The sequence below is a fragment of the Bifidobacterium pseudolongum subsp. globosum genome (genome assembly GCF_000741295.1).
In the GTDB taxonomy this organism is placed as follows: domain Bacteria; phylum Actinomycetota; class Actinomycetes; order Actinomycetales; family Bifidobacteriaceae; genus Bifidobacterium; species Bifidobacterium globosum.
Genome location: NZ_JGZG01000005.1, coordinates 1 through 115,343, shown reverse-complemented (window position 1 = coordinate 115,343; position 115,343 = coordinate 1). Strand labels below are relative to the sequence as shown.

At 63.3% G+C, this 115,343-nt stretch carries 103 protein-coding genes and 2 tRNA genes (1 of these 105 running past the window's edge); 28 read left to right on the top strand and 77 right to left on the bottom strand.

The window, feature by feature from the left end:
• A protein-coding gene (locus BPSG_RS02690) for a zinc-binding dehydrogenase (RefSeq protein WP_026643406.1) crosses the window boundary here: on the bottom strand, positions 1 to 665 show its 5' portion. Its footprint begins 337 nt before the window's first position; the window shows 665 of its 1,002 coding nt (coding positions 1-665); its start codon is at positions 663 to 665; its stop codon lies beyond the left edge, outside the window.
• 124 nt (positions 666 to 789) lie between these two features.
• On the opposite strand from BPSG_RS02690, the gene BPSG_RS02685 reads away from it, so the two are divergent.
• From BPSG_RS02685 to BPSG_RS02665, 5 genes are all read left to right on the top strand, one after another.
• Positions 790 to 2,640 carry a 1-deoxy-D-xylulose-5-phosphate synthase gene (locus BPSG_RS02685; protein WP_026643407.1) on the top strand — a complete coding sequence of 617 codons (1,851 nt, stop codon included), beginning with the start codon at positions 790 to 792 and terminating at the stop codon, positions 2,638 to 2,640.
• 141 nt (positions 2,641 to 2,781) lie between these two features.
• On the top strand, positions 2,782 to 3,264 hold the full coding sequence (locus tag BPSG_RS08280) for a LytTR family DNA-binding domain-containing protein (protein ID WP_051591966.1): 483 nt from the start codon (positions 2,782 to 2,784) through the stop codon (positions 3,262 to 3,264).
• 41 nt (positions 3,265 to 3,305) lie between these two features.
• A complete protein-coding gene (locus BPSG_RS02675; RefSeq protein WP_026643408.1) occupies positions 3,306 to 3,752 on the top strand; it encodes a DUF3021 family protein in 447 nt (148 codons plus the stop codon).
• A gap of 46 nt (positions 3,753 to 3,798) precedes the next feature.
• Positions 3,799 to 3,871, top strand: a tRNA-Arg gene (locus BPSG_RS02670).
• A gap of 60 nt (positions 3,872 to 3,931) precedes the next feature.
• Entirely contained in the window at positions 3,932 to 4,471 is a 540-nt protein-coding gene (locus BPSG_RS02665; protein WP_051591967.1) for a YbaK/EbsC family protein, read from the top strand.
• Here BPSG_RS02665 and BPSG_RS02660 read toward each other — a convergent pair.
• From BPSG_RS02660 to BPSG_RS02635, 6 genes are all read right to left on the bottom strand, one after another.
• Positions 4,461 to 5,654, bottom strand: a complete 1,194-nt coding sequence (locus tag BPSG_RS02660) for an SLC13 family permease (RefSeq protein ID WP_026643409.1) — start codon at positions 5,652 to 5,654, stop codon at positions 4,461 to 4,463. The genes BPSG_RS02665 and BPSG_RS02660 overlap by 11 nt on opposite strands.
• Positions 5,655 to 5,815: 161 nt before the next feature.
• Positions 5,816 to 7,867, bottom strand: coding sequence for a DNA primase (gene dnaG, locus BPSG_RS02655; protein WP_026643410.1), 2,052 nt, complete (start codon positions 7,865 to 7,867; stop codon positions 5,816 to 5,818).
• Positions 7,868 to 7,930: 63 nt separating this feature from the next.
• The gene (locus BPSG_RS02650; RefSeq protein WP_026643411.1) at positions 7,931 to 9,202 is read right to left on the bottom strand and encodes a deoxyguanosinetriphosphate triphosphohydrolase; all 1,272 of its coding nucleotides are present in this window, start codon (positions 9,200 to 9,202) and stop codon (positions 7,931 to 7,933) included.
• Positions 9,203 to 9,812: 610 nt separating this feature from the next.
• Complete coding sequence (alr, locus tag BPSG_RS02645; RefSeq protein WP_026643412.1) at positions 9,813 to 11,171, bottom strand: alanine racemase; 1,359 nt, start codon at positions 11,169 to 11,171, stop codon at positions 9,813 to 9,815.
• Between the two features lie 68 nt (positions 11,172 to 11,239).
• Positions 11,240 to 11,764, bottom strand: coding sequence for a GNAT family N-acetyltransferase (locus tag BPSG_RS02640; RefSeq protein WP_026643413.1), 525 nt, complete (start codon positions 11,762 to 11,764; stop codon positions 11,240 to 11,242).
• Positions 11,765 to 11,854: 90 nt separating this feature from the next.
• Complete coding sequence (locus tag BPSG_RS02635; protein WP_026643414.1) at positions 11,855 to 12,349, bottom strand: S-ribosylhomocysteine lyase; 495 nt, start codon at positions 12,347 to 12,349, stop codon at positions 11,855 to 11,857.
• 372 nt (positions 12,350 to 12,721) lie between these two features.
• On the opposite strand from BPSG_RS02635, the gene BPSG_RS02630 reads away from it, so the two are divergent.
• The 3 genes from BPSG_RS02630 (at position 12,722) to BPSG_RS02620 (ending at position 17,290) form a co-directional block, all read left to right on the top strand.
• A complete protein-coding gene (locus tag BPSG_RS02630; RefSeq protein ID WP_034878983.1) occupies positions 12,722 to 13,750 on the top strand; it encodes an iron-containing alcohol dehydrogenase family protein in 1,029 nt (342 codons plus the stop codon).
• Positions 13,751 to 13,814: 64 nt separating this feature from the next.
• Entirely contained in the window at positions 13,815 to 15,794 is a 1,980-nt protein-coding gene (gene recQ / locus BPSG_RS02625; protein WP_080699200.1) for a DNA helicase RecQ, read from the top strand.
• 71 nt (positions 15,795 to 15,865) lie between these two features.
• Positions 15,866 to 17,290, top strand: a complete 1,425-nt coding sequence (locus tag BPSG_RS02620; protein ID WP_033502126.1) for a glycoside hydrolase family 30 protein — start codon at positions 15,866 to 15,868, stop codon at positions 17,288 to 17,290.
• On the opposite strand, the gene BPSG_RS02615 is transcribed toward BPSG_RS02620, so the two are convergent.
• The 7 genes from BPSG_RS02615 to BPSG_RS02585 form a co-directional block, all read right to left on the bottom strand.
• Positions 17,287 to 18,477: a cystathionine gamma-synthase gene (locus BPSG_RS02615; protein ID WP_026643419.1), complete on the bottom strand. Its 1,191-nt coding sequence runs from the start codon at positions 18,475 to 18,477 to the stop codon at positions 17,287 to 17,289. The genes BPSG_RS02620 and BPSG_RS02615 overlap by 4 nt on opposite strands.
• 54 nt (positions 18,478 to 18,531) lie before the next feature.
• Positions 18,532 to 19,557 (bottom strand): pyridoxal-phosphate dependent enzyme, encoded by a 1,026-nt coding sequence (locus BPSG_RS02610; protein WP_026643420.1) that lies wholly within the window; start codon positions 19,555 to 19,557, stop codon positions 18,532 to 18,534.
• 405 nt (positions 19,558 to 19,962) lie between these two features.
• On the bottom strand, positions 19,963 to 20,766 hold the full coding sequence (locus BPSG_RS02605; RefSeq protein ID WP_051591968.1) for an ABC transporter ATP-binding protein: 804 nt from the start codon (positions 20,764 to 20,766) through the stop codon (positions 19,963 to 19,965).
• Complete coding sequence (locus tag BPSG_RS02600) at positions 20,763 to 21,575, bottom strand: ABC transporter ATP-binding protein (RefSeq protein ID WP_026643422.1); 813 nt, start codon at positions 21,573 to 21,575, stop codon at positions 20,763 to 20,765. Before BPSG_RS02600 ends, BPSG_RS02605 begins: the two co-directional genes overlap by 4 nt.
• Positions 21,575 to 22,420 carry an ABC transporter permease gene (locus tag BPSG_RS02595; RefSeq protein ID WP_051591983.1) on the bottom strand — a complete coding sequence of 282 codons (846 nt, stop codon included), beginning with the start codon at positions 22,418 to 22,420 and terminating at the stop codon, positions 21,575 to 21,577. The genes BPSG_RS02600 and BPSG_RS02595 overlap by 1 nt, the downstream gene beginning before the upstream one ends.
• Before the next feature lie 70 nt (positions 22,421 to 22,490).
• Positions 22,491 to 23,441 carry an ABC transporter permease gene (locus BPSG_RS02590; protein ID WP_026643424.1) on the bottom strand — a complete coding sequence of 317 codons (951 nt, stop codon included), beginning with the start codon at positions 23,439 to 23,441 and terminating at the stop codon, positions 22,491 to 22,493.
• A 100-nt stretch (positions 23,442 to 23,541) separates the two neighbouring features.
• Positions 23,542 to 25,206 (bottom strand): ABC transporter substrate-binding protein, encoded by a 1,665-nt coding sequence (locus BPSG_RS02585; RefSeq protein WP_026643426.1) that lies wholly within the window; start codon positions 25,204 to 25,206, stop codon positions 23,542 to 23,544.
• Positions 25,207 to 25,370: 164 nt separating this feature from the next.
• Here BPSG_RS02585 and BPSG_RS02580 point away from each other — a divergent pair, with 164 nt between their 5' ends.
• On the top strand, positions 25,371 to 26,129 hold the full coding sequence (locus BPSG_RS02580) for a type III pantothenate kinase (protein ID WP_026643427.1): 759 nt from the start codon (positions 25,371 to 25,373) through the stop codon (positions 26,127 to 26,129).
• Here BPSG_RS02580 and BPSG_RS02575 read toward each other — a convergent pair.
• The 4 genes from BPSG_RS02575 to glmS all read right to left on the bottom strand — a co-directional run bounded on the left by BPSG_RS02575 (position 26,126) and on the right by glmS (position 30,766).
• Complete coding sequence (locus BPSG_RS02575) at positions 26,126 to 27,496, bottom strand: ABC transporter substrate-binding protein (protein WP_051591969.1); 1,371 nt, start codon at positions 27,494 to 27,496, stop codon at positions 26,126 to 26,128. The genes BPSG_RS02580 and BPSG_RS02575 overlap by 4 nt on opposite strands.
• A 78-nt stretch (positions 27,497 to 27,574) precedes the next feature.
• Positions 27,575 to 27,982 (bottom strand): hypothetical protein, encoded by a 408-nt coding sequence (locus tag BPSG_RS02570; RefSeq protein WP_026643429.1) that lies wholly within the window; start codon positions 27,980 to 27,982, stop codon positions 27,575 to 27,577.
• A 72-nt stretch (positions 27,983 to 28,054) separates the two neighbouring features.
• A complete protein-coding gene (locus tag BPSG_RS02565; RefSeq protein WP_026643430.1) occupies positions 28,055 to 28,798 on the bottom strand; it encodes a pseudouridine synthase in 744 nt (247 codons plus the stop codon).
• A 75-nt stretch (positions 28,799 to 28,873) separates the two neighbouring features.
• Positions 28,874 to 30,766, bottom strand: coding sequence for a glutamine--fructose-6-phosphate transaminase (isomerizing) (gene glmS, locus BPSG_RS02560; RefSeq protein WP_026643431.1), 1,893 nt, complete (start codon positions 30,764 to 30,766; stop codon positions 28,874 to 28,876).
• A gap of 172 nt (positions 30,767 to 30,938) precedes the next feature.
• Here glmS and BPSG_RS02555 point away from each other — a divergent pair, with 172 nt between their 5' ends.
• Positions 30,939 to 31,664: a response regulator transcription factor gene (locus BPSG_RS02555; protein ID WP_160268212.1), complete on the top strand. Its 726-nt coding sequence runs from the start codon at positions 30,939 to 30,941 to the stop codon at positions 31,662 to 31,664.
• A 258-nt stretch (positions 31,665 to 31,922) separates the two neighbouring features.
• Here BPSG_RS02555 and BPSG_RS02550 read toward each other — a convergent pair whose 3' ends face one another.
• The 4 genes from BPSG_RS02550 to BPSG_RS02535 form a co-directional block, all read right to left on the bottom strand.
• On the bottom strand, positions 31,923 to 32,729 hold the full coding sequence (locus BPSG_RS02550) for an amino acid ABC transporter ATP-binding protein (protein ID WP_026643433.1): 807 nt from the start codon (positions 32,727 to 32,729) through the stop codon (positions 31,923 to 31,925).
• A 22-nt stretch (positions 32,730 to 32,751) separates the two neighbouring features.
• The gene (locus BPSG_RS02545; protein ID WP_026643434.1) at positions 32,752 to 33,738 is read right to left on the bottom strand and encodes an amino acid ABC transporter permease; all 987 of its coding nucleotides are present in this window, start codon (positions 33,736 to 33,738) and stop codon (positions 32,752 to 32,754) included.
• 74 nt (positions 33,739 to 33,812) lie between these two features.
• Positions 33,813 to 34,736: an ABC transporter substrate-binding protein gene (locus BPSG_RS02540; RefSeq protein ID WP_022858560.1), complete on the bottom strand. Its 924-nt coding sequence runs from the start codon at positions 34,734 to 34,736 to the stop codon at positions 33,813 to 33,815.
• Between the two features lie 216 nt (positions 34,737 to 34,952).
• The gene (locus tag BPSG_RS02535) at positions 34,953 to 35,891 is read right to left on the bottom strand and encodes an ABC transporter substrate-binding protein (RefSeq protein WP_026643436.1); all 939 of its coding nucleotides are present in this window, start codon (positions 35,889 to 35,891) and stop codon (positions 34,953 to 34,955) included.
• Positions 35,892 to 36,385: 494 nt separating this feature from the next.
• On the opposite strand from BPSG_RS02535, the gene BPSG_RS08620 reads away from it, so the two are divergent.
• From BPSG_RS08620 to BPSG_RS02520, 3 genes are all read left to right on the top strand, one after another.
• Positions 36,386 to 37,369 carry a hypothetical protein gene (locus tag BPSG_RS08620; protein ID WP_051591971.1) on the top strand — a complete coding sequence of 328 codons (984 nt, stop codon included), beginning with the start codon at positions 36,386 to 36,388 and terminating at the stop codon, positions 37,367 to 37,369.
• Positions 37,370 to 37,611: 242 nt separating this feature from the next.
• Positions 37,612 to 38,409 (top strand): DUF1295 domain-containing protein, encoded by a 798-nt coding sequence (locus BPSG_RS02525; RefSeq protein ID WP_026643437.1) that lies wholly within the window; start codon positions 37,612 to 37,614, stop codon positions 38,407 to 38,409.
• Between the two features lie 46 nt (positions 38,410 to 38,455).
• Positions 38,456 to 38,935, top strand: a complete 480-nt coding sequence (locus tag BPSG_RS02520) for a GNAT family N-acetyltransferase (protein WP_026643438.1) — start codon at positions 38,456 to 38,458, stop codon at positions 38,933 to 38,935.
• Positions 38,936 to 38,956: 21 nt separating this feature from the next.
• On the opposite strand, the gene BPSG_RS02515 is transcribed toward BPSG_RS02520, so the two are convergent.
• The 5 genes from BPSG_RS02515 to BPSG_RS02495 all read right to left on the bottom strand — a co-directional run bounded on the left by BPSG_RS02515 (position 38,957) and on the right by BPSG_RS02495 (position 44,328).
• The gene (locus BPSG_RS02515) at positions 38,957 to 39,448 is read right to left on the bottom strand and encodes a Fic family protein (protein WP_026643439.1); all 492 of its coding nucleotides are present in this window, start codon (positions 39,446 to 39,448) and stop codon (positions 38,957 to 38,959) included.
• Positions 39,449 to 39,465: 17 nt separating this feature from the next.
• Complete coding sequence (locus tag BPSG_RS02510; protein ID WP_026643440.1) at positions 39,466 to 39,978, bottom strand: Panacea domain-containing protein; 513 nt, start codon at positions 39,976 to 39,978, stop codon at positions 39,466 to 39,468.
• A gap of 57 nt (positions 39,979 to 40,035) precedes the next feature.
• Positions 40,036 to 40,719: a pentapeptide repeat-containing protein gene (locus BPSG_RS02505; RefSeq protein WP_051591972.1), complete on the bottom strand. Its 684-nt coding sequence runs from the start codon at positions 40,717 to 40,719 to the stop codon at positions 40,036 to 40,038.
• A 27-nt stretch (positions 40,720 to 40,746) separates the two neighbouring features.
• Positions 40,747 to 43,827, bottom strand: a complete 3,081-nt coding sequence (locus BPSG_RS02500; protein WP_236822985.1) for a DUF3427 domain-containing protein — start codon at positions 43,825 to 43,827, stop codon at positions 40,747 to 40,749.
• Positions 43,828 to 43,914: 87 nt separating this feature from the next.
• Positions 43,915 to 44,328, bottom strand: a complete 414-nt coding sequence (locus BPSG_RS02495) for a (deoxy)nucleoside triphosphate pyrophosphohydrolase (RefSeq protein WP_026643443.1) — start codon at positions 44,326 to 44,328, stop codon at positions 43,915 to 43,917.
• 105 nt (positions 44,329 to 44,433) lie between these two features.
• Here BPSG_RS02495 and BPSG_RS02490 point away from each other — a divergent pair, with 105 nt between their 5' ends.
• Together BPSG_RS02490 and BPSG_RS02485 are read left to right on the top strand one after the other, a co-directional pair.
• Complete coding sequence (locus BPSG_RS02490) at positions 44,434 to 44,853, top strand: hypothetical protein (RefSeq protein ID WP_236822935.1); 420 nt, start codon at positions 44,434 to 44,436, stop codon at positions 44,851 to 44,853.
• A gap of 335 nt (positions 44,854 to 45,188) precedes the next feature.
• Positions 45,189 to 45,722, top strand: a complete 534-nt coding sequence (locus BPSG_RS02485; RefSeq protein ID WP_026643446.1) for a ClbS/DfsB family four-helix bundle protein — start codon at positions 45,189 to 45,191, stop codon at positions 45,720 to 45,722.
• A gap of 3 nt (positions 45,723 to 45,725) precedes the next feature.
• Here the strand turns inward: BPSG_RS02485 and BPSG_RS02480 are convergent, their stop codons facing one another.
• Positions 45,726 to 46,043: a hypothetical protein gene (locus BPSG_RS02480; RefSeq protein ID WP_026643447.1), complete on the bottom strand. Its 318-nt coding sequence runs from the start codon at positions 46,041 to 46,043 to the stop codon at positions 45,726 to 45,728.
• Positions 46,044 to 46,253: 210 nt separating this feature from the next.
• On the opposite strand from BPSG_RS02480, the gene BPSG_RS02475 reads away from it, so the two are divergent.
• The gene (locus tag BPSG_RS02475) at positions 46,254 to 46,823 is read left to right on the top strand and encodes a manganese efflux pump MntP (RefSeq protein ID WP_026643448.1); all 570 of its coding nucleotides are present in this window, start codon (positions 46,254 to 46,256) and stop codon (positions 46,821 to 46,823) included.
• A gap of 395 nt (positions 46,824 to 47,218) precedes the next feature.
• On the opposite strand, the gene BPSG_RS02470 is transcribed toward BPSG_RS02475, so the two are convergent.
• Genes BPSG_RS02470 through BPSG_RS08900 form a run of 3 tightly spaced genes read right to left on the bottom strand, consistent with a single transcriptional unit; the run spans position 47,219 to position 48,574 of the window.
• Entirely contained in the window at positions 47,219 to 47,947 is a 729-nt protein-coding gene (locus BPSG_RS02470; protein WP_051591973.1) for a DNA alkylation repair protein, read from the bottom strand.
• Positions 47,948 to 47,975: 28 nt separating this feature from the next.
• Positions 47,976 to 48,404, bottom strand: coding sequence for a GNAT family N-acetyltransferase (locus BPSG_RS02465; RefSeq protein ID WP_026643450.1), 429 nt, complete (start codon positions 48,402 to 48,404; stop codon positions 47,976 to 47,978).
• A 47-nt stretch (positions 48,405 to 48,451) separates the two neighbouring features.
• Positions 48,452 to 48,574 carry a hypothetical protein gene (locus tag BPSG_RS08900; RefSeq protein WP_022858543.1) on the bottom strand — a complete coding sequence of 41 codons (123 nt, stop codon included), beginning with the start codon at positions 48,572 to 48,574 and terminating at the stop codon, positions 48,452 to 48,454.
• Positions 48,575 to 48,804: 230 nt separating this feature from the next.
• On the opposite strand from BPSG_RS08900, the gene BPSG_RS02460 reads away from it, so the two are divergent.
• Positions 48,805 to 49,365: a GNAT family N-acetyltransferase gene (locus BPSG_RS02460; RefSeq protein ID WP_026643451.1), complete on the top strand. Its 561-nt coding sequence runs from the start codon at positions 48,805 to 48,807 to the stop codon at positions 49,363 to 49,365.
• A 428-nt stretch (positions 49,366 to 49,793) separates the two neighbouring features.
• Here the strand turns inward: BPSG_RS02460 and smpB are convergent, their stop codons facing one another.
• The 6 genes from smpB to BPSG_RS08895 all read right to left on the bottom strand — a co-directional run bounded on the left by smpB (position 49,794) and on the right by BPSG_RS08895 (position 55,477).
• The gene (gene smpB / locus BPSG_RS02455; protein ID WP_051591974.1) at positions 49,794 to 50,288 is read right to left on the bottom strand and encodes an SsrA-binding protein SmpB; all 495 of its coding nucleotides are present in this window, start codon (positions 50,286 to 50,288) and stop codon (positions 49,794 to 49,796) included.
• A 32-nt stretch (positions 50,289 to 50,320) separates the two neighbouring features.
• Positions 50,321 to 51,742 (bottom strand): CHAP domain-containing protein, encoded by a 1,422-nt coding sequence (locus tag BPSG_RS02450; protein WP_026643454.1) that lies wholly within the window; start codon positions 51,740 to 51,742, stop codon positions 50,321 to 50,323.
• Between the two features lie 146 nt (positions 51,743 to 51,888).
• Positions 51,889 to 52,812, bottom strand: coding sequence for a permease-like cell division protein FtsX (gene ftsX, locus BPSG_RS02445; RefSeq protein WP_026643455.1), 924 nt, complete (start codon positions 52,810 to 52,812; stop codon positions 51,889 to 51,891).
• A complete protein-coding gene (ftsE, locus tag BPSG_RS02440) occupies positions 52,809 to 54,026 on the bottom strand; it encodes a cell division ATP-binding protein FtsE (protein ID WP_026643456.1) in 1,218 nt (405 codons plus the stop codon). Before ftsE ends, ftsX begins: the two co-directional genes overlap by 4 nt.
• 43 nt (positions 54,027 to 54,069) lie before the next feature.
• Positions 54,070 to 55,200 (bottom strand): peptide chain release factor 2, encoded by a 1,131-nt coding sequence (gene prfB / locus BPSG_RS02435; RefSeq protein ID WP_022858537.1) that lies wholly within the window; start codon positions 55,198 to 55,200, stop codon positions 54,070 to 54,072.
• Positions 55,201 to 55,342: 142 nt separating this feature from the next.
• The gene (locus tag BPSG_RS08895) at positions 55,343 to 55,477 is read right to left on the bottom strand and encodes a hypothetical protein (protein WP_022858536.1); all 135 of its coding nucleotides are present in this window, start codon (positions 55,475 to 55,477) and stop codon (positions 55,343 to 55,345) included.
• A gap of 157 nt (positions 55,478 to 55,634) precedes the next feature.
• Between BPSG_RS08895 and dapD the strand changes: the two genes are divergently transcribed.
• Together dapD and rlmH are read left to right on the top strand one after the other, a co-directional pair.
• The gene (gene dapD / locus BPSG_RS02430; protein ID WP_026643457.1) at positions 55,635 to 56,624 is read left to right on the top strand and encodes a 2,3,4,5-tetrahydropyridine-2,6-dicarboxylate N-succinyltransferase; all 990 of its coding nucleotides are present in this window, start codon (positions 55,635 to 55,637) and stop codon (positions 56,622 to 56,624) included.
• A 112-nt stretch (positions 56,625 to 56,736) separates the two neighbouring features.
• The gene (gene rlmH / locus BPSG_RS02425; RefSeq protein WP_026643458.1) at positions 56,737 to 57,216 is read left to right on the top strand and encodes a 23S rRNA (pseudouridine(1915)-N(3))-methyltransferase RlmH; all 480 of its coding nucleotides are present in this window, start codon (positions 56,737 to 56,739) and stop codon (positions 57,214 to 57,216) included.
• 9 nt (positions 57,217 to 57,225) lie between these two features.
• On the opposite strand, the gene BPSG_RS02420 is transcribed toward rlmH, so the two are convergent.
• From BPSG_RS02420 to BPSG_RS02410, 3 genes are all read right to left on the bottom strand, one after another.
• The gene (locus BPSG_RS02420; RefSeq protein WP_026643460.1) at positions 57,226 to 58,524 is read right to left on the bottom strand and encodes a citrate synthase; all 1,299 of its coding nucleotides are present in this window, start codon (positions 58,522 to 58,524) and stop codon (positions 57,226 to 57,228) included.
• A 238-nt stretch (positions 58,525 to 58,762) separates the two neighbouring features.
• Positions 58,763 to 59,569: a type I methionyl aminopeptidase gene (gene map, locus BPSG_RS02415; protein WP_026643461.1), complete on the bottom strand. Its 807-nt coding sequence runs from the start codon at positions 59,567 to 59,569 to the stop codon at positions 58,763 to 58,765.
• Positions 59,570 to 59,730: 161 nt separating this feature from the next.
• Positions 59,731 to 60,354 (bottom strand): HdeD family acid-resistance protein, encoded by a 624-nt coding sequence (locus tag BPSG_RS02410; RefSeq protein ID WP_026643462.1) that lies wholly within the window; start codon positions 60,352 to 60,354, stop codon positions 59,731 to 59,733.
• Between the two features lie 296 nt (positions 60,355 to 60,650).
• Here BPSG_RS02410 and BPSG_RS02405 point away from each other — a divergent pair, with 296 nt between their 5' ends.
• A complete protein-coding gene (locus BPSG_RS02405; protein WP_033502127.1) occupies positions 60,651 to 62,750 on the top strand; it encodes a M13 family metallopeptidase in 2,100 nt (699 codons plus the stop codon).
• Positions 62,751 to 62,765: 15 nt separating this feature from the next.
• Here the strand turns inward: BPSG_RS02405 and BPSG_RS08275 are convergent, their stop codons facing one another.
• The 18 genes from BPSG_RS08275 to BPSG_RS02315 form a co-directional block, all read right to left on the bottom strand.
• Positions 62,766 to 63,365: a single-stranded DNA-binding protein gene (locus tag BPSG_RS08275; RefSeq protein WP_051591975.1), complete on the bottom strand. Its 600-nt coding sequence runs from the start codon at positions 63,363 to 63,365 to the stop codon at positions 62,766 to 62,768.
• Between the two features lie 195 nt (positions 63,366 to 63,560).
• Positions 63,561 to 65,366 (bottom strand): proline--tRNA ligase, encoded by a 1,806-nt coding sequence (locus tag BPSG_RS02395; RefSeq protein WP_026643464.1) that lies wholly within the window; start codon positions 65,364 to 65,366, stop codon positions 63,561 to 63,563.
• Between the two features lie 40 nt (positions 65,367 to 65,406).
• The gene (locus BPSG_RS02390; RefSeq protein WP_026643465.1) at positions 65,407 to 65,832 is read right to left on the bottom strand and encodes an OpgC domain-containing protein; all 426 of its coding nucleotides are present in this window, start codon (positions 65,830 to 65,832) and stop codon (positions 65,407 to 65,409) included.
• Between the two features lie 143 nt (positions 65,833 to 65,975).
• On the bottom strand, positions 65,976 to 67,382 hold the full coding sequence (locus tag BPSG_RS02385; protein WP_026643466.1) for a PIF1 family DEAD/DEAH box helicase: 1,407 nt from the start codon (positions 67,380 to 67,382) through the stop codon (positions 65,976 to 65,978).
• 1 nt (position 67,383) lies between these two features.
• Positions 67,384 to 68,226: a Cof-type HAD-IIB family hydrolase gene (locus tag BPSG_RS02380; protein ID WP_026643468.1), complete on the bottom strand. Its 843-nt coding sequence runs from the start codon at positions 68,224 to 68,226 to the stop codon at positions 67,384 to 67,386.
• A 17-nt stretch (positions 68,227 to 68,243) separates the two neighbouring features.
• A complete protein-coding gene (gene orn / locus BPSG_RS02375; RefSeq protein ID WP_026643469.1) occupies positions 68,244 to 68,891 on the bottom strand; it encodes an oligoribonuclease in 648 nt (215 codons plus the stop codon).
• Positions 68,892 to 69,097: 206 nt separating this feature from the next.
• The gene (locus tag BPSG_RS02370) at positions 69,098 to 71,449 is read right to left on the bottom strand and encodes a vWA domain-containing protein (RefSeq protein WP_026643470.1); all 2,352 of its coding nucleotides are present in this window, start codon (positions 71,447 to 71,449) and stop codon (positions 69,098 to 69,100) included.
• Between the two features lie 178 nt (positions 71,450 to 71,627).
• Positions 71,628 to 72,404, bottom strand: coding sequence for a hypothetical protein (locus BPSG_RS02365; protein ID WP_026643471.1), 777 nt, complete (start codon positions 72,402 to 72,404; stop codon positions 71,628 to 71,630).
• A 120-nt stretch (positions 72,405 to 72,524) separates the two neighbouring features.
• Positions 72,525 to 74,066 (bottom strand): IMP dehydrogenase, encoded by a 1,542-nt coding sequence (guaB, locus tag BPSG_RS02360; protein WP_026643472.1) that lies wholly within the window; start codon positions 74,064 to 74,066, stop codon positions 72,525 to 72,527.
• Between the two features lie 46 nt (positions 74,067 to 74,112).
• Positions 74,113 to 75,294 (bottom strand): glycosyltransferase family 4 protein, encoded by a 1,182-nt coding sequence (locus BPSG_RS02355; protein ID WP_033502128.1) that lies wholly within the window; start codon positions 75,292 to 75,294, stop codon positions 74,113 to 74,115.
• On the bottom strand, positions 75,291 to 75,950 hold the full coding sequence (locus BPSG_RS02350; RefSeq protein WP_026643473.1) for an L-threonylcarbamoyladenylate synthase: 660 nt from the start codon (positions 75,948 to 75,950) through the stop codon (positions 75,291 to 75,293). The genes BPSG_RS02355 and BPSG_RS02350 overlap by 4 nt, the downstream gene beginning before the upstream one ends.
• An 83-nt stretch (positions 75,951 to 76,033) precedes the next feature.
• The gene (gene prmC / locus BPSG_RS02345) at positions 76,034 to 77,023 is read right to left on the bottom strand and encodes a peptide chain release factor N(5)-glutamine methyltransferase (protein WP_080699203.1); all 990 of its coding nucleotides are present in this window, start codon (positions 77,021 to 77,023) and stop codon (positions 76,034 to 76,036) included.
• A 49-nt stretch (positions 77,024 to 77,072) separates the two neighbouring features.
• Positions 77,073 to 78,167 carry a peptide chain release factor 1 gene (prfA, locus tag BPSG_RS02340; protein WP_026643475.1) on the bottom strand — a complete coding sequence of 365 codons (1,095 nt, stop codon included), beginning with the start codon at positions 78,165 to 78,167 and terminating at the stop codon, positions 77,073 to 77,075.
• Positions 78,168 to 78,316: 149 nt separating this feature from the next.
• Positions 78,317 to 78,390 (bottom strand) — tRNA-Ile (locus BPSG_RS02335).
• Positions 78,391 to 78,672: 282 nt separating this feature from the next.
• The gene (gene rpmE, locus BPSG_RS02330; protein WP_026643476.1) at positions 78,673 to 78,885 is read right to left on the bottom strand and encodes a 50S ribosomal protein L31; all 213 of its coding nucleotides are present in this window, start codon (positions 78,883 to 78,885) and stop codon (positions 78,673 to 78,675) included.
• Positions 78,886 to 79,098: 213 nt separating this feature from the next.
• The gene (locus BPSG_RS02325) at positions 79,099 to 80,007 is read right to left on the bottom strand and encodes a hypothetical protein (protein ID WP_026643478.1); all 909 of its coding nucleotides are present in this window, start codon (positions 80,005 to 80,007) and stop codon (positions 79,099 to 79,101) included.
• 194 nt (positions 80,008 to 80,201) lie between these two features.
• Positions 80,202 to 80,861, bottom strand: a complete 660-nt coding sequence (locus BPSG_RS02320) for an ECF transporter S component (protein ID WP_026643479.1) — start codon at positions 80,859 to 80,861, stop codon at positions 80,202 to 80,204.
• 163 nt (positions 80,862 to 81,024) lie between these two features.
• Positions 81,025 to 82,245, bottom strand: a complete 1,221-nt coding sequence (locus tag BPSG_RS02315; protein ID WP_026643480.1) for an ROK family protein — start codon at positions 82,243 to 82,245, stop codon at positions 81,025 to 81,027.
• Positions 82,246 to 82,437: 192 nt separating this feature from the next.
• On the opposite strand from BPSG_RS02315, the gene BPSG_RS02310 reads away from it, so the two are divergent.
• Positions 82,438 to 83,967: a xylulokinase gene (locus tag BPSG_RS02310; RefSeq protein WP_026643481.1), complete on the top strand. Its 1,530-nt coding sequence runs from the start codon at positions 82,438 to 82,440 to the stop codon at positions 83,965 to 83,967.
• Positions 83,968 to 84,064: 97 nt separating this feature from the next.
• Positions 84,065 to 85,624, top strand: coding sequence for a glycoside hydrolase family 43 protein (locus tag BPSG_RS02305; protein WP_026643482.1), 1,560 nt, complete (start codon positions 84,065 to 84,067; stop codon positions 85,622 to 85,624).
• 12 nt (positions 85,625 to 85,636) lie between these two features.
• Here BPSG_RS02305 and BPSG_RS02300 read toward each other — a convergent pair whose 3' ends face one another.
• From BPSG_RS02300 to BPSG_RS02275, 6 genes are all read right to left on the bottom strand, one after another.
• Positions 85,637 to 87,037 (bottom strand): carboxylesterase/lipase family protein, encoded by a 1,401-nt coding sequence (locus BPSG_RS02300; RefSeq protein ID WP_026643483.1) that lies wholly within the window; start codon positions 87,035 to 87,037, stop codon positions 85,637 to 85,639.
• Positions 87,037 to 88,962, bottom strand: coding sequence for a sialate O-acetylesterase (locus BPSG_RS02295; RefSeq protein WP_026643484.1), 1,926 nt, complete (start codon positions 88,960 to 88,962; stop codon positions 87,037 to 87,039). Before BPSG_RS02295 ends, BPSG_RS02300 begins: the two co-directional genes overlap by 1 nt.
• 105 nt (positions 88,963 to 89,067) lie before the next feature.
• The gene (locus BPSG_RS02290; RefSeq protein WP_026643485.1) at positions 89,068 to 90,693 is read right to left on the bottom strand and encodes a glycoside hydrolase family 43 protein; all 1,626 of its coding nucleotides are present in this window, start codon (positions 90,691 to 90,693) and stop codon (positions 89,068 to 89,070) included.
• Positions 90,694 to 90,771: 78 nt separating this feature from the next.
• Complete coding sequence (locus BPSG_RS02285) at positions 90,772 to 91,641, bottom strand: carbohydrate ABC transporter permease (protein WP_026643486.1); 870 nt, start codon at positions 91,639 to 91,641, stop codon at positions 90,772 to 90,774.
• A gap of 1 nt (position 91,642) precedes the next feature.
• Entirely contained in the window at positions 91,643 to 92,701 is a 1,059-nt protein-coding gene (locus BPSG_RS02280; RefSeq protein WP_026643488.1) for a carbohydrate ABC transporter permease, read from the bottom strand.
• Positions 92,702 to 92,805: 104 nt separating this feature from the next.
• Positions 92,806 to 94,083, bottom strand: a complete 1,278-nt coding sequence (locus BPSG_RS02275) for an extracellular solute-binding protein (protein ID WP_026643489.1) — start codon at positions 94,081 to 94,083, stop codon at positions 92,806 to 92,808.
• A 332-nt stretch (positions 94,084 to 94,415) separates the two neighbouring features.
• On the opposite strand from BPSG_RS02275, the gene BPSG_RS02270 reads away from it, so the two are divergent.
• Complete coding sequence (locus BPSG_RS02270; protein ID WP_026643490.1) at positions 94,416 to 95,432, top strand: LacI family DNA-binding transcriptional regulator; 1,017 nt, start codon at positions 94,416 to 94,418, stop codon at positions 95,430 to 95,432.
• On the top strand, positions 95,432 to 95,584 hold the full coding sequence (locus tag BPSG_RS08615; RefSeq protein ID WP_155266373.1) for a hypothetical protein: 153 nt from the start codon (positions 95,432 to 95,434) through the stop codon (positions 95,582 to 95,584). The genes BPSG_RS02270 and BPSG_RS08615 overlap by 1 nt, the downstream gene beginning before the upstream one ends.
• A gap of 8 nt (positions 95,585 to 95,592) precedes the next feature.
• On the opposite strand, the gene BPSG_RS02265 is transcribed toward BPSG_RS08615, so the two are convergent.
• From BPSG_RS02265 to BPSG_RS02245, 5 genes are all read right to left on the bottom strand, one after another.
• A complete protein-coding gene (locus BPSG_RS02265) occupies positions 95,593 to 97,275 on the bottom strand; it encodes a glycoside hydrolase family 43 protein (RefSeq protein WP_026643491.1) in 1,683 nt (560 codons plus the stop codon).
• 425 nt (positions 97,276 to 97,700) lie between these two features.
• Positions 97,701 to 99,050, bottom strand: a complete 1,350-nt coding sequence (gene xylA, locus BPSG_RS02260) for a xylose isomerase (protein WP_026643492.1) — start codon at positions 99,048 to 99,050, stop codon at positions 97,701 to 97,703.
• Positions 99,051 to 99,250: 200 nt separating this feature from the next.
• Positions 99,251 to 99,775 (bottom strand): NAD(P)H-dependent oxidoreductase, encoded by a 525-nt coding sequence (locus BPSG_RS02255; RefSeq protein ID WP_022858502.1) that lies wholly within the window; start codon positions 99,773 to 99,775, stop codon positions 99,251 to 99,253.
• A 536-nt stretch (positions 99,776 to 100,311) separates the two neighbouring features.
• Entirely contained in the window at positions 100,312 to 101,601 is a 1,290-nt protein-coding gene (gene tnpB / locus BPSG_RS02250; RefSeq protein ID WP_033502129.1) for an IS607 family element RNA-guided endonuclease TnpB, read from the bottom strand.
• Positions 101,594 to 102,181, bottom strand: a complete 588-nt coding sequence (locus BPSG_RS02245) for an IS607 family transposase (RefSeq protein WP_033502147.1) — start codon at positions 102,179 to 102,181, stop codon at positions 101,594 to 101,596. The genes tnpB and BPSG_RS02245 overlap by 8 nt, the downstream gene beginning before the upstream one ends.
• 112 nt (positions 102,182 to 102,293) lie before the next feature.
• Between BPSG_RS02245 and BPSG_RS02240 the strand changes: the two genes are divergently transcribed.
• A complete protein-coding gene (locus BPSG_RS02240; protein WP_026644186.1) occupies positions 102,294 to 103,454 on the top strand; it encodes a hypothetical protein in 1,161 nt (386 codons plus the stop codon).
• A gap of 115 nt (positions 103,455 to 103,569) precedes the next feature.
• Positions 103,570 to 104,862, top strand: a complete 1,293-nt coding sequence (locus tag BPSG_RS02235; RefSeq protein ID WP_026644187.1) for an O-acetylhomoserine aminocarboxypropyltransferase/cysteine synthase family protein — start codon at positions 103,570 to 103,572, stop codon at positions 104,860 to 104,862.
• 66 nt (positions 104,863 to 104,928) lie between these two features.
• Here BPSG_RS02235 and BPSG_RS02230 read toward each other — a convergent pair whose 3' ends face one another.
• Both BPSG_RS02230 and BPSG_RS02225 read right to left on the bottom strand, forming a co-directional pair.
• Positions 104,929 to 105,252 carry a hypothetical protein gene (locus BPSG_RS02230; RefSeq protein WP_026644188.1) on the bottom strand — a complete coding sequence of 108 codons (324 nt, stop codon included), beginning with the start codon at positions 105,250 to 105,252 and terminating at the stop codon, positions 104,929 to 104,931.
• Complete coding sequence (locus tag BPSG_RS02225) at positions 105,246 to 105,614, bottom strand: hypothetical protein (protein WP_152595140.1); 369 nt, start codon at positions 105,612 to 105,614, stop codon at positions 105,246 to 105,248. The genes BPSG_RS02230 and BPSG_RS02225 overlap by 7 nt, the downstream gene beginning before the upstream one ends.
• A 349-nt stretch (positions 105,615 to 105,963) precedes the next feature.
• Between BPSG_RS02225 and ettA the strand changes: the two genes are divergently transcribed.
• Together ettA and BPSG_RS02215 are read left to right on the top strand one after the other, a co-directional pair.
• Complete coding sequence (gene ettA, locus BPSG_RS02220; protein WP_026644190.1) at positions 105,964 to 107,640, top strand: energy-dependent translational throttle protein EttA; 1,677 nt, start codon at positions 105,964 to 105,966, stop codon at positions 107,638 to 107,640.
• Between the two features lie 189 nt (positions 107,641 to 107,829).
• Positions 107,830 to 108,747, top strand: a complete 918-nt coding sequence (locus tag BPSG_RS02215; RefSeq protein WP_026644191.1) for an acyl-CoA thioesterase — start codon at positions 107,830 to 107,832, stop codon at positions 108,745 to 108,747.
• 31 nt (positions 108,748 to 108,778) lie between these two features.
• On the opposite strand, the gene BPSG_RS02210 is transcribed toward BPSG_RS02215, so the two are convergent.
• The 6 genes from BPSG_RS02210 to dacB all read right to left on the bottom strand — a co-directional run bounded on the left by BPSG_RS02210 (position 108,779) and on the right by dacB (position 115,311).
• Positions 108,779 to 109,294, bottom strand: coding sequence for a DUF3180 domain-containing protein (locus BPSG_RS02210; RefSeq protein ID WP_026644192.1), 516 nt, complete (start codon positions 109,292 to 109,294; stop codon positions 108,779 to 108,781).
• Positions 109,295 to 110,128, bottom strand: coding sequence for a hypothetical protein (locus BPSG_RS08270; protein ID WP_051592139.1), 834 nt, complete (start codon positions 110,126 to 110,128; stop codon positions 109,295 to 109,297).
• Positions 110,129 to 110,249: 121 nt separating this feature from the next.
• A complete protein-coding gene (gene ftsH / locus BPSG_RS02200) occupies positions 110,250 to 112,334 on the bottom strand; it encodes an ATP-dependent zinc metalloprotease FtsH (RefSeq protein WP_022858495.1) in 2,085 nt (694 codons plus the stop codon).
• On the bottom strand, positions 112,331 to 112,894 hold the full coding sequence (gene hpt, locus BPSG_RS02195) for a hypoxanthine phosphoribosyltransferase (protein ID WP_022858494.1): 564 nt from the start codon (positions 112,892 to 112,894) through the stop codon (positions 112,331 to 112,333). Before hpt ends, ftsH begins: the two co-directional genes overlap by 4 nt.
• Complete coding sequence (gene tilS / locus BPSG_RS02190; protein WP_026644193.1) at positions 112,863 to 113,981, bottom strand: tRNA lysidine(34) synthetase TilS; 1,119 nt, start codon at positions 113,979 to 113,981, stop codon at positions 112,863 to 112,865. The genes hpt and tilS overlap by 32 nt, the downstream gene beginning before the upstream one ends.
• 7 nt (positions 113,982 to 113,988) lie before the next feature.
• Positions 113,989 to 115,311: a D-alanyl-D-alanine carboxypeptidase/D-alanyl-D-alanine endopeptidase gene (gene dacB / locus BPSG_RS02185; RefSeq protein ID WP_051894172.1), complete on the bottom strand. Its 1,323-nt coding sequence runs from the start codon at positions 115,309 to 115,311 to the stop codon at positions 113,989 to 113,991.
• Positions 115,312 to 115,343: the final 32 nt, after the last annotated feature.

Sequence of the window (115,343 nt, the reverse complement as noted above, 5' to 3'; positions counted from 1 at the left end):
AGACGCACGCCGGGTTCGAACGTGGCGTGCGCGCCCAGTGCGGCCGCGCGGCCGCGTTTGGCGGCGCTGCGCGAGGTGACGAACACCTCGAGGCCCGCGGCGCGCGCCAGCATCGTCGCCGCGGTGGAAACACCGCCGCCGGCGCCTTGGATCAGCACACTGTCGCCGGGCTGCACCTGTGCGCCGCGCTCTCGCGAGAACAGCATCGAGTAAGCCGTGAGCCAACTAGTGCCGAGCGCGGCCGCCTCTTCGGCGCTCAGGTTGGCCGGTTTTGCAAACAGGTTCGCCGCGGGCACCTGTGTGGCGGTGGCCATCGTGCCCGGGTAGCGTTCCGACAGGATGCTGCGTCGTTCGCCCGGCAGCACGCCGGCGCCGTCGGACCCGACGACGGTGTATGCCACGACCTCGCTGCCGGCATGCAGCCCCGTGGCCCCCACCGGCTCTTCGGGCAGCACACCGCACACGTCGGTGCCGAGGATCATCGGCGTCTGCGTGGCGGAAAGCCCCACGCCCTTGAGCGACCATATGTCGTGGTGGTTCACCGTGGTCGCATGCACGGCGATACGCGCCCAGCCTGCGGGCAGCTCCATTGGCGGCACATCGCCGACTTCGAGTGCGGCGAGCGGGTCGGAGGCATTGACGGATGCGGCATATACGGCTTGCATGATGGTCCCCTATCTTGTGTGGGTGCCCTTGTTTTACACCTTTGTGAGCATAATCGCTCATCACACTATAATATGGACACGCAAAGGACCCCACGCGGGAACCGGGAAGGACGTGGATAAGGCGATGACCTGCGACATTTTGGCTACCCTGCATTCCCCCGCGGACGTGCAACGGCTTGACGATCGCCAGCTTGACGAGTGTTGCGCACAGATCCGCGAAACGCTTGTGGAGTTCGGCAAGCGGGCGGGCGGCCATATCGGTTCCAATCTCGGTCTGGTGGAGACAAGCGTGGCGCTGCATGTGGTGTTCGACTCCCCGCTCGACAAGATCGTCTTCGATGTCTCGCACCAAAGCTACGTGCACAAGATGCTCACCGGCCGCGCCGAAGCGTTCCTCAACGCCGAACTGTTCGGCTCGGTCACCGGCTTCACCAACCCGGCCGAATCCGAACACGACCATTTCGTGCTCGGCCACACCGGCACATCCATCTCGCTGGCATGCGGCCTTGCCAAGGAACGCGACATGGTGGCCACCACCGGCGCCGTGCCGCAGACACGCAACGTGATCGCCGTGATCGGCGACGGCGCGCTCAGCTCGGCCATCGCGTTCGAGGGGCTCAACAACGCCGCCGAGCAGGGCGGCAACCTCATCATCATCGTCAATGACAACGAGATGTCGATCGCCGAGAACCATGGCGGCATGTATGCGACGCTCGCCGAGATGCGCGCGTCCCACGGCCGCAGCGACCGCAACCTGTTCACCGTGTTCGGCCTCGACTACCGCTATGTGGAGCATGGCAACGACGTGCACACCATGATTGAGGCATTGCGCGAGGTCAAAGACATCGACCACCCGGTCGTGCTGCATGTGCACACCACCAAGGGCCTGGGGCTCGACGCCGAGGACGCGCGCCATGGCGTGCGCGCGGGCCGGTGCGAAGAGAACCATTGGCAGAACCCGCTCGCGCAGGAAGACACCCCGCTCGGCGCACGCAAATACTACGGTGCGCTCGCCATGGATGCACTCGCCGCGCGCTTCGAGCACGAACCCGGGCTCATCGTCATCTCGCCGGCCACTCCTGGATCGAACGGCATCACCCACGCGTTCCGCGCACAGGCGGGTCCGCATTATGTAGACACCGGCATCACCGAAGAGCACGCGGTGGCGTTCGCCTCCGGCATCGCCAAAGCCGGCGGCCGGCCCGTGGTGGCCACATCCGCCACGTTCTTCCAGCGCACGTTCGACCAAGTGCAGCAGGAGGTGGCGCTCAACGGCACCCCGGTGACGCTCCTCTCGTTCGGCGCCGGCCTGAGCGACGCCGACAACACCCATTCCGGTGCATTCGACGTGCCGTTCTTCGGCAACATCCCCGGTCTGCTGTGTCTGGCGCCCACCTCACGGCAGATGTTCCTTGACATGCTCGCTTGGTCCACGAGCGAACGCAACAGCCATCCGGTGCTGATCCGCGTGCCCGGCAACCAGATCTTGGGCGGCGAGCGCTCCGGCACCCTCGACCCCGACGCCACGGTCGAACCGCAGGCCACCGATGCGAACAACCCGTGGTGCGGCTACCACGTGGCCGAAGCGGGCGACACGGTGGCGGTGCTTGGCTTGGGCAACGCCTATCCCCTCGCGCGCGATGTGGTGCACGTGCTCGCGAGCGACGACACCGACCCTGTGCACGCCACACTCATCGACCCGCTGCAGTTCTCCACGCTCGACGAGACCACTCTGCGCGCGCTCGCGAGCGACCACACGCTTGTGGTCACGCTCGAAGACGCGCAGCTGGAAGGTGGCTGGGGTGAGAAAATCACCGCGTTCTACGCGAACATGATGCCCGGATCGGGCATGCGCACGCTCAATTTCGGCGCGGACAAGGCGTTCACCGACCGCACGCCGCTCGCCACACTCAACAGCCGATATGGGCTGACGTGCGAAGCGGTCACCGCGCGCATCCGCAGCGTGCTGCGCTGAACCGCATACCCGCACTTCAAGTGCACTCCCCTACCGCTTACCGCGCCAAACCGACCGCTTGCCGGCACGCGCGCGGGTCGCAACGCGCCACGGCGGTAGATTGGCTCTTGCCGAGGCATAGCCCGCAAGAGAGGAGGAATCGTGCGAGTCGAACTGTCGATCAGGCCCACGATTGAGGCCGACCACGCGCGCATCAGCGCCCGCGCGCTCACCGAGGAACTGCAGCAAGCGGTCGACGCGCTCGCCGGCATCGGCGGCGATTCTACCGTCGTGGAACTGCAGCCGGGCCCGCGCAACGCCGTTGTCGGCACGCGCGGCCGCAGCATCGTCGTGGTGCCGGTGGCCGACGTGTACATCGCGCACATGGACGGCGGTCACGTGCAGCTCATCACAGCCAAAGGCGAACTGCGGTCGAACAACCGGCTCTACGAATTGGAATCCACGCTCGGCGAGGGGTTCGTGCGCATCAGCAAATCCGCGATCGTGAACATCGACGCGATCGACCGCATCGAACCGGGGTTCGGCGGCGCGCTCAGCGTGCAGATGGTCGACGGGTCGGTGGAATGGATCTCGCGGCGTTTTCTGGGCGCGTTCAAACAGGCGATCGGCATGGGGCGCGCATGACGGGCGCGCACCACCTTCCCCACTGCATCTAAGGAGTCATCATGAATCACACCATTGGCAAGACGATGGCTGTCTACACGGCCACAGGCATCGGCATCGCGGCGTTCCTCGCCATGGCGTTCTCCGCTGTGGCCGGTCTGGCGATGGGCGGTGAGACGGGCGCGATGCTCGTCAAGCAGTTCGGCGTCGTGCTGTTGTGCGGCATCGGCTACGGTGCGCCTGCGGTGGTCTGGACCAACGACCGGCTCGCCACATGGGCCAAGGCGCTGATCGCACTGGTGCCCGGCACGCTGCTGTACACGGCGGCGGCATGGTGGATGGGCTGGATTCCACGGCAATATGGCGCTTCCGCCGTGGTCTGGTCCATCGTGGCCATGCTTGCCTGCACCGCCGTCATCAGCGCGATCTGTGGGTTCGTGTTCCGTGGCAATGTGCGCAAGATGAACGCGCAGCTCAAACGCCGGCAGGCGCGCCGCGACGGCCGCTGAACCGGGTGCGGCGCGTCCAACGAGCCTAGTAGCGTAGCTATACGTTGCCTCCATAGCTCAATGGATAGAGCGTCGGCCTTCTAATCCGCAGGTTGCCGGTTCGAGTCCGGCTGGAGGCACCCGTGCCCAAGGCCCGGCCCGCACCCAAGGCGGGCCGGGCCTTGGCTATGATGGCGGGTATGGACGCATCGAACGACCACAGCCACACTGATTATGCGGCGTTCGTCGAGGGCCTCGACGTGCCGTGTCGCACGGTGGAGCATGCGCCGCTGTTCACCGTGCAAGACGGCATTGATCACGGCGTTGCGGAACTCATGGGCGTGCCGCCCGAGCACCTCGTGAAGAACCTGTTGCTGCGCGACACCCATGGCGACCTGTATCTTGTGGTGGCGTTCGGCGACACGAGGCTCGACCTCAAAGGGCTCGCCCGCGCACTCGGCTCCACACGACTGAGCTTCGCGCCGGCCGAGACGATGCGCGAGACGCTCGGCGCCGACCCGGGCTGTGCATCGATGCTCGGCCTGCTCCACAATCCCCACGCCCAGTCGATCCACCTGGTCATCGACGAGGCGGTCGCCGGAGTACAGGGTGATATCGGGTTCGCCGCCGGAGGCAACACGCGCACGGTGCTCTTCCCTGCGGCGGCACTGCCCACCGTGGCCAAGGCGCTGTCCCCGCAGGACGGGCCGCGCGTGCTGGCGCTGCCGGCTATTCGATGATGACGGCCAGACCGTACATCAACAGCAGGAACATCACGCTGACCGCCGTGTACACGCCAAGGTAGCGCCCCTTCTGCCGCGGGTATTGGCGCGTGTAGTTCTTGTAGGTGATCAACGAGGCCATCGAGGCGATCAGCGTGCCCATGCCGCCGATGTTGGTGCCGATGATCAGCGGCACCCACTGGTCGCAGAAACCGGAGAGCAACAGGCTCGCCGGCACGTTGCTGATGATCTGGCTTGAGATGATGGAGACTTCGAGCGGATGCTGGCCCACGAACGCCTGCGCGATACCCGCAAACTCCGGCACACGCTTCATGTTGCCGATGAAGACGAAGAACATGATGAAGGTGAGCGGCAGCGCCCAATCGGCATGGCGGAACGACCCGCGGTCGCAGACGACCATCGCCACGAACGTGACCACGCACATGACCCACAGCGGCACCATGTCACTCACCGCAAGCACGCACACCACGAACACGCCCGTGTACACGATCGCCCGCCAGCCACCATAGCCGGCGCCGTAACCGGTCACCTTGATCTCGTCGGGCTGGTGGCGCGCCGGGTCCGGGGCGAGCACGCCGCGTTCGAACCCCTTGCTGTCCATGCCATCGAATTCGGCGATGCGCCGGCCGCGGAACACCACGCAGGTGACGACGACGAGCAGCACGGCCGCAAGAATGGAATACGGCGCCATGATGCGCAGGAAGTGCCCAGTGGACATGCCGGTGAGCGCCTTGAAATACAGGTTGTGCGCGTTGCCGACCGGCGTGAGCATGCTGCCGGTGTTGGCAGCGACCGTCATGAGCGCGCACACGATGATCGCCTTGTCTTCCATATGCGCCATCACCAGCACGGCGAGCGCGAACGGCACGAAGGTGAGCAACGCCACGTCGTTCGTGATGAACATGGCCGAGATGAACGTGAGCGCGATGAACGTGAGCACCACACCGCGCGCCGTGTGCACGCGGTGGAGCAGACTCGACCCGATGATGCGGAACACGCCGATGCGCTGGAACCCGACCACCACAAGCATGAGGCACACGAGCTGCGAGATCGTGCTGACGTGCACATAGCCGCCATACTGCCCGTCGGGCGACACGATGAAACAGGATATTATTGCCAGAAGCGTCGCGACGATCAGAATGGTCTCGCTCCGCAGGAAGGTCAGCACCCGTTGCCGCATTCAGCCTCCAGGAAGAATGTGTAAAACGGTACCATCCTACACGAAAAGCCGCCGTTGCAATGGTTCGGCGTGGTCACCTGTCCGACCGCGCACGCCCATTGCACCCCGTGAGCTCTTGGAATCATTGCCGTTGGTTTCCGACCGTTCGCCCAATGCGCACCCTAGCCGATGTTGCCGCCGAAGATCCGTGATTGCAGGTCCTTGCGTTCCTTTTCGGTCTCGGTGATCACCGAAAGCAGCCTGATCTGCTCCTGCGTGTCCGCCGTGCGCGCCATGCGGTGTTTGGTGGCGTCGATGCGGCGCATGTACCCCACGTCGAGCAGTTTGGCGAGCAGTTGGTTGGCGTACTGCCGCTCTTCGGCGCTCGCCTCGCGCAGCGGCTGCGCGGCCGGAGCGCCGTGCTCGTCGTTGTGCGTGGCGTTGGCCGGCATCAGCAGCGGCAGCGGCATCACCGCGAGTTCGGTGATCGCGGACGAGAGCATGGGACCGCCGGCCTTGGTGAGGTTGTGCAGCCACAGCCCTTGCGAGATCGATTCGACCGGCAGGCCGCCCGCCACTTCGACCGCCTGGAACAGGGTCTGGAACACGGGCGTCTGGAAGCAGTGCACCGTCAGCGCGCGGAACAGCTCGGGGTTGATCGCGCGCGGAATCTGGATCAGCGTGGCCATGAACTGTTGCTCGCAGATGAACACGGGGTCCTGGATGCGGTAGAACGACTGCCGTTGCGCGTTCGCCGCCTCCATGCGGCGCGCCTGTTCGGGTGCGGGCGCACGCTGCTCGCGTTCGCTCTGTTCGTAGCGGCGTTTCGGCGCGTATGCGTCGTCGCCGCGCACACGCAGCTGCCGGCGCGCCGCGCGCACCTCGTGGCGCAGCACGTCGAGCTCCACGCCGATGCGCCGCGCCACCTTGCGCGCGTAGAGGTCCCACAATGATTCGTCGCGGATCTGCGCGATGAGCGGCGCTACCGCCTTGACGGCGCCCATCTGACCGGTGGTGTAGGCGGTGGCGAAGCGGTCGATCGCCGTGTCGATCACGAAGTCGAACAGCGGTTTCGCATTGGCGATGAGCTGGCGCAGCGCGTCGTTGCCGCGTTCGATGCGCAGGTCGCACGGGTCGAGGTTGTCCGGCGCCACGGCCACGAAAGTCTGCGTGAGGAACGACGAGTCGAGGCCGAAGGCGTGCAGCGCGGCCTTCTGACCGGCCGCGTCACCGTCGAAAGTGAAGACGATGCGCGAGCTCAGCTGCTGGCCTTCCACATTGAGCGGGCCGCGCAACTGCACCGCGCCGAGCGAATCGTCGGCGATCAGACGGCGCACGATCTTGGCGTGCTCGTCGCCGAACGCGGTGCCGCATGTGGCGATCGCGGTGTCGACGCCCGCCAAGTGCATGGCCATCACGTCGGTGTAGCCCTCCACGATCACCACCTGGCGTTTGTCCACGATCTGCTTCTTGGCTAGGTCGATGCCGTAGAGCACCTGGTTCTTGTGGTAGAGCTGCGTGTCCGGCGTATTGATGTATTTCGCGTTGATCTGGTCGTCGTCATACAGCTTGCGCGCGCCGAATCCCAAAGTGCGGCCAGTGGAGTCGCGGATCGGCCACGTCACACGCCCGCGGAAATAGTCGTACACGCCCCGCTGGCCTTGGCGGGCCAAACCGGCGTCGAGCATCTCCTGCTGCGTGAACCCCTTGTTGGCCAAGTGGCGCACCAGATTGTCCCATCCGCGCGGCGCGTAGCCGCAGCCGAACCGCGCGCAGTCGGCCTGCGAAAAATCACGGCCGGCGAGCAGTTTGCGGGCGGGCAGCGCCTCGTCGGTCACCAGCTGTGCCACAAAGAACCGCTGGGCCTCCTCGTTCGCCTCAAGCAGGCGCGTGCGCTTGGAGCCTTTGGTTTCGGGCGCATTGCCGGTCTTGTCGTAATGCAGCTCGATGTGGTAGCGGTCGGCGAGCAGCTCCACCGCCTCGCGGAAATCGATGTTCTCCTGCTCTTCGACGTATTTGAACACGTCGCCGCTGCGGCCGCAGCCGAAGCAGTGCCACACGCCCATCGCCGGGCGCACGCTGAAGCTCGGGGTCTTTTCGTCGTGGAACGGGCACAGGCCCACATACGACCCGATGCCGGAGGACTTCAACGCCACGGTGGCGGAGACGATCTCGTGCAAATCGGCCGCGTTGCGTACTTTCTCAATGTCTTCTTTGTGAATCATGCCCGCCATGGTGCACAGCATATCAGGCGCCCCACACGGCACAACGCCCGTGGAAGCAGCCGCCGTGGCCCGCTATGAGCACAGCAGTTCGTGCAGTGTCATGGCCGACCCGTCGGTCAGGCTCGCCACCTGGTCGACCGCCACGCGCAGCCGCTCGCCATCGCTTGCGGCGTTCGCCCAATCCTCCCAGAACACCGGTTCGAGTGCGAGCGACGGCTCCGGCGCGTCCGCCATCAGCACGTCGACCAAATCGGTGATGATCCGCTGCTCTTCGCCATGCAACGGCGAATGTTCGCGCGGCTCCATCAGGAAGTGCACCGCGATGCCTTTGAGCGCCAGGATCTCGTAACGCGTGTGCGGCGGTACCACCACCTTCGCACGGTAGCGCACGAGCGGCCCTGCGCCGTACGCGTCGCGCGTGGCGTTCTCCACGCTGTGCGCGAAGGTGCCGATCAGTGCGCTCGTCACGTTCTTGAGCTGCGCCAACGCGTGCCGAGAGCCATCGAAACGTTCGGGGAACGTGTGGCGGCGCTGCAGGCGTCCAAACGCGGCGAGCAGCTCATCCGGGTCCCATTGGCTGCCGTACCATGCCAGGATCTGCTCCACGACCGCGTCGAGCACGCGCGCGTCGCGCAGCTGCGCCGGGTCGCATGCGCCGGTCGCGATCGCGTCCTCCACGTCGTGCACGCTGTAAGCGATGTCGTCGCTCAGATCCATGATTTGGCATTCCATCGGCGTCGCCGTGCCAGGCGCGCCCTGCCGCAACCAGCGGAACACGGGTTCATCGTCCGGGTATACGCCGAATTTGCGGCTCCGTTCGCCTTTCGGGTGGTCGTCTGCGTGCGCGTAGTCCCACGGGTATTTGACCGAGGCGTCGAGGCACGCACGCGTCAGGTTGACGCCCGCCGAACGGCCGTCACGGAAGAACACCTTCGGCTCCAGGCGCGTCAGAATCCGCAAGGTCTGCGCGTTGCCTTCGAATCCTCCAATCGGCTCGGCGAGGCGCGCGAGCGCATGTTCGCCGTTATGCCCGAACGGCGGGTGCCCCAGGTCGTGCGCCAGGCACGCGCAATCCACCACGTCGGGGTCGCAGCCGAACATCTGCGCGATCTGCCTGCCGATCTGCGCCACTTCGAGCGTGTGGGTCAGGCGTGTGCGCGCGAAGTCGTCGGTGCCTGCCATGAGAATCTGGCTTTTCGCGCCGAGCCGGCGCAACGCCGATGAGTGGATCAGCCGCGCGCGGTCGCGTTCGAACGCGGTGCGGTCGCCGGATTTGGGGTCTTCCGGCGCCCACCGTTCCTCATCGTGCGCGCTGTAGTCACGGCGCGTCTCGTGCCCTGTCATAGGTATCACCTCTTCAACGGGTGGTGGAAAAACGGAAGAATGGGGTAACGGCGAGACCCGCAGCTGGATGCCGTAATGAACCGGAATTCAGTTTACGCGCCGTGCGGCCCACCCGGTACCCGTTGCCGGAGTATGTGTGTATGCGGCTCTTCTCAGGGTAGCTGGTGAGGATGCCTTTGAGCTGGTTGCTGTGGATGAGGTTTCGGCGGATGCACTCATCGACGATGGAAGGCCAAGGCGATACCGCGTAGGGTGCCTAGCCGGCCATGGTGGTTTCGCCGTTCGCGTCACTGTTTTCGCCGTTTGTGTCACCCTTTTCGACGTTACCGTCACTTTTTTGCCGGATTGATGACGATAACGGCGAAAACAGCGACGCAAACGGCGAAATCACACAAAATAGGTGATTCCGGACAGTTGACATGCCACAGGAGTCGCGAATACCACTGCCACCAAGGGATTCCGGACACTTACAAACGGTTGTCCTCCGGAGATGACCTCAATGGCAAACCAGCACCATACTCAAGGCATTCCGCCCATACGCATGCCTTGTGCCGGTATAGCGATACTGCACATCACTCCTTGGCGCACAGCCTGGCGTGCACGGTCTCCCCTACAGCAGCGACTGCGGGTCGAGGCGCGCCACGTCTTCTGGAGGCAGCACACTGCGCGCGTGCAGATACAGGCGCGGCACGCGGTTGCGCAGGCATGTGAAGATCTCGTAGCTGATTGTGTCGGCCGCGCGCGCCCAGTCGTCGGCGGTCGGCTCGGCGGCCGCTTCGCCGGCGCCGGGGCCGAACAAACGCACGGTGTCGCCGATGTGCACGCCGAGTTCCCGCGCGGAGCCGTGCAGGTCGATGATGAACTGGTCCATGCACACGCGCCCGCTGACGCGCATGAGCTTGGGACCGTACGCGGTGTCGACGCGCAGCGGGCCACCGGGTTTGTATTCGTGGCGCGCGCCCGCCTCGTCGAATCCGGAGGCGGAGCGGTGGATACCGTCGGCGTACCCGACCGGTACGATCGCGACCGACGTGCGCTCGCCGGTCAGGTAGACACGGCCGTACGACAGGCCGCTGCCTGCGGGCACGTCTTTGACCGAGCTCAGCTGCGCCTGCAACGTCATGGCCGGGGTGAGCCCAAAGTCGCCCGGCGTGCCCATCGCCGGGTCCGCCTCGTACCCGTACAGCGCTATGCCCGGGCGCACCAGGTCGTAGTGGATCTGCGGGCGCGTGAGCGTGGCCGCGGTGTTCGCCAGGTGGCGCACGCGTGGGTCGATGCCGCCGGCGCGCAGTTCGCTCGTGAACCGTTCGAACCGTTCGATCTGCATGTCGGTCTCGTGCACGAATCCGGCGTCCTGCGGCGCGTCGGCCACGGCGAGGTGGCTCCACTGCCCCACCACGTCGAGCACGCCTTCGTCGATGAGCGGGCGCAGTGCGGCGATGGCCTCGGGCAGTTGTTCGAGGGTGAAGCCGTTGCGCCCGAAGCCGGTGTCCACTTTGACATGCACGCGGGCGGTGAGGCCGGTGGCGCGGGCCGCGTCGGCGATGCGTTCGACGGCGGTCAGCGTGGCCACGGACAGGTCGATGCTGTTGGCGATCAGCTCACCGTACGGCGCGCACAGCGGATTGTTGACCCATGTGAGGATGTGCGCGCGGTCGGGCCCGATGCCGGCGGCGCGCAGCAGCAGCGCCTCGCGCGCCTGCGCCGTGCCAAGCCATGTGGCGCCTCCCGCGAGCGCGGCGAGCGCGACCGGAACCAGCCCGTGCCCGTAGGCGTCGGCCTTGACCACGCCCATGACTTCGGTCGTGCCGCTGGATTCACCGACGACACCCACCAGATGCCGCATGTTGTCGCGGATCGCGGCGAGGTCCACGATGGCCTGTGCGGGGTAGGCGCGGCGTGCGGCGTGGTAGTTCGCTTCGCCTTGGGGGCCGGAAAACGGCCATTTTTCAGCATTGGGTGCGCTCATAGGCGATATTGTGCCTCAGCCATGTGACGAATGCGATACGCGGGCGGAGCCGTGGGGCGCACGAAAATTCACCATTCGTGGCGCTGGTAGGCGATGCGTGTGAGATCTTCGTCGCGGTCGATGAGCTGGATCAGTCCGCAACGGGCGAAACCGCATGATTCGAGCACATGCTGCATGGCCTTGTTGTTGGGGTGCGTGTCCACGCGCACGTTGCCGTAGTGTTTGAGCGTCCATTCGATGCAGTCGCGCGCGGCGTGGCGCACCAGTCCGGACGAGGCGATGCGGTGGATGGTGATGTAGGAGTCGTTGTCGAGCCACGCGCCCTCGATCGACCCGTAGGTGGGGTCAAGGCCGGGACACACGGCGAATTGCGCGAGGATGCGCTCATGGCCGCCCACAGTGTCCACGAGCAGGATCGTGCGGTGGTTGGCGATGTCGTCGCGCACCACTTCGGGGCGCGGGAAGGTGTTGCCCCATTGCGTCGGGTTGCCGTTGCGCGCCATGAGCTCGCGGGCATGGGCATAGATGCGCTCCATCTGCGGGTAGTCCTGCATGGTGGCGTGGCGGAAGCGGCGCGATGAGGCATTCGGCATCGGTAACTCCTCGACGATGGTGGGTGGAGGTCAAACCATTGTGTATTTATACATATATACGCATATATACGTACATTGTCGTCGGCGCGCTCAGACGACCTTGCGTTCGAAGGCGTCGGAGCTGATGCCCTTGTCCAGGATGTCCTTGGCCCATTCCTTGGCGGTGAACAGGCTGTGGTCGCGGTAGTTGCCGCAGCTTTCGATGGTGGTGGCGGGCACATCGCTCCACTCGGCCTCATACGCGATGAACTCGAGCGATTCCTTCAACGCCTTCGCCACGTCCTCGGGTGAATGCTCGCCCCACGTGAGCAGGTGGAAACCGGTGCGGCATCCGAACGGCGAGCAGTCGATGTAGCCGGGGATGCGCTCGCGCAGCAGCACGGCGATCGTGTGTTCGATCGTGTGCAGGCCCGCGGTGGGGATCGCGTTCTCGTTCGGCTGCACAAGGCGCAGGTCGTAGTTCGAGATCACATCGCCGTTGGGGCCGGTCTGCGTGTCGATGAACCGCACATACGGGGCCTTGACCTTGGTATGGTCGAGTTCGAAGCTTTCCGGGCGTGGCTTGCTGGTCTGTTCTTCAGTCATGGCTCATCCTTTGCTGGTGGTCGTGGCGCATGTTCCGCCGGCTTCCCACTCTACTCCGCCGTCCCCGGCGGCCCCGACCGCGGGCCGTGCGGCCCGGTGCCCTTCCTCTCGAAGTGAACATCGCATGCACGAAATACAAACGGTCGTCCTACAATCGGCCCCAACGTTGCCGACCCGGCCACAAGCTCACCGTTGCACGCGCAACGGTGAGGAGCCCCGCACACCGGCCACAACCCACGGCCCTTGGTGTGGCACGGCCCTGATCCTTCTTTCGCATTTGACCCTTTGTCGTAAGGACAGCTTTCCCATGGCAACCAATGTTCAAGATTCCGACGTCCGCCCGGCCCCAACCGCTACATCAGCACCCCCGGCGTGGCCACGATCGTGCCCAGCTACCTCGAGGACTACGTCCACCCCGTCATCATCACCAGCGAACTGTCCGCCCAGCCGTTCCTCGACTACACCGGCTCAAGCGAGTTCTTCGCGCCGGCGCTGCGCTACGACGGATCGTCGAGCGAACGCAACGCGCGCGAACTCGCCGAACAGGCCCGCGCGCTCGACGCCGACGCGATCGTGGCGATCGGCGCGGGCAAGCTCGCCGACACCGCCAAGAACGTGGCCGAACTGCTGAACGTGGACCTGATCATGGTGCCGACGCTCGCCTGCGCGTGCGCCGCATACACGCCGTTCTCGGTGAACTACGACGACGAGCACCGCTATGTGGGCTCGCCGCTGCACGGCCGCAACAGCGTGGCGATGATCGTGGACTCCGCGCTGATCGCGCGCGCGCCCGCCGAGAAAATGGTGGGCGGCATCGGCGACACGATCGCCAAATGGTACGAGTGCGCGCCGGTGCTCGAACGCGCCAACGACCTGAGCGCCTTCGACCAGCTCGCCTACCAGTCCGCGCACCTGATCCACGACATTCTGCTCGAGCACAGCGAAGACGCCCTCAAGGCCCTGCGCGCCGGTGACTACGACAACGAGCAGGTACGCCTGCTCATCGACACGATCATCGGCCTGGCCGGCACCGTGGGCGGCCTTGGCTGCGAGCGCGCCCGCGTGTCGGGTGCCCACGCCCTGCACAACGGCCTGACGCAGGTGCCGGGTTCCGCCGCCACGATGCACGGCGACAAGGTGGCCTACGGCGTGCTCGTGCAGCTCGTGGCCGAGGGCAAGGAAGCCGAAGCGCGCCAGCTGCTCGCGTACTACGACAGCGTTGGCCTGCCCCACTCCTGGAAGCAGATGAACCTCGAGTTCACCGACGAGAACCTGCAGACGGTGGCCGAATACACCGCACAGCCGGATTCGACGTTCTTGGCCGCCGTGCCGGATGCCACCCCGCAGATGATCGTCGACGCCATGCGCGTTGTGGAAGAGTTCCCGGTGGAGGCCGCCTGACGCCCAAACACGCCCCGACGCCGCCCCTACCGCCAATGGGGCGGCGTTGGTACACTGGGCGGCTATGACAGGATTCGAAGCACACGCACACGCCAGCCAGCCCGATGCCGCCCACTACGGATCGCAGGCCGCGCTGGCGGCGTTGCGCGAGCACTTCGGTTACGAATCGTTCCGCCCCGGCCAAGCCGAACTCATCGAGGCGATCGCCTCCAACCGCGACGTGCTGGGTGTCATGCCCACGGGCTCGGGCAAATCCGTGTGCTACCAGATTCCCGCGCTGCTGCTCCACGGCATCACAATCGTCATCTCCCCGCTCATCTCCTTGATGCGCGACCAGGTGGACGGTGCGAACGAGATCGGCATCCCCGCTGCTTTCATCAACACCACGCAAACCATGGACGAGCAGGAGCAGGTGCTCGACGCCGCCTATGCCGGCAAGGTGAAACTGCTCTATGTGGCGCCCGAACGCCTGGAGACGCCGCGCTTCCGCAATTTCGCGGCACGCGCCGACATCGCGTTGATCGCGGTGGACGAGGCGCACTGCGTTTCGCAATGGGGACAGGACTTCCGCTCGTCGTATCTGGGCATCGGCGAATTCATCGCAGCCCTCCCCGACCGCCCCACCGTGGCCGCGTTCACCGCCACCGCGACCGAACGCGTGCGCCGCGACATCGTGCAACTGCTGGGCCTGCGCGACCCGCTCGTGCTGGTGACCGGCTTCGACCGCACGAACCTGTATTTCGACATGCTCAAACTCAATACGCGCGAGAAGGCGAACTGGATCGCGAACTACGTGGCCGAACATGCGGACGAATCGGGCATCGTGTACTGCGCCACACGCAAAGAGACCGAGGCGCTCGCGCAGACGCTCAACACGCTCGTGCCGCAATTGCGCGCGGCGCGCGGCGCGGGCAATGCGCCGGGCGACGTGGCGGCGGCCTACCATGGCGGCATGCCCGCGCCCACACGCGAACAGGCGCAGCGTGACTTCGTGACCGACCGCACGCCGGTCGTGGTGGCCACAAACGCGTTCGGCATGGGCATCGACAAGTCAAATGTGCGCTTTGTGATCCACCACAACATGCCCGAAAGCATCGAATCGTACTATCAGGAGGCCGGCCGCGCGGGCCGCGACGGCGAGCCGAGCCGCTGCACGCTGCTATGGAACGAATCGGACATCGTCACGCGGCGCCGGCTGCTCGACATGGGCGGCCCCAACGAACGCCTCACCGCCGACGAACAGGACCTGGTGCGCCGGTCCAAACGCCAACTGCTCGACGGCATGATTGGCTACTGCCGCACCACCGAATGCCTGCACCGCTACATGACGCGCTATTTCGGCGAACACGACGTCCCAGGCACGGGCCATTGCACCGGCGGATGCGTGAACTGCGCAAGCACCTTCGCCACCGTGGACGTGACGCCGGTCGCACGCGCGATCAGCATGTGCGTGCACGACCTGAGCCAGCATTTCGGCATGGGCAAGATCGTAGCGGTGCTGCGTGGCTCGAAGGCGCAGGATGTGCTGGCCCGCGGCTTCGACACGCTGCCCACCTACGCCACGCTCGAAGGCACGTCGGAGGCCCAGATCCGCGACGTGCTCAACCAGATGGTGGCGGATGGGTTCCTGTATATCGGCGAAGGACGGCTGCCGCTTGTGCAGTTCGGCCCGCGCGCCGCAGAGACCGCTAGCCCCACGTTCCATTACGAGATCAAGAAGACGGAGCGCAAAGCGGCGCGCACGGCCCCGCGCACGCAGCATGCCGCATACGGCAAGGGCGGCACAGGCGGGCCGATCGGCTCGTTCACGCCGGACGGCGACGGCGAGGCGCTGTTCGAACGCCTGCGCGCACTGCGTCTGGAGATCGCGCGCGACATCGGCAAACCGCCATACATCGTGTTTTCCGACAAGGCGTTGCGCGACATGGCGCAGCGCCGCCCGCACACCAGCGAGGAGTTCCTCGAGGTCAACGGCGTAGGCGCCAACAAGCTCGAACGCTACGGCGCGCGCTTCCTTGCGGCGATCAACGAGTTCTCCGACTGACCGCACGCACACAGCTGGGCGCTCGGCGCAATCCGCACGCGCGCATGGCGCCGGCGCGCTACAGTGGCCCCATGCGCATGTTTACCACGTATGCGAACGCCCATGACACGATGCTTGAGGCGGCGCTGCGCCCGGTGGACCTCCGGGTCGCTCCGGGCGCGGAGACGGCCGCCACACTGGTTCTCGACCCGGCGCGCCCCCGCCAGCGCATCGACGGGTTCGGCGCGTCGATCACGCAGGCCACGAGCTACCTGTGGCACAACGCCATGCGCCATCCGCACCGCGCGTTGCGCGACCTGTTCAGTGTGACCGAGGGCATCGGCATCTCGATGCTGCGCCAGCCGGTGGGCCCCTCCGACCATGTGACGCGCCCATACCGCTTCACGCGACGGCGCCCCGACCGGCATCTGCGCACCCTCGACTTCAGGCCCGAGGAATACACGATCCTGCCGATGGTCAAGGCCGCGCAGGCGATGCGCGCGCAATCCATGGGGCCGGCCGCCTCCGCCCCCGACCTCAACATCATCGTCAGCCCGTGGAGCGCGCCGTGGTGGATGAAGACGAACTTCAGCGCGCTCGGCAAACGCCCGTTGACGCGCCTGACCGGCTGGCTGCGCCCCGCCGCCTACCCGGTGTACGCCGAATACCTGGCGCGGTTCATCGAGACCTACCGGCGCCACGGCCTGCATGTCTTCGGCGTCACGCCCACGAACGAACCCGACTACCCGCAGTCACGCTGGCCGTCGATGGCGATGAGCCCAAGCCAGCAGGCGCGGTTCATCGCGCGCTTCCTGGCGCCATGCCTGCGCGCGCATGGGCTCGGCGACGTGCGCATCATGTGCTGGGACCACAACTACTCCACCGACCACTACCCCGACGGGCGTTTTGTGCGCGAACTGTATATGGACCCGCGCGCGTTCGCCGCCACGGCCGGCTCGGCATGGCACTACTACGGCGGCGCCGCGCGCACGATGAGCGACATCCACCGCCGTTGGCCCACGAAAGGCATCTGGGTCACCGAAGCCTCCGGCGGCGACTGGGGGCCACGCAACTGGGACGACGCGTTGGTCACGATGGGCGCGCGCGTCATCTCGATGATGAACAACTGGGCGCAGTCCGCCGTGCTGTGGAACATCGCGCTCGACACGCGCGGAGGCCCCGATTACTACTATCTGTGCAACGACCACACGCATTCGAGCAACCGCGGCCTGCTGACGGTGGACCGGCGCACCGGCGAATGCACGCGCAACGCCGACTATTACGCGCTCGGCCACTTCTCCAAATTCGTGCCCATCGGCTCGCACTGCATCACCAGTGAGCTGCGTGAGGCGCAACGGCTGCATGCCGCCGCGTTCGCCACGCCGGACGGCGCGGTCGCCGCGGTGCTGTGCAATGAGCGCGTGGACCCGGCCGCACTGCGCATCGACGTGCGCGGCCGGGAGTCGCAGACGCTCGCACTGCCGGCGCGCTCGTTGACGACGGTGGTGTTCGACTAGTCGGCCACCGCGGCGAAGGCCTGCTCAAGGTCGCCGATGAGGTCGTCCACATCTTCGATGCCGACCGAGAGGCGCACCAGGTTGGCGGGCACTTCGAGCGTGGTGCCGGCGACCGACATGTGCGTCATGGCGGCGGGGACCTCGATGAGCGATTCCACGCCGCCCAACGATTCCGCCAGTGTGAAGATCTCGGTGGAGGCGGCAAACCGGCGCGCGGCCTCGGCTCCCCCATCCAGCTGCACCGAGATCATGCCTCCGAACCCGCCATGCATCTGGCGAGCGGCGATCTCATGGCCCGGGTGTGATTCGAGGCCCGGGTACCAGACGCGTTCCACGCCGCTGTGGCCTTCAAGCCAGTGGGCGATCGTCATCGCGTTCTCGCTGTGGCGCAGCACGCGCAGTTCGAGCGTCTTCAAGCCGCGCATGTCGAGCCATGCGTCGAATGGCGAGGGCACCGCGCCCGCGGAGTTCTGCACAAACGCGATCTGGTCGCGCATGGTTTCGTCGTTGACCACCACGGCGCCGCCGACCACGTCGGAGTGGCCGCCGATGTACTTCGTCGTCGAATAGACCACGGCGTCGGCGCCGTCGGCGAGCGGATGCTGCAGGATCGGCGAGGCGAAGGTGTTGTCCACCACCACTTTGGTGCCGTACTGGTGCGCGAGGGCGGACGTGGCGGCGATGTCGGTGATGTTGAGCAGCGGGTTCGATGGCGTTTCCACCCACAGGTATGTGTAGTGCTTGGCAGCGAGCGCGGCGCTCACCTGGGCCGGGTCGGTGATGTCCACCACGTCGAGCCCGATGCCCCATGGCACGAACACTTTGGCGAGCAGGCGGTAGGTGCCGCCGTACACGTCGTTGCCGATGAGCACATTGTCGCCGGGACGCAGGGTGGAGCGCAGCAGCACGTCGATCGCCGCGAGCCCGGAGGCGAAGCTCATCGCATATGCGCCGCCTTCGACGGCCGCGAGCTGCTCGTCGAACGCGGTGCGTGTTGGGTTGACCGAACGGCTGTAGTCGTAGCCGTTGCGCATCTCACCCACACCGTCCTGCTTGAACGTGGATGTCATGAAGATCGGGGTGACAACGGCGCCCGTGGTGGGGTCGGGCGTCTGGCCGGCGTGGATGGCGCGGGTGGCCACACCCAGGGTGGTGTTCTGCAGGGTCTCGTGTGTGTTTGTGCTCATTGGTGTGTCTCCGTGCGTGGTTGAGTGTACTTGGTTGGGATTGGGTGGTTGTGCTCAGGCCATGGCTTCGGCGAGCGCCGCGTCGAGGATCGAGGGGCGGCTTGTGGCGGCCACCACGTCGGCGAAGCCGTTGTCGATCATCCAGTCGTCGTTGAAGATCTTCTCAAGGTAGCTGCGGCCCGAATCCGGCAGCAGCACCACGACCGTCTGCGATGCATCGAGGTCGTGCTTCTTCGCGTAGGCCACGGCGGCGGCCACCGCCATGCCGCTCGAGCCGCCGACGAGCAGGCCCTCTTCGCCGGCGAGCCGGCGCGTCATCAGGTAGGCTTCGGCGTCGGTCACCTGCTCGATTGCATCGGCGATCGTCTGGTCGTAGGCGGCCGGGTAGAAGTCCTCGCCCACGCCTTCGATGCTGTAGCCGTGCACGTTGGTCGGGTCGGAGTAGATCGAGCCTTCCGGGTCGGCACCCACGACCGTCACGGCGCCGTTGGACGCTTCCTTGAGGTAGCGGCCGGTGCCCGAGATGGTGCCGCCGGTGCCGATGCCGGCCACGAAATGCGTGATCTGGCCCGCGGTCGCTTCCCAGATCTCCGGGCCGGTCGTCTCGTAGTGGCTCAGCGGGCCGTTCGGGTTGCTGTATTGATTGGGCTTGAAGGCGCCGGGGATCGTCTCGGCCAAGCGGTCGGACACTCGGTAGTACGAGCGCGGGTCATCGGGTTCCACGTCGGTGGGGGTCACCACGACCTCCGCTCCGTAGGCGCGCAGTACGGCGCGCTTGGTCTCGTTCACTTTGTCGGGCACCACGAAGACCGTACGGTAGCCGCGCTGCTGGGCCACCATGGCGAGCCCCACGCCGGTGTTGCCGGACGTCGGCTCTACAATCACACCGCCGGGCTTGAGTTTGCCTTCGCGTTCGGCGGCGTCGATGATGCGTGCGGCGATGCGGTCCTTGGACGATCCGCCGGGATTGAAGTACTCCACCTTGACGGCGATGGTGGCTTTGACGCCGTCGGTCACATGGTTGAGCTTGATGAGCGGGGTGTTGCCGATGAGTTCGGAAAGTGAGTTGTGGATTGCCATGGGTCTGTTCCTTGCGTGGTTGGTGGTCGGTTGGTTCGTACGGGGGTTTTACGTAAGACGGCCCCGCGTGAATCGCGCGTTCAAACCATGGCGTTGAGATGGGGTGCGGCTGCCAGACGGCATATCACCGTGGCGTTCCGGCAATCCGGTGTGGGTTGGAAATCGGGCGCGCCTGTGGCCACACATGCAGTTCACTGGTGTGGGCGGCGTTGGGGCCCTGAGGAATCAGACCGGTACCATCTCAAGTTATGCGTCGAAGACCGCGCGCTGTGGGGCGTGTGGCTAGCGACAACAACAACATGAGAGATACGTCATGTGCCATACCGTACCCACGGCGCCCCGACAAGCACGGCGGCAGGTCCACATAGTGGACATACCGTTATCGCGAGCTGGCCATGTCGGCCGTCACAGCGTGGCCGCCTCGATGAGCGCCTTCGTATAGTCTTCCTGCGGCGTTTCCAGGATCTGGCGCACCGTGCCGCGCTCCACCACACGCCCCTCGTGCAGCACGAGCACGCGGTCGGCGATGTGCTGCACCACGCCAAGGTCGTGCGAGACGAACAGCATGGCCATGCGCGGGTTGCGCGCGCGGATCGCCGCGAACGCGTCGAGGATCTGCACGCGTGCGGCCACGTCGATCGCGCTCATCGCCTCGTCGGCGAGCAGCACGCTCGGCCCGGTCACGATCGCGCGCGCGATCGCCACGCGCTGCGCCTGACCGCCGGAAAGGTCCATCGGATAGCGCCACATGATCTCGTCCGGGTCGAGCGACACGAGCGTGAGCGCCTCACGCACCCGGCGCTCGCATGTCTCGTCGTCGATGCGCCGGTCACGCAGGCGCAGCGGTTCGGCAACCGAACGGAACGCCGTCCACCGCGGGTTGAGCGATTCGAAGGGGTTCTGGTACACGATGCCCGATTCGTCGCGCAACACGCGCAGTTGCGGCGCGCCGGCGCGACCCTCGATCGACGCGCCTCGGTAGCGCACATCGCCGCCGTCCGGCGTCTCCAAGCCCAGCAGAATGCGCGTGAGCGTCGATTTGCCCGATCCCGAGGCGCCGATGATCGCCACGCACTGCCCCGCCGGCACGCTGATGTCGACGTCGAACAGCACTTGGTGCCGTGCGCGCGCCGGGCCGAAAACCTTGCATACGCGCTCGCCCTGGAGCAGTACGTCCGTCTGTTCCGCCTGCGTCAGTGCGCCTGTCATTGCGCCCGCTCCCCTCGTGTGCCGCCGCCTTCGCCTTCCACTCCGTGCAATGTCAGTTCGCGCGCGGCCATCACGAGGCGCGCGCCCTGCGGGGTGCTCGGCTCGGCGAGCACACGCCGCGTGCGCCCCTGCTCCACAATCGTGCCGTGGTCCAGCACGTAGCAGTACTGCGTGGCGTGCGCGAGCACCGAAAAGTCGTGTGTGATGAACAGCATCGCCGCGCCGGCCTCGTCCACGAGCGAGACGAGCAGTTCCACGATCTGCCGTTGCGTCATCGAGTCGAGCGCCGTCGTCGGCTCGTCGGCGATGATCAGGCGCGGCGACGTGATCAGCGCGGTGGCGATGCCGACGCGCTGCTGCTGGCCGCCGGACAGCTCATGCGGGTGCCGCCCGACCAGGGACTCGTCGAGCCCCACTTTGCGCATCATCGCCAGCACGCGCGCCTGGCGGTCTTCGTTGGCTAGGTCGTAGTGCAGTTCGAGTGGCAGCGCGATCTGCCTGCCCACCGTGAGCAGCGGGTTGAGCGAGGCGCCGGGATTCTGGAACACCATGCTGATCGCCGCGCCGCGCAGGGCCGCCAGGTCGCGGTCCTGCATGCCGACGATCTGCTCGCCGTTCACATCGATCGATCCGCTGACCGTGGCTTCAACGGGCAACAGGCCCATCATCGCGCGCGCGATCATCGATTTGCCTGAGCCCGACGAGCCGATCAGGCCGACGCGCTGGCCGTCGCGCACGTCGATATGCACATCGGAGACAATCGGCGCGCCGCCGATGCGGATGGTGAGGTGGTTGACCGAAACGCCCATCATGCACCTCGCAATCGTGGATTGATGAGTGGGTCGGAGGCGTCGCGCAGCGCGTCTCCGAACAGGTTGAGCGCCACCACCACAATGGTGACGAGCAGGCCCGGCCACAGCACGGTGAGCGGGTAGATGTTGATGAACCGCACCGACGTGCTCAGCGAATGCCCCCAGCTCGGCACGCCGGACGGCACGCCGACGCCCAGATATGTCAGGCCGGCTTCGGCGAGCACGGCCGTGCCTGCCGAAAGCGAGCACTGCACGATGAGCACGGGCATGATATTCGGCACGATGTGCGTGAAGAACACGCGCGGCGCAGAGGCGCCGTTCGCGAGCGCCGACTCCACGTACATGCTGTGCGCGGCGAGCAGCGCCTGCGGGCGTGCCACACGCGCCAGGTTGAGGCCGTACCCGAAGCCGCACGCGAGCACGATGACCGCCACGGACGCGCCCATCGGCACGGCGAGCATGAGTGCGATCAGCACGGTGGGGATTGAGATCAGTGCGTCGATCGCCACGACCGAGCCATGTGCGAGCGCGGAATGGCGCGAGACCATCATCGCGACGAGCAGCAGGCCGAACGCCGCGGCGAAGGCCACGGTGAGCAGCACGATGAGCAGATTGGTGCGCGAGCCGGCCATGAGCCAGCTGAACAGGTCGGCGCCGGTGCCGTCGGTGCCGAGCCAATGGGCGCGCGAGGGCGCGGCCCAGACGTGATAGCCGTCGGTCTTCCACAGTGACTGCGGGGTCCAGAACAGCGAGACCACCGAAATGAGCATCCAAAGTCCGAGCACGATGAGCGCGAACCGACCGGTGCCGTGGCTCCACATCGTACTGAGCACAATGCGCATACGGCGCCGGCCGTGCACGCCGCGTGCGTCGGCGCGCACGCGTGGGGTGGGTGTGGGTGAATCTGGCATATCAATCTCCCAACCGCGGGTCGAGCGCGCGGTGCGCGATGTCGACGAGCAGGCCGATGACGAGGAAGAACGCGGCGAGCATGAACAGTTCGCTCTGCACGGCGATGAGGTCGCGGTGCCCCAGGTCGTCGACGAGCCCGCTGCCGATGCCGGGCAACGCGAACAGGTTCTCGATCACCATCACGCCGGTGATCATCTCGGCGAAGGTCAGGCCGATCACCGAGACGAGCTGCGGCATGGCGAGCCGCAACCCCACGCGCGTCAACGCCTGCGTGCGTGTCATGCCGCATGCCATGGCCATCTCGATCGTGCCGGTGGAGGCCACGGATTGCAGGGCGGAGCGCGTGTAGCGCATCATCGACGCACCCACGATCACGCCCACGGTCAACGCGGGCAGCACGAGCGAGGCGAGCGCACGGCCGGGGTCGGCCCAGCCCGCCTGCGGGAAGCCCGACGCGGGCAGGATGGGGATCAACCCCGATCCTCGCGCGAACAGCAGGATGAGGATCAGGCCACCCCACAGGGCCGGCACGGCGCCACCCACAATGGCCACACCCTGGTAGACGGCGCGGGCGCGCGGGGAACGCGCGAGCACGGCGGCACACCCAGTGGGTATGCCGATCGCAAGCGCGATGATGAGGCCCAGAATGATGAGCGGGAAGGTGATGGCGGCACGGGTGCCGACGAGGGCGGCCACGGGTTGTCCGGTGAGCATGGCGGTGCCGAAGTCGCCACGCACCAAGCCGGCGATCCACGCGCCGTACTGCACGATCAGCTGGCGGTCGAGTCCCATCTGCGCGCGCAGCGCCTCCACGCGTTCGGGTGGCGAGTTGAGGCCGGCCATGATGGTGGCGATATCGCCGGGCAGCACGCGCAACGCCAGGAAGATCACCACGGAGATGGCGAAGAGCCCCACAACAAACAGCAGCAGCCGGCGTGCAAGGTATTTCATAGTCCCCTTAGGGTTGTGGGCGGGCGGCACATGCGCTGTGCCGCCCTGGCCGCGGGGCCCGGCTCAGACCGTCCGGGCGGTTCGCGTATTGGTTGTGATGTTACTTGGTGACGGCCGGCGTATAGCTGAGTTCAGCCAGCGGCATCAGTGTCTGGTTCATGTTCACGGGGAACCCGCTCACACCTTTGTCCATCGCCGTGGTCACGCGGTAGTTGAACAGCCAGTCGGCGGCGGCGTCCTGCGAGACGATGCGCGCGGCCTGCGCGAGCAGCTCGTCGCGCTTGGCGTCGTCGGTGGAGCCAAGCGCCTCATCGGTGAGTTCCGCCACCTTGGGGTTGTTGTAGTTGTAGTAGTAGTCCGCGTTCGACCATTGCGTGAAGTCGTGGCTTTCGTTGTGGTCGACGAGCGAAAGGTCGTAGTCCTTGTCGGTGTACACGTCCTGCAGCCATGTGGAGAACTCGACGACGTTCACCTTGAGGTCGATGTTCACGGCCTTGAGCTGGCTGCGCAACTGGTCGCCGATGTCGGTGCCGTAGGTGTTGGCGTAGGTGAGCGTGAGCTTGAGCGGATGTTCCTTGGTGTAGCCGGCCTCTGTGAGCAGCGCCTTCGCCTTCTCCACGTCGTGCGGGTACAGGCCCGTGAGGTCCTCATAGCCTGGGTCGAGCGACGGGATCGGGCCGCCGAGTGCCTTGTCGGCGCCGCCGCGCGCGGCGATGAGCTGGTCATGGTCGATCGCGTAGCGGATCGCCTCACGCACGCGCTTGTCGCCTGTGGGCTTGCCTGCGGCGTTGTTCATGCCCAGCACGTATTTGTCCGTGCCGTCGCCGGCTTCCACCGTGTAGTGCGCCGGGTCATCTTCGAACGGCTTGGCGAGCGACGCGGTGATCGGGGCGAGCACCTGCACCTCGTTGGATTTGAGCGCGTTCACGGCGGCGTTGTCGTCGGCGAAGTACTTCACCACGACCGTGGGCGTCTTGGGCTGGGCGCCCCAATACTCCGGGTTGGCCTTCAACGTGATCGAGCTGTTCGGGGTGAACTGTTCCACCACATACGGGCCCGAGCCCACCGCCTGCGTCTTCGCCACATACTTCGCGTCCTTGTCGAACACGAGTCCGGCGCGGCCCGTCAGCGCCCACAGCAGGTTGGCGTAGGGCTTGGTCAGTTCGATCACCACGGTGTCGCTGTTCGGCGCACTCACCGACTTGGAGTTCTTCAGTGCGTCGGCGTCGTGGTATTGCTTGCTTTCGAGCTCGTTGATCGACCACACCACGTCTTCGGCGGTCAACGGATCGCCGTTCGAGAACGTGAGTCCTGTGTTGAGATGGAACGTGTACTTCAGGCCGTCAGCGCTCACATCCCAGCTTTTCGCGAGCGCCGGCACCACCTTGTTCTCGCTGCTGCGGGCCACAAGGCCTTCGTACACGTTGCCGATGAGCACCTGGTCGAGCGCGGAGCCGGCCGTGTTGCGAATGTCGAGGTTGGTGGGGGCGAGTTTGAGCCCGATCGCCACGGTGTCCGCGGCGCCGCTGGACTGCGTCTGGTCCGCCTTGCGGGCCCACGGGTGCCAAAAACCCACGATGAGCGCCACGGCGATCACGATCACGGCCACAATGGCCCAGATGGAACGTCGTGGCCCGCCGCCCGGCCGTTTGGCGTGCGCCTGGAGTGAGGCGTCGGTGCTGAATGCGGTGTCTTGCTGGTTGGTGTGCCCTTCGGTCGCGCCGGACTCGCCGTGCGCGCCATTGGCTCCATTCGTTGCTGTCATGGAATCCTCAATGGTTGGTTGCATGCGGGCTTGCCGCCCGCGCTTCTTGACTTCTGCTTGTTGCATATGGTTGACCGCCCCAGCCGGGGTCGGCCACCTCCCGCTATTATAGAGGGGCGTGCATATTTCGCCGCGCACGCCACGCCCGGCACGAAGGAGACGCTATGCTGATCGCCGTAGACATTGGAAACACGAACATCGTGCTCGGGTTCATCGAAGACGAGCAGGTGGCCGCCACCTACCGCATCACCACCAAATCGAACCACACCTCCGACGAGTTCGGCATCATGATGCTGCAGTTCCTGCAGCTCAAAGGCTTTGCGCCGCGCGATGTGCACGACGTGATCATCACGTCGGTCGTGCCGAAGGTGATGCATTCGTTCACCGCGGCGATCGTCAAGTTCCTTGGCATCACACCGATGGTGGTCGGCCCGGGCATCCGCACCGGCATGAACATCCACATCGACGACCCGCGCTCGCTCGGCGCCGACTGCCTCGCCGACTGCGCCGGCGCGTACGCCACATACGGCGGCCGCACGCTCGTGATCGACATGGGCACGGCCACCACCTACAACTATGTGGATGAGCACGCCACCATCACCTGCGGCCTGATCACGACCGGCATCCGCACCGCGGCTGAGGCGCTCACCTCGATGACGGCGCAGCTGCCCGAAGTGGAGATCCGGCGCCCCACGTCGATTCTGGCGAAAGACACGAAGAACGCGATCCAAGCCGGGCTGTATTACGACTTCCTCGGCGGCATCGAACGCATCATCACGCAATTCCACCGCGAGATCCCCGAGGACTTCCAGATTGTGGCCACCGGCGGTCTTGCGCGCATACTCGACACGCCGTTGATCGACGTGGTCGACCCCGACCTCATCTTCAAGGGCATGCTCTGGATCTACCGCAAGAACATCTAGCGCATGGTGAAGCCCTGGTTGGCGCCGTACTCCTTGAGGTCGCTCTGCCAGCGTTCGATCCCCTCGCACAATGTGACCTGCGGGCCGGGAGTTTGCGGCATGTCCTTGCGTTGGATGAGCCCTTCGCGTTCGCGCCGCACCGCGTCATAATACGTGTGCTCGTCGTTCACCCACGTGTATGCGGCGCCGACGGTGGCACGGAAATCGCTGCGCGCATACACCTCGAACGGCAGGTACTGGTAACCGGTGCTGACGTGGCTCGCGGCCTGAGCAAGCACCGTGTTGAATTTCTGCCCGCCGAAATACGGCACCTCGATGCCTCGCGCGTCGCGCACCGTGGTCTTGTTCAGGAAGTTGGCGCTGTTGAGCGTGGCGTTGTCAGCAGGGAACGCTCCGCCGTCCACGCGCGTCATGATGCCCGCCGTCTCGTGGCACACATATTCGATGAACCGCCATGAGGCCTCCGGGCGCCGGCTCGAACTGAGCACGCCGAGCGCCGACCCGCCGTTTTCGGCGTTCGTCAGGTTGCCATGCGCCGTGGGCATCTGCGCCACGCGCCACAGGCCGGCGGTGCCGGGCACGTCGGCCAGCATCAGCGACGGCATCCATGCGCCGGCGAACAGCGACGCCACGGTGCCCGATCCGAGCGCCTGCTTCCAGTCGTCCGACCACGTGTCCAGCCGCGTGTTCACGAGGTCTTCGTCGATCATCTGCTGCCAGAACCGCGTGAACTCCTGCGTGCCGGTGTCGGTGTCGAGCGTGATCGAGACCTCTTTGCCGTCGTGCGAGGTGTTGTAGGGCCTGCCACCGGCGAGCCAGATCATCGCGTTGTAGAAACTCGCATCGCCGTCGTCGGCCGCGATGTAGACGCCGTTCTCCTTGAGCTTCTTCGCCGCACGGTAATAGTCGTCCCATGTGCGGATCTTCGCGGCATCCACGCCCGCCTGCTCGAACACGTCCTGATTGTAGAAGAAGGCCATGGGGCCCGAATCCATCGGCACACCGTACACACGCCCGTCGAGCTGCACCGACGACCATGAGCCGGGCGTATAGAACGAGCCGTAATCCGTGGTGCGACTCGTCAGGTCGCGCAACTGGCCGCTGACCGCATACTGCGGCAAGGCGAAATACTCCAGCTGCACCACGTCCGGCGTGCCATAGCCGTCCTGGATTGCCGAGTTGAGTTTGCTGTAGTCGGCCGTGCCGATCTGCGTCACATGGATGTCCGGGTTGCGCGCCTCGAAATCGGCGATCAACGCGGCCATGCTGGGCTCCCACGACCACACGCTGATCTGCGTGCGGTCGTCGGGCTCACCGCAGCCCGCCACGGCGACCATCACGCCCGCCGCACATACCACCGCCACCATCCGCTCCGCCCATGCGCGCACATCGACTCCTCACCGTGTGTTGACCTGTACGCACTCCAGCATAGCGGGCGGGGCGTGTTACGCGGCGACGACCGTGACGCCCTGGCCGGGCTGCACGCGGATCGTGACGACGCCGCCCTTATGCATGCCTTTGGCCTGTACATCCTTCTTCTTGGCAGCGATGCGCTCGATGTTCGTTTCCTTCTTACGCGTCGTCTCGTCGGGCTTCGCGTTGTACCACATCACTTCCACATCGGCCGTGTCGTCGTCGCGCGGGGTCACATTGCGCACAATGCCCTTCTGACGCCACGACTGATGCGATTCGTCTTCATACTCGATCGGCGTGTTGTACAGCATCTGCTGCTGCTCGGGTTCGAGCTCGGTAAACACACGGGCCTCACGCTCCCCGCCGTCCCTGACCAGCACGACCGCCGTGCACACGAACGCAGCAAGCACCACTATGCACAGTGCAATGACGTAACCCATGATCCGCTCCTTACCGAATACATCTGCTTCCTCCAGTTCTAGCAGTCTGCATGCGGGGCGGCGCGGATTGCGCTACATGCGTGAAATTGCCGCGCCGAGCGGCACACGCGAGACGAAACGTCGCGGCTCGCCGGTGAGCGGGTCGCGAAATTCGAGCACGCGCGCCACGAGTTCGAGCGGCTGAGAGAAATCGTCGTAGGCGCGCTGCTCGATGCACGGGTAGAAATCGTCGCCGAGGATCGGCAGGCCGAGCGCGTTCATGTGCACGCGCAACTGGTGTGTTTTGCCGGTCTGCGGGTGCAGCACGTAGCGCGCGACCGGCTCGCCTGCGCGCGCCGAGGCGGCGCGGTCGAGCTCTGCGCGCTCGATGCGGGTGACCGCGTTGACCACACCGGGAATCTCCTGCGCGCACAGCACACCGCGTGTTTTGACGATGTGTGAGCGGCGTTCCAATGGGAACGGCCGTGGTGCGGCGAGGCGCACGACGGTGCCGGTGTGCGGCTGTTGCGGCACGCGCACCGGCGCGAGGCACTCGTAGACCTTGCGCGCACGGCGGTTCTGGAATACGAGCTGGTACGCCCCGCGCGCAGCCGGATCGCGCACGAACACGAGCACGCCGGCGGTCGGCCGGTCGAGGCGGTGCGCCGGCACGATGCGCGGGTCGTTGTAGCGTTCGCGCAGCCGCATCAGCGCGGTCTGGCGGTACCACATGCCGCGCGGCATCGTGGCGAGGAAATGCGGCTTGTCCACGACGATGATCGCCTCGTCCTCGTACAGCACAGGCAGGTCGAAAGGAATGTCGGGTTCATCGAGCACCCAACGGTGATGGCCCGGGCATGCATCTCGGCATGCCCGGGCCATGGTCGCGGCACTCGGGTGGCTGGCCCGCCACTACTCCACCGTGACGGACTTGGCCAGATTGCGCGGCTTGTCCACGTCGTAGCCCTTCTGCTTGGCCATGTCCATGGCGAGCAGCTGCAGTGGCACCACGTCGACGAGCGGGCTCATCAACGTGGGGCATTCGGGCCGCCAGAAGACCACGTCGGCGTAACGTTCCACGTCGGCGTCGCCTTCCTCCGCGACCGCGATGATCGTGGCGCCGCGGGCCTTGACCTCTTCGATGCCCGAAATCACCTTGGCATGCAGCACGTTGCGGCCGCGCGCCGGTGGCACGATGAACACGACCGGCTCGCCTTCGTCCACAAGCGCGATCGGCCCGTGCTTGAGCTCGCCGGCGGCGAAGCCCTCCGTGAACGTGTAGGCGATCTCCTTAAGCTTGAGCGCGCCTTCGAGCGCGACCGGGTAGCCCACGTGCCGGCCCAGGAACAGGAACGAGTTCGCGTCACGCAACTGGCGGGCCGCGGCGGCCACCTTGGATGGCTGCGTGTCGAGCACCCACTGGATTTTGCGCGGCATGTCCTTGAGCGAATCGAGCGTCTGCGCGATCTCGTCACGGAACACGGTGCCCTTGAGCTGGGCCAGATAGAGGCCGAGCACATAGGCGGCGGTGATCTGCGCCACGAACGCCTTCGTGGAGGCCACGGCCACTTCGGGGCCGGCGTGGGTGTACAGCACCGCGTCGGATTCACGCGGGATAGACGCGCCCTGCGTGTTGCAGATCGCGAGCACCTTGGACCCCTGTTCGCGCGCATGGCGCAGTGCCATGAGCGTGTCCATCGTCTCGCCCGACTGCGAGATCGCCACCACGAGCGTGCGCGGCGTGAGGATCGGGTCGCGGTAGCGGAACTCATGCGCCAGCTCGACCTCCACCGGGATGCGCACCCAGTGCTCGATCGCGTATTTGGCCACCATGCCCGCATAGCTCGCCGTGCCGCAGCCGATCACGATGATCTTGTCGACGGCCTTGAAATCATGCTCGTCGATGTGCACTTCGTCGAGGTTGAGGCGCCCTTCGTCGTCCAGACGCCCGATCAGTGTGCGCTGCACGGCGGCCGGCTCCTCGTGGATCTCCTTGTCCATGAACGAATCCCAACCGCCCTTTTCGGCGGCCGAAGCGTCCCAGTCGATCTCGTACACCACAGGCTCGGGCACGTCGTTGCCGTCGAAATCGGTCACGGCCACGCCGTGCGCGTCAATCATCACGGCCTGGTCCTGGCCGATCTCCATCGCGGTCTTCGTGTATGCCACGAACGCTGCCACGTCGGAGCCCAGGAAGTTCTCGCCCTCGCCAAGGCCCACGACAAGCGGCGAATCATGGCGGGCGCCGACCACGATGCCCGGCTGGCGGCAATCCACGGCCAGGATCGTGAACGCGCCTTCGAGCATGCGGCCCAAGCGGCGCATCGCCTCGAACAGGTCGGGCTCGCCCGTCTCCGCGATCACCGCGTCCACAATCTTGCCCAGCAGCTTGGCCGCCACCTCGGTGTCGGTGCCCGAAACGAACCGGTAGCCTTCCGCCTGCAGGTCCAGACGCAACTGCGAGGCATTCTCGATGATGCCGTTGTGAATGATCGCCACCTTGCCGTCACGGCTCGCATGCGGGTGCGCGTTCACATCGTTGGGCACACCGTTCGTGGCCCAACGCGTGTGGCCGATCGCCACCGTGGCGTCCGGCAGCGGCCGTGCCTCGATGTCTTCCACCAGATTCGAAAGGCGGCCGGCCTTCTTGCGCACCGCCACACGGTCCATGCCGGGCGCGGTCAGCGCCACACCGGCCGAATCGTACCCACGGTATTCCAAACGTTCCAATCCCTGCAAGCACACCTCGAGGGGGCGCATCGAAGGACAATTCACATCACCTGCGTAACCTACAATTCCACACATAGGCACCAGCATAACCGACGGCGGCGCGCAATGCACGGCAATCCGGTGCACTTCCACGGTTCCCACGCTTTTGCTTGGTCGCCGGCGGTTTCGCCGTAACCGAACGCGCCCGCCTCCCCCGCCCGTGAAATACCGCCACCTGCGCGCGGCGCTGTGTTCTATGATGATGCACGTGAACACAACCACCAGCAATGGAACAGAGGACGCAAGCCAATCCACACCATCTTCTGGCCGGCAGACGCCGTTCCGCATCGCTATCGTGGACAACGACCGTCTTGTACTCGGGCTGCTCGCGTCTTTCCTCGACAAACAGCCACACCTCACCGTCGACTGGACAGCGAACAGCGGGAGGAGTGGCATCGATGCCTACCACCGCAGTCTATGTGGCACGGCCCCGGCCGCCGACCTGATCGTGACCGACATCGCCATGCATGGCATGTCCGGCCTCGAAATGTGCTCCATGATCCGGTTCGAAGACGACCACACCCCGATTCTTGGCGCCACCTCGTACGACCCGCAGATGTACGCCACCGAGGCATTGGCAGCCGGCATGCAGGGCATCGTCGCGAAAGAAGACCTCGAACGCCTCCGTGAGTCCATCGCCACGCTGCTCGACGGCAGTCGGCTGCCGATGCGAGACGGCGTCTTCTTCGATTCCCCGCAACAGGCGTTCGCACGACTGCAGACCGACGGCAAACCCGCGTTGCTCAACCTCTCGGAGAACGAGCGCACCGTCATGGATTATCTGTCGCAAGGCATGCTCACCCCAGACATCGCCATGCTCATGGACGTCAGCCCCTCCACCGTCAAGACCTATGTGAGCCGCGCAACGCGCAAGTTGGGCGTCGGCAACCGGCGCGAGGCGGTCGCCGAGTGGTTGCGCATCACCAATCTATAGCAACACAGCGCATAGCGTGACCATATAGTGGGCGCGTGTAGTCCTGAGGACTACACGCGCTGGGCTTTCGCGAAAAGAACCTCTACAATGCTGAACCGGCGGGAGAGAAGGTCTTGCGCCGACCCGGCATGCGCCTACGGAGCGCACTGAGGAGGGACGCCCAAATGGGCGCATGCCGGAGTCGTCGCATCAACGAAGCCGGACGGCTGCCAATCATCTCGGCAACCGGCCAAACACCGCCCTCACACTAGATCTCCACTACAGCACATGCTGCAGGAAGTCACGGAACCGCACCTCGCGCGGGTGGTCGATGATCTCTGGGCCGCCCTGTTCCACCACAACGCCGCCGTCCATGAACACGATCTGATCTGCGACTTCGCGCGCGAATCCGATCTCGTGCGTCACCACGATCATCGTCATGCCCTCGTCGGCGAGCGAACGCATCACATTGAGCACCTCACCCACGAGTTCGGGGTCGAGCGCGCTCGTCGGCTCGTCGAACAGCATGATCTCGGGTTTCATCGCAAGCGCGCGCGCAATGGCGACGCGCTGCTGCTGGCCGCCCGAAAGCTGGCCCGGGTAATAGTCCATGCGGTCGCCGAGCCCTACGCGCTTGAGTTCGGCGATGGCGAGTTCGCGCGCCTCGGCCTTGGGCATGTGCTTGACGTGCACCGGCGCTTCCATCACGTTTTCGAGCACGGTCATGTGCGGGAAGAGGTTGAATTTCTGGAACACCATGCCGAGCTTGGAGCGCTGCTGCGCGATCTCCTTCTCGTTGAGCCTCTGCAGCGTGCCGTCAGGAAGGCGCTTGTAGCCGATCATCTCGCCGTTCACGTCGATCTCGCCGCCGGTGAGCGTCTCCAACTGGTTGATCAGGCGCAGGAACGTGGATTTGCCCGAGCCCGACGGCCCCAGGATCACGGTGACGGTGCCCGGTTCCACTTCGAGGTTGATGCCCTTGAGCACATGCAGGTCGCCGAAGGCCTTGTGCACGTCTTTCGCCTCCACAACAGGCTTCGGGGCCTGCGCCCCGGCGGTTGCGGCGTGCGTTGTCTGTGAGGTCATGAGTGTATGCCCTTCCTGTCCGTTAGGCGTTGTAGCCGAGGAACGCCGCCTCGTTCGTCTTGTTCACGTCGTCTTGCGGTTCGCCTTCGGTCTTGCCCGGCAGCGGCGTCTGCTTGCCCTTGGTGCCCACCGGCCGCGCTTCGAAGCCCTTGCCGAAGTGCTTTTCGAGCATTGACTGGATCACCATGAAGATCGAGGTGATGAGCAGGTACCAGAAGCTGGCCACAATGAGCAACGGGATCGGCTTGTAGATGCGGTTCGCGATCGCGTTCGTGGCGTACTGCAGTTCCAGCGTGAACGGCACGGCGAGCACAAGCGACGTGGTCTTGAGCATGCCGATCGTCTCGTTGCCGGTGGGCGGGATGATGATGCGCATGGCCTGGGGCAAGATCACGCGGCGCATGATCATCGAACGCTTCATGCCGAGCGCCTTGGCGGCCTCCTCCTGGCCCGGGTCGACCGCTTCAAGGCCGGCGCGCACGATTTCGGCGAGGTAAGCGGCTTCGTTGAGCGCCAGGCCGATCACGGCGGCGTTGAACGCGGTCACCACGGTCTGCGAATCCACACTCCAGAACTCCACCGAGGTGAAGGGGATGCCCAGCGAAAGGCGTGGAATCAACACCGAGAACAGGCCCCAGAACACGAGCTGCGTGTACACAGGTGTGCCGCGGAAGAACCAGATGTAGAACCAGCTCACCCCGCGCAGCACCGGGTTGGCGGATTTGCGCATGATCGCCAGGATGACCGCCAGGATGATGGCGATGATCATGGAAAGGAACGTGAGGATGAGCGTGTATCCCACGCCTTCGAGCACGCGCTCGTTGAACAGGTACTTCCACACCACGTTCCATTCGAACCGCGGATTGGTGACCAGCCCATGGATGAGCATCGCCGCCAGCAGCGCCACGATGACCGCCGCCACGATCTGGCCGGTGCGTTTGACTGGCTTGGCTTCGATGCGGTTCGGGATCGGCAGTCCTTCGCCGTCGCGTTCAACATGATGAGGCATCGGTCTCCTCGCTTTCTTCTCCACAACAATGCATGTGCACGCTGGTGGAGTCCACCGCGCGCACATGGTTACGTTCAGTCCAGGTCTTTCGGGTTGATCTCGGCAGTCTTGATGGCGCCAGATTCCACACCCCAGGCCTCTAGGATCTTCATGTAGGTGCCGTCATCCATCAGGTGCTGCATGGCGGCCTGCACGGCCTTGGCCAGCTCGGTGTCTCCCTTCTTGATGGCGATGCCCTGCTTGACCACGCCTTCGGCGCTGCCCAGATCCTCAAGCGCGTCGCCCGTCTGCGAGATCGCGTAGCCGGCCACAGGCGAATCGGCGTAGAACACATCGGCCTTGCCGGTGGCCACCGCGGTAGCGGCGTCGGTCTGCAGCTTGCTCGGCATCACTTCCACAGCCGCCTTGCCGTCGGCCGCGCATTGCTGCTTGATCTCGTTGGCTTCCTCTTCCTGGGTGGTACCCACCTGCACGGCGATCTTCTTGCCGCACAGATCGTTGACGTCGATGTGCTCCGGGTTGCCCTTCTTGACCGCCCAGCTCGAGCCGGCCTTGTAGTAGCTCACGAAATCGACGGCGTCCATGCGCTCCTGCGTGATCGTCATCGCCGTGATGCCCAGATCGTATTTGGTGCCCACCGACGGCACAATCGTGTCGAATGTGGACGAGATGATCTTCGTGTCCAAGCCGAACACCTTGCCCAGCGCCTTCGCCAGGTCCACGTCATAGCCTTCCGGCGTCTTGCCGTCGTCGCCCACGAACTCGGCCGGGGCATACGACAGCTCCATGCCCACCGTCAGCTCACCACTGTCGGCGACGCTCTTCGGCAGCATGGCGGCAATCGTGTCGTCCTTCTTCACCGTGGAGACGTCGAACCCGGCCTTCGCCTCCGCCTTTGCGTCCGTGCTCTCATCGGTCGTGCCGCAGGCCACCGCCGTCAGGAGCATCGCCGCTCCCAGCATGCCCGCCATGATCTTCTTGAGACTCTGCACTGCCATTCTTTCTTGTTCCTCCGGTCTCATATGCGCGTCGTTGTGCCGCAGGATTCGGCGCCGTCGATTGGTTTGTATATTTATGGCATACACTGCATAAAATACAAATGTGCTCAACGCGAACACTACCGCTGCTCAATGTGTGTGGCGCGTTCGCCGGGGCGAGCGCGCCACACACATGCAGCTATATCCTACCGTGTGCGCGGGCCAAGCGCGCGCCGGTCACTGGGAGACGTCGGTGGGGTTGACCTCGGACTTGTCGATCGCGCCAGACTGCGCGCCCCATTGCTCGAGGATCTCTTCGTAGACGCCGCTGTCCATGAGCTTCTGCATGGCCTTCTGCAGCGCTTCGGCGGTCTGTTTGTCGCCTTTCTTGACCACAATGCCCTGCTTCGTCACACCAACATCCTCGCCGAGCGCCTCAAGCTGGCCGTCGGTCTGCGTGATCGCATAGCCCGCCACCGGCGAATCGGCATAGAACACGTCAGCCTTGCCGGTGGTCACATTGGTCGTCACGTCGGTCTGCAACGCGTTCGACAGGATATCGATCGCATCCTTGCCGTTCTTGGTGCAGTCCTCGCTCATCTGCGTGACTTCCTCTTCCTGCGTGGTGCCGGTCTGCACCGCCACGCGCACGCCGCACAGGTCCGCGGTGTCGACATTCGTGGGGTTGCCCTTCTTGGTGACCCATGTGGAGCCGGCCTTGTAGAAGCTCACAAAATCGACGGCGTCCATGCGTTCGGGCGTGATCGTGAATGACGAGATGCCCACGTCGTACTTGGAGCCGACCGAGGGGATGATCAGGTCGAACTTGGAGACCTGCTGGTCGGCCTTGAGGCCCAGCACCTTGGCGAGCGCGTTCGACAGGTCAACATCGTAGCCCACCGGCGTCTTGCCGTCTTCGGCCAGGAATTCGGCCGGGGCGTACGAGGTGTCCATGCCCACGGTGAGCACGCCGTCCTGCTTCACCGAATCCGGCAGCAGCGCGGCGATCTCCTCGTCCGTCTCGATTTTGGACACATCATATGCCTGCGGCGATGCGGTGCTGGTTTCACTACCGGATGACGATGCTTCGTCGGACGTGCCGCATGCGGCGGCGCTCACACACAGCGCCGCGCCAAGAAGACACGCGGCGATGGACCGAAAGGACTGCTTGCTCATGGTTTCCCTCGCTGTTCGTGACCACGCTCCATGCGTGATGCATGTGTGCAGCGTAAAAATCCGATGCTACGAACAGGTTACTGGCACGAAAACATGAAACACCGCCTGTTTCGTACGATCCCTGTGCATTCATCGTGTTTTCAGGCTGGAGAGGAGCATTTTCCGGGCAGAACCCAGATACCTGCCTCGTGCTGGAGCCAGTTTTCGCCCTATATATATGGGTGATGGCCGAAAAATGCTCCTCCCCAGTCAAAATGGTTTCACCGAACGCCTCTCTTACTAGTTCTCACTGGCTGAGGACTGATTTCGTCTTGAAAGCCACACCGCAACCGAACCCAGCTGATGACCGGCGGCATCCACCGCTTCCTCCACATTCTGTCAGTATTTTCCGCCCGCTATCCACCGTTTCCACAGGCATCACCACGATGGCTGACAGCCGAGGTTGCATCCGTTAGAGTCGGCACAACATTCGAATTCATAGCGAGGAACAGGACATGCCCGGACACTTCGAGACGCCAGAGCAGCGGCAGGAATGCCAATTGGAGACCTGCCTGCAATTTGAGCGTTATTGCCGGCGCGCCACGGCATGCATATTCACGTTGACCACAGCGCTCCGACTGCTCGGCGTGGATTGGGACCCAGAAGCTTCTGTCACTTCGATGCCCAGACTTCATGCCGATGTGCTCCAGACGGTTGTGGATCACCGCAACAACAAAGGACGCGATAGGCACGCCCTCGCACGCCCCGGCACTAAACGGGTCGCTCCCACCGCAGTATTCGTCAGCAGCATACCAATAGAGACCATCGAAATCGCAGAGGGTATCACCTGCACGACACCCGAATTCACATGGTTCATGTTCTCGCGTTTTCTTGGACTTAAGGACCTCATCATCCTAGGCGATGCGATGATGCGCAGGAACACCCTTCATGAGCCACTGACATTGGACGGCTTCGCCGACCTCATCGCACGTGTGGAGTGCCGCGCGCACCGCAATGGCACACGGCCGCCCAAAGGAATTACACAATGCCGCAAAGCCTTGGAATTGATGGAAGAGCACACCGATTCCGTCATGGAAACCATATTGAGGCTCACGCTCGAATGTTATGGCCTTCCCCGACCGGTGGTCAATCTTCCTGTGAGGTTGCCGGACGGGCGCCTCATCTTTTTGGACCTTGCGTTCCCTGAAGCCATGGTGGCTGTCGAATACGATGGCAGGCACCACAGTGAGCAATGGGCGCAGGACTCGCTCCGGCGCTTCGCGATAGAGGCATCTGGCTGGGCCTACGTGCAAGTCATCGGTCTCGGGTTCATCACCGACGCGGATAAACGGCACGTGGCGGAACTGGTAGGACGGCTCATCCGCGAGCGCACCGGCAAGAACTATCTTTTGAGCACCCCGCTCCCCCTCGAATGCGTGCCGGATAGGCGACGCGAAGCGTGGAAGGAGCGTCCCTCGGGGCTTACATTCGCCTGCTAAGCTCCCACAGCAACGCATCTCGGCTGGGGAGGAGCATTTTCTGGGTAGGGGCCATGTATTGGCCCCTTGATGGCGCCAGTTTCCGCCCCTGTATACATGGGTGTTGGCCGAAAAATGCTCCTTCCCAGCCGAAATATGTTTCAACCACACACCCCAACTCGGCCAACACGCCCGGGAATGTGCCCAGAGCGCTATTCGCCGCAAACCACAAGAACCCCAGCATACTCCGATACGCTTGGAATATGGCATTTTTGATTATCTTTCTTGTGGCACTCGCAATCAGCGGCGTCGGTTTCCACCGGTACATCTGGTTCATCTCGATTGGCTACGGCTTCTCGATCGCCGGCATCGGCGCGGCGTTGCTCATCTACTTCGGTATCACCGGCGGCCTGACCGCCGTGTCGATTGTGATGGCGGCGCTCCTTATTGTCTATGGCCTGCGGCTTGGCGGCTATCTGCTCGCACGCGAGTACCGCAGCTCCTCCTACCATCAGGTCATGCAGCAGGCGATTGACAACGGGAAGCATGTGAAGCTCCCCCTCAAGCTCCTCACCTGGGTGGGTTGCGCGCTGCTCTACGCATGCGAGGCCTCCCCGATCGCATTCCGCCTGCAGAACCATGCGGGCACCGACGCCATGGCCATTGTGGGTGCGGCGATCATGGGCGCCGGCATCTTGCTCGAATCCGCAGCCGACCTGACCAAGAACCGCTTCAAGCAGCAGCATCCGCACCGCTTCTGCGACGTGGGACTGTTCCGCCTGGTGCGTTGCCCCAATTATCTCGGTGAAATCGTCACGTGGACCGGCGTCTTCGTCTCCGGTGTCACCATCCTCAGCGGCGCATGGCAGTGGATCGCCGCCATCGGCGGGTACCTGTGCATCTGCTGGATCATGTTCGGCGGCGCGCGCCGCCTTGAACTGCGCCAGAACAAGGAGTATGGCAGCGACCCGGAGTACCAGCACTACACCAAGCACACCCCGATCCTCATCCCCTTCATCCCGCTGTACAGCGTCGCGAACGCCAAGTGGCTCATCGGCTGAGCCCACGCTCGACACCGCTTGTCTTTCCACACGCAATACTTGAAGCATGACAGGCCTCACCATCCGCCGCGCGCAAGCCACCGACATCAACGCCATCATGGACATGCTGCGGCAGGTCAACGATGTGCACGCACACGGCCGCCCCGATCTGTTCATCGAAGGCAAGACGAAGTACACGCCCGACGAACTCGCGCGGATCATCGCCGATGATTCGCGCCCGATCTTCGTGGCGATCGATACCGATGGCACGTTGCTCGGCTACGCGTTCTGCGTGGATGAGGACCACACCGGCAGCAACAATCTGCAACCAATCCGCACGCTGTACATAGACGACATCTGTGTGGACGAAGCCGCTCGCGGCAAGCATGTGGGCACCACGCTGTACAACCACATGCTCGACCACGCCCGCGCGCACGGCTACCACAACGTGACACTCAACGCGTGGGCCGCGAACCCGGCCGCCGTCAAGTTCTACGAGCATCTTGGCATGAGCGTCTACAAATACGGCATGGAGCAGATTCTGTAGCCTCTTTCGGACACCCGCGCACTACCCCACCCACACCGCGTGCTCACGCAGGAACGCCGCAAGTTCCTCCGCACTGCCGCGCCCGGTGACGATACTCTGCACCCACTGGTACAGCTCGTTGCGCTCCGGCTCGCCCGCATCACGCGCACGCACATCCCACCCGTGCATCTTGAGGATCGCGAGTGACATCTTGACCGCCGTCCGTTTGTTGCCGTCCGGGAAGATGTGGTCTTTCGCGAAGCGTGTGGCGTAGTCCGCGATCTGCGCGAACACGTCCGCATACCGTTGCGCGGGCGCAATGCCGAAGAACGTGAGGAACGTCGCGCCAAGCACCGACTGCACACGTCCCAGGATCGCCTCATCCACCGCCGCCGGCGCGGTTGGCGTGATGTCGAGCCCCGTGCCGCGGATTGTGCCCAAATAGACTTCGAACACCGATTCGGCGAGCGCGTCCATGCGCATCTGCTCGCCGTCGAGTTCGATTGGCTCCGCGTTTGGCTCTGCCGTATGCATGGGCCGCTCCCCTCTCATCATGAACGCTCCAACAGGCGTAGCGCGTTCGGATATTCCCGCGCCACTTCGCCCACACTGCGCGCGAGTGTGCTCGTGGGGGCGGCGGCGTGCATGTCCACGGAGCGCACAATGCACTCGACGGTGATGCGCACATCGCCCCGTCCACGCGCGTTCCACCATGCGCCACCACGCGCGCTCGACATGCGGAGCAGGTCGTCGGCGGTCAGATCGCCGAGCGAGGCGAGCACGCGCGCGATGACGCCTTCCGCGCGCTCATCGAGGTCGGCTTCCTGCCATTCATCACGTTGACGGATCATGCGCGAGCCGAACGTGGCGTATTCCGACCATACGAGCGGCTCGACCGGCCCGCACTGCCCCACGCTGATCTCGTCGGCGAACAGTGGCTCGCCTGACTGCCGCAGAGCCTCGACCTGACACCAGTACACGAGCAGGTTGAGTTTGAGATTCGTCAGGAAACACGCATCGCCGTATGCCGCGACGATGCGCCGTGCGATCTGCAATGATTCCATCTTTCCGCCAATCAGTTGTTCCGCGTTCCCACTGTACCGTTGTATATGTTTATTCCCTTACGCCACGCGGATGCCGAGGCTCGCGGCGAACGCGGCGGCGAGGTCGGCGATCTGGTCGAGCGACATGGTGGTTCCGCGCAGATACTCCACATTCTCTATGCGGTGCAGGCGCATGCCGCGCAGATCCACATCACTGACCGTGGCATGCTGCAGATTGATCGACTCGATGCGCGTGCCCGGAAACGCCACGCGGGTCAGTTGCGCGCCGACGGCGTCGAATTCGTCGATCACACAGTCGACGAACCGCACGTCGCGCCATGTGGCATCGCGCAGATTGAGGTAGCCGATGTGGCAGTCGCGCATCTCCACCGAATGCATTGACGATTCCATGGCGGCGAATGAGCCGAACCGACAGCCCGTGAACATGCAGTCCGCGAACCCCGCGCCGACCGCATGCAGCTGCGCGACACCGCATTCCGTGAACATGGTGTGGCTGACGTGCGCACGGTCGAGCGTCAGCGCCGCTGCCTGGGAATGTTCGAACGCACAGTCCAGGAACGTGGCGAGCAGCGCGTCGAGCTCATCCGCCCGCTGGTCGAAGAAGCGCGCAGAATCGTAGGAGCCCTCCCGCTCCAACAACTGCAGTCGTGCTTCATGCAGATGTTCCGCGGGCGCAAAACGCGCGATGTTTGGCGCTTTGGGCTCGGCTGCGGATTGTGCGCGCTGTGCTGGTTTGCTCATGCCGACAGCCTATAGCGGGCCCATGATTCACGCATCGACTTGACCAGTGAGATGCTGGTACAGCTCCGTGCTCAGCGGTTTTGTGAGACGCAGATCCATCTCCACGAGCCTGACCGTTTCGCCACTGTTGTCGCGTGCCGTCTCACGCATGTTCGCACATGAGCCGACGCGGCCAACGTAGTAGTACATCTTGAGTTTTTCAGCGTCAGCCTTGCGCATGACGAACAATGGGATGAAATGCGTCGCACCCCAATCCACATCTCCCTGCCCTTGTGACATCCATTCGATCTCACGTGATTTGAAACTGCGTTTGTCCTTGCTGAACCAATGCATCTCCTGAGGATTGAGGAAGCGGTCGGCATACTGGCTGTTCGCGTATTTGACGAACACGGGCATGCTGCCGCCCTCTTTGGGGAGCAGATAGCCGCCGACGCTGCTGCCGTTGATTTGCTTGGGCCATGCAAGCAGGCGTTCCACTTCGAACATCTTGTATCGGTGTTCATAGACGAATCCTCGGTCATCCTGCAGCGAATGCCCAGTTTTAGCGGATTCCTCGAGAAGATCCGCAAACCGTTTCAACCCCGTGCGTACATTGTCCACGAAGAAGCGGCGGAACGTGTCATTGTTCACGAGCCTCGCAGCAAACTCAGGAGCGAGGCTGATCCCTCCAGCACTACGCTCGATAACCGCACATTCCCCATAGGACTTCTTGGCAGCCGTGTCGAAGAATGACCAATCCAATACCCTGAGCGCCGATTCAAGCTGGGCGTCCGTATGGTACGAGGCTGGGAATCGGGTTGCAACCGCTTCCTTCAGACGTAACACTGATATCGGCGAATAGACGCCCTTATTACATGATGTGAGCAATTCATCGAGAACCACCAATTCCTGCGGGCGGATGGCAACCAAAAGAATCTCAGTGGCCATTTTGAGCCATTGTTCGCCCTGTGCGTCAACAGGCAACAACGTATGCGCGAACCCACTGCCCTGCTCCTCATCGGACAACACAGTCTCCGCCTCGCGTGCAAAGTCGAAGTAGCTGCTGTTTTTCTGCGCCATCGTCATCACCATCGACGGATCATGCCGGTATACATCTGTCAACATCGGAATGCGACCAAGCTCATTGCGCATCACGGAATACTGTTCGCGAAGCATCTTCTTATCCGACCACGACGCTGTATCCAATGATTTCAATACCTGCTTGCGTGAGATCTCATCGAAACTGATTGAGGACAACCCCACAGCTTCGCGTTGCAAATTCTTACGGACGATATCGCTGTCGCCTGCATTTCCATACAAGGCAACAGGAATGAGATAGTTATTCGCATAGTTGCCTATGAAATCGATGACCGTAACACATGTCTTGTGCGGGAACTTGCGCAGACCTCGGCCCAACTGCTGCGTGAACACGATGCTGGATTCGGTGTTGCGCAACATCACAATCTGGTTGATTGCAGGGATATCAATACCTTCATTGAATTTATCGACAGTGAAGATGTAGTCGAGTTCGCCCGCTTCAAGCCGGTTCACTGCGTTCTCTACATCTTTCGGCGAGGTTTTGCCGCTGATGGCAACTGTTCGATACGGGCGTTCAGCCTGTTGATTGGTTTCCTGATTGAACAGATGGGACAACTGCTCTGCCTCGTCAATCCTGGAGCAGAACACCAGCCCAGTCACTTGTTGGCCGTAAGAGCCATATTGCTCGAGCTTACGGATGATGTATCGCACGCGACTCGGTTCAGTCAATTCTTCAAGAGAGTATTGAATCTGTTGTTTGTCGCTCTTCGATATGCCTTTGTTTGAATCGACACGCGAACCATTCTCTCCTAGGAATTCGTGCACGCCATAGTAATGGAAGGGACACAGCATATTCTCGTCAAGCGCTTTTTGCAGGCGGATTTCATACGCGATGTTGTGGTCGAACAATGCAAAGATGTCGAAACTATCCGTTCGTTCTGGAGTTGCTGTCATACCAAGCATGAAGCGGGCTTCTGAGAAATAATCAATGACCGAACGATAGTTGTTCGCACCAGAATGATGAGCCTCATCGATAAGCACGTAATCGAAGTCGTCGGGCTCGTACCATTCCTCCATATGACGGCGAAGTGTGTCTACCGATGCGAACACATACTTGGCATCGTGTTGTTTACTGCTGCCAGTGAGCAAGCCGAGTTCGGCCTCATCACAGCCGAGCACCCGCTGGTATGATTCGCGTGCGGCCTTGAGGATCGTGTCACGGTTGGCTACATACAGCATGCGTTTGGGGTGGAACTCGCGTACGTCGAATGCAGAAAGGTAGGTTTTGCCCGTACCAGTTGCGGAGATGACGATGGCACGACGCTGTCCCTCGTCACGCAACTGTCGAATGCTTGCTAATGCGTCGCGCTGCATTGCATTTGGTTCGATTTTCGCCGCACGTGCCTGCTGGAGGATTTGCGTGCGCGGAGGTGCGTAGTTCTTGAACTCCTCCTCGTACTGCGCTAACCATTCATCAGTCAACGGGACCGATTGCCTGACTTGATCCGCCAATTCCTCTTTGACCTGCTGAATCAGCTGCGCCTCACTGGTCGAAGACACACGAAGATTCCATTCACGCTGATTCTGCAACGCAAAGGACGTGAGGTTCGAACTGCCAACGTACAGATTGTAATAAGCTCTTCCCTCTTCCATGCGTCTGGTGAAGAGATACCCTTTGGGATGAAATGGTTGATCTTGAGCAATCGTCCCCCCTGATTCCCCACTGTCGCCGTGTTCCCAAATCAGAACCTCCACATTGGCGTCGCGTTGGAGTTTCATCAGTTCCTTGAATGCCTTGGGACTGTTGAAATAGTTTTTGGTGGAGGTAATGATCCGGTTACGTTTCCCGCTTTTCTTCGCATGATCAACGAATGCCTGATACATCGATTTCAATGCGTTTTCACTGACGAATGCTACCGAAATGTCAAAAGATTCGCTGCCCTTCAATTCCTCACGGATGGCATCCCCCATCGTGCTTCCGGGCTGATTGGAAATCAGCTTGGGCACAAACCGTTCCTCAGCAGTGTCATTTTGCCTTATCAACCCGCTCATCACACCATCGATGATGCTCTCATCGACGGTCTTCTGCATGTCGCGCGGTTCGGCAATCACCTCAGACGCCCAACTATTCATAATCCTCTCCGCATATGAACTCTGATTGTATGGTTTGTTGATCGGTCAGATCGTCATTTTCGAAATGTGTTCGACAGCATCGTGATCCACTGGCGCCCAGTTCAATTGCGGCATATCCGCAGGCTCTACCCAAACCATGCGTGCATGTTCCGTCAGCTTGGGAGAACCTTCAATGAGATGGCATAGGAATGTGGTGAGCTCCACGCGTCCGAAATTGTAAAGGTAATCGCTTGTGCACACTTCCACATCAACATTGATTTCACAGAGCAGTTCCTCTTCGATTTCGCGCCGAAGGGCCTGCTGTGGAGTCTCTCCTGCTTCGATCTTGCCGCCGGGAAACTCCCAATATCCTGCCAGCGTCTTTCCTGTCCCCCGTTGCGCGCACAGCACTTTGCTATCCTTGACAATCGCAGCGCCGACGACACGGATCAGTTTTGGTTCTTCAGGTCCACCGGTCATAGTTCCCCTTATTCGCAGGCAATAGCTGGATCCAGGATACAACGCACATCCTCGCCGACACGATCTGCGCCGCAGATGCCAGGCTCCTCCCTTACGATGTGGGGCATGGCATCGTTCACACGCGCGCAAGGACCTCATCTACCCGCTGATTACATGCAATCAATCGAGCAAATCGACCCGCGGCTCATCGCGCGCACACTCGACGAAGGCGCGTCCACCGACCGCATTGACCTGCTCGACGTGCTCTACTCGCTCATGGAGCAGGCGCTCTACCCGGGCAAAACGGAACTCAATGACGACGAGCACACAGAGGTGGCGTGGGCACTCGAAGACGGCGCATATTCAGTCACGCGCATACGGCATGACTCACCGCTCTATCGCGCGCTGTTCCAGCGATTCGACGGGAATGGTCGGGCGCTGACGGATGCGCTTGCGCCGGCGATCATCGACGAGCTCTCCAGCGACCTGTATGCGCTTGCATCGTCGGAAGCGCTCACGCAACGCCTCACGGAGATATTGGAGTGACCTCCCTAGTCATTCCATGGCTTCTGGCCGCCGGCGCGCAGCGCATGCACACCGATTCCATGCATAGCCATTCAGTTATACAGAATTTCAGTCTATTATTCCCCTCTATGTCCAGACAATATCAGAGGACTCGCAAGATTAGTTTGACCTCGCCAATCAGGCACATATACTTCAATGACCACAGGGGCACACCGACCCGTGCCCGCAAACAGCATTGAATAGGAGAGTCCGAGATGATCGATCGCCACTTCAACAGACCACGGTAGGGGAATGTCCATTGCCGCCTGCCAAGGCACAAGCTCATAGCCATGCAACACCATACGGGAAGGAGCATCATGCCATCGTATGAATCGGGTACAGAGCTCATAGACGCAATCATCAGGCAAGGCAACAAATTCATCAGCGAATTCGGGGACATCCCTGATCAGTATTGGGACACACTGCAGCCCGACGTGGACGACCGCACCCCGCGCCAGATGCTCGCCTACCAACTGGGATGGATGAATCTGCTGCTTGAATGGGAACACGCTGAAGAGCAGGGACATGTGGCGGCCATGCCCGCTGAAGGATACGCATGGAACCAGTTGGGCAAACTGTATGAGAGCTTCTACGTAACTTGGCAGGATGTCGCTCCGCAACAGATGATCGACACCTTCCACGAACAGGTCAACCATATCTGCTGGATGGTCACCTCGTTCTCACAGCAGGAGCTCTTCGAGGCGGGACAACGTCAATGGGCGTCCTCGACCCAGTCATCATGGCCGGTATGGAAATGGATCCACATCAATACAGTAGCTCCGTTCACGACCTTCCGCACGAAGATTCGGCATTGGAAGCGCGCGATGGAGCAGTGGGACGATCTGATATGAGCCTCAACATGTCGTGTTGCCGCTGTTCGTCGGGTGGTTGTTCGAGCCATTGCCGATGACGATCCACTGGAACATCGAGAATCCATGGCTGTCGATGACCATCGCTTTCGCCGTGTTGCCACCCGCCTGCGACGGCTGGTTCGCGATGTTCAGCACGGTCTTGCGGTTGCCGAGCATCAGCAGCAGAAGCACGCCGAAGCACACGATGAGCAGCGTCTTATGCTGCTCCGCCCATGCCCTGACCGGGCAGGCCTTGCGCTTGTCTTCAACATCCTCGTGTTGTGCAGGCAGCATCGTCTGGGTCTCCATGCTCTGCGTCATCAGGGCTCCTCATCTCTCTTCGGCGGAATGGACGGCTCCGCCCCTCACACTCTAACGGGAAACGCCTCTGTTTTCACGGGACATCTTGGTGCATGGAACCACTCTGCTCACAACCTGCCGATACGCGGCGAGCGCACATTGCCACCCAACACCGTGAAGTCACTAGGCTGACGTGTGTAAGCGATACCAGCTTGGAGGCGACCGTGGAATTTGAAATACCTGCTCATCGGCGTCAGTGTCTCGCTCGACGAACTCGCCGTGGGCACCATCAAAGGCGTGCAGGTCAAACACATGCGGCGTGTGGACCCGTGGATCACAGACCTCTATTTCGCCGTGTTCCAAGGTGTTATGCTCATCATCGGATTCTATGGCGCAAGCCTGTTTTCCAAGGGATCGAGCGCCGTCACCGAATGGATCGCCGACGGGTTGCTCATGCTCATCGGCGCCAACATGGTGCGCGAGGCATTCAGCAAGAGCGGTGACGACGCCAAGCAGCAGGACCTGCTGGCAAAAATGGATGTTAAATCCATGTCGGTTCTTTCGCTGACGATGAGCCTGGATGCACTCGCGGTGGGCGTCTCGCTCGCCCTTGGCCATAGGCTGGATATCTGGTGGGCTTCGCTTTCCGCGGCGCTCGTGTCGTTGGCCATCACCGTTCCGGCAATGTTCGTTGGGCATAAGCTCGGTCACAAGGTCGGTGCCAAGGGCGGCGCGTTTGGTGGCGCAATCCTGATTCTGCTCGGCCTCTACGAACTGCTGCAGTACTACAAGGTGTTCTGACCGTTCTTGTTAAGTGTGCCCCACTCTTTCAATACCAATTGAGCAAAACACTAATAAGTACGTGACTTCGAACGTCATCAAAATAGGGTCGCTGGTTGAACTTGGAGGGAACGTATGTTCAGAACGGCACCTGATTCTGAACATAAACGACCTCGATGTTCAGCCACGCTGGTGTTTACCGGTCTCGTGATGGGTTTGTGGTGCCTTCTTGTCAATGCGTTTTCTAGGTGGACAACTGTATCTGCGCTGGGGAGGAGCAATTTCTTGGGCAGGGGCAAGTATCACGCCTGTAGATCGGTGTGTTTTCACGGCTTATACCGGGACGCTGCCAAGAAAATGCTCCTCCCCAGCGCAGATGCATGGTGGCACCGCCTTGAATGTGCCCTTTTCCGCCATTACACACGCAACGAACGCAGCAGCGCCTTGTGCTCCGGGGTCACCCGGTACGATTCGCAAGCCTTTTGGATGGTCTTGTTGTGGGTCCACGGATCAAAGATGCGCTTCTGCAGCACCGGCAACGCACTCTCCCACTGCTTGGCGAGTGCCGTCGCGAAATACCAAGCCCGGGCCATGTTCACGTAATACTCGTTGGAAGCTATACCGCCGACGAGGCGCAGATGCGCTGCATCGAAACGGGAGTCAAGGAAATCGGTCATCAACTCGACCACGGCATACCGCACGGTGTAGGTGGCGGACGCTTGCATCCAGCGTTCCAGCTGGTTGAGTAGTATCTGTGCATCCACATCTGCACTCGCACGACGCAATGCGCGGATGCGGATGGTGTCGGTCACCGCCCAGTTGTCCGTATACGGCAGGAATCGCGTCAGCTCGTCAATCGCCTCCTCCACCGAACCACACACGTCGCCAAGCAGGATCGCATGGAGCATGTTCTCTTCGAAGTACTTGTGGGGAAGGTCCGCGAAAAACCGTTCCACCACGGCCCTATCGCCGCCACGCAGGTCTTTCGCGACTGCGCGCAGCGCGGGAACGCGAATGCCGATCATCGTGCTTGGGTCGACGTTCGGGATGAGTTTCGTGTTGAAGGCCTTGTACGCCGGGTCGGCAAGCACCTCCAAACAGGCGCGGATGAAGGCGGGGCTCACTGTGTTAGATACACAATCCATGAAAGAAGCGCATTCCGCGGCACGCGCATTACGCGCGCACCATCTTGAACATGCCGGGGCCGTCCCATTCGTTGGGACGCGCCTCAAAACCATGCCGCTCGTAGAATCCGACGGCGCCTTGCGAGGAGATGAGCTCAAGGCTGACCGCCCAGCCGGGTGCGATTGACTGCTGCACATGGCATTCCAGTTCGACAAGCAGTGCGTGGCCCACGCCTTGCGACTGGGCGGACGGCACTACGGCGAAATCCTTGATGTAGAACGACATGCCACCGTCGCCAATCAGCCGGACCATGCCCACAGGCTCATCGTTGAGCATTGCGGTGAACGTGGCGGCTGTATTGGCGAGCGCGGTACGCACCTGGTCAATGCCGGGAGCGTCCCAGCCAACCGAGCGGTACAACCGCAGGAACAGCTCCGGCGTCAAGGTGTCGCGCTGAATGGTTGGGGTGTTCGGCATGGTGCCCCGCTTTCGGTGGCTGTGGTTGGTTGTGGTTCGAGTGTAGCTCACTTCGCCTGGCGCTCGGCCAGTTCGGTCATGATGGAGACGGTGGCCGCCGAATTCATCGACGTGGCCGGAATGCCGGTGGTGGTGTGGTCGAATCCGAAGATCATGTTGAGGAAGCCCATTGTTCTGTCCTTTCATTCGTGCGCTTAGTGCGCTCCCGTATTGCTTGATGATTACAAGATACGGGTTTGGAAAGGCGTGGCATATCGGGCTGGGGAATGAATCTGCACCCTGCGCGAGGCCATCCTCAACCTTGAGGATGATACGCAGGGATGAGAGTCAGATGGTGACGGCACGACCTGTCGGTACGATTGGGAAAACCGACCATAGAACACCATGCGAAGAGGCAATCATGACCACATTGCAGACCGAACGACTCGTGTTGCGACCTTGGAGGGAATCAGACGCCGAAGCACTGTACGAGTACGCGAAGAATCCGAACATCGGGCCGGCAGCGGGATGGCCGCCGCACAAAGACGTCGAAGACAGCCTTGGTGTGATCCGCAATGTGTTCAACGGGCCGGAGGATTACGCCATAGTGCTCGTCAGCGACCCGGACACCGCCATTGGCGCGATTGCGCTAAAACTTGCGGGCGGCTCAACGCTCTTCCCCGAAGACGACACGACACAGGCGGAACTCGGGTTCTGGATTGGCGAACCGTTCTGGGGCCACGGGTACATCCCCGAAGCGGCGCGCGAACTGCTGCGCCATGCGTTTGAAGATCTGGGTTTCTCTGCGGTTTGGTGCGCCTACTACGAAGGCAACACCAAATCGGCGCGCGTACAGCAGAAGCTCGGCTTCGAGCCGGTGAGCGTCACGCCGAATGTGCCGGTGCCGCTGCTGCATGAGGTGCGCACAGGCCACGAGAACAGGATGACACGCGCACAGTGGGAGCAGCTCAACGCCAAGTAGGCGCATATAGGAACCAAAAGCCTTCTGTCGGTGGCGTCCGGGTGGCGTGTGCCAGCAGAGGATTCGGCCATGGCCGCCGCGAGGGATCATGGATGACCGCCATGGCCAACTGTCTGAAATATCAGACACGGCCCGTGATTTCGGACAGTTGCAGACGATTGTCATGTTTGACGGCCCTGAAGATGACTTTCGTCATGGGCGGGCCGAGGTTCATCATCCAACAGCGGGTATGGGTTCCACGTGGGCTCGCGGTGCAGATGCCCGTCCGCATCCGCAACAGGCAGACACGACTACTGGCGCAAAGGCAACCTGGAACCTCAATCAATACCCTGGGTTCCTATGCGCCCAGGTAAGCGCCTGCCCCGCACTCCCCCTATGCAACGACCCCGCCACAATCAGCGGGGTCGTTGCATAGGCAGACGGTCGGCTCAACCGCGCGCGTGCATGTTCTTGTAACGCATGACGCGCTGGGCTTCGCGCTTGTCCTGTTCCTCGCGCAATGCCTGACGCTTGTCGAATTCCTTCTTGCCGCGGGCGAGCGCGATCTGCGCCTTGACGCGCCCGTCCTTGAAATACAGGCTCAGCGGCACGATGGTATAGCCCTTCGCCTGCGTCTGGCGCGCGAGTTTTTCGATCTGATGGGAGTGCAGCAGCAGCTTGCGCTTACGCTTGGGCGCGTGGTTATTCCACGTACCGTTGAGGTATTCGGGAATATTGGCGCCTTCGAGCCAGATCTCGCCGCGCTTGTCGATCGCGATGAACGATTCGGCGAGCGAGGCGCGGCCTTCGCGCAACGATTTGACCTCAGTGCCGGTCAAGACCAGACCCGCCTCATAGGTGTCTTCGATGGCATAGTCGTGCCGCGCGCGCTTGTTCTGCGCGATCAGTTGGATGCTGTCGTCCTGTTTGTTCTGCTTCGCCACTGTCTACTCCTCACACAATCGTGCACCGAGCCTCAGTGCACGTACCAGAACCTCCCGGGGTTATACAGTGTACGGTACGTGATGGTATAGAGACCGGCCACATTCGATTCGGAAATCGTAATGGAATTGCTGCCCACGCTCTCCACAACGGCCACATGGCCCCACGGCGAGGACGCGCCCTCCTGACCGGGCAGGAACGAAAGCGCGGCACCCACCTGCGGCGTGTGGTCCGTACGCAGGCCGTAAGCCGGCGCATTGCGCCACCAATCACCACCATTGCCCAAGTACGACGGCGTGCCGATACCCATCTGCTTACGGCGCTCGTACGCCCACCATGTGCACTGGCCGGCGGCGTATGCATTGCCGTAGTCGCCGTTCGACGTGCCCTGACCGCCCGACGATCCGCCGGAAGGCGTGACAGGGCGTGAAGGCTGCAATGGCGCGGATGGCTGCGCCGGTTGCGACGGTGTCACCGGCTGCGCGGGCTGCGATGGTGTAGACGGCTGCGCCGGCGTCGTCGTTCCGGCCGGGCGCGTGGTACCTTGCGGGGTCACCTGCTGCACCTGCTGGGCGGCGGCCTCCTGCTCGGCGACCCACTGTTCGTTGAGCGAATCAAGCTGGGATTGCAGGATCACCTGCTGGGCGGCTTCCTGTGCCGCGGCATCGGAAAGCTCGCTCTTGCGTCCTTCCAGCGCCGTGCGCTGGCTTTCGCCGTCGGCGCGCAGCTTGTTGAGCGCGTCGCGCTCCTGCTGTGCGGACTCGGCGGCGCTCTGGGCGGCCGCGGCCTTGGTGTCGGCGTCGGCTTTGAGCTTGGTGATCTTCTGTTCGATCGCCTTGAGACGCTCACCACGGTTCATCGAGGTGCTCAGGTCATCGGCGGCGTCGGATGCGGCATTCGCCTCGTTGCGCGACAGCGCGTCACGCGACTGCATCGACTGGATGAATTCCTTCGTATCGGTCGCCCCGGTCATCACGCTCATCACATCGGACGTATCGGAACCGTGCATCGATTCACGCGCCATCTGCGCCACCGCGGCATGGGCGTCGTCGTAGTCCTCGCCGGTCTGCTTGATCTTCGCCTCGAGGTCCGACTTGTCTTTCTGTGCGGCCTTGAGACGCTCAGCGGCGTCATCCGCCTCGCTCTTGGCGGCCGCGGCTGCGGCGTTGGCCTGCGACACCTTCTGCTGTGCGGCCGGGATCTTGTTGTTCGTCAGGTCGTCGAGCTGCACAATCGTGTCAGCCAAGTCGCTGCTCACACCTGCAAGCTGGGAACGTAGTTCGCTTTCTCGCTGGGCGCTCGCCTGCTGCGAGTTCTGCGCGTTGATAAGGTCGCTGTATGTGTCCGCGTGTGCGACCTGCACCGGCATGAGCGGTGCCACGGCAAGCGACGCCGCGCACGCGATGCTCAAGAGAGCAGAGGTGATCACAGAGGATTTCTTGGTACCGTGAAGCATCCATACCCTTTCGTTTGCGATAGTCAACACCCTAACACCCATCCGCGCGCAACACCCGGGTTCGTGCCAGCCGTGCCGAGGCTTTTACACAATCTCCAAAATACGCGGCGCGCCAGCTTGCTGTACAGCATGACGCGCCGTGCACGTTACGCCTTGAGATAACGGCGCAGAGCGACCGACGAGGCGATCACCGACAGCAGCACGGCGCCCACGATCAGCACCGGTGTGATCATCCAGACCGTGGTCTGGTTGATGTACGGAATCCATGTGACCGATTTGGCGAGCCAATCGGTGATGAACACCTTGACGAGCACGCCGAGCGACACGCACGAGAGAATCGAGCCGGCGAGCGCGGCCACCACGCCTTCCAGCACGAACGGCAGACGGATCGTCCAGTTCGACGCACCCACCAGGCGCATGATCTCGGTCTCTTCACTGCGTGAGGCCGCCGACATGCGGATGGTGGTGCTGGTGAGCAGAATCGCCACAATGACCATCACACCAGCCAGCATGGCCGTGGCCGCGGTGGCACGGTTGAGCACAGCGAACACCGGTTCGAAGATCTGGCGTTGGTCCACGACTTCTTCCACGCCGTCACGCCCCGACAGCACTTCGGAGACCACCTTGTATTTCTCGGGGTTCTTAAGCCGCAACCACAGCGAATCCTGCATGTCGGCCGCGGTGAGCGTGCGTCCTTGGTATTCGCCGTTCGGGTACTGCTTGGTGAACGATTGCTTGTAGAAGTCCTCCCGGCTCAGGAAGCGCGTTTCAGAGACGTCGTCGCCGAGTTCGTCCTGGATCACCTTCTGCAGGTCGTTGATCTGCTGCGTGGTCGCGGCCTTGCCCGTGGCGCAGTTGGCAGATTGGCTCGTGCCATCGGGGCACAGCCACACCACCACTTCCACTTTGTCGTACCAATCGCCCTTCGCCTTGGTGATTTGCGCCTGCGTGAGCAGCGATGCGCCGATGAACAGGAACGAGATGAACGTGACGAGCATGACCGAAAGCAGCATCGGCACATTGCGCCGCAGGCTCGTCCATGTTTCGGTGAGTATGAACCGGAATCTCATTGCTGCGTCTCCTGAGGGTCAGGCGTGGGGTTGGTTTTCGGTGGTTGGGGCGGGGCCAGTGGGGCTGCATGGGCGCCCCTATGCTTCGGCTGCGGAGGGGTCGGCGGCGCCGGCGGCGTGGCTGGAGCGGACTCGGAAGCCGCTGAAACTGCGGACTTCTCGGACGGCTCGGCGACCTCTGGCGCCTTTCCTTCCGCCTCCTTCTGGTCGGCTTCTTGCTGGGCCAGTTCCTCCAGCGTGAGGCCACTGCCCCATGTAAGTGTCTCTTCGACCGGAGTGAACGCCTCGCCGTAGCGGCCGGTCTTGCCGGTGTGCATGTTCTTGGCGAGCCGTTCGATGCCGGCGTCGCTCACATCGCTGGCCAACAGCTGGTTCACGGTGTCCACAACCGACTGCGCGTTGGCGAGCCGTTCCTTGCGGTCCTTGGCCTCGCTGAGCACGGTGATGGACTCGGCGGGGGCGATATGCGCTTCGGCGCGCGCCTGCTGCGCATTGGCCTCCACCTGCGAGTCCGGGAAGTATTCGGCGGAATCATACACACCCTGCGCCTGGTCGCGCACGATGTCGCCGTTGTGCAATTCCACCACGCGCTTGCGCATCGAGTTGACGATCTCCTCGTTGTGCGTGGCCATCACGATGGTGGTGCCGGTGCGGTTGATCGCGTCGAGCACCTCCATGATGCCCAACGAGGTCGTCGGGTCCAGATTGCCGGTCGGCTCGTCGGCCAGCAGGATCTGCGGATGGTTCACGTAGGCGCGCGCGATCGTGACGCGCTGCTGCTCGCCGCCCGAAAGCTCCTGCGGCTTGTTGTGCTCCTTGCCGGTGAGCCCCACGGTCTTGAGGACCTTCGGTACAAGCGACTTGATGGCGGAACGCGGCGTGCCGATCACCTCGAGCGCGAATGCCACGTTCTCCCACACGGTTTTGTTGGGCAGCAGCTTGTAGTCCTGGAAGATCATGCCGATCGAGCGCCGGTACTGCGGCACCTGCCGGTTGGGCAGGCGCCGCAGGTCGTAGCCGGCCACGCGGATCTCACCCGCGGTCGCCTCCTCCTCGCGCAGCAGCAGGCGCAGCAACGACGTTTTGCCCGAGCCGGACGCACCCACGAGGAACACGAAATCGCCGCGGTCAATGTGCAGGTCTATGTCTTTGAGCGCAGGCCGTGTGGAATTGGGGTAGATCTTGTCTACGTGGTCTAACGAAATCAACGCCATGGCATCTCCATTCGCGGGTGGTCCGAGGCTCCTGAGGCCAATGTTACTCGTCGGCTTCCTCGGCGGCCTCGCGGCGCTGTTCGTGGCGCCAACGGATGCCTTCCTGGATGAACTCGTCAATGTCGCCATCGAACACGGCCTGGGTCTGCGAGGTCTCATAGCCGGTACGCAGGTCCTTGACCATCTGGTACGGATGCAGCACGTACGAGCGCATCTGGTCTCCCCAGCTGGCCTTGATGTCGCCGGCGAGCTCCTTCTTCTTCTTCGCTTCCTCCTCATGGCGCAGCACCAGCAGGCGCGACTGCAGCACGGCCATCGCGGCGGCGCGGTTCTGGATCTGCGAACGCTCATCCTGCATCGTCACCACAATGCCCGTGGGGATGTGCGTGATGCGCACCGCGGAATACGTGGTGTTCACGCCCTGGCCACCAGGGCCAGACGCGCAGTAGGTATCCACGCGGATTTCGCTTTCCGGCACGTCGATATGGTCGGTCGCTTCCACGAGCGGCACCACTTCCACCGCGGCGAAGCTCGTCTGGCGGCGGCCCTGGTTGTCGAACGGCGAGATGCGCACCAGGCGGTGCGTGCCGCCCTCCACCGAAAGCCGGCCGTACGCGTACGGCGCGTCCACCTGGAACGTGGCGGATTTGATGCCCGCCTCCTCGGCATAAGACGTGTCCATCACCTTGGCCTTGTAGCCGTTGCGCTCGGCCCAACGCAGGTACATGCGCAGCAGCATCTGCGCGAAGTCCGCGGCATCCACACCGCCGGCGCCCGAGCGGATCGTCACCACGGCGGAACGCTCGTCGTACTCGCCGTCCATGAGCGTCTGGATCTCCATGTCGTCGAGGTCCTTCTGAATGCCCTCGACCTCGTTCTGCGCCTCGCTCAGCGTGTCGGCGTCGTTTTCCTCCTGGCCGAGCTCCACAAGCGTCTCCACGTCCTCGATGCGCTGCTGCGCGCTCGCGAGCCGCTTGAGCTGCGACTGCACGGCGGAGAGCTTGGACGTGATCTTTTGCGCGTTCTCCGGGTCGTCCCACAGGCCGGGGGCGCTCGCCTCCACCTCCAGGTCCTGTTCCTGCTGCTTCATACGGTCGATGTCGAGCGCGAGCGCGATGGATTCATACTTCGCGCGCGCGTCGGCGATGGCCTGGGTGTAATCGAATTCTGCCATGATGTTCTCGCTTCTATGATGATTCGTTCGTGTTGTTCAGCTGTGGTGATGGGCCTTACGGCCTGTCTCACGGCCCCGATAGGGCACGGATCGACGGTGAATGTGGCGACTGGCGCGCGGGGCGTCACAGTGGCCCGCGTGGTCAAAGACCGGCGAATACGAACGGCGCGGCGAAGCTCAGCATCAGTGCGACGGCAACCACAATGGCCACGATGCGCGTGGCATCATGGCTGTGCCCCTCACGGTGCTGGTCTTGAAAGTTCTTATTGGCGCTCACAGCTCACTGAGTATACTGCATCCGCTACCCGAGCCAACGGTTCTATGCTCGCGGCGGTAAGACGGCTCGGTATGGTTGCGCCGGCCGCGTTGTATCGTGGGGCCTTGGAAGTGCGCGGAGTGGCCGCGGCACTGCACATAAGCATGAAGGAGACACTATGGCCGAACAGCGCAAGGCGTGGGGCTGGGGTCTGGCGAGCATCGACGCCGCCGGCAACACACTGGATGTATGGTATCCGAAAGCGCAGCTGGGCGCGGCGCCCGCCGAAGCCGACCGCCCGAACCACGGGTTCGGCGCGCTCGTGCACGAAGGACCGGACCTGCGCGGGGTGCGCCGCCTGCCGGTGTTCACCGAATCCAATCTGGATGAGCCGATTGAGAGCACGGCCGACGCCTACCTGCGCCTGCACCTGATGAGCATGCGCCTGGCCAAGCCCAACACCCTCAACCTCGACGGCATCTTCGCCAAGCTCAACAACGTGGTGTGGACCAACTACGGCCCGTTCGCCGTGGAGGACTTCACGCAGCGCCGCCTCGATGTGATGGCCGCGGGCGCGGAATCCGGCATGCCGGGCATGCGCGCCGAGGTGAACGTGCTCGCGATCGACAAGTTCCCGCGCATGCTCGACTATGTGGTGCCCAGCGGCGTGCGCATCGGCGATGGCGACCGCGTGCGTCTGGGCGCCTACCTGAGCGAAGGCACCACCGTGATGCACGCCGGCTTTGTGAACTTCAACGCCGGCACACTGGGCACGTGCATGATCGAAGGCCGTGTGTCGCAAGGCGTGGTCGTCGGAGACGGCTCCGACGTCGGTGGCGGCGCCTCGATCATGGGCACCCTTTCGGGCGGCGGCAAGCTGCGCAACTCGATCGGCGAGCATTCGCTGCTGGGCGCCAACGCGGGCATCGGCATCTCCCTTGGCGACAACTGCGTGGTAGAAGCCGGCCTCTATGTGACCGCGGGCACCAAGATCGAGGTGTTCGACAGGGAGAAGGCCGCGGCCGGCGTGGACCTCGACGTGGTCAAGGGCGCCGACCTGAGCGGCAAGAACAACATCCTGTTCATCCGCAATTCGCTCACGGGCGCGATCCAGGCCCGCCCGCGCAAGAGCGGCATCGAACTCAACGACGCGTTGCACAAGAACTAATACGATACAGGCACGCTGCTAAGCGAGATAGGTTTTGCGAAAGGTTGCAATTCCGCCATTATGCAAAACCTATCTCGCTTAGCAGAGTGCCCTTTCCGTGGGAGGCGCCCCTATGAACATCGACATCGTCTGCGTGGGCAAGATCAAGGAACGCTATCTCAAAGACGCGATCGCCGAATACAGCAAACGGCTGTCCCGCTTCACCAAAATCAGCGTCATCGAAGTGGCCGACGAAAAGACACCCGACCATGCCTCGGACGCGGTGAACGAACAGATCAAGGCGAAAGAAGGCGACCGCATCCTCAAACACCTGCGCGACAACGCTTACGTGGTCGCGCTCGCCATCGAAGGCAAGCAACTGACAAGCGAACAGCTCGCGGCGCACATCGCGCAATGGGGACTGCACGGCGTGAGCCATGTGCAATTCGTGATCGGCGGCTCACTTGGCCTCGACCCGCGCGTGCTCACACGTGCCAACATGCTGTTGAGCTTCTCGAAGATGACGTTCCCCCACCAGCTCATGCGCGTGATCCTGCTCGAGCAGGTCTACCGCGGTTTCAAGATCAACGCGCACGAGCCATACCATAAATAAACAGGAGCGCTACGATTCACGCTCGTCCATTGGCACATAATCCCGCAGTACCTCGCCCGTGTACACCTGGCGCGGGCGGCCGATCTTCGTCATCGGGTCGGCGAGCATCTCGCGGTACTGGGCGATCCAGCCGGGGATGCGCCCCAAGGCGAACAGTGGCGTGAACATCGAAGGGCCGAAACCAATCGCGCGGTAGATCAGGCCGGTGTAGAAGTCAACGTTCGGGTACAGGTGACGCGAGATGAAATAGTCGTCGTGCAGCGCGATGTCCTCAAGCTCCAGCGCCACATCGAACAGCTCCTCGTCCCCCGGCAGCAGTTTGAGCGTGTCCGTCTGCTCCATGATCTTGCCCAGATAATGCTTCGCGATTGCCGCGCGCGGATCATAGGACTTGTAGACACGGTGCCCCAGCCCGGAGATGCGGTCGCCGTTGAGCTTCGCGCGGTCGACGAATTCGCGCACATTCATGCCGGAATCACGGATCGCCATGAGCTGGCGCAGGGCCGCTTCGTTCGCACCGCCGTGCAGCGGCCCGGACAGCGCGTTGATGCCGGCGGCCACGGCAGAATACAGGTTCGCGTGCGCGGAGCCGGCGATACGCACGACAGAGGTAGAACAGTTCTGCTCATGGTCGGCGTGGATGATGAGCAGACGGCCGAGCGCGTGCACGTACAGCGGGTCGGATTCGAACTGCTCGTACGGCACGGCGAAGCACATGCGGATGAAATCATCGACATAGCCGCGCGCGTAATCCGGGTAAAGCATCGGCTCGTCGCGCCGGCGGCGCAGGATGTAGCTGACGACCGTGCGCGCCTTCGCCATGATGATCGTGGCCGCCTCGTCCAGCTGGTCCGGATCGGTGATGTCGGTCGTGTCGGGGTTGAAGGTGGCGAGCGCATTGATCGCGGACGCCATGACGCTCATCGGCTGTGCTTCGCGCGGGAACGACCCCATGAAGGTGCGGAAATCCTCACCGACCATCGTATGGTGGTTGATGTCGTCGACGAACCTCTCGTACTGCGCGGCCGTGGGCAGTTCGCCGTTGCGCAGCAGCCACGAGACCTCAAGGAAGTCGGAACGTTCGCACAGCTGTTCGATCGGATAGCCGCGGTACCGCAGGATCGAATGCTCGCCGTCGATGTAGGTGATCTTCGACTCGCACTGCGCGGTCGTCAGGAATCCTGGATCGAGCGACACCCAATTGTCGTTGCGCAGCGACGACATGACGATGCCGTCAGGCCCCGCGCTCGCCTGCACGACCGGCAATTCGAACTGATTGGATTCCACATGCAACTGCGCTACGCCCATGCCGCCTCCTGTATGTTGGTGATTCCTTCAGACCGGTCCCTCGGTGGGACCGGGTATGGTCCGCACGCCGTCCGGCTCCGGACATTGCCGACCACTATAGGGTATTCGCGTTTCGAGGCGCTCCCGCGTCTCAAAAGCGCGTGCAGCACCAGCCCTCCGCCATCGCGGGAATATGGGCGCCACGACCATGCGGCCGGTCCGCACGGATGTGCGGACCGGCCGCATGGTTTGGATGGGATCAGCCCCGGAACTCAGCCGAGATCGGATCGCCTTCGCGTTGCGTGAGCACAATCGGACCGCTTTCGGTGATCGCGATCGTATGCTCGCTGTGGGCGCCGCGGGAGCCGTCCTCGCTGCGCAGCGTCCAGCCGTCCTTCGGGTCCTGGTAGATCTCGTCGGTCGTCTTGAGGAACCACGGTTCGATGGCGATCACGAGGCCCGGGCGCAGCTTGTAGCCGTGGTGCGCGCGGCCGTCGTTCGGCACGTGTGGGTCGCCGTGCATGATGCGGCCCACGCCGTGGCCGCCGAATTCAAGGTTGATCGGGTACCCATAGGCGCGCGCCACGTCGCCGATGGCATGCGAGATGTCACCGAGGCGGTTGCCGGGTTGTGCTGCGGCGATGCCGGCAGCGAGCGCCTCCTGGGTGCTCTTGATCAGGCGCAGGTCCTCGGGGTCCTTGTCTTTGCCGACGACGAAGCTCACGGCGGAGTCGGCGACCCAGCCGTCCACGTTGATCGCGAGGTCGAGGCTCACCAGATCGCCGTCTTTGAGGTTGTAGTCGTACGGCACGCCATGCAGCACGGCGTCGTTCACCGACGTGCAGATGTAGTGCGCGAAGGGACCGGTGCCGAAGTCCGGCGCGTAATCCACATAGCAGGATTCGGCGCCCGGGCGGTCCACGATGCGCTGGTGCACGAATTCGTCGATCTCCAGCAGGTTGGTGCCCACTGTGGTGAACTCCTGCAGGTCGTGCAGGATCCCGCCGACGAATCGCCCTGCCGGCTTCATCTCCTCGATTTCGGTGTTGGTCTTCAGTTCGATCATGGAATATGCCACCTTTGTACGTATGACTTGTGTATGCCTGTGTGCAAAACCGCTTTCAGCCTATCCCCCGCGCCTTACAACCGCTGGCCAGGCCTCGGGTATGCGAAGGCCCGTCGGCGGTATGCCGGCGGGCCTGTGAAGTGAAGCGGGCCAAGCCGCAATCAGTTGGCGCGGGCCTTCGGGGCCTTGCCGAAGGTGAATGCGCGGATGATCGCGAAGATGCCCATGACGATCATGGCGCAGCCACCGAAGATGATGAGCCACACGGTGGATGCGATCGGCATGCACAGCAGCACAAAGCCGGCGAGGATCGAGATGATGCCATAGGCGATTGCCCAGCCGGAGCCCTGGACCTGCCAGGATTCCACGAGCGACATCACACCTTCCATGACCCAGCCGATGCCGACGATAAGGGTGAACATGACCGCGAGCATGGCCGTGGAGATGGTGACGTTCTTGAGCACGACGACGCCGCCCACCACGAGGATGATGCCGATGAGGATGCCGAGCACACGCCAGCCGCCCGGCAGGCCGACCTCAACGATCGAGCTCACGATACGCACGATGCCGGAGACCAGGAAGTAGATGCCGAGCACAATGCAGGCCACCTTGAGTGTGGCGCCCGGCCACACCAGCAGGCAGATGCCCAGCGCGAGCGCTGCGATGCCGATGATGGCGTAGGCGATGCGCACGGCGTTCTTGGCACCGGTGGGCAGCGCCTCCTGGACAAGCTTGAACGGGCTGTCCCACAAGCTGTTGTTTGGGTCTTGGTATGGAGCGGACATGATATGTTCCCTTCCTTCCTTTTCTGTTGTGCGCACAACGCCAGCCGCAACTGGGATGCACGCGTGGTGAGGATTCCCGGCTGTCCGCATGTTTCAGCGACCAGTCGAACCTTCTTCCAGTCTCGCTTATTTTTGGGACAGACTGCCCCTTTCCTGCATTTTTTACGGTCAGCGTATCCTCTTTGACAATTCCGCGGAGCTGTGCCCTCCCGCCCCTTGCGGAGCCGGTTTTGCCATGACCGCACATGCCTTGGGCATAACGGCGGTATGTCAGGAAAGCTCTATAGTGTGGAGCCATGATTAGCACAACCACTGAGCATGCCCTGCTCTCTTCGGGCATTGACCCCTCTTCCTTCTCTTCGGTGATCAGGCCGGCAGACGACCTGTTCCGCTACGTGAACGGCCCGTGGATCGACACCTACATCCTGCCCGACGACCGTTCGCGCTTCGGCTCGTTCGACCGCCTCGCCGAAAACGCCGAGCAGCAAATCCGCGACATCCTCGAAGCCAGCGGCGACGAAGCCGCCAAATCGAAGGCGCTGTATGCTTCGTTCCTCGATACCGATGCTGTGGAAAAGGCCGGCGTGGAGCCGATCCGAGACGATCTGAACGCGATCGACGCCGCCAAATCAAAAGAGGAGCTGACCGAGGCGCTCGGCGCGATGAGCCCGTACGGTGGCCCCGACCTGTTCGGGTTCGACGTCTTCGGCGACTTCAACAACCCCGACGTGAACATCATGCACATGAGCCAGGGCGGACTCGGTCTGCCCGACGAGGCGTATTACCGCGAGGACCATTACGCGCCGATCCGTGACGCCTATGTGCGCATGGTGGCGCGCCAGCTCACCAATGCCGGCTACGCGCACGCCGACGACGAGGCGCGCGAGCAGGCCCAGCGGCTGCTCGACGTGGAAACGGCAATCGCCGCGCACCACTGGGACAACGTGTCTACGCGCGACTCGCAGAAGACGAACAACCCCACCGAATTCGCCGAGCTCAAGGCGATGCTCGCCGACTTCGGCATCGAGGCGTGGGCGCAGGCCGTGCAGCACGCCTACGACGCGTCCGCCACGGCCGGCACCTATGCGGTGGATGTGCTCGGCGCGCTCGCGCATGTGAATGTGATGGAGCCGTCGTTCTTCACCGGTCTCAACGAGTTCTGGCGCGACGCCCAGCTCGACGACCTGAAGCTGTGGGCGCGTGTGCACACGATCGTGGGCCGCGCGAGCATGCTGAGCCGCGACTTCGATTCCGCGAATTTCGAGTTCTACGGCAAGACGCTTTCGGGCACCAAGGAGCAGCGCGTGCGTTGGAAGCGCGGCGTCTCGCTCGTCAACGGCATCTGCGGTGAGGACGTGGGCCGCATCTACGTGCGCAAGCACTTCCCCGAATCGTCGAAGACGCGCATGGAAGAGCTCGTGCACAATCTGATCGAGGCCTACCACGTCTCAATCCTCAACAGCGACTGGCTCGGCGACGAGACGAAGCGCAAGGCGCTCGATAAGCTCGACCACTTCGAGGCGAAGATCGGCTACACGAACCACTGGCGCGACTACACGGCGCTCGACGTGCATGCCGACTCCGGTCTCGTCGAGAACATGCGCGCCGCCGCCGCATACGAGTTCGGCTACCAGATGGCCAAGTGCGGCAAGCCGGTGGACAAGGACGAGTGGCTCATGAACCCGCAAACAGTGAACGCGTATTACGAGCCGACGCTCAACATCATCGTGTTCCCCGCAGCGATCCTGCAGCCGCCGTTCTTCAACCCTGAGGCTGAGGACGCTGTCAACTACGGCGGCATCGGCTCGGTGATCGGCCACGAGATCGGCCATGGCTTCGACGACCAAGGCGCGCAGTTCAACGGCGAAGGCAAGCTCGAGGACTGGTGGACCGCCGAAGACAAGCAGCGGTTCCAGGAGCTCACGAAGACGCTCATCGAACAGTACGACCAGTTCGTGCCGGTGCAGCTGCAGGAAAAGTATTCGGACTCCCCCGAGCAAGCTCCGCATGTGAACGGCGCGCTGACGATCGGTGAGAACATCGGCGATCTGAGCGGCGTCAACATCGCGCTCAAGGCCTACGCCTTCGCGTTGGACGAAGCGGCCGGACGCCCGATCGACGGATCGCCCGCCGGCATCGAGGCCGCGCTCGACGAGGCCCCGGTGCTCGACGGCTTCACCGGTCTGCAGCGCTTCTTCCTGGGCTATGCGGCCATCTGGCGCACCAAGAACCGCGACGAACTGGCGGAACAGTACCTGCAGATCGACCCGCACTCCCCGGCCGAGAACCGCACCAACGGCATCGCGCGCAATGTGGACCTGTTCTACAAGGCCTTCGGCGTGACGCCCGAAGACCGCATGTGGCTCAAGCCCGAAGAACGCGTACACATCTGGTAATCCAGCCTGAACGCCCTAGAACTGCGGCTTCTCATCGGTGAATTCCACCTGTTGCTGGGCCGACGCACCTCCTGCCGTGGATTGCGCAGGCGGTGCGGTTTCCGGGGCGCCCCCACCCTGGCTTGGCGGTATGGCGGCCGCACCGACCAATTCGACCGGTGCGGCCGCTTCTGTATCTGCGGGCGTCGGCGGCGTGGTCTGCGCCGCGGGCGCCTGCACGCGTTCGTCGTTGCCCTCACCTGTGGACTCCTTCGCCATCCTGCGGCAGATCGTGGTGACGTAATTGAGGTCGTGCCCCACATTGCTCGCTTCGAGGACGAGCCGCGAATGCATCTCGCCGTCCTCGCCCGCCCATTCCTCGGTGCCGAGCACACCACAGACAATCACCGGATTGCCTTTGCGGATGGAGCCCATGATGTTGAGCGCGAGCGAACGGAACGCTTTGACGGCAATCCATGTGGTGGGCAGCTGTTGCCATGTGCCGGTTTTGTCGAGATACCGGCGCGTGCACCCCATTCTGAAGACGCACGCCGGTTTGGCGGGGTCTTTGCCATAGAGCGTGGGGTCGTTGCCCACATTGCCGGTGATGGTGACGAGAGCCTGTTGCAGTGCCATGATGGATCCTTTCGTGCAGAACCATGCGTCCGTGCATGGTGCCTGCATCCACTGTCGCCCAGCGCCCAGGCCCGAGGCAAATCAAACGATCCCCTGTGGTCGGACGCCCCATGACAAAGGCGGGGTGTGGATGGAGTCAGCTCCATCCACACCCCGCCCACAATATGTTGGCTGGCTGCCCTAGCTATGACCCGGTTACTTGAGCATGGCCTCAAGGCGGTCGGCAATCACCTGCGCGGCGGATTCCGCTGGCACCGCCTGGTTGTTCTCGCCGTTGCGGTCACGCACTTCGATCGTGCCGTTGTTGACGGTGTCGCGGCCCGCGACGGCGATGATCGGCACGCCGATGAGCTCGGCGTCCTTGAACTTGACGCCCGGCGAGACCTTCTTGCGGTCGTCGAAGATGACCTCGATGCCGCGGCCCTCGAGTTCGGCCACGAGTGTTTCGGCGGCTTCGAACGCCTGCTCGTCCTTGCCGGTGGCCACGATGTGCACCTGGGCGGGTGCGATGTTCGCCGGCCATGCCAGGCCACGGTCGTCGTGGTGCGTCTCCGCGATGCACGCGAGCACACGGCTCACGCCGATGCCGTAGCAGCCCATCCACACCGGCACCGTCTTGCCGTTCTGGTCGAGCACCTTGAGGCCGAGCGCCTCGGAATACTTGAGGCCGAGCTGGAACACCTGCCCGATCTCCACACCGCGTTCGAAGCTGAGTGGCCCCGAACCGTCCGGGCTCATGTCGCCATCGCGCACCTCGACGGCCTCCACCACGCCGTCGGCTTCGAAATCACGGCCGTACACCAGGTCGTAGTAGTCCACGTCCACTTCGTCGGCGCCGGTGAACCATGCCGAACCACGGGCCACATGCGCGTCGATGAAGTAGCGCAGCGCATCGTCGCCGTCGTTCTGCGGGCCGAACGCCATCGGTCCGATGTAGCCCTGCACGAGTTCGGGGTGCGCCTTGAGGTCCTCTTCGGTCGCCTCCTCGAGTTCGGCCGGGGCGAACTGCGCCTCAAGCCGCTTCATGTCGATCGTGCGGTCACCCGGAATGCCCACAACGACCAGTTCACGCCACGGCTCGTCATGCTCGTCGTCCTCGGCGTGCTTCACCGCCACGACGACGTTCTTCAGAATGTCCGCAGCGGCCCAGTCACGGCCGTCCTCGCGCGGGTATTCGGCGTTCGCGAACGCCACCATCTCGTCGATCGTGCGCGCGTTCGGCGTGGCGCGCTTCGTCGCGGCGGGCGTCGCGGACGCATCGATCTCCTCCACTTCGGGCGTGTGCAGCGCCTCCACATTCCACGCCTTGCCGCTCGGCGCAAGTGCGAACGTGTCTTCGCCGATCGGCATCGGGGCGAGGAACTCCTCGGACGCCGAGCCGCCCATCGGGCCGCTCATGGCGAACACTGGCACATACTTCAGGTCGAGGCGCTGGAAGATGCGCTCGTACGCGCCGCGCTCGTCCATGTACGCCTGACGCATGCCCTCTTCGTCCACGGTGAACGAATAGGCGTCCTTCATGATGAACTCGCGGCCGCGGATGAGTCCGGCGCGCGGACGGAACTCGTCGCGGTACTTCGTCTGGATCTGGTACAGCGTGACGGGCAGGTCCTTGTACGACGAGTACATGTCTTTCACGAGCAGTGTGAACATCTCCTCGTGCGTGGGGGCGAGCAGATAGTCGGACTCGTGGCGGTCCTTCAAACGGAAGATGTTGTCGCCGTACTCCTCCCAACGGTGGGTCGCCTCATACGGCTCGCGCGGCAGCAGCGCGGGGAAATGCACCTCCTGCGCGCCGATGCCGTTGATCTCCTCGCGGATGATCTCCTCGATCTTGTTGAGCACGGACAGGCCGAGCGGCAGCCACGTCCAGATGCCGGGCGCGGCCTTGCGGATATAGCCGGCGCGCTGGAGCAGTTTTGCGGAATCGACATCTGCGTCTGCGGGGTCTTCGCGCAGCGTACGCAGGAACAACGTGGACATTCGAAGTGCAGTAGTCATACTGTCAAATTATGCGTATTCCCAGACATCTGCGGGCGGTTCACCTACCGTCGCCGGTACGGCTTTCCACATCCTCCTCGAGCATCTCGTCGTTCACCGTGTGCAGCGGGTAGACGAAGATCATGAGCATGCACACGCAGCCGATGAAATACAGCACATCGCACAATGCCACGGCGCCGAACGAGACGAAGTCGTTGGGGATGAGCAGGCCGATCACCATGACGACCATGCCCACGACCGGCAGCAGCTGCCACACCCACGGATTCGGCGCGTGTTCGCGCGTCTTGGCGCGCAACGAAAGCTGGTAGAACGGCACGATGAACATAAGACCGCCCACAATGGTGAGCAGATCCGACAGCTTGACCCAGTTCCACAGCGGCACCGGCGCCGAGTTGTACATGATGAACGCCACGAACAGCACGATCGCGCCAATCCCCGAAATGATGTATGCGTTCCTGTGCTTCATGGTGTCTCCTCTTCTGGCATTGGCGGGCGCGGGCGCATACCCGCGCTGTTTTACAACACCCCATTGTAGTGACGCCGCACTGGCGCGCGCGGCCGCACTCCGCAGAGCGTAGCCGCGCGTTCCAGCGCCGTGCACAATCCGCGCTAGAACAGCTCATCCTGCACGAACTCGTCCTCTTCGCGGGCGCGCTGCTGCTGCACGAACGATTCGGCGCCGTCGCGCTGCAGCTTCCGCACCGCTGCGGCCGACTTGGCGCGCAGGTCGCCGTCGAGCCGGATTGCGTCGTCGCTCATGAGGAACATGCGTTCGTTCACACCGGTCAGATACAGGCCGTCGAGCCGCTCCACGCGCGAAAGCGCCACGTAGCCCATGCCGGGTGCGAACGTGCGCTTGAGGTCCATGACCGCCGAGTCGAGCGTCATGCCCTGCGATTTGTGGATCGTGATCGCCCATGCACACCGCAGCGGCACTTGCGAAACCGCGGCGAGCACGGTCTCGCCGTCCATCATCTGCCAATCGCTTGGTTTCATCGTCACCGTGTTGCCGTTCTCGAACTCGACGATCGGCCAGCCGCCCTTGTTCTCGTTCGCGAATCCGCGCACAGTGCCGAGCGAGCCGTTGACGTACTGGTGATCCTGGTCGTTGCGCACGGCCATCACCTCCGCACCGGCTTTGAGCACGAGCAGTTTCGGCGCGAGCATATTGCGTTCGAGCCGTTCCACGAGGTTCGCCGGCCCCGCCGTCTGCGCCGCGAACGTGTGCTCTTCGGCGTCGATCTGCCGCAGGCGTTGGTCGTTGAGTTGGTCAGCCTGCCTGTTCACCGGGAACAGGCTCACCGCCTGCCGTCCCGGTTCGGGCAGCACACCGAGGCGCGTGACGAGCATGTCGCGGTCCCGCTGGCTCACACAGCCCTGACGGATGTCAGTGAGCACGCGCAGCAGCTGGCCGTCGTCCTGACGGTGCTGTTCGTCGAGGTAACAGATCACCGGGTCGAGCTCGCCCCATGCGAATGATTCGGTGATGAACCCCTCCGGATTGCGGCCGGCGCGCGCATACCGCTCACGCGAGGCCAGATATTCGGGGCTCGGGGTGATCACGTCGTGGTTGCGCGATGAGACGCTGACCGGCGGCAGTTGGAAGAAATCGCCCGAACACACCACCTGCAGGCCACCGAACGGCCGGCTGTCGCGCCGCACGATGCGGCAGATCTGGTCGACCATGTCGAACAGCCACGCATGCATCATCGAGACCTCGTCGATCACGAGCACGTCCGCCGCGTTGAGTTTGGTGCGCCGGCGGCTGCGGATGAGTTTGATGAGCTGGTCGGTGAGCGCGGTCGCCACGCCCGCTCCGCTCCATGCGTGGATCGTCTGCCCGTTGATATGTGTGGCGGCGATGCCGGTGCTCGCCGTGACGGCGACCGACGTGCCGTGTGTGCGCGCATGGTGGATGAACTCGTTGAGCGTATAGGTCTTGCCCGCGCCCGGCGCACCGGTGAGGAACACGTTGGCACCGGCCTCCATGATGCCCAGCGCTTCGGACTGCCGCATGCTAGCCGACCAACCGGTCCACGACGCGGATCACACCTTCTTCAGTGTTCGCCGGCGCAAGGTAATGCGCCGCCTTTTTGACGCCTTCGTGCGCATTGGCCATGGCGAACGAGAACTCCGCTTCGTTGAGCATGCCGATGTCGTTGAGGTAATCACCGAACGCGGCCGTCTGCGCGCGGGTCACGCCAAGGGCGCGCTGGATGGCCTTGACGCCTTCGCCCTTGTCCACATGCTTGTCCATGATGTCGACCCAATGGGCGCCCGACACCACGTATTCGTAAGGGTCGCTCACGAATCCGAGCTCGTTGCGCGCCATGGCTTCGGCGTCGCCGAAGTCGAAGATGGCGAGTTTGAGGATCTTCTCGTCGGGGTACCGCAGCACTTCGCGCAGGTCCTTGACCTCGGTGAGCGCCTTGTAGTATTTGCTCGCCTCGGCCATGAACGGCGCGTCGGTGCGCTGGATGTACGCGCTGTCGAGTCCGCACACCACCAGTCCCAGGTCTTCGCTCGTGGCGTCGACCATGCTGATTGTCTCATCAGCGATCTCGTGGTTCACACCGTGCGTCTCCACGACCTCGCCATCGACCGCCACCACGTTGCCGTTTTCGGCGATGACCGACATCGGCCGGCCCGCACGCGCGAACATCTGCTGCAACGTCTGGTATTGGCGGCCACTCGCAGGCACGAATGCGATGCCGAGCTGTTCGAGGCGGTCGAGCAGCGGCCAGAAGCCCACTGGCAGCTCGCTGTCCGCGTCGAGCAGTGTGCCGTCCATATCCGCCACCACAAGGCGAATGTCCTGCGGCGTTTCGATTGAGGTCCAATCCTTCAGTTCATTGGTCATACCATGCCAGCTTTCGGTCACTTGTTCAGAATGCTTGACTGTTCCACCGCTTTGGCGATCTCCTTCGCCTCCACATCACCGGGCCCCAGTTCGGGCGCCATGACCGCGGCGCGGTAGTAGCGTAGTTCGTCGAGCGACTCGATGATGTCGGCGAGCGCGCGGTGCCCTCCGTTCTTGGCGGGGCGGTTGCGGTAGACGGCCGGGTACCAGCGGCGGGCAAGTTCCTTGATCGTGCTCACGTCGATTACGCGGTAGTGCAGGTGTTCCATGAGCCCGGGCATATAGCGGTCGAGGAACTTCTTGTCGGAGCCCACGGAGTTGCCGGCGAGCAGCGGCTTGACTCCTTCGGGGGTGAACCGCTTGACGTACTCGACAACGCGGCGCTCGGCCTCGGCCACGTCAAGCCCATTGGCCCACTCGTCGATGAGGCCGGAGCGGGTGTGCATGGCACGCACGAAGTCGTTCATGTGGGCCACGGCGGCGTCGGACGGTTTGATCACGAAGTCGATGCCTTCGTCGAGCACGTTGAGTTCGAAATCGGTCGGCACCACGGAGATCTCGCACAGCTCGTCATGGAAGATGTCAAGCCCGGTCATCTCGCAGTCGATCCAGATGAGCCGTGAGTTCGTTGCCGAATACACTTCGTCGTCGTGTGCGTCCACCATGTGGTTCCTCTTTTCCTTACTGGTTGCATGCGGTGCGTTCATGCCGCGCATGCCCTGCGTTTGTGAACATTCGAGACTACCTCACGCTACCGCATTGCGCCACGTTCTATCCTGACCGCAAAACAATTGCTCACTATACGCGCGCGGGGCCGCACCCGGCTGTCCGGTTGCGGCCCCGCAGGGCATGTTCGGCTGTTTTGGCGCGTTCAGCCGGCGTGGCGGCCGGTCGAACCACGGCGTGCCAGCTTGAGCGTGCCGAGGCCCGCGCACAGCAGTGCCGCGGCGATGCACACGATCAATGCGACGTTCGAGCCGGTGTTCGCCGTCGATTCGGACGCCGGCGTCTGCGGTGCCGCGTCGGCGACCGGCGCCTCAGGCTGCGCGCTCGCGGTCGGTTCGCTCGGTTCCGGGGTCGGCACGGCCGGTTCCTCGGCGAAGGCGAGGCGGCCGTTGTTGCCGAGCGCCACGTTGACGGCGGTGCCGTCCCAACGCGGGGCGATCGCGGCCGTGGCCGTGTTCGTCACGTTGGACTGCTTCGCGACGGTGTAGTTCGCAAGCCCCATGCGCACGGTGCCGGCCGGCACGTAGACGTTGCCGTTCGCACCGGTCTGCGTCTTGCCGTTCGCGTCGGCGCCGCTGACGGCGATCCACTGCTCGTGCTTCGCGTTGTCCGCGTAATACGTGCGCATGTAGTGGTAGGTGCCGTTCGCGTCGACCGACTTGGCCGGGTCGTTGGTGTTCTCCGTGTTGTACAGCGGCGTGTCGTTGACGAAGTAGTAGAAGTCGTTCGACTTGGCCGGAGTGAACACGGCGATCGTGGAGCCGAGCTCCGCATTGGCTTCGTACTTGTTCGAGGTGAACGTCTCGCCGTTCGCGGCGATGTACGCGGCGAGCGCCTCGTCCGGGTTCGCCAGCGCCTCTTCGACGCCGTCCTTGAGCGCCACGGAATAGAACACGCGGATCGGGAACGTGTCGTTGATTGTGGTGGACAGGGCGCCGTTCTGGTCGACCGTCGCCGAGTACAGACGCAGCGGAAGCAGCTGCTCGGGCACCTGCACGCTCACCGTGTCGGTCTGCTCGCCGTGCGTGACGGTGACGACCAGGTCGGCGAGGTTCGCGGTGCCGCAGATCGGGTTGCCGGCGACTTCGCCTTTGAACGTGTAGGTGGTCTTTGCGCCGTCCTCGCTCGTTTCGGCGGTCTTCTTCGTGAACTGCTCACCCGCGAACACGACGCTGGTGAAGTCCTTGACCGTCATGTATTCGCCGAGTTCGTCGGTGAAGGTGACGGTGCCGCGTTCCATGCCCGACTCGGTCGTGGTGGCGATCGGCGAGCTCGGCTTGCTGGAGATGGCGGTCCAGATGTCGTTGAAGATGCCCGCGAGCTGGTCGGCGTTCGCGGCGTTCATGTAGTAGTCGGAGTCCGGCGCGCGCTCTCCGAGTTCGCTGAGCGTGGCGCCCGCCGCGTTCGGGTAGTTGCTCGATACGGCCTGCATGTAGCGGTTGGAGTACGGGGTCAGATCGTTGACGTCATCGGTCTGGAACGTGCCCACCGCATAGATCAATGTGCCGGAGTCCTTGAGCGATTTTGCTTCCTTGATGGCCTCGTCGCCATCCCATGGATTGCCGTCGGTGAAGAAGATGACGACGGAATCGGCGTTCGCGCGTTTGTCCTCGTCAATCAGCTGGTGGGCGAGCTTGAGACCTTTCGCGGAGTTGGTGCCGCCAAGGTCGGTCAGACGGTTGACGATGCCTTCGAGGGCCGCCGTGTCATCAGTGAAGCGTGATTTGAGCTCCGCGTTGCTCTCGAAGGTGACGATGCCGGCGCGGTTCTTCGCGGCCGGGTCGGCGATCTGCGCGTTGCGCGCAGCTAGCTGGCCGAGGAAGCCGTTCACCGCCGTCTTGAGCGCGGCGAGACGCGTGATGCGGTACGAGTTGTACAGCTGCACATGAGCCGGGTTCGCATCCTCGGCACTCGTCTTGGCATAGATGACCGTATCGCCGTCCTTGTAGGCGACATTGCCGTCGACACTCAGCGTGTAATCGTACGACACGGCTTTGTAGCTACCGTCATCGGTCTTGGCGTAAGCCGTGTAATCGAGGTCGTCGCCATATGCCGGGCGGTATCCCCATCCCATCGAGGAGGACATCGAGCCGGAGACGTCGAGCACGAGCGTTACGTCGAGCGGCTTGTTGCCGCTGCTCATGCCGGTAATTTGCTGGGCGCTCGACATGGCGGATAGGCCAACGAGGAAGTCGCTGGCCTTGTCCTTGGCAATGACGACCTGCTTGCCGTCGCCGGCGTCGAGCGTCACATCGCCGGTCGTGACCGACTTGTCGGTCCAGATGCGGCCGGTGGAACGAGGGTCGACCGGATTGCCGACGCCTTCGGTCCACTGCGTGAACGTCGTCGGATCAGCGCTGGCCGTCAGCTCGGCGGCCTGCGCACGGCCGACGCCGAATATGGCGGTCGCGATGAGCATCGCTACCGCAACGACGACCGCGGCGATGCGAACGATGGCACCGCGGGCGCCGTGTTGTTGGGTGGATTTGATGTCCATGAACAGTTCCTTCACTGCCTCTACTGTTGCAAACCGGTGCAATTACGCGGTTTTATTAGACTTTTCGCGTATTCTCCGTTGTCAGAGACGTTCTCTCATAGTGAACGAATACGTTGGCGCCCACAGTAGCAGATAGCAATCCTAAACTCAACAAACGGCGTCCAAGTGCCGGAAAGCATCACTGCTCCATGCCGGTGAATCCCTTGTTGTTCGGCCCTGCTGATGTGACGATGCGGCTGTAGCCCTGCAGGCGCATGCCATCAAGCTGCACGGCGTCGATCGGCTTGAGCTCGAGGTCTTTGTTCACGGTTTCAAATGTGCCGGCATTACTACTGTCTTTCAGGTAATAGTCCGCATACTGCTCGTTGAAGCGGCGAATCTGGAAACTCAACATCTCCTCGGAGCTGTTGGCCTTCAGGTAGAACGGCTTGGCCGCCGGTTCCTCGTACTCCGTCTTGCTGAGGGTCTTCTGGAACTCCTCGCCCTTCTTGGTGATCTCTCCAGCTTTGGCAGTGTCCTGTTCGGCCTTGTCCGCGAAGAACTTCGCGCTCGTGGACAGGTAGTTTTCGCGCGCGTTGTCGAAGCAGTCCTTGTCGCGGTCCTTGGCGAGCTGGATGAGCTCGTCCTCGGAAAGGCCAAGGAGGTCGCCGTAGGTGGTGGTGACCTCGCCATTGTCCGTGGACGGGTAATACCCCGTCTGGTACGCTGTGACGCTGCCCTTGTCGAACCACACGCTCTTCGTGCCGAACGCCTGTTCCGCCGGGATCTCCGTCTTCGAATCGAAGAACGCCGCCGTGGCCTTGGACACGCGGGACTCCCCCGCCGTGCTCGCCGAACCTGTGCCGGACGGCTGGCCTTGCGCGCCGTTGCCGCCGCACGCCCCCATGGAGACGGCGAGTCCCACCGCCAGTAACGCCGCAACGGCCTTGTCCCCAACCACATGCTTCTGCATCATTGTTGTTCCCTTCTCTGCATTGTTGTTATATGTGCATGCCGGACATGGCATATGGGCAGGGGCCGCGCACTTGCATGGCATGCATGTGCGCGGCCCCTATCTATTGGTCCCTCTGTGCCGTCAGCGGCCCGAGTAGTTCGGCGCCTCGGCCGTCATCACAATGTCGTGCGGGTGGGATTCACGCAGGCCCGCGTCGGTGATGCGGATGAAGCGGCCCTTTTCGCTCATCTCGGGGATGTTGTGCGCGCCGATGTAGAACATCGACTGGTGCAGGCCGCCGATCATCTGGTAGAGCACGGCGTTGAGCGGTCCGCGGTATGGCACTTCGCCTTCCACGCCTTCCGGCACGATCTTGTCGGTGCTCGTCACGTCGGACTGGAAGTAGCGGTCCTTCGAATACGACTTCTTGCCGCGCGGAGCCATGGCGCCCATCGAGCCCATGCCACGGTAGAGCTTGTACTGCTTGCCGTGCAGCAGCACTTTCTCGCCCGGCGCCTCCTCGCAGCCGGCGAGCACACCGCCGAGCATGACCGAGCTCGCGCCGGCCACGAGGGCCTTGGCGATGTCGCCGGAATAGTGGATGCCGCCGTCCGCGATGCACGGCACGCCGGCCGCACGGCAGGCGCGCGCGGCCTCGTAGACCGCGGTCAGCTGCGGCACGCCGACGCCCGCCACAACGCGCGTCGTGCAGATCGAGCCGGGGCCCACGCCCACCTTGACGGCGTCCACACCGGCGTCGATCATCGCCTGCGCGCCCTGGCGCGTGGCGATGTTGCCGCCGATGATGTCGACGCCCTTGAACGCGGAGTCGTTCTTGATGCGGCGGATCATATCGAGCGCGATCTTCGCCTCACCGTTGGCGGTGTCGACCACGAGCACGTCCACGCCGGCTTCCATGAGCGCCGAGGCGCGCTGCCAAGCGTCGCCGAGGTAGCCGATGCCGGCGGCCACGCGCAGACGGCCCTGCTCGTCCTTGGTAGCGTCCGGGTACTGCTCGGTCTTCACGAAGTCCTTCACCGTGATCAGGCCGGTCAGGTGGCCTTCGGAATCGACGAGCGGCAGCTTTTCGATCTTGAACTTGGCGAGCAGGTCGTGCGCATCCGCCTTCGAGATGTTGGCGGGGCCGGTGATGAGGTTCTCCTTCGTCATCACGTCACGCACACGCAGGTGGTCATAGTCCTCGGAGGGGATGAAGCGCATGTCGCGGTTGGTGATGATGCCCACGAGCTTATTCTCGTGGTCCACGACCGGCAGGCCGGAGATGTGGAACTTGCCGCACAGCTTGTCAAGGTCGGCGAGCGTCACATCGGGGTTCACCGTAAGCGGGTCGGTGATCATGCCGGACTCCGAGCGCTTCACCACGTCGACCTGCGCCGCCTGGTCGTCGATCGAGAGGTTGCGGTGCAATACACCGATGCCGCCGTTGCGGGCCATGGCGATGGCCATCTCGGCTTCGGTCACGGTGTCCATGGCGGCGGAGATCGCCGGCACCTTCATCGTGATGTTGCGGGTCAGATGCGTGGAGGTGTCCACTTCGGAGGGGATTACATCCGTCTCGTTCGGCAGCAGCAGCACATCGTCATAGGCGAGGCCAAGCTGGGCGAAAACCGGAGGGAGAGGGGCGTACGGGGATTGCGCATTCATATCAGGATTTGTAGCCATAGAGCAACTATATGAATTCGCGGCGACGAATGCCACCCGCTGTCCGCTATGCGTTACGGATGTGCTTGGCGCGCCCGTTGCGCCGGCGCTCCCCGCCGCCCGGCTCCCCCTGATCGTCATGGGGAAGCTCCTCGACAGCGCCGTGCATGAGCCGGTTGAGGTAGGGCGCCATCGTGGCGATTGTGAGAATCACCGCGGCCACCGCGAACACGATGAACACATGCCACGCCGTGAAGAACAGCAGCATGATCGATCCGAACGCAATGAGTGCCGCCCATCCCCACAGGATCAGCACGGCCCCGCGCACACTGTGCCCGATGCGCAGCATGCGGTGGTGCAAGTGCATGCGGTCCGGGTGCATCGGCGACTGCCCCTTGCACAGGCGCCGCACAATCGCCATCATCATGTCGAGCACCGGCAGGAACAACACCAGGACCGGCAGCAGGATAGGCATGAACGCCGGCAGGTAGATCGACGTGTTCACAGTGGCCGGATCAAGGCGGCCGGTCATGACGATCGACGCGCATGTGATCAGGTAGCCGAGCAGCATTGACCCCGAGTCCCCCATGAACAGCTTCGCCGGGTGCCAGTTGTGCAGCAGGAAGCCCACGCAGATGCCCACCATGGCAATGTCGAGCAGCGTGGCCATCGACGCGTACGACGGCGAGGTGCGGGCGAGGATGTATGAGTAGATGCCGAATGCGATGCCGCCAATGGCCACGATGCCGGCGGCAAGGCCATCGAGCCCGTCCACGAAATTGACGGCGTTGATCGACACGACGATTAACAGCGCTGTGATGGCGATCGAAATCGTCGGCGACGCCGTGACAAGTGCGCCGATTGGCAGTGCGATGATCTGCAGGCCGCCCCATGCTACGAACACCGCGATGAGCAGTTGCCCGGCGAGTTTGAGCATCCAATCCAGATCCCACACGTCATCGGCAATGCCCAGCAGGCAGATCAGTATGGCGCCCGCCATCACAATCCACGCCTGGTGGTTCTGCCGGAACACGCCTTGCAGGAAGTCAAGCCGGGAGGCGAAGAGCATGGCCGTGAGGAATCCACACAGCATGGCCAGGCCACCCATGCGCGGGGTCGGTATGGTGTGCACGTCACGTTTGCGCACCTCCCCGACTGCTCCGAGGCGGATCGCCAGATGGCGCACGATTGGCGTGAACAGATACGTCGCGCACGCCGCCACCAAAGCGATGAACAGATAGACCCTCATGCGCTCAGACCACCGCCGTTGAGGTGGATCGCGCGGCGGATCACCGCGGCCGGGATTACGCCTTCGCGCAGGATCTCGATGCCGTCGAGCCCATATGGGTCGGCCGCCACAACGGTGCTTGCCACATGCCCCGCCGTCGCGCCGCCGTCGATGTACAAGTCGATGGTGTCTCCAAGCGACTCCATCGCCTCCTGCACGCAATGCGCGCTCTGTTCGCCCGAACGGTTCGCGCTCGACGCGGCGACCGGGCCGGTCACGCGCAGCATGGCGAGCGCCGTGGCGCTGTTCGGCACGCGGATGCCCTGCGTGCGCGCGCCGTTCGGGGCCACACGCACAGTCGCCAACGGGCTGCTGTCGCGCGCCACGGCGATCGGCGAGAACGCGCCCGGCAGGAATTGCGCGGCGAGCCGGTTGAGCGGCGACGGCAGGTCGAGCCCGAGCGCGTCCAGATCGTCCACCGAAGCCATGATCACTTGGAGCGCCTTGTATTGCGGGCGCCCTTTCGCTTTGTAGATGCGCGCGATCGCCTCCGGGTTGCATGGGTCGCACACAATGCCGTACACGGTGTCGGTGGGCATCACCACGAGTCCGCCGTGCGCCAAGATCTGCTTCGCCTGTGCGAACGACTCCTCATCCGCTTTGCGTATCTGGCTCATACTGCCTCCTTCGTCACACCGTGCGCACGCGCGTCTCATTCCAACCTAGTACGGCAATCAGCCAACGCGCCAGCTGCCGAACGCTACCGCGTGGCGACGAGGTAGCGCGGCCGTCCGGTCAGATCCGTGTGCGTGCGTGCTTCCGTGAACCCGTTCGCGCGCGCGAACGCGACGGTGCGGTCGCCCTGCGTGATGTCATGCTCCATGATGAACAGGCCGCCCGTGCGCACAAGTGCGGCGGCGCGCACGATGATGCGCTCGGGGATCATCATGCCGTCGGCCGAGCCGCCATAGAGCGCGGTGTTGGGGTCGAAGTCGCGCACTTCAGGCTGTTGCGGCACGTTCGTGAGCGGAATGTACGGCGGATTGCTGATCACCACGTCGGCGGTGCCGTCGAGTGTGGCGAGCGTGACTGGGCACGTCGCGTCGGCCACTTCGAGATGGTAGTTCGCCACGAGGTCGGGGAAGCACTCGCCGACTTTGTGCATGTTGCGGCGCGTCCACTGCGCGGCCTGCGTGTCGAGTTCGACGGCCCACACCTGCGCGCCGGGGACCTCGGTGGCGATCGCCAGTCCGATCGCACCGCTTCCCGCGCACAGGTCGACGACGCGCGGCGAGTACAGGCCGTGTGCGGTGATCCAGTCAATCGCCTCCTGCACCGCGAGCTCGGTTTCAGGGCGCGGCACGAATACGCCGGGGCCCACTTCCAGCTCAAGATAGCGGAACGGTGCATGACCCACGATGTGCTGCAACGGTTCGCGTGCCTCGCGCCGGGCGAGCATGGATTCGAATTCGGCGAGCGGCGCGGGGCGGTTGCCATGCTCGCCGTCCTCCGCGGCGGACGCGAACTGGTCGACCGTGTCGCCCATCAGCGCGGCCTTGTCCACGTCGGACGGCGTGCTTCCGGTCGCCTCCGCGAGCAATAGCTTCGCGTCGTGGCGCGCTGTGTCGACGCCCGCCTTCGTGAGACGCGCGGCGGCGGCGTCGAGCAGCGTCGCCACACGCGGGGCGACCGCGGTCGATTCCGCAGGAGATGCGCTGGTACCCTCGGTGGGGCGCGTCTGTTCGTTCATCGTGGTCCGTCTCCTCACAGGTGGTTGGTACAGGCGTGCGCGCGGTGTGTCACTGGTCGCTCTGCTGCGCCAAGCGCTGCTGTTCGTCGGCCTGCACATCGCTGTCGATGACCGCCTGCAGGTCACCGTCGAGCACGGCGTCGAGATTGTAGGCCTTGTAGTTCGTGCGGTGGTCCACGATGCGGTTCTCGGGGAAGTTGTAGGTGCGGATGCGCTCGGAACGGTCCAGCGAGCGCACCTGCGAATGGCGCATGTCGGCGGCTTCGGCGGCCTCCTGCTCGTGTTTCATCGCGAGCAGACGGCTCTTGAGCACGCGCAGCGCGGCCGCGCGGTTCTGAATCTGCGATTTCTCATCCTGCATGCTCACGACGATGCCGGTCGGGATGTGCGTCATGCGCACGGCGGAATATGTCGTGTTCACGGACTGTCCGCCGGGGCCGGAGCTCATGAAGATGTCGATCTTGAGGTCCTTGGGGTCGATCTCGATCTCGTCGTCGTCCTCGTCGGCTTCGGGGAACACGAGCACGCCGGCCGCGCTCGTCTGGATACGGCCCTGCGATTCGGTCACGGGGATGCGCTGCACGCGGTGCACGCCGCCTTCGTATTTGAGCGACGCCCACACGCCGTCCTCCGGCGCGGGTGTGCCCTTGGCCCGGATGGCGAGCTGCACGTCTTTGACACCGCCCAATTCGGTCGTGTTCTCGTTTTGGATCGTCACGGTCCAGCCACGCTTTTCCGCATAGCGCGTGTACATGCGCAACAGATCGCCGGCGAACAGCGCGGCCTCTTCGCCGCCGGTGCCGGCCTTGATTTCCATGATCACGTCGCGCGCATCATCCGGATCGCGTGGGATGAGCGCCGTGCGCAGGCGCTCCTGCGCGGCGGGCAGCTCGTCTTCGAGACGCTTGGCCTCGGCGGCGAAGTCGGCGTCGTCCGCGGCCATCTCGCGCGCGACCTCAAGGTCGTCCGCAAGCGCGCGGTACTGCTGGTATGCGGTCACGATGCCGGCGAGCTGCGCGTGGCGGCGTCCGAGCTTGCGCATGGTGTCTGGGTTCGACGCGGCCTCGGGCTGTGCCATCTGCTGTTCGATGTTGCGGTACTCCTCGAGCGCGGTGAGTGCGGCGGGGAATTGTTCGTCTGCCATATGGTCTTGTGTGCCTTTTCTCTGTGCGCCGTGCGAATCGGCCTTATGCCCGCATTCGTCATGCGTGCGCGCGGTGCGTTCATAACCAAACTGCTTCATCCTATCCAAGTGGGTAGTCTGTACCGCTTGCACCGGTGGCGAAAGGAAAGTGGGGCCTCAGGGGCTTGAACCCTGGACCGGCGGATTATGAGTCCGATGCTCTAACCGACTGAGCTAAGGCCCCACGTTGCGCCGCGCCGTACGGGGACCCCCGCGACCGAATGCGGCCAACGGCATTAGTCTAGCAGCACGACCGACAACCGGCCCATTTTGTCTGAAAATACGCGACTTGCACGGTTTCCGCGACAATATAGCCATGCGTAGGCTTACAGGGAACTTAGGCTTAGGCTATGGGCCTACTACGTCGTGGGCATACGCACATGGGGGCACGATGAAGCGCGAGATGGGTTCCTGGCGTATGAAAACGCCAGCCCGAAGGCTGGCGTTTTCATACCACACGGAAGAATCAGTTGCTCTTCTTGCCGTAGCGCTTCTCGAAGCGGGCCACGCGGCCACCGGTGTCGAGAATCTTCTGCTTGCCGGTGTAGAACGGGTGGCACTTCGAGCACACGTCAACAGTCATGTGATCGCCCTTGGCGGTCGACTTGGTGACGAAAGTGTTACCGCACGAGCAAGTGACCTGCACTGCGTGATAATCAGGATGGATACCCTGCTGCATAATTTGTCTCCTAAAGATACGGGGGACCCGGGTCGCCATGCCCCAATGGCAGGCGTGAACCGGATACATGCCATTGTACGACCCCGTTGGACGGGGGCCGCAGGCAAAAGCCACTTCGTATGCCCTGCCGGCACACGCTGTAGCCTCGCCATTATTATCCAACAGCTTGGCCGCTGTGGTATTCCCGACCCCACAGCGAACCGGTGCGGCTGCTCAGTCTTTCTTCTGCTGGTTCTGTTGTTTCTGCTTGTCTTGTTCGGCGCGTTGCTGCTCCTGCTTCGCTTTCTCTTCGGCGGCGCGGCGCTGCTGTTCGGCGGCTTTCCGTTCGTCGTCGGCGATTTTCTGGTCGCGTGAGGCATTCACACGGTCCACAGCCGCGCTCAGTTCGCCCTCGAGCGCCTCTATGTGCTCCATATCGCCCGCGTCATGCGCCTGCTGCGCCGAGGCGAGCAGTTTCGACAAATCGTCCCATGTCACGTTGTCGGCCACGTTGCCGCGCGTCAGGTCGAGCGTCGTCTGCACTTCGCGCAGCGTCGCGCTGAACGTCTCGCGGCGGTCCGCCAGATCCTTGCTCCGCTTGGACGCCGTGACGCCATCCACCGCGGATTGCAGCGATGCGGTATGCGTGTCGAACCATTCGCTGTGCTCGTCGATCAGCTGCAGACGGTCGTGGTATTGTGCGGCATTGGCCACGTCGCATGTGATGAGCTCGGGCATCGTTGCGCTGAGCTGTTCGTCGAGCGCACGGATTGTGGCGGCGTTGTCCACTTGGATATCGGATATGGCGCCGGCCTGCGCACCTTCGCCCTCACGCAGCTGGGTGTAGGCGGTGCGTTTGCTTTCAAGTCCGCTCATCGCCTGTTCGCATTGCGTGCGGTACAGCGCGACCTGCTGTTCGCGGCGCTGGTTGGCGAACATGATGCCGACGATGATCAGCGCGAAGACCGCGAGCACAGCGAGCGACCCGAGGACCATGCGCACATACATCGGATGGTCGTCCTCGTGGTCAGGTTTGCGTGGGGCCGGCTTCTTTGCCATGGCCGCGATTTCATTGGGATTGATCAGCTCGGTCTGCGTACCCGGTTCGTGCGATGCGTACAGGATTGTGCGATCGTCAAGCATGAGCCTTCCTTACTTCTTCTCCGCTCATTCTCAGGCGCGCGCCCAGACACTGGGCCATGGGCACGATCAACTCCAGTGTATGCCGTGGGCGTACTTTCCGCGCACAATCCATCTTGCGTAGTGATACGCGCGTACGCATGACGCCCACCTTAGGGGCGGGCGTCATGCATGCACAATATGGAACGGAACGCAGCTCAGTCGAGCGGTTGCACGGCCTTCTGTCGGTCGGCGAAACGAACCGCGCGCCCCGAGGCGAAGCGGTCGAGCACGCCCGTCTTGGCGATGGCGATATACAGGAACCACGAGAACACGCCGGCGATCAACACACCGCCCACCACTTCGCTGATCATATGGATGATGCCGCGCGGGCTGAACCATGCCACCCCTTGGTAACGGAACAGCATCAGGTACACGCCGTATTCGATGCCCGTACACAGGCCCGAAAGCATGGCCATCGGCAGATTAAACACGCGGTAGCGCGTGACGGCGAACGGCAATTCGGCGAACAGGCCCTGCAGCGCCGCCGAAAAGAAGATGAACCCGAACGAGAAGCTGTTGCCGAGCACCATCTCGGCCGCGCAGCCCACCAGGTTGACGAAGATCGCGGATCCGGGCTTGCGCAGGATGAGCACGGCGAGCGTACCGGAGAAATACCAGACGCCGTGCAGGATACTCGCGAATCCCGGCAGCAGGCCTCCCAGGACCGGCGAAATCGAACTGTATGCAAAATTGAATCCCCAGAAGATGATGCCGGCGGCCACGCCGAGCGCGGCGGCCACGGCGATGTCGGCGGGCGTCCAGCGCAGGCGGACGCGGGAACGGACAGGGGTTGGTTGTTGGGTATGGTCGACCATGGAAGTCCCTCTTCCTCACGGCACTGCGCACAGCATGACTTTGGCGATCTGCCGACGTCCCTTGACCTGCGCAGCTCGGACGGGGACGCCGCAAGACAGCGTAGCACCGCACCGCGAGACGGCCACTATGCGAACTGCATATTGAGATGGAGTGCGTGCGCGCTCATCCGAGGTAGCGCAGCGGATCGTCGATGAAATTGCGCAATCCGGTCTGCGCGGCGCCGAACAGCGCCGGGCGCGAGATGACCGAAGCGCGCAGCAGGCGCACATTGAGCGTGCCGCGCGCGAGGATGCGCTCCTGGATGCGCGCCGCCATGCGCGCCAGCACATCCGCGGGCACACGCGACCAACTGCCACCGATGATCACGGTATCGAGATCGGCCAGATTGATGACCGACGTGAGCATCGACGTCATGGCATGCCCGGCGTCGGCGAACACCGCCGTGGCGACCGGATCGCCTTCCTGCACGCGCCTGCCGAATTCGTCGAGCGCCTCCTGCGAGACAGCGGCATTGCCTTCGGCCACGCCGGCGGCCTCTACCATGGACCGGCGGCCGGCGTAGGCTTCGACGCAGCCGCGGCGGCCACAACGGCAGACGGGCCCATCCATCTGCACCGAAAGATGGCCGATCTCGCCGGCGAAGCCATGGTCGCCGGTGACCACGCGTCCCCCGCGCACAATGGCGCCGCCAATGCCGATGTCGGTCGACACATACAGGAACGATCCGTTCGGCCCCACGATTCCCTCGTCGGTGCGCTGCGTGGCATACCCCGGCAGCTGCGCCACGGCAGCCATGTTCGATTCGTTCGCCACCACCACGTCGAACCGGCGGACCAGGTCGAAACGGCTCAGGTCGAGGTCTTCCCACCCCAGGTTGCGCGCCATGAGCAGATGGCCGTCCTCGGTCACCAGACCGGGCAACGCAAGGCCGACGCCGGCGATCATATAGTTCTGCGCGCGCAGTGTCTTCTCCTGCTCGATGAGCATGGTGTCAAGCTCGTCGAACAGCGCATCGGCGTCGGCGTCGTGCAGGTCGCGCGCGATCCAGCGTTCGGCCACGACACTGCCATCGAGGTCGAGCACCACATAGCCATAACCATCGGTATTAATCTGGATGCCGATGCCGCACACACTGCCGCCCGCGATGCTTAGCGGCGTGCTGGGGCGCCCGTACACCGACTGGACAAGCGGCGCGCCCTCCTTGACGATGTGGTGCGAGAGGAGCATGGAGACGAGTAGCGACATCGTGGCTTTCGTGAGGCCAGTCTCCTTGGCAAGGTCGGCACGGCTGAAGGCGCTTGTGGAACGGAGCATCGTATTGAGCACCACGGATAGGTTGTGGTTGCGTAGGTCATCCTGGTTGATGCGCTTGAGAACCGTCATAAGACACTCCTTGTTTGCTCCGGCCCGACAGTGCAGCCGCTCTCCGACCCGCGTGGCGTTTCCCCGCCAACACATCGTATGCTACACTACCCATTATAGTTTATTCATCTAACTATATAGGCTGTCCGCACGCTGCGCACGCACGCCGCAGTGCCCCACACACGGCGGACGGACGAACAAAGGAGTCATCTCATGAGCAGAGTTCTTGTGGCCGGGGTCGACACTTCGACCCAATCCTGCAAGGTGCGCGTCACCGACGCCGCGACCGGCGAACTGGTGCGTTTCGGACAGGCGAAACACCCCGACGGATCCACCGTCAACCCCGAGCACTGGTGGCGCGCGTTCCAGGAAGCCGCCTCGCAGGCCGGCGGCCTGGACGATGTGTCCGCGATCGCCGTGGGCGGCCAACAGCACGGCATGGTGGCGCTCGACGAACAGGGCCGGGTGATCCGCGACGCGATGCTGTGGAACGACACGAGCTCGGCGCCGCAGGCCGAAGCGCTCATCGATGAGCTCGGCGCCGCGCCGGCGGCCGACGGCGAACCGGAGGACCCGCACCAGCGCGGCATCGAACGTTGGGTGAAGGCCGTGGGCTCCTCCCCCGTCGCCTCGTACACACTCACCAAAATCAAGTGGGTGGCGCAGCACGAACCGGCGAACGCGGCACGCATCGCCGCCGTTTGCCTGCCGCACGACTGGCTGAGCTGGCGCATCGCCGGCTTCGGCCCCGTGCAGCCGGGCGAAAACGCGCATCTCGACGCCCTGTTCACCGACCGTTCCGACGCCTCGGGCACACTGTACTTCGACGCCGCCTCCAACACCTACCGGCGCGACCTGCTCGCGCTGGGCCTGCAGCCCGACGACGCCACCACACCGGGCGCCGCCGCCACCGAACATGCCGAACGCATCGTGCTGCCCCGCGTGCTTGGGCCGAACCAAGTGGCGCCGGTCAACGCGGACCCATCCATCGCCGGCGCGCAAGTGCCCGGCGGATGCATCATCGCGCCCGGCGGCGGCGACAACGCCATGGCCTCGCTCGGCTTGGGCATGGCCGTGGGCGACGTGTCCGTTTCGCTCGGCACATCGGGCGTGGCGGCCGCGATCAGTGAGCAGCCCGTCTACGACCTGAGCGGCTCGGTCTCCGGATTCGCCGACTGCACCGGGCATTTCCTGCCCCTCGCATGCACGATCAACGCCTCGCGCATCCTGGACGCGGCGCGCGCGATGCTCGACGTGGACTACGACGAGCTCACCACGCTCGCGCTCGATTCGCATCCGGGCGCCGGTGGCATGACGCTCGTGCCGTATTTCGACGGCGAGCGCACACCGAACCGCCCGGACGCCACCGCCACATTGAGCGGCATGACGCTGCGCAACACCGAGCGCCGCAACGTGGCGCGCGCCTTCGTGGAGGGACTGTTGTGCTCGCAGCGCGACTGCATGGAGCTCATCCGTTCGCTCGGCGCACAAATCGACCGGATTCTGCTCATCGGCGGCGGCGCCAAGTCGATGGCGATCCGCACGCTCGCACCGTGCATCCTGGGCATGGATGTCTCGTGCCCGGCGACCGACGAATATGTGGCGATCGGCGCGGCAAGGCAGGCTGCCTGGGTGCTCAGCGGCGTAGATGACGCGCCCGACTGGCCGATTTCGATCGACGCGGTGCAGACCGGTACCCCCACCCCGCAGGTCTACGAGGCCTACGTGCAGGCCCGCGGCTGATTCTTGCCGTGTCCAAGCCGGGTGGTGGGCACCATCCTCATATTGTGCCCACCACTCGGCATCCCCTATTGTCGATTCCTACCCCCCGGAGGCCTCTATGAGCGTTGTCCAGAATCCAATACTCAATTCGGATTTTCCCGATCCCGACATCATCAGGGTCGGCCATACCTATTACATGGCGAGCACCACGATGCATTTCATGCCCGGATGCGACATATTGAGGTCGTTCGACCTGACACATTGGGAACCGTATGGCCATGTCTACCACACACTTGGGCACACGGGCGCCTATATGCTGGACGACGATCAGGACCTGTATGGGCAGGGAATGTGGGCGCCGTCCCTGCGATGGCACAACGGCAGATTCCATGTGTTGTTCTCCGCGAATGACACCCATACGACCCATCTGTTCACCGCTGAGGATGCCCGCGGTCCATGGCGTCATCATATCGTCCAGGGCTTCTACCACGATCCTTCGCTGCTCTTTGACGATGGGCGTGTGTTCATCGTTCACGGCAACACCGCACTGCGGCTGACCGAGATGGAGGTGGATCTGTCCGGACCGAAGGCCGGTGGACTCGACCGTGTGCTCGTGCAGGATTTGCCGAATCAGGATCTGGGATACGAGGGATCCCATCTGCAACGGCATGATGGGCGGTATTACCTGTTCACCTGTCATTTCGCCCGTGGCCACCGCAAAACTGAGGATTGTTTCATCGCGGATTCGCTTGACGGTGAGTTCCGGGGCCGCTGCATTCTGGATGACGACTTGGGATACCATGACCAAGGTGTGGCGCAAGGTGGCATGGTGGACACGCCCGATGGCCAATGGTACGCGTTCATGTTCCAGGACCGCGGGGCATTGGGCAGGACACCCGTGCTCATGCCGATGCATTTCGATACAGACGGCATGCCCGTATTGGGCGTGAACGGGCGAGTTCCGGCATACGTCGAAAGCGCGCCTTCCGCCGAACCGCACCATCATTATGCGCCGCTCAACGGCAATGACGATTTCCGCTACACGCCCGATAGCAGGGGAACCATCCATCTGGCCCCCTATTGGCAGTTCAACCACACACCACATGACGAGACATGGTCGGTGACCGCGCGCCCCGGCGCATTCCGCATCGCCACAAGCCGCGTATCGGCCACCATGCTGCGGGCGACCAATACGCTTACGCAACGCACGACCGGCCCACGGTGCGCCGCGGAAGTGACCATCGACGCCAGCGGACTCATGGAAGGCGACATCGCCGGGCTCTGCGCATTCCAAGGCTGCTACGCATACGCCGCCATAACACGCAGGCAGGGATCTTGGCATGCGATCATGGCGGAACGCAATGCGCTGCACCCGGACAACACCGCCGAGCGCCATTACGACGAGATCCCGGTTGAAGTGGAGTCCCTGCCATTGCCGTCACCGCAGGTCACGTTCCGTTTGGAGATCGACTACGCCGACATGCGCGATACCGCGCGCTTCCTTGTGCGGACAGACGCCGGGTGGATACCGATCGGACATCCCCACCGCCTGTGGTTCAAACTGGATCATTTCACAGGATGCCGGTTCGCACTGTTCACCCAAGCGACCCAGCATGTTGGAGGACATGCCGACTTCATGCGCTTCCGTTATCACGATGCCTCGGATATGGGAGCTTGACCCAAGGTGTAGTCATGCGCCGCGATGCCCACTGCGCATTTCCACAGGGAAACCCAGATGCAGGAAGCGGTCGCCATGCATGTCGGTGCGGTCCCAGTGTACAAGACCCGGTCCACTGGGATCGCCCATCGCCGCAAAACGCGTCCAATACCGTGACATGCATTGGGAGAGCTCAACATGGCATCCACGCATGGGTCGCCAGCATGAGCCCAAGGTCCCGAACACGAACCAGAGGTCGGAAGAATGGAAGGAGCCCGCGTCATCGCCGGGCATCGGCACATCGAAATGGTAATAATACGGTGCGCGACCGCCACCATGCTGCCATGCTGCGATCAGCCGGCGGTTGCCTTCGCGGCCAGCCCGCACCTGATGGCCTTGCCCGTCGGACACCATGAATTCGTCTTGTGTATCGCCCACCACCAAATCGATGTTCTTGGTTTGGCCGTCAAGTATCAAATCGCGCTCCTGCCGTGGCATGAAGACGCCATCGACACATGGCACCCAATTGACCATCATCGGCCATGCGGCATGATCCACACCTTCAGGCGCCTCAAGCCTAGATGCTCCCTCGAACAGGGTCTGCGCATCGACAGCCCGTGCCTCATCGAGGTTTTCTACCCCCAAACGCTGCATCAACCTTGCGCCCGTCGACTGTGCGGATTCCAATGAGCACAGTGTTGCATTAAAGTAGCCAAGGCCCGCGCCTGATTGCATGATCGCCCGGGAGAACAGTCCGGCATTACCCGGCGCGCAGCATTGCGCCAATACCGAAGCCGCACCCGCGGACTGCCCGAAGACGCATATGCGCGTGGGGTCGCCACCGAAAACGGTGATGTTGCGGCGCACCCACCGAAGGGCGGCCTGTTGGTCCAACCATCCGAAATTCGCATACGGGGCGCCTTCCTCCGCTTCCTCCTGCAGCCAGCGGTGTGAGAAAAATCCGAACACGTTCAGCCGATACGCCACCGACACAACCACAACGCCCTGACGCGCGAGCGCGGTGCCGTCGAACTCCTTCTCCATCGCGCACCCGCACTGGTAGGCGCCTCCATGGATCCACACCATGACCGGCAGGGGTTCGCCGGTGAGGCGCGCATCGGCGCCGCTCCCCCGCAATGCCGGCGTCCAGATGTTCAGATACAGGCAATCCTCATCGAGCGGGATGGCGGGATCCATGCCCCATTCCTTGTCATAGAACGGATTTGACGCTCCCGGAATGGGTTGCAGGCAGGCCGGGGCATCGTCGAACGCACACCGTACACCTTGCCAAGGCGCCGGCGGCTGGGGTGGTCGCCAACGCAGCGGCCCCACTGGTGGAGCGGCGAACGGCACTCCACGGAAGGCTGTGATGGAGGGATCGCCCACCGCCAATCCCTCGAGTGTTCCCTGCTCGCATGTGACTTGCCTGCGCATCATGCACGTCCCGTCCCGGCATCGACGTCTCCGCCAGCGCGCACCGATGGCTCGATCATGGCACCACGCTTCAAATCATAGGCAAATGGAGGCATCGGAGTGCCCCGGCCATCCACAAGCAGACCACGTGACGGGTTGTTCCGCCATGCATACCGCAGTATGTCGGGACGCCGCTCAGGCAGCGGAATGCACACTTCCGCCCCCTCAACCGTCGCAGGTGCAGGCACCGCGCACATGGCATCGCGCCAGACGAACTCGAATTCGTCCAGATCGCCGCCATCGAGCGTCAACGGCGTGCAAGGGACCGGATTGGCCCCTTGGCGGGCAACAGTGGCATAGGAGACGCACAGCATCCCATCGCGTTCCTCGATCCTCTCCACCATCGGCTGCACATTGTCGCCTCCATAGAGCAGCGCACATGCCGCGTCGAACAGACGTGACGCGACGAGCTTCTTGTCATGCGGATGCAAGTCGTTGGGTTCACCGGCATCCAGCGTCACGACCGTCTTCACGTCGGGCACTTGCTTCCCGACGGCCCACTGCCCGGCGCGTACGAGCGGCCAACCGCCGTCCTCGATGCAATCGATGCTGATGCCGGGCAATTGCACGATGAGGAAGGGCATATGCAGATCATGCCAACGCTCCCGCCACAAATCGATCATCGTGGCGAGCAGTTTGCCGTATTGCGCCGCCCTGGTCCCGGTGTTCGATTCCCCTTGGTACCACAGCGCGGCGCGTACCGGGAAACGGAAGCAAGGCGCGAGCATGGCGTTATACAACCCGGTGGGGCGCCAACGCACGAAATCCTCACTCGGACATGGCCTGTCCATGCTCGCCACGACGGCAAGCCTCCAGATGCCGCTCACATCATGGACCTCATCGCCGACCTGCAAGGTCATCGCCTTGCCTTCGGTCACCCGGCCGGATCCCGCGTTGCAGACAAGGCGCACAACAATCTCGTTGGCCCCCGCGCGCAGCATACCGGCAGGAATCCGGTAGTCACGGGGCTCATATTGGTTGGGGCGGCCCCCTATGTTGATTCCATTGATGTAGGTCTCATCGATGTCAGCCCATGCCCCCAACCGCAGCGTGCCTTCAGCACCCTCGCAATAGGGCGGCAGCACCACTGTCCGCCGCAATTCGAGCATTCCCTGGAATCCCGGCAACCCGCAATCCTCAAAACGTGCCGGCAGGTCGACATGGCGCCAATGCAGCTTGTCGGCAGGAATCCGCCGCGCTTGCAGCTCCTCCATCCATCCAGCGACCGCGGACAGACTCTCTTCGCTCCGCGCCTCGGCCACGCCATCACCCAGATAGGGATCCAGCTCCTCCAACGCTTCAGGACAATCATCGAGTGAAGCGGCGTCCATCCATGCTTCGATGGGGGAACCACCCAACGATACATTGAGCAGTCCGACGGGGACCTGCAACCACTGGCGCACCATTCGCCCAAAGAAATACGCGACTGCGGAGAATTGACCCAACGTCTCGGGTGCACACCCCAGCCATGAGGCCTCCTCATGGTCACGCACCGGCCCGGAGAAATCGTATCGGTCCACGACCTTGAACTGGCGCAGCAAGGGGTCATCCTGCCGCTGGAACTCGCTTGGATAGTACGGATGCACCCATTGCATGGAAAGCTCCATATTGGATTGCCCCGAACACAGGAACACCTCACCCGCATAGCATGAGCGCCGTACCGTCGCGCCATCGCCAATCACTTCAAAGGCATACGGGCCACCAGGATCCAACGCGTCCAACCGCACCTGCCAGCCGCCATCCGCGGCGCTTATGGTTTCCCTTGTACATTCGCCGATACGTACGGAGACACGCTCCCCCGGTGTGCACCATCCCCAGATGTTCACGGGTCTGCCGGATTGCAGCACACATCCATCATCCAGCAGCTTTGGCATTGTCAATGTCATATGCGCCCCTTGCCTTCCATGCGGTCATGTCATCTGCACCGCAGATATGGAGATGCACGCTGGGCGGGCCGTCCCGGAGACGGCCCGCCCAGCGTGCATCCATGGTCATTCACTCAATTCGCGGTAATCGAAGTCCACGAACTCCGCCGTTGCGTCATACCCCGACAGGTCCACTGCCGCAAGACCGACGAACGCACCGGTGAAGAACCCGCCATACCGTTGGTTCACATAGTCGTCCGACAGGATCTTCGCGTCCAGCTCGACACCGAGGTCATGCCACTGCTCACCGTCGAACGAATAGTCGTAACCATAGGTCTGCGTGCGCACACGCGTGCGCAGCCATACAGTCTCCACATCATCGGGAACCGGCACCGCCCGGTCCCGCAGGAACGAGGTGTAGGAGTTGAAATCGTTCTGGGCGACTTCAATCACACGGCACTGCCGCTTCTCATCCCAAGTGACGAAAGCCCACGACCAGCACAGGTCGTTGTAGTAGTTCGTCAGGCCGGCCATCTGCCGGTAGTTGGTGGGGTCGAAGCGCACACCGACAGACGCGTCGAAATCGAACGCCTGCCAACGGCGGGCGACGAGGGACAGGTCGAAGAGGTTGCACAGCGATCCCTGCCCACGCAAGGTCAGCGTGCCGCCTCCGACGGAACCCATCGATTCGTCGAAGGGCACACGCAGCGTGTTCCAATCCAAGGCGAGCTGCGGCGCCTCGAAATCGTCATGCTGGCTGTGATCGGCCGGTGCCTCGGTCTCGATGGCGTCTTGCGGCGCCTCGACGACGCGTTGTCCGCCATGGCCGCCGACGACGACAGGCCAGCCGTCATCGGTCCATTCGACTTTCTGGATGGATGTCTCACGGCCCAAGGTGCACCATCCACGCGGATCGGTCACCGATTCGTTCTCATGGTGCCAGGGCCGGGCGCACAGCGACGCGTAGTACCATTCTCCGGATGGCGTATCCACGAGTGCGCCATGCCCCTGCTTCTGCAGATAGCTGCGCGGGGTGTCGAAGTTGCTGATGAACGGGTTGTACGGGCTCCCCTCGAACGACATCGCATCGAGCGTCGAGGAACGCGCGACGACCTCCTGATGCGTCCAGACAGTGCCGCCCTCGGCACAGAACAGGTAGTACATGCCGTTGATTTTGTACAGGTGCGGGCCTTCGACGAGTTTGACATCAGTGCCGCGCCAAATCGTGCGTTCGGTCTCAGGGCGCAGGCGCATGGTCTCGACGTCGAACTCGGTAAGCGTGATGCCATCGAAGGGATGGTTGTATTCACGGAAATCCCAAGTCTGCTGGACGAGGTACTTGCGCCCGTCATCGTCATGGAACAGGCTTGCATCGAAGCCAACGCCGTTGATCCGGATCGGTTCGCTCCACGGGCCACGGATGTCCTCGGCGGTCACGAGGTAGTTCGTGCAGTCCTTGAACGCGCCGTTGACGATTTTGACATCGGAGTACACGAGCCAGAACTTGCCGTCCGCATAGGACAGGTCGGGAGCCCACACACCGCCGGAGGACGGGTTGCCGCGCATATCGATCTGAGAACGACGGTTCAGCGGGCTCGGCAACAGACGCCAGTGCACCATGTCCTTCGACTCATGCAGACGTACGCCAGGCCACCATTCGAATGTGGAATTCGCGATGTAGTAGGTGTCTCCGACCCTGATCATCGACGGATCGGCGTTGAATCCGGGCAGTACCGGGTTTTCGATCTTCATAACGATCTCCTTAAGGGAAACGGCGGCCCGGTTGTGCCCGGGCCGCCGTGCTTCATGTGTTGCAGGCGGCGGGTCGGATCAGCCCTTGACCGCGCCTGTCAGGCCACCCACGATCTTCTTCTGGAAGATCGTGAAGCAGATGAGGGCCGGAAGCATGGCGAGCGAGGTGAACGCGAGGACTCTGGCCGTATCCACCGAGTGCTGGGAGCTGAACATCTGCACACCAAGCGGAAGCGTGTACTTGCTTTCATCACTCAGGACGAAGAGTGGAAGCATATAGCCGTTCCAGCTTCCCACGAAGGTGAGGATACCGGTCGTGGCAACGCCGGGCATCGACAGCGGGATGACCATGCGCCAGAAGAAGCCAAGGCGAGAGCAACCGTCCAGCAGGCACGCCTCCTCCAATTCCATCGGGATGGATTGCAGGAAGGGGACCAGGATGATGATGGTCTGCGGCAGACCGAATGCGATCTGTGGAAGGATGATGCCCGCAAGGGAATTCGACAGACCTAGGTTCCTGATCATCAGGTACAGCGGAGTGATGCCGACGGTCATCGGGAACATGAGGCCCGCTGAGAACAGCGCATACATCAGTGTCGAGTACCGGAACTTGTAGCGGGCGATGACGTAGCTGACCATGATGCCGAGGACGACGACGCCGATCATCGTGCAGATGCCCACAATCAGTGAGTTGACCAGCTCGGTCCAGAAGACGTCACTGGTGATGACTTCCTTGTAGTTGCTGATCACCCAGGGATTCGGCAGACCGGCAGGGTTGTTGGTGATCTGCGCGTTGGTGCGGAATCCGCCAAAGATGATGTAGAGCACCGGGACGACGCAGATCGCCACGAGCACAAGCGAGAAGAAATAGACTATCGGGTTGCCCCATGGGGTCTTTGATGACTTATGGAAACTGTTTTTCTTGGAATATGCCGTTGCAGCACTCATCTCACTTCACTCCTTCCATGGCGACCGCCAGGGCCTCATCCTCTGCGGTCTGCCTCTTCTTGCGCTTCTTGAACGCCTTCTTATCGGTCAAGGCGCCATCGAGATCACGGTTGAGCACAAAGTGCTGGTAGGTCAGCGCCACAATCAGCGAGATGACGAAAATGATGAGGGCGACGGCGGAGCCATATCCGTAGTTGCCTGCACCGCGTCCCTCACGGACCATGTAGGTGGCCATCGTGGAGACGCCGGCCGTCGTGGAAACGTACTGGCCCCAGATGATGTAGACCAAATCGAACAGCTGCAGCGAACCGATCATCGACAGGAAGACCCAGATGCGCAGCGTCGGGGCGAGCAACGGCAGTGTGATGCTCTTCTGGATCTGCCAGAACCCTGCACCGTCCACCTTTGCCGCTTCATACAGTTCCTCCGGAATCGACTGCATGCCTGCAAGCATGAGGATGACGGCGAATCCGATGTATTTCCAGCTGATGAGCAGCAGCAGCGTCCAGATCGCGACCTTGGGGTTGGCGAGCCAATCGACGCCATGCATGCCGAGTGATTCAAGGATCTGGTTGACCGCGCCCTTCTTCTGGAGCAGCAGGCTCCAGCCGGTGCCGACAATGACTTCCGAAACGACATACGGCACGAAGATGAGCGTACGGATCAGACCACGTCCCTTGAACTTCTGGTTGAGCAGGAGAGCGAAGAGGATGGCCAACGGACCCTGGATAACGAGGGATCCGATGACGATTTCAAAGGTATGCAGGATCGCCTGCTGGAAGTTCGGATCCTTCAACGCCACAATGTAGTTCTGCAGTCCGACGAACTTGCCGTTCTCGGACGGGGTACCAAAGCCCTTCCATTGGTAGAAACCGTAGTAGGCGCCCAAAATGATCGGAAGAATCACAAAGCAGCAGAAGAGGATGATCGCGGGTGCGGAAAGGATGAAAATTTCGAGATTTCTGCGCCCCTTGCCGTTAGAGGGTTTGCGTTCTCCGCCCCGCTTCTTCGTTTCGGCAACCGGTCGCCCGACTGCCACGGCATCATTCATTTCAGTCATGTCATCAATCCCATGTATCTAAGTTTCGTTGTACGTCATCCAAGGAAAAGGATGGCTGGACCATGTGGAACAGCCCAGCCATCCCGGACCTTGCTCAGACGCGATCAGCCCTTCTGGGCGGCGTCCTCCATCGCCTTGACGATGTCTTCGGGACTGCCCTGCCCCGACAGCATGTTCACCACAGCGGCATTCAACGCATTGCCGATGTTGGTGCCCAGAGCGGTATCCATCCACAGCTGCATGGACGGAGACTTGTCCAGATATTCGATGACTTGCTTGAGAGACTCATCGGTCACCACACCACGCGCGGGCTCGGAGGCAGGGATGGTGGAGAACGCCTTGGCGTAATCCTCTTGGTTCTTCTTCTCGCCCATGTAGTTGACGAAATCGATCGAGGTCTGCGAAGCCTTCGGGTTGACACAGAAGTAGGTCACGCCGCCCATGAGCGCACCGGGTTCACCTTCGCCACCGGCGACCTCGGGGAACGCGAAGAATCCAAGGTCAGCCATCGGCTTCTGGTCGGGGGTGAGGTCCTTGAGCACGCCCGGCTCCCAAGCGCCCATGAGCTCCATGGCCGCTTTATGGTTGGCGAGCAGGCCCGCAGAGGAGTTGGCGCCCTGCTGTGCGGTCGTGGTCAGGAAGCCGTCGTTGAAGACCTTCAGGTCGTTGAGCTCCTGCAGCTTCTTGCCGGCGTTGACCCAGCACTCGTTCGAGAAGTCGTGGTTCTGGACGCTCTTGTCGTAGACTTCAGAAGAGCACTCGCGCAGGACCAACCAGTAATACCAATGCGCCGCGGGCCAGGCGTCCTTGGCGCCGAGTGCGATGGCATCGGTGCCGCTGTCCTTGAGCTTCTTCGCGTCCGCGAGCAGGTCCTCGTAGGTCGCCGGCACATCAGAAACGCCCGCCTTCTTGAACAGATCCTTGGAATACCACATGCCGCCCGGTTCCACGCTGACCGGGACGCCGTAGACCTTGCCGTCGAACGTGGCAGCGGAAAGGGTCGTCTTCATATCGGTCTTCACCGTGTCCGAAATCTTATCGGTCAGGTCCATGACCTGGCCGGCGTCGATCATCTCCTGGGTCTTAGCGCCACCAAGCGACATGAAGACATCCGGACCGGATGCGGGATCCTGCATGGCGGTCTGCAGTTTGCCGGCGAAGTCCTCGTTCTGAATGGCCTGGACCTCCACCTTGGTTCCGGGGTTGGCCGATTCGAAGGACTTTGCCAGATTCTCCCAGTACTGGCGCCCCTCACCGGCGGAAGCATTGTGCCAGAACGTGATGGTCTTGTCATCGGACGACGCCCCCGACCCGCCACATGCGCTCATGCCGATTACGGTCGCAACGGCCAGTGTTGCTGCTGCAAGCGTCTTGAGTTTCATAGTTCCTCCTTGATCTTTGTCCACGCTGACATTGACGTGGAGCCGTCCTCGCTGACGCGCATTGCCAGAAGAGCAATGCATCCGAGCTTCTACGAAGCCTCCGGTACAACATTGAGAACTTCCGAAAACTTACGTTGTTTTCGTTAGAAACTATCGTAAACCTACTTTGTCAATCAGTCAAACAAAGTGTGTTTTCGGCGTTTCGCGCAATTCTATATACATTTGCTCGCCATTTTCACAACAAGCGTCTCATTTCGTTTGCGAAGACACGAAACTTTCGTTATCATGGCAGATAGTATCGCACCCATTCATTGGCGGCAAAGGAGCCCCATATGCCGGAATCCAAAGTCAGATTGGCGGACATCGCAAAACACACCGGCTACTCGTTGGCAACCGTCTCCAAGGCACTCAACGGAAGGTCCGACATCTCCGACGAAGCCCGCACAGCCATCGATCAGGCACTCAAGGCCTCGGGCTACCAGCGCCGCGGCCAGAAAGCGGCCGGCCAACGGTACATCGAAGTGGTCTTTCAGGACCTCGACACAATCTGGGCTCTCGAAGTGCTGCGCGGCGTGCTGCGTGAGACAAGGCACTCGCCCGACATCAGCGTCATTACAACGGAAAGTGGCACCCGCCAACACCCCGACGACGACTGGATCACCGGCATGCTGAGGCGCAGGCCATTCGGCGTCATCTTCATCTTCGCCAATCTCACCGAAAAAGAAAAAACCAAATTGCAGGCCAACGGCATCCCCTATGTCATCTTCGACCCTTCGGGCGAGCCGTCGAACGATGATTTCTCCGTGCAGGCGGACAACTGGGCCGGCGGCGTGCTCGCGACTCGGCATCTGCTCGCCCTGGGGCACACGCGCATCGGCATCATCACCGGCCCCGAAGAGATGATGTGCTCGCGTGCGCGGCTCGACGGCTACACGTCGGCGCTCGCCGAACAGGGCATCGCGCTGGATCCCGAGCTGGTGACCGAAGGCGATTTCACGACCGAAGGCGGCTACGCGCAGGCGATGGCGTTGCTGGAGAACCCGAACCGCCCCACCGCGATTTTCGCCGGCAGCGACCTGCAGGCGATGGGCGTCTATGAGGCCGCCCGGCAGAACCGGCTGCGCATCCCCGAAGACCTTTCGGTTGTCGGTTTCGACGACGTGCAGACCTCCGCGTTCCTGGGTCCGGCGCTCACCACGGTGCGCCAGCCATTGCACGACATGGCGGCGGTCTCGACGCGCATGCTCATCGACACGGCGGAGGGGCGCCCCACGCAACACCATGTGATCCTCCCGACGACGCTCGTCGTGCGCGGCAGCACGGCCCGCTTGGCGTCGGAGGCGCGCTGATGGCGGCCCAGCGCGCCTCCGACATCGGCATGGTATGCGGACTGCTCATACCGGTGCTCGGCAATTTCGCGATGCTGCTGCGCAAACGGCAGCGGCTGGTGCACGGCGAGCCGGACAAGGCCACCGCAACAGCGGCCCAACCATCCGCTTAGGTCGCCGCCTACGCGTCACAACCGACGAGGCACCCCACGAAACCGCCGGACCATTCGGTGCTCAGCGGCGCCACGTCGATCACCTCGACGGCCGGCGCCGTCCATGCCTGTTCCGCGGACTGCGCCACGACCACACGCACCATGCCTTTGTCGAAGACGAGCATAACCGATCCCGGCTCCCCCTCGGGGATCGGCACCATGCCCTCCCTGCGCTCCGTCCCCTCGCCGAGCGCCCACTGCACCGACGCCCCATCGGTCGCCACGCTCAGTGTATGGCGGCCGTCCTGCCGGATGCGCACCGTGCCACGCGGCGGGCACAGCACCACGCACCTGTCTTCCGGCATACGCCGGTACACCGTGCCATCCGCGCGCACGGCCGCGCCTTCGCCATCGCCGACGGCAAAAGGCACGCGTGCATCGACGACCGCCTGCGATTCGCACGGCCCGATGCACATGTCGAGCAGGGTCCCGTCCGCCGCATCGATGCGCAATGTCTGCGCCAGACGCCCCGCTCCCCCGGCGAGCACCGGCCATCCTGGGTCATCGGACTCCCCTTGCGCGGGCCCATTGGATTCCAGCGACCATTGCGCCGGATCATGCTGCCAGTCGACAGGCGCCACAAAAGTCTCCCGGCCCAGGAAACTGAGCGCCCCATGGCCCGCGGTGGGGGTTTCGCGCGAGCCCAGGCACGCGACCCACCAGCCGAGCCGTGGATGGTGCAGCAGATCGGCGTGGCCCACGCACTGCACGCGCTCTTCCAAACCCAGATGCCGGTGCGTCAGGAACGGGTTCTTCTTGCAGGGATGGAACAGGCGTGCATACCGCCCCACAACCGACCGTTCGTCGGCACGCGGCGCGCGCGGCTCGGTTCCGTCCTCGTGCGCCTGGAACTGCAGGGCTTCGACCGACGGCCCGAGCCCGTCGGGGGCCCATGCGCGCATGGTCATCTCGCTGTGGTCGAAGCTTGTGCCGCCTTCCGCGGTCATCAGATACACCCAATCGCCGATGCGGTACAGGTGTGGTCCTTCGGCCCACACCGCCTCCACGCCATATCCCGTCCAGAGGACCGTCTTGCCATAGTCGCCGTCTGCGTCATGCGACGCGCACAGCCGCCACGTCTCCGGGTCAATCCGCTGGGTCCACACCTCGGTCTGCCCTTCCCAGCGCGGGCGTACGGCCGGCCTTGTCTGCGTCCAGTACACGGAGCCGTCAAGGTCCTCGAAGATGTCTGGATCGATACCCTCGGCGCCCTCGATCCAGTACGGGCCGCGCCATGGCCCCTCAAGCGCATCGGCTTCGATGATGAAGTTGCCTTGGCTTGCACGGGCCCCCTCGATCGACTCCGGGTCGACCTCAGCTGCGGCGGCCGCATCCAGATCGATGCGGGCGACCGTGCATGCGATCACGTACTTCCCGCGGATCATGCGCAATGTCGGCGCATACAATCCCCCAGAATCAAGCACGAAGGGGATCAGCAGCCGTTGCGCCATCGCCTCGTCGACGGCGTTCCCCGCAAGCTCCCAGTTCGCGATATCGTCTGAAACGTGGATCGGCAGCCCCGGCACCAGTTCGAACGAGGAATTCACCAAGGCCACGCGCTCCCCGAGCTCGTCCCACATCCAGCTTGGGTCGGGGTACATACCCCGCAGCACGGGGTTGGTGATGTCCATGGTCGCGGTCGTTGCGGTCATCGCGGTCCTCCATATCGGTAGTGGTCGGTCATAACAGTACATTCGGTTCAGCAGCATGGCCGGAGGGTATAAGGGCGGTTCGGCGGTGCGCCATGCGCCTTGCGCAAGCAATGGGCGAACACACCGTCATGCCCGCCCGTATGGAAAAAGCCCATGGGCCTCCGGGAACCGCCGTGCTCCCCGCGCGCGGTGTGTTTGATGGGAAGGATGCGCGCGGAGCGTATGGGTGCACGGTGTGGCCCGGTGGCCCTTGGGCCTGCATCGCGCCTGCAGAGGAAAGGAAAGAACAGGCGGCGATTCATTGGAAGGAAGGAAAGAGTTACTGGCGGCATATGCCATACAGCGTGCACTGCATATGCCACGCGCCGCAGAGGTTGGATGGACGGTCCGGCCGCCCATGCGGCAGGTGGCCGGACCGTGCGGCGTCAGGCGTTGGCCAGGGCGTCGATGATGTAGTTGTTGATGGTCGCCTTCACGTCCTCGAGGTGATCGGGGTGCGTGGATGCGATGATCTCGGACTGCGGCATGTCGATGGCGTAGTCATTGAGCGACTCGAGGGTGGCGGTGCCGTCGTCGATCGACTTGCCGATGCCCGAATCGTAGGAGCCGTAACGGTTGGCCACAAGGTCCTCGATGTACTTGTCCTGATGCATCTTGTCCGCCACGAGCAGGCCGGCGGCGAACGTGTCCATGCCGGCGATGTGCGCGCGGAACAGGTCTTCGGCGCTGAACGAGGTGCGGCGCGGCTTGGCGTCGAAGTTGAGGCCGCCGTGAGGGCCGATCTGACCTTCGTCGAGCACTTCCCACATCACGGAGGTGGTCTCGTACAGGTTGGTCGGGAACTCATCGAGGTCCCAGCCGAGCAGCATGTCGCCCTGGTTGGCGTCGAGCGAACCGAGCACGCCGTTGTCGCGGGCGACGCGAATCTCGTGCTGGTAGGTGTGGCCTGCGAGGTTGGCGTGGTTGCCTTCGAGGTTGAGCTTGAAGACGTCGATCAGGTCATAGGCGCGCAGGAAATTGCATGCCGTGGCCGCGTCGAAGTCGTACTGGTGCGTCGTCGGTTCCTTGGCCTTCGGCTCGATGAGGAACTGGGCGTCCATGCCGATCTGCTTGGCGTAGTCGGCGCACATGTGGAAGAACTTCGCCATGTGCTCCTGCTCACGCTTCATGTCGGTGACCCACAGGTTCTCGTAGCCTTCGCGGCCGCCCCAGAACACGTAGTTCTCGGCGCCCAGGCGCTTGCCGATCTCGAGGGAGTGCTTGAGCTGCGCCGCGGCATAGGCGTAGACGTCGGCGAACGGCGAGGTGGAGGCGCCCGCCACGAAGCGCGGGTTGGTGAAGAGCGACGAGGTGTTCCACAGCAGCTTCACGCCGGTGGACTGCATGTTCTCTTCGATCTTGTCGACCACGCGGTCGAGGTTGGCGTTCGTCTCGCGCAGCGTATCGCCTTCCGGGGCGATGTCGCGGTCATGGAAGCAGAAGTACTCGGCGCCGAGCTTGGTGAAGAACTCGAACGCGTAGTCCACCTTGGCGAGCGCGTTGTCCATCGGGTCGGAGTACTTGCCGTCCCACGGGCGCTGGGCGGTGCCATCGCCGAAGGGGTCGGTGAGCGGCGCGTCGAAGGTGTGCCACCATGCCACACCGAAGCGCAGCCAGTCCTTCATCTTCTTGCCGGCGACCACTTTGTCGGCGTCATAATACTGGAAGCCGAGCCCCTCGACCGGGCCGTTGCCGCGGCCGACGTACTCGATCTTGTCGATATCCCACAGTCCCATGGATCACTCCTTTGTTGATCGTGCGTTGTGACGAACTATTGTTCATTCGTCTTACAAAGAGAGTGTAAACGACGCATAGGCGCTTTGTCAAATCGTCTAACTATAAAACCGTCAATGGCGTGTCGCGTTGCAATGATTGGGTTTTACGGCCATTGTGGCATGCCAGGCGCAATCATTCCATATGCGCACGGCACGGATTGCTAGTGCAGGCGGGCCACGTACTCCTGTGCCACGGCGGCGAGCGCGCCGTCGTCGAGGTCGGGCGCATAGGCGCCGTGCACAATGAACGGTTCCTCGAACTCCAGACCCAGATACTGCGCCATGATGCGGTACGGCAGCAGCAGTTCGCTCATGGCGGCGTGGTGCTTGCCCTCGACCGAATAGGTGTCTTTGAGGCCACCGGTGCTGACCGCGAGCATCATGCGCTTGCCGGCGATGCGCGCGTCCGGCCCATATGCCCAACCGGAGCTGAGCACCTCATCCTCCCACTGCTTCATCAGCGCGGGCGCGCTGTACCAGTAGAACGGGAACTGGAACACCAGGCGGTCCGCGCCATCGGCCACACGTTGCTCCTCTTCCACATTGATATGGAAATCCGGGTACAGCGCATACATGTCACGCACCACCAGGTCGAGCTCCGGTTCGTTCTGCGCGCGCTCCATGAGCGCCGCGTTGATGCGCGAGCGCGCGATGTTCGGATGGAACACCATCACCGATGTCTTCATTGATCACTCCTGTCCGGGTTGGCGCGAGGCGTGGATGGCCCGCACCGCTACTGTTCACACTACCGCCCGCCCTCCGCGCCGCGTCCGGCGGCGCTACGCGCATCGCTGAAAGCGGTGGAAAACGTGAACAAGCACACAACCCCGCAGTCCGGTTTTGTTACGATGTGGCCCACATCGCCGAGCACGCCCATGGCCGAACGGCCGACCACAAGCAAGGGGGATTGATGAGCGGGCCAAACACCAACTCACCACACCGGTACCAGCAGCATGCACGACCGCAAGCACCCCAACCGACGCAGCAGCCGCATCCCGGCCCGACGCCGGTCGCCTTCCCCACAGGCCCCACTGCGCAGACACCCGCCGCGCAAACACCCGACACAACGCCGTACGGGGCCCCACCACAAAGGTCACCACACTCTCCCCACACGCCGGTCTACCCCGCGCCAGCCATCGGCACGATGCCAGGCGCGCATCCCCGCGCACACAATCCGTTCACCTCCGGCACCCCATACCAGACCACGCCGTACCGTTGCAAGCTAGTCTGTTGTAGTTTGCACAGTCTCGTTGCCGAGGCTGGCTCCAAGTCTCATGCCATTGTTGTGGCTGCTTGGTTCACGTTTCGCCGGGGTCTGCGCGGCCGGCTTACGCCGGTCGTGTCTTACGTCCCCTCCGCGTGCGTTTAATGTCTCCTCGGCACTCGGGGCGACGATTCGCTTCTCGATGTTGATGGCCGCGTTCAGATCGCGGTCAATCCTGAATCCGCAGGCATCGCAATGGTACGTGCGCTCATTGAGGGACAGTTTGGCTTTCACCGTCCCGCAGTTCGAGCACGTCTTACTTGATGGATACCAACGGTTGATCACATGGACGCGTGCGCCCGTGCGCATGCTTTTGTACACCAGCTGTCGGCGCAGTTCGGCGAACCCGCAATCAGCCACGGCTCGGGCGAGCCTGTGGTTCTTGACCATGCCGGCCACGTTCAAATCTTCGATGGCGATGTCAGTGTAGGTACGGGTCAACCGGTCCGTGAGTTTGTCGAGCCCGTCTCGTCGTTGATCGGCGATGCGTGCGTGGATGCGTTGCACACGGGTTCTGGCTTTCCACCAACGGTTCGAGCCTTCCCTGCGTCGGCTCAGGACGCGTTGCGCATGGGCGAGTCGGCGAAGGCTCCCGCTCATATGACGAGGATTCGGCACCACCGTGCCGTCGGAGAGTGCGGCGAGGGCCTTGACGCCCAAGTCCACACCGACACCGCCACCTCTAGGTGCAGCGGGTGCGGTCGGGGTGTCGCGTTCGACGGTCAGCGACGCATACCAGCGTCCCGCCCGTTTGGATACGCTCATGCGCACCACTTTCGCGTCCCCGACGCGCCTGGCGATATCCTCCATGCAGTGCACACGGCCGACGCGGGGCAGTTTCAACCGTTTCGGATCGCCCTCGACAAGGCCGAACGATCCGGTCGTGTACGCGAACCGCGGCGTGCCGCGACGCTTCGACCGGTATTTGGGCCAGCCCATGCGCCTGCCCTTGCGCCTGCCGGTCTTCGCGTCGAAGAAGTTCCGCAACGCGGCCGCCAATGATTCGAACGCGCTGTTGTATGCCTCCTTGCTGTACTCGCCCCACCACGGCGCGATCTCGGTTTTCCACTCGTTCCACCAACGCCGCTGCGCGTACATCGACCAATCCGCCTTCTCACCGCGCGCCAACTGGGACTGCACATGTGAAAGCATGAGATTATAGGCGAAGCGCGCCGCGCTCGCGTGCCCCTCCAGCAACCGCTCCTGCCGTGGCGTGGGGTCGAGCGCCACTTTCACCGCCTCAAGCATGTTCGACCGCCTTCAACGCGGCCTTCGCTTTGTTGCTCGCAGCCCTGCGTCCGTACAGGCGCGCACACAACGAGGTGAGCACCTCGGTCATATCCCGCACCAAATCATCGTTGAGTTCCGTGTCATCCACGACGATAAGTTTACGGTTTTGCGCCTTGAGGGCGCTTTCGACCAGTCCCGCGTTCATGCGGGCGAGCCTGTCCCGGTGCTCCACGATTATCACGCCCACCGTCGGGTCGGCCAGCAGACGGTTGAGCTTGCGCCGTTTGTCGTTCATACCCGAACCGGTCTCCGTGACGACCTCGGGAGCTTCCACGCCCATGCTGAGCGCGAACGCCTTGAGCCGGTCGGTCTGACGCTGCAAGTCAGCCTTCCGGTCGGCTGACGAGACGCGCGCATAACAGACGGTGCGCGACTGCTTGGCATCCGACGGCGCGGGTGTTTCGTACTTGGGGTCATGAACGAGCCACATGCCAGACGGCGTGCGTTCGACAGGAACGGGCATCTTTCCGGTGCGGCACCACTTCCACACGGTCTGCGGGTGCAGGTGCTCGCGCTCAGCCCATTCCTTCACTAACATGCAGTATAGCATAGCATATTAAAATATATTAGAGCAAATCGTTTAGGAAACAGCTAACAACCCCACATGGGGAGCGAACAGCAGGCCAGGCTACCCCATGGGGCCCAGCACCATGGATCCCCGCGCCGCCGGTGCGCCGACCGTGGCGCGCAAGCACACCGGCGCCGTGGTGATCGGCGTCATCGCCGGCGTTATGGTGCTGCTCCTTGTCTTCTTCGGCATCGGCACGGTCGTCTCCTCGGCCGGGCGCGCGGCGCACCAGACGATGGACACGGACGACTACGACCAGAGCGCGCTCGAGGACCTGCGCGCACGCGGCTACGAGCCGGAGGACTACCTCAACGACGACGGCACGGTGAAGGACCAGAAGGTCTACCGGTTCTCCGAAGCCGACAGCTATACGCAATACAAGCAGTTGCTCGAGGGCAAATCCAGCGAATACAACAGCAAATCCCCCGACGACGCAATCAAGCTGCTGCCCGAACTGAGCGACCGGGGCGTGGAGTATTACGGCGCATGGCTCAAATACCTCCTCACTGCCGAACAGGAGCTCGAAGCCTCCGGCGAGCGCACCACAACCGACCCCAACGAGATCGACATCTATTACAACGCACAGACCACCGCACTCAACGAATTGGAACAGAAGTTCCTGCACGGCGAAGACCTTGGCATCCACGCCACGCTGCGGGATTCCGAGGGCAATGTGCGCGACCTGTACACGGGGGCCTTCGACCTCAAGTCTTCCCAGCCGGACATCCCCACGCTCACCGCGGACTGGGAGCAGAAGATCAAGGCCGTACCGATTGCGATGGGATCCGATGGCACCTACCTCGCCGCCGGCGAACAGCTCATCGCCTCGGTGGGGCTGAGCCCGACCTACGACTTCAAGTCGGTCTACGACCACTGCTCCGGCTCCACGCGCCTTGCCGACGAGACCACATTGGGCGCGTTCTGCTCCGCCACCCCGAACCTCATCTACATCAACCAGAACTCCCGCAACTGGACGTACGACGTGACAGGATCGTACTACCCGAACGCCGTGAAACACGAACTGGCGCACGCGATGATCTACCGCATCTGCGGCACCACTGCGCCTGCACTACGCGTGGATCACGAGGCGCTCACCAACAGCTACGCCACCCTGTACTTCGGCGCGGAACGCGACGTGCTGAACTCGGGCGTGCAAAACGCGCCATGGTATACGATGACCGACGCCTCCGACACCGCCGCGCAGCTCGTGCACGACGGCCACTGCAGCATCTCGGCGGACTGACCCGCCGCACTATGCGGACATGCACGCCGGCGGCATGCCTGTGTGTGGTGTAATACCACACACAGGCATCCACGCCGCCCGCGCATGGGCGGCCGACCGTTGAGGAGACGAATCCATGAGCGAACATGTTGACACCATCTGCGTGCAGGGCGGCTACCAGCCGGGCAACGGCGAATCGCGCACGCCGCCGATCATCCAGGCGACGACGTTCAAATACACCTCGAGCGAGCAGATGAGCCGACTCTTCGACCTTTCCGAAAGCGGTTACTTCTACACGCGCCTGCAGAACCCCACGAACGACACCGTGGCCGCCAAGATCTGCGAGATGGAAGGCGGCGTCGCGGCCATGCTCACCTCGTCCGGCCAGGCGGCCAACTTCTTCGCGCTGTTCAACATCTGCAACGAAGGCGACCACATCGTCGCCTCGAGCGCGATCTACGGCGGCACGTTCAACCTCATCAACGTGACGATGCGCAAGATGGGCGTCACCTGCACCTTTGTGAGCCCCGACTGTTCCGAAGAGGAGCTCGAGGCGGCGTTCCAGCCGAACACGAAGGCCGTGTTCGGTGAATCGATCGCCAATCCCGCGCTCATCGTGCTCGACTTCGAGAAGTTCGCCGAGGCCGCGCACCGCCACGGCGTGCCGCTCATCGTGGACAACACGTTCCCCACGCCGATCAACTGTCGCCCGATTGAATTCGGCGTGGACATCGTGACGCACGCCACCACCAAGTACATGGACGGCCATGGCTCATGCGTGGGCGGCGCGATCGTGGACTCCGGCAACTTCGACTGGATGGCGCACGCCGAGAAGTTCCCGGGGTTGACGACCCCCGACGATTCGTACCACGGCGTGGTGTACGCCAAGGACTTCGGCAAGGCCGCGTTCATCACCAAGGCCACCGCGCAGCTCATGCGCGACTTCGGCTCCACCCCGGCGCCGATCAACTCGTGGATCATGGGCATGCACCTTGAATCCCTGGGCGTGCGCATGGAGCGCCACTGCGCGAACGCACTGGCCGTGGCCGAGTTCCTCGAGGCCGATCCGCGCATCTCGTGGGTCAGCTTCCCTGGCCTGCCGGATGACCGCTACCATGCGCTCGCCGAAAAGTACATGCCCAACGGCACGTGCGGTGTGATCGCGTTCGGCGTGCCCGGCGGCCGCAAGAAGGTCTCGGCGTTCCTCGACCACCTCAAGATGATCTCGATCGCCACGCACGTGGCCGACGCGCGCAGCTGTGTGCTGTACCCGGCGGGCACGACGCACCGCCAGCTGACCGAACAGCAGCTCGAAGAGGCGGGCGTCGGCATCGACCTGGTGCGTCTGAGCTGCGGCATCGAAAACGCCGCGGACATCATCGCGGACGTCAAACAGGCGCTCGATGCCGTACTCCCCTCCAACAACTAGCTCCTATCCGGATGATGGATGGTCTCTGTGATGGTTCCCATCGCGAGAGCCATCCATCTCCGCCCCCTATCCGAATAGCTTCCATTCCGGCGGTTTGCATTCTTGGACATCCATGGCCTCATGATTGTTCGCCAGACACGTGGCCGCATCAACGTCGCTGTAATCAAAACTGAAATGCCCGTGCGTCTCGGCGATGGTGGGGGCACGTCCCATACGGCGATCATTCCAGTATTTGTCGAATCTGCAGTTCTCCTCATCGTATTCCTTCGCAGTGTATGAGGCCTTCACCAGATTGTTGCGATGCAGGCAATCCACCACACCCTCCGACGGATTCCTGTACAGTGCTGGATTCGAATGCTGGCGTTGATATACCTCGTTCACGTTCAGCATCTCCGATATGCCACATGCCATGTCATCCTCACGCAGTTTTCCACCCGCGCCTCCTGCCCTTCAACAGATGCCATTGACCACTGTGCTTGGTAGAACTCACCGACCTTCATAATCGGCGGCGAAGCATACCCTTTGTTGACAATGCATTGACGGTAGCTCGCCCATGCCTGCTCGTAGTCGGCCCGGCTAACCCTTCCCCCGGCTGCCAGTGCTCGTTTCAGGATGGCCACCTGATACTCACTCATGGGCGTACCGTCCATCTGCCCGTCAAGGTTCTTCTGATTCAGGTCCAGTAACAACTGCACATGGTCCGACATGGACGATGCAATGCGCTGTCCTTCCACGCCGTTGTCCGAATCCATCCCACTGGAGCACACCCAGCAAGCAGTCCGCAGGCAAGACAAACAACCATGCCTATTGCGCCTAACCGAGCAAGAAATACACGAGCCAATCCCACACCTTCCGTGCTCCGATAATCATCGTAAGTATTCCGAATCTGAAGCATATCCATGTTACCGCTGAGACATTGGCATAAACAACGCCATCGGGCTACAGCGGCGCGCTGATTCGACTCGACGTTAGACTGCGCTTATGTCCGGGATACGTCTTTGAGTGCGATGGTGGACGCTGTAGACCTCTTTTGGAATAATGGGCGATGCATGTATGCCCGCTTCCATGTAGGAAGCAATCCAACAGAGAACGGAACCAACTTTGGCTGAGTTTATCTATCAGATGATCAACGCCCGTAAGGCTTACGGAGACCGCGTGATTCTCGACAACGTCACGCTGAGCTTCCTGCCGGGCGCGAAAATCGGTGTGGTCGGCCCCAACGGCATGGGCAAGTCCACACTGCTCAAAATCATGGCGGGCCTCGACACCGTCAGCAACGGCGAGGCGACGCTGACCCCGGGCTTCTCCGTGGGCATCCTGCAGCAGGAGCCGCCGCTCGACGACGACAAGACCGTGGGCGAGAACATCAAGATGGCGTTCGGCGACGTCGCGCAGAAGGTCGCGCGCTTCAACGAGATCGGCGAGGAGATGGCGAACCCCGACGCCGACTTCGACGCACTGATGGACGAGATGGGCAAGTTGCAGACCGAGATCGACGCCGCCAACGGCTGGGACCTCGACTCGCAGCTCGAGCAGGCGATGGACGCGCTGCAGTGCCCTGACCCCGACACCCCAGTCTCCGTGTGCTCGGGTGGCGAACGCCGCCGTGTGGCGCTGTGCAAGCTGCTGCTTGAGGCCCCCGACCTGCTGCTGCTCGACGAGCCCACCAACCACTTGGACGCCGAATCGATCCTGTGGCTCGAAAAGTTCCTGCACCAGTACCCCGGCGCCGTGATCGCCGTGACCCACGACCGCTACTTCATGGACAACGTGGCGGAGTGGATCTGCGAGGTGGACCGCGGCCAGCTCTACCCGTACAAGGGCAACTACACCACGTACCTGGAGACGAAGGCGAAGCGTATGGAGATCCAGGGCGCCAAGGACGCCAAGCTCGCCAAGCGCCTCAAGAACGAGCTCGACTGGGTGCGCTCGTCGCCCAAGGCCCGCCAGGCCAAGAACAAGGCCCGTCTGGAACGCTACGACCAGATGGAGCAGGAGGCACGCAACTCCAAGAAGCTCGACTTCTCCGAGATCCAGATTCCGCCGGGACCGCGCCTGGGCTCCACGGTGCTCGAGGCCGAACACATCCACAAGGCCTTCGGCGACCGCGTGCTCATCGACGACCTAAGCTTCACGCTGCCGCGCAACGGCATCGTGGGCGTGATCGGCCCCAACGGCGTGGGCAAGTCCACGCTGTTCAAGACAATCGTGGGCCTCGAACCGCTCACAAGCGGCGACCTCAAGATTGGCGAGACGGTCAAGATCAGCTACGTGGACCAGAACCGCGCCGGCCTTGACCCCAACAAGAACCTGTGGGAAGCGGTCTCCGACGGCAACGACTTCATCGAGGTCGGCGGCGTGGAGGTGCCGACGCGCGCCTATGTGGCGAGCTTCGGCTTCAAGGGCTCCGACCAGCAGAAGCTCACGGGCGTGCTGTCCGGCGGCGAGCGCAACCGCCTCAATCTGGCGCTGACCCTGAAGCAGGGCGGCAACCTGCTGCTGCTCGACGAGCCGACGAACGACCTGGACGTGGAAACGCTCGAATCGCTCGAGAACGCACTGATCGAGTTCCCCGGCTGCGCCGTGGTGATCTCGCACGACCGTTGGTTCCTCGACCGCATCGCCACGCACATCCTCGCGTGGGAAGGCGACGACGAGAACCCGGCGCGCTGGTACTGGTTCGAAGGCAACTTCCAGTCGTACCAGGAAAACAAGATCGCGCGCTTGGGTGAGGACGCGGCCCGCCCGCACCGCCTGCACCGCAAGCTCACACGCTGACCGCACGCGCAAGGCATTGCCAACACCTTGATGTGGCGCACCGCTGCCCAGTGGTGCGCCACATCGCGTTGTGCCGTGTTTCAGCTGAGCGTAACATTCCGCGCATTGTTCTTAACGCCGACCCGTTAGACTGCCAAACAGCAACCCGCACTACGACCCTGTGCTTGGATTCGAAAGGACCTGCCCGCCATGACCACCGAGACCGGAACCCCGCTGCAACGCCTGATCAGTGTGTTGAGCCTTGGTTCGCCTTCCGTATACCGCGACCACACTTACATCAACGGCGAAAGCATGTACTTCCCCACCGGCCGCGTCTACGGCGGGCAGGTGATCGCGCAATCCCTCATCGCCGCGGCGAAGACGGTGGCCCCCGACCGTGAGCCTCATTCGATCCACGGGTATTTCATCGCGCCGGGAGACATCCATCAGGACCTGCTGTTCGACGTGGAGACGCTGCGCGACGGCCATTCGTTCTCCTCGCGCCGCGTCAACGTGACCCAATCGCAAGGCTCCATCCTCACCGCGATTGCGAGTTTCCAGGCCAAGGGGCAGGAAGGCGTGGAGTATGCCGACCCCATGCCCACGGATGTGCCCGACCCCGAATCGCTCAAGAGCTCCAAGGAACTCATGGAGCCGTTCGCGGACAAATCGAGCTTCGCCAAGTACTACGCATACAACTCGCCGTTTGACATCCGGTACGTGTCACAGCCGATCCTGCTCGGTCCGGACAAGCGCAGCCACGAGGAGGACAGTGGCAAGCAGCTTGTGTGGATGCGCGCCGATGGCTCTTGCGAGGTCTCGCAGACGATGCACCGCGCCATGCTCGCGCTCGGCTGTGACCAGATCATGCTGGAGCCGATCCTGCGCCGCACCGGCCTGACGGTGATGACCCCCGGCATCTCGTTCGCGTCCATCGACCACTCCATGTGGTGGTACCGCGACGTGGATGTGACGCAATGGCATTTGTATGTGCAGGACACGCCGACCGCGGGTCATGGCCGCGGGCTTTCGACCGCCAAGGTCTACCGGCAGGACGGCACGCTTGTGGCCGCGATTGTGCAGGAGGCGATGGTGCGCGTGCCGCAGCCTGACCCCAACCAGGACTGAGCGGACCTGACCGCGGTACCCGCGGCGCCGGCTATGCGATCCCCTGCTGTTGGCGCCGTTCCTTCATCTTGGGGTGTTCCGGCCCTTCGGTGGGCGGCAACTGGCACAAGCCTTCGCTCACAATGCCGATGATCATGTCGAACAGGCTCGCCGCCGCCGCGAATGCGCATTGGATGGCGATTGTACGGTAGTAAGTGGCGTCGAGGTGCCCGAGCGTCATGATGATCTCACCGCCATACCAGCCGAGCAGCAGCGCGCCGGCGATCGCCAATGTCTTCGCGAAGACGAGCGTATAGACGGCCCGCTGCGGGTCGATGCGCTTCATGCCCACGCGTTTGCGCGGTTCGGTCGTGGCGTAACAGTGCACTTGCCACGCGCAATACAGCACGATGAACGCGATGATGACCATGATGACCGGCACGGGCCACGGCGCCCCGGTCAGTGAGATGGTCATGTGCGATTCGATGACGGCGATGCCGATGCCGGCGAGCAGGCCCAGAATGATCGCCAGTGCGTATTCCCACCAGCGTGTACGTTGTGCGTTCATTTATTCGCCTCCGATAATCCAATGGTCGGACTCTATACCGACGAATGGGGCATCGGGCGCCGAAGCCAGCAGGAACGCGAGCGGATCGCCTTGCAGCGTGGCCTGCGGGTCCATGTCCATCCACGGGGCGAGCACGGCGGCGCGGTGCTGTGCGTCGCCCGTGTCGAGCGCCGCGCGCTCCTCGTCGCCGATGCCGCTCATCTGCACGACGTGGCATGTGACGGCGCCCTCGTGCGCGGCGTGCAGCGCGGTGAGCGCGCGTTCGAGCTGGGCCGCGCTCATCGTGGTCTGCAACGCGACGACGGCGCTACGGCCGGCGCTCCCGTCGGCGTGGGTCACAGCGTAGAGCGGCGAGATGCCTTCGACTTGGTTGCCCGGTATGCCGTCGAGCGCCACGATCATCGTGCGGAACACGTCGGCGGCGTTCGGCACACGGCTTTCGAGCGAGATGACGGCCGCATGGCTCGCCGTGCGCACCGGGAGCGTGGCGTCGTCGGCCGGCTGCACGTCGGTGTCGGTCACGTGCACATTCCACTCCACGCCGGCATATGCGGGAGTTTCGCCATCCCCCGCCACGCGCAGCGTCACCTGCACATCCGCGCTTTCGGTAAGCTGCGCCATGCGCACCGCCACCGCATGCGCGATGCGCGCGGCGGGTTCACCTGATTCCTGCTGCACGCATGCCACAACGGCGCCAAGCAGCTCATCAACCGGGGCACTACGCTGCGGTTGCGCGCAGCACACGTCCACATGCACTGCCCGTTCCCCCGGCATCTGCGCCACGCGCGCATGCTCTACGCGCACGCCGCGCAATGCCACCGAATTCGTCTCCATGTTCACTCCCTGTGTACACCTGTATGTCTGGGACCACCCCGATCTCGCACCGTATCGCAACGGGCCCGGCCGCGTGATGCGGCCGGGCCCGTTGCGATACGGTTGCGGCTCTGCGTGCCCACTACTGCTGCGGCAGACCCGCCGACCGCTTGAGCGACTCGGGGATCGGCACCGGCGGCTTGTCCGAATCGGGGCGGTTCGGATTGCTCAGCCAGACCTCGCGCTGCGGGGCCTTCTTGATGTTCGCGAAGATCTCCTTGAGCTCCTTTTCGTTGAGCGTCTGCTTCACGAGCAGCTGGCGCACCAGCTCGTCGAGGATCTCGCGGTTGTCCATGATGATCTGCCACGCCTCGGTGTGCGCGGTCTCCACGAAGCTCATCACCTGCTCGTCGATCATCTGGGCCGTGGCATCGGAGTATTCGCGCGGGCGCAGGCCGTCGAGGCCCTGCTCGTCGTCGCTGTCGATCCACTTGATCGCACCCAGCTGGTCGGTGAATCCGAACTCGCCGACCATGCGGCGTGCGATCTTGGTGGCCTTCTCGATGTCGTTCGACGCGCCGGTGGAGGGGTCGTGGAACACGATCTCCTCGGCGGTGCGGCCGCCCATAGCGTAGGCCATCTGGTCGAGCAGCTCGTTGCGGGACTGCGAATAGCGGTCCTCGGTGGGCATGACCGCCGTGTAACCGAGTGCGCGGCCGCGCGGCAGGATCGTGACCTTCGTCACCGGGTCGGTGTTGTTGAGCGCCGCGGCCACAAGCGCGTGGCCGCCTTCGTGGTACGCGGTGTTGCGCAGCTCGTCGAGCGCCATGCCCTTCGAACGGCGGCGCGGGCCGGACATCACGCGGTCGATCGCCTCGTCGATCGCGCGGTTGTCGATGAGCTGGGCGCCGACGCGGGCGCACAGCAACGCCGCTTCGTTGAGCACATTCGCCAGGTCGGCGCCGGTGAAGCCCGGCGTGCGCACGGCGATCGCGTGCAGGTCGATGTCGGGCACGAACGGCTTGCCCTTGGCGTGCACCTTGAGGATCTCCTCACGGCCTTCCAGATCAGGCGCCTCCACCGCCACCTGGCGGTCGAATCGGCCCGGGCGCAGCAGCGCGGGGTCGAGCACGTCGGGGCGGTTCGTGGCGGCGATGATGATCAGGTTCGTGTCGTTGTTGAAGCCGTCCATCTCCACGAGCAGCTGGTTGAGCGTCTGCTCGCGTTCGTCGTGGCCGCCGCCCATGCCGGAGCCGCGCTTGCGGCCCACGGCGTCGATCTCGTCGATGAAGATGATCGCCGGCGCGTTCTTCTTCGCCTCGTCGAACAGGTCTCGCACACGCGAGGCGCCGAGGCCGACGAACATCTCGACGAAGTCGGAGCCTGCCATCGAGTAGAACGGCACGCCCGCCTCGCCGGCGATGGCGCGCGCAAGCAGCGTCTTGCCGGTGCCGGGAGGACCGTAGAGCAGCACGCCGCGCGGGATGCGCGCGCCGAGCGCCTTGTACTTCGACGGATCCTGCAGGAAGTCCTTGATCTCCTCGACCTCCTGCACGGCGGCTTCCTCACCGGCCACGTCGGAGAACTTCGTCTTGGGGATCTGGCCGTCGGACAGCTTGCCGGCGTTCTTCTTGCCGCCCATGCCCAGCATGCCGCTGCCGCTGCCCATGCGGCTCATGAGGAACCAGAAGAGCGCGAGGATGATGATGAACGGCAGGATCGAGGTGAGCATGTAGGTCCACATGCTCGTCTCTTTCATCGAGGCGGTCCACCCGTTCTTCGGGTTCGCCTTCTCCACGGCCTTGACCACCTGCGCGCTTTGGGCGTACGTGTAGTAGAACTGCACGTCCTTGCCGTAGTTGCGTTCCTTGCCGGTCTCGGGGTCGGTCTTCTTGTAGTCGCTGTTCAGCTCAAGCTGCACCTGGCGCGTGTTGTCGACGATGTTGGCGAACTTCACGTCGGAGGCCTGGCTCGTCAGGATGTCCATGCCGTCTTTGGTGTCGATCGTCTGCGGACCCCTGCCGCTGAGCATTTGGAACAGCAGCACGACCATCAGCACGATGATGATGCCCCACAGCCACGGCGAGCGCATCACGCCCTTGGGGCCGCCGGGGCCGGCATTCTGGTTGCGCCGGTTGCTCTGGTCGGGATTGTTCCCGTTGCCGCGCGGACTGAATGGGTTACCCCCATTGCCGCGCGGGCTTTGTGGTCCTTGCGGAACGCTCATGCAAGCTCTCCTTCATACACTTCGGGTTTGAGGACTGCGATGGAATCCAGGTTCCGGTATTCCTCGTCAAAATCGAGTCCGAATCCCACTACAAACTCGTCGGGAATCACAAATCCCTTATACTTCACATCCAATTGCACCTGATGGCGAGCGGGTTTCTCCAGCAGCGCGAAAATCTCCACAGAAGCCGCACCGCGGCGCTTCAATTCGTTGACGAGCCACGACAACGTGACACCTGAATCGACGATGTCTTCGACGATGAGCACATCGCGGCCACGCACGTCGGTCGACAGGTCCTGCCGCACGGTGACCTTGCCGCTCGTGGAGGTTCCGGAACCGTAGCTCGACAAGCTCATGAAGTCCATCTCGAGCGGGATGGACATGGCCTGCGAGAATGCGGTGAGGGTGTTCACCGCACCTTTGAGCACGCAGACGAGCAGGGGCACCCGGCCCGCATAATCCTCACTTGCCTGCTGTGCCGCCTCGCTGATCTTCTCCATAATCTGATCATGGCTCAGCAGCTCATGGTCAATCTTGTCTTGAATGTCGACGATTCGCATGCGTTACATCTTCGCACACCCGAATGACGTGTTTCTTGCGGTTTGCTGAGTGTTTACTGGGAAGCTGCACCGGCCCTTGGCCGTGCCATTGCGAGATGAGCGCTTCAACCGCATCCACATGCGCGGTGCCGCTGCCGGGCGCGCAGATCGCGAGCACGCGCGCGATCACCCGAAAGCGCAAGGCCTGCGGTTGTGTGGCGAGGCGCGTGGCGTCAATGCGCGCCTCGCATGAGACGCCCCGCCGCTCGAGCCGCACGCATTCGTCGAATACACGGCTTGTGCACTCGTCGAGCCACTCCACGTCACGACGGGCGACGCGCGCGCCTTGCGCGAGGCGCTCCGCCATATCGCGCCCAGCGAATTCGTTGAGGAACGGCAGCAGTGTGTGCCGCACGCGCGAACGGAGCGGATAGTCTGCCGAGAGTGGCTCGTCGGGCGCGAACGCATCGCCGTTCGTCGGGTCGTCCCACCACTCGAGGCCCAAATCCATGCAGATCGCGGTCGTCTGCGTGCGCGAGACCGCGAGCAGCGGGCGCACGAACCGCACACCATGCACGGTCTGCCGTGCCGGCATGCCGGCGACGGCGTCGACGCCACCGGCGCGGATCAGTCCGATCAGCACGCCTTCGGCTTGGTCGTCGCGCGTGTGCGCGAGCAGCACGGCCGCCGCGTCGAGCTCGCGGGCGGCTGTGGCGAGCGCCTCATAGCGCGCCTCACGCGCCGCCGCTTCCGCCCCCTCACCGCCGACGCGCACATGCACTGTGCGCACGAGCACCGGCGCGAGGCCCAGCTGTTCGCATTGTGCGGCCGCGCGCTGTGCCACAACCGCGGAACCGGGTTGCATGCCGTGATCGACGATGACCGCGCCGCACCGCATGCCCCATGCCGAAGCCACGGTATGCGCCACGGCGGCGAGCGCAAGCGAATCGCGGCCGCCGGAGCACGCCACGAGCACAAGCGGGGCGTGCGGGTCCACGCTGTGCACGCCGTGGTGAGCGAACCGGCTGTCCGCCAAGCCGAACCCGGCGCCCGCGAGCTGTTCGCGCACGGCGCCGATCGCCTGTTTCATCGCTGCGGAATACGCCATCGGCGCCTCACAATGCGGCGAGCCCGGCGATGAACGTGTCGATCGCCTCGCGCGCCTTGCCGATGTCGGTGGGGTTGTTGACGATGACGGCGAACGCGAGCGCACCGCCGTCGATGCGCGAGATGTTGCCGGCCATGGAGGTGACTTCGCCGAGCGAGCCTGTTTTGACGCGCATCAGGCCGGCGGCGTCGTCTTTGGCGAGACGCCCGACGGCGGTGCCGACAAGCCCGGGCACGGAGAGGCCCTCGGCGGCGGCCACCGCCCCGCCGGCGGTGAAGTTGCGCTGCTGCACATCCACGAGCGTCGTCACGGTGACGCGCGAACCGGGTGAGAGCCCCGAACAATCGGCCATGTGCAGGCCTTCGGTCGGCACGCCGAGCTCGCGCAGTTCGGCGGTGACCGCATCGACCGCGCCCTGCGGCGAGTTCTGCGCGTGTGTGCGCAACGCGAGCAGACGGCCGAATTCCTCGGCGAGTGTGTTGTCGGAGTGCTGCAGCATGAAGCCCATGACCGCGCTCAGCGGCGCGGAGTGCACAGCGGCGAGCGCGGTGCGGTCGGCCGGCGCCTGCATGGCCTTCGGCGTCGTGTTCGTGACGATGATGCCGTGCTCGGCGAGCAACGCGGCGAAGCGCGCCGCCACGTCTTGCGCGGTCGTCTGCGACAGTTCGGGGTAGTCCGCGAACCGGTCGGGGTCCACGGTTGTGGCGCGCAGACGGCCACCGTCAATCGCCATCGACGAGACGGGTGTGTAATAGAGGTTGCCGGAGTTGTTCTGCGCGATGTCCGGCGGCGTGCGGTCGGTGCCGAACAGCGTGTCGTCGTAGGCGAGCGTGATCGACGAGATGCCACGCTGTTCGAGCGCGCGGGCCGTCTCGTTGGCGAGTGTGGCCAGCCCGGCGCGGCCGTTGACGTGGTGCGGGTCGCTTTCGCCGGCGCCGAGCAGCATGTCGCCGTCGCCTTTGAGGATCACCGTGTCGGCGCCGTTGGCCTGTTGCACGAACAACGTCTGCGTGGTGAACGTGGCGCCCATGTCGAGCACGGAGGCGGCGGCGAGCGCGGTCAGCGTTTTGAGTGTGGACGCGGGCTCGCGAGGCGTCGATTCGCCATGTGCGGCCACCACGGTGCCGTTCGGGTCGATCACGGCGGCGGAGATGTCCTTGCCCACGCCGGGCGCGCGCCGCAGCGCGTCGACGAGCGCGGCGACGCGTTTGGCGTCCACGGTGCGCGTCAGGTCGGCGGCCGGGGTGATCGTGCCGCCTTCGAGCACTGTGGCGCTTGTGTGAACTTCGGATTGTGCGACTTCCCGCAAGGTAAGCGGGCCCGGGATCATATCGGTCAGGTCGCCGGCCACGGCACCGGCGG

Bases quoted from the DNA above. Each gene is read 5' to 3' on its own strand.
- BPSG_RS02585 (WP_026643426.1), bottom strand. From the start codon at position 25,206: ATGACAGCAACGAATGGAGCCAATGGCGCGCACGGCGAGTCCGGCGCG.
- BPSG_RS08615 (WP_155266373.1), top strand. From the start codon at position 95,432: ATGGCGGCCCAGCGCGCCTCCGACATCGGCATGGTATGCGGACTGCTC.
- BPSG_RS02520 (WP_026643438.1), top strand. From the start codon at position 38,456: ATGACAGGCCTCACCATCCGCCGCGCGCAAGCCACCGACATCAACGCC.
- BPSG_RS02620 (WP_033502126.1), top strand. From the start codon at position 15,866: ATGCGCATGTTTACCACGTATGCGAACGCCCATGACACGATGCTTGAG.
- BPSG_RS02215 (WP_026644191.1), top strand. From the start codon at position 107,830: ATGACCACCGAGACCGGAACCCCGCTGCAACGCCTGATCAGTGTGTTG.
- BPSG_RS02385 (WP_026643466.1), bottom strand. From the start codon at position 67,382: ATGCGGCAGTCCGAAGCGCTGGGCATCATGGAGGCCGGTGCCAACGTG.
- BPSG_RS02570 (WP_026643429.1), bottom strand. From the start codon at position 27,982: ATGGGTTACGTCATTGCACTGTGCATAGTGGTGCTTGCTGCGTTCGTG.
- BPSG_RS02685 (WP_026643407.1), top strand. From the start codon at position 790: ATGACCTGCGACATTTTGGCTACCCTGCATTCCCCCGCGGACGTGCAA.
- BPSG_RS02285 (WP_026643486.1), bottom strand. From the start codon at position 91,641: ATGAGTGCTGCAACGGCATATTCCAAGAAAAACAGTTTCCATAAGTCA.
- BPSG_RS02300 (WP_026643483.1), bottom strand. From the start codon at position 87,037: ATGCGCAGGCAAGTCACATGCGAGCAGGGAACACTCGAGGGATTGGCG.
- BPSG_RS02480 (WP_026643447.1), bottom strand. From the start codon at position 46,043: ATGACGCAGAGCATGGAGACCCAGACGATGCTGCCTGCACAACACGAG.
- BPSG_RS02295 (WP_026643484.1), bottom strand. From the start codon at position 88,962: ATGACATTGACAATGCCAAAGCTGCTGGATGATGGATGTGTGCTGCAA.
- BPSG_RS02490 (WP_236822935.1), top strand. From the start codon at position 44,434: ATGGCATCGTTCACACGCGCGCAAGGACCTCATCTACCCGCTGATTAC.
- BPSG_RS02595 (WP_051591983.1), bottom strand. From the start codon at position 22,420: ATGCGCATTGTGCTCAGTACGATGTGGAGCCACGGCACCGGTCGGTTC.
- BPSG_RS02540 (WP_022858560.1), bottom strand. From the start codon at position 34,736: ATGGCAGTGCAGAGTCTCAAGAAGATCATGGCGGGCATGCTGGGAGCG.
- BPSG_RS08900 (WP_022858543.1), bottom strand. From the start codon at position 48,574: ATGGGCTTCCTCAACATGATCTTCGGATTCGACCACACCACCACCGGC.
- BPSG_RS02515 (WP_026643439.1), bottom strand. From the start codon at position 39,448: ATGCATACGGCAGAGCCAAACGCGGAGCCAATCGAACTCGACGGCGAG.
- prmC (WP_080699203.1), bottom strand. From the start codon at position 77,023: ATGAACGAACAGACGCGCCCCACCGAGGGTACCAGCGCATCTCCTGCG.
- dacB (WP_051894172.1), bottom strand. From the start codon at position 115,311: ATGATCCCGGGCCCGCTTACCTTGCGGGAAGTCGCACAATCCGAAGTT.
- BPSG_RS02460 (WP_026643451.1), top strand. From the start codon at position 48,805: ATGACCACATTGCAGACCGAACGACTCGTGTTGCGACCTTGGAGGGAA.
- BPSG_RS02505 (WP_051591972.1), bottom strand. From the start codon at position 40,719: ATGAGCAAACCAGCACAGCGCGCACAATCCGCAGCCGAGCCCAAAGCG.
- glmS (WP_026643431.1), bottom strand. From the start codon at position 30,766: ATGTGTGGAATTGTAGGTTACGCAGGTGATGTGAATTGTCCTTCGATG.
- BPSG_RS02280 (WP_026643488.1), bottom strand. From the start codon at position 92,701: ATGACTGAAATGAATGATGCCGTGGCAGTCGGGCGACCGGTTGCCGAA.
- BPSG_RS02420 (WP_026643460.1), bottom strand. From the start codon at position 58,524: ATGGGCGTAGCGCAGTTGCATGTGGAATCCAATCAGTTCGAATTGCCG.
- BPSG_RS02380 (WP_026643468.1), bottom strand. From the start codon at position 68,226: ATGACCAATGAACTGAAGGATTGGACCTCAATCGAAACGCCGCAGGAC.
- xylA (WP_026643492.1), bottom strand. From the start codon at position 99,050: ATGGGACTGTGGGATATCGACAAGATCGAGTACGTCGGCCGCGGCAAC.
- BPSG_RS02410 (WP_026643462.1), bottom strand. From the start codon at position 60,354: ATGTCCGCTCCATACCAAGACCCAAACAACAGCTTGTGGGACAGCCCG.
- BPSG_RS02665 (WP_051591967.1), top strand. From the start codon at position 3,932: ATGGACGCATCGAACGACCACAGCCACACTGATTATGCGGCGTTCGTC.
- BPSG_RS02495 (WP_026643443.1), bottom strand. From the start codon at position 44,328: ATGACCGGTGGACCTGAAGAACCAAAACTGATCCGTGTCGTCGGCGCT.
- BPSG_RS02615 (WP_026643419.1), bottom strand. From the start codon at position 18,477: ATGAGCACAAACACACACGAGACCCTGCAGAACACCACCCTGGGTGTG.
- BPSG_RS02450 (WP_026643454.1), bottom strand. From the start codon at position 51,742: ATGCTTCACGGTACCAAGAAATCCTCTGTGATCACCTCTGCTCTCTTG.
- BPSG_RS02575 (WP_051591969.1), bottom strand. From the start codon at position 27,496: ATGGTGGCGGTGGTATGTGCGGCGGGCGTGATGGTCGCCGTGGCGGGC.
- guaB (WP_026643472.1), bottom strand. From the start codon at position 74,066: ATGGCTACAAATCCTGATATGAATGCGCAATCCCCGTACGCCCCTCTC.
- BPSG_RS02290 (WP_026643485.1), bottom strand. From the start codon at position 90,693: ATGAAGATCGAAAACCCGGTACTGCCCGGATTCAACGCCGATCCGTCG.
- BPSG_RS02270 (WP_026643490.1), top strand. From the start codon at position 94,416: ATGCCGGAATCCAAAGTCAGATTGGCGGACATCGCAAAACACACCGGC.
- BPSG_RS02355 (WP_033502128.1), bottom strand. From the start codon at position 75,294: ATGAGGGTCTATCTGTTCATCGCTTTGGTGGCGGCGTGCGCGACGTAT.
- BPSG_RS02605 (WP_051591968.1), bottom strand. From the start codon at position 20,766: ATGACAGGCGCACTGACGCAGGCGGAACAGACGGACGTACTGCTCCAG.
- BPSG_RS02590 (WP_026643424.1), bottom strand. From the start codon at position 23,441: ATGAAATACCTTGCACGCCGGCTGCTGCTGTTTGTTGTGGGGCTCTTC.
- BPSG_RS02350 (WP_026643473.1), bottom strand. From the start codon at position 75,950: ATGAGCCAGATACGCAAAGCGGATGAGGAGTCGTTCGCACAGGCGAAG.
- BPSG_RS02245 (WP_033502147.1), bottom strand. From the start codon at position 102,181: ATGTTAGTGAAGGAATGGGCTGAGCGCGAGCACCTGCACCCGCAGACC.
- BPSG_RS02465 (WP_026643450.1), bottom strand. From the start codon at position 48,404: ATGCCGAACACCCCAACCATTCAGCGCGACACCTTGACGCCGGAGCTG.
- BPSG_RS02275 (WP_026643489.1), bottom strand. From the start codon at position 94,083: ATGAAACTCAAGACGCTTGCAGCAGCAACACTGGCCGTTGCGACCGTA.
- BPSG_RS02225 (WP_152595140.1), bottom strand. From the start codon at position 105,614: ATGGATTCGGACAACGGCGTGGAAGGACAGCGCATTGCATCGTCCATG.
- BPSG_RS02265 (WP_026643491.1), bottom strand. From the start codon at position 97,275: ATGACCGCAACGACCGCGACCATGGACATCACCAACCCCGTGCTGCGG.
- BPSG_RS02470 (WP_051591973.1), bottom strand. From the start codon at position 47,947: ATGGATTGTGTATCTAACACAGTGAGCCCCGCCTTCATCCGCGCCTGT.
- rpmE (WP_026643476.1), bottom strand. From the start codon at position 78,885: ATGCAGCAGGGTATCCATCCTGATTATCACGCAGTGCAGGTCACTTGC.
- BPSG_RS02395 (WP_026643464.1), bottom strand. From the start codon at position 65,366: ATGACTACTGCACTTCGAATGTCCACGTTGTTCCTGCGTACGCTGCGC.
- BPSG_RS08270 (WP_051592139.1), bottom strand. From the start codon at position 110,128: ATGGAGACGAATTCGGTGGCATTGCGCGGCGTGCGCGTAGAGCATGCG.
- BPSG_RS02310 (WP_026643481.1), top strand. From the start codon at position 82,438: ATGAGCAGAGTTCTTGTGGCCGGGGTCGACACTTCGACCCAATCCTGC.
- BPSG_RS02500 (WP_236822985.1), bottom strand. From the start codon at position 43,827: ATGCAGAAGACCGTCGATGAGAGCATCATCGATGGTGTGATGAGCGGG.
- BPSG_RS02600 (WP_026643422.1), bottom strand. From the start codon at position 21,575: ATGGGCGTTTCGGTCAACCACCTCACCATCCGCATCGGCGGCGCGCCG.
- BPSG_RS02535 (WP_026643436.1), bottom strand. From the start codon at position 35,891: ATGAGCAAGCAGTCCTTTCGGTCCATCGCCGCGTGTCTTCTTGGCGCG.
- BPSG_RS02510 (WP_026643440.1), bottom strand. From the start codon at position 39,978: ATGGAATCATTGCAGATCGCACGGCGCATCGTCGCGGCATACGGCGAT.
- BPSG_RS02550 (WP_026643433.1), bottom strand. From the start codon at position 32,729: ATGACCTCACAGACAACGCACGCCGCAACCGCCGGGGCGCAGGCCCCG.
- dnaG (WP_026643410.1), bottom strand. From the start codon at position 7,867: ATGGCGGGCATGATTCACAAAGAAGACATTGAGAAAGTACGCAACGCG.
- prfA (WP_026643475.1), bottom strand. From the start codon at position 78,167: ATGGCAGACGAACAATTCCCCGCCGCACTCACCGCGCTCGAGGAGTAC.
- BPSG_RS02305 (WP_026643482.1), top strand. From the start codon at position 84,065: ATGAGCGTTGTCCAGAATCCAATACTCAATTCGGATTTTCCCGATCCC.
- BPSG_RS02235 (WP_026644187.1), top strand. From the start codon at position 103,570: ATGAGCGAACATGTTGACACCATCTGCGTGCAGGGCGGCTACCAGCCG.
- rlmH (WP_026643458.1), top strand. From the start codon at position 56,737: ATGAACATCGACATCGTCTGCGTGGGCAAGATCAAGGAACGCTATCTC.
- BPSG_RS02405 (WP_033502127.1), top strand. From the start codon at position 60,651: ATGATTAGCACAACCACTGAGCATGCCCTGCTCTCTTCGGGCATTGAC.
- BPSG_RS02370 (WP_026643470.1), bottom strand. From the start codon at position 71,449: ATGGACATCAAATCCACCCAACAACACGGCGCCCGCGGTGCCATCGTT.
- BPSG_RS02315 (WP_026643480.1), bottom strand. From the start codon at position 82,245: ATGACGGTTCTCAAGCGCATCAACCAGGATGACCTACGCAACCACAAC.
- ftsE (WP_026643456.1), bottom strand. From the start codon at position 54,026: ATGGCGTTGATTTCGTTAGACCACGTAGACAAGATCTACCCCAATTCC.
- BPSG_RS02610 (WP_026643420.1), bottom strand. From the start codon at position 19,557: ATGGCAATCCACAACTCACTTTCCGAACTCATCGGCAACACCCCGCTC.
- recQ (WP_080699200.1), top strand. From the start codon at position 13,815: ATGACAGGATTCGAAGCACACGCACACGCCAGCCAGCCCGATGCCGCC.
- BPSG_RS02240 (WP_026644186.1), top strand. From the start codon at position 102,294: ATGGATCCCCGCGCCGCCGGTGCGCCGACCGTGGCGCGCAAGCACACC.
- BPSG_RS02230 (WP_026644188.1), bottom strand. From the start codon at position 105,252: ATGCTGAACGTGAACGAGGTATATCAACGCCAGCATTCGAATCCAGCA.
- tnpB (WP_033502129.1), bottom strand. From the start codon at position 101,601: ATGCTTGAGGCGGTGAAAGTGGCGCTCGACCCCACGCCACGGCAGGAG.
- orn (WP_026643469.1), bottom strand. From the start codon at position 68,891: ATGGTGGACGCACACGACGACGAAGTGTATTCGGCAACGAACTCACGG.
- BPSG_RS02485 (WP_026643446.1), top strand. From the start codon at position 45,189: ATGCCATCGTATGAATCGGGTACAGAGCTCATAGACGCAATCATCAGG.
- BPSG_RS08620 (WP_051591971.1), top strand. From the start codon at position 36,386: ATGCCCGGACACTTCGAGACGCCAGAGCAGCGGCAGGAATGCCAATTG.
- BPSG_RS02320 (WP_026643479.1), bottom strand. From the start codon at position 80,861: ATGGTCGACCATACCCAACAACCAACCCCTGTCCGTTCCCGCGTCCGC.
- BPSG_RS02210 (WP_026644192.1), bottom strand. From the start codon at position 109,294: ATGAACGCACAACGTACACGCTGGTGGGAATACGCACTGGCGATCATT.
- BPSG_RS02640 (WP_026643413.1), bottom strand. From the start codon at position 11,764: ATGCCGAATGCCTCATCGCGCCGCTTCCGCCACGCCACCATGCAGGAC.
- BPSG_RS02365 (WP_026643471.1), bottom strand. From the start codon at position 72,404: ATGATGCAGAAGCATGTGGTTGGGGACAAGGCCGTTGCGGCGTTACTG.
- tilS (WP_026644193.1), bottom strand. From the start codon at position 113,981: ATGGCGTATTCCGCAGCGATGAAACAGGCGATCGGCGCCGTGCGCGAA.
- map (WP_026643461.1), bottom strand. From the start codon at position 59,569: ATGATCGAACTGAAGACCAACACCGAAATCGAGGAGATGAAGCCGGCA.
- BPSG_RS02635 (WP_026643414.1), bottom strand. From the start codon at position 12,349: ATGACTGAAGAACAGACCAGCAAGCCACGCCCGGAAAGCTTCGAACTC.
- BPSG_RS02390 (WP_026643465.1), bottom strand. From the start codon at position 65,832: ATGAAGCACAGGAACGCATACATCATTTCGGGGATTGGCGCGATCGTG.
- BPSG_RS02580 (WP_026643427.1), top strand. From the start codon at position 25,371: ATGCTGATCGCCGTAGACATTGGAAACACGAACATCGTGCTCGGGTTC.
- BPSG_RS02660 (WP_026643409.1), bottom strand. From the start codon at position 5,654: ATGCGGCAACGGGTGCTGACCTTCCTGCGGAGCGAGACCATTCTGATC.
- BPSG_RS02525 (WP_026643437.1), top strand. From the start codon at position 37,612: ATGGCATTTTTGATTATCTTTCTTGTGGCACTCGCAATCAGCGGCGTC.
- BPSG_RS02325 (WP_026643478.1), bottom strand. From the start codon at position 80,007: ATGCTTGACGATCGCACAATCCTGTACGCATCGCACGAACCGGGTACG.
- BPSG_RS02650 (WP_026643411.1), bottom strand. From the start codon at position 9,202: ATGACAGGGCACGAGACGCGCCGTGACTACAGCGCGCACGATGAGGAA.
- BPSG_RS02545 (WP_026643434.1), bottom strand. From the start codon at position 33,738: ATGCCTCATCATGTTGAACGCGACGGCGAAGGACTGCCGATCCCGAAC.
- BPSG_RS02255 (WP_022858502.1), bottom strand. From the start codon at position 99,775: ATGAAGACATCGGTGATGGTGTTCCATCCGAACATCGCGCGCTCGCGC.
- ftsH (WP_022858495.1), bottom strand. From the start codon at position 112,334: ATGAGCGTTCCGCAAGGACCACAAAGCCCGCGCGGCAATGGGGGTAAC.
- BPSG_RS08275 (WP_051591975.1), bottom strand. From the start codon at position 63,365: ATGGCACTGCAACAGGCTCTCGTCACCATCACCGGCAATGTGGGCAAC.
- BPSG_RS02675 (WP_026643408.1), top strand. From the start codon at position 3,306: ATGAATCACACCATTGGCAAGACGATGGCTGTCTACACGGCCACAGGC.
- ftsX (WP_026643455.1), bottom strand. From the start codon at position 52,812: ATGAGATTCCGGTTCATACTCACCGAAACATGGACGAGCCTGCGGCGC.
- hpt (WP_022858494.1), bottom strand. From the start codon at position 112,894: ATGCGAATCGTCGACATTCAAGACAAGATTGACCATGAGCTGCTGAGC.
- dapD (WP_026643457.1), top strand. From the start codon at position 55,635: ATGGCCGAACAGCGCAAGGCGTGGGGCTGGGGTCTGGCGAGCATCGAC.
- alr (WP_026643412.1), bottom strand. From the start codon at position 11,171: ATGAGCGCACCCAATGCTGAAAAATGGCCGTTTTCCGGCCCCCAAGGC.
- prfB (WP_022858537.1), bottom strand. From the start codon at position 55,200: ATGGCAGAATTCGATTACACCCAGGCCATCGCCGACGCGCGCGCGAAG.